Genomic DNA, 115343 nt, shown 5'->3' with positions numbered 1-115343 from the left:
GGCTTCTTATCTTTAAGCGCTTGCTTGATGTCTACATAAGCCTTAACGCTTGCTGCGATAGCAGGATCTTCGGTAATCTTAAACTTCGACTCTGCACCAACTGCTGATGCAAACATTACTAAAGACGATAATACCAATGAAGCACTTAATAATACGGATAAAAATTTACGCATTTCATAATCTCTCCCTATAGCTGATTTTTTTTAAAACCATTTCTTTTTCTTAGCAAACCATACAAAGCCGCCACCAATGATTATGACTCCACCAATTAAGAAAATTGTAACTGAAGAGTTGGTTTTGTCTGATTGTTCCATAGGTGCATGTGCTTCTTTAGTTGCATCCCCAATATCAGCATTATCTGGACTAGGAGCGATACTTTCTATTCCCGGTGTCTCAGCCGCCACTGTAGCTTCTGGCGTTGGTTCTGCTGATACCACAGGTGTCGGTGTTGCTGAAGCAACCGTATCGGATGCCACAGGTGTAGCTGTTGGAGTCGGAGTCGGACTTGCACTCACTTCTGATGTAGGAGCTATTGTTGGTGTAGCTGTTAGTACCGGAGTTGGCTTAACCGTTGGTTTTGCTGTTGGCTTTGCTGTTGCTACCGGCTTTATGTACGCCTTATAAACAAATAATGGCTTCGCAAAATTATAAATACTATCTACCTTTTGTGCGAACACTTCAGGCTCTACAGCTTTTTTTCCAACTCCGAACAACCCAGGGTTGCCTAATGAATCTAATGCATCTTCAAAAGCTTGGTTACTTGCACTTACATCAGCACTTATATAGGGCGCTAGTGTATCAAAAGTAGCCTTGGCTTTCGCTAACAGCACTTTAGCACTCGGGTAGTCCTTGATAACAACCTTTGCGTTCGAAAAGCGGCGTTCCAAGTTCATGACAAGAACAGCTTTGAAGTTCGAAATGGTCAATGGAGCATCCTTGATTTCAAAATCATGATCCAATGTAGCCGTAACCTTATCACCAAAATGTGAAGTTAATTCCGCTCTTCTCACCTTGTACGCTTCTTCTGCTGCCTTCCAATTAGGAGTCGGCTCGCTCAAGCTTGCATTCACTAGCTTAAAGGTCTCAGCAACATCTTCCTCATTCGCATCTCCGTAAGAGTAAGCGTTGATTTGAGCTGGTGCGATAAATAGAGCAATTAAACCAACAAGCAAACTCATCTGTAACCATCGTTTCATTGCAGCACCTCAAGCTTTTAATTTCCTTGCAGGGATAATGATAATCGTTCTCAGTTTAAGAGTCAATCACTAATTGAGAATAATAATCAGCCATTTGTGAACATTCTATGAATTTACAATCCATTCATAAAGATCAATATCATAATAAGCCGGTTCAAACATAGAATCCGAGCTAAAGCGTTCAAGCAGCTTAACATGAGCACGCAAAGATACCCCTGTTTGCAATTCAAAACCTTTCAGCACATGATCCGTTACAAGTACACGTCGATTGGTTTGAGCAGCCGCTTCTGCCTTGAAAAAACCATAAGTTAAAATTTGTTTATGCTCATACTTAGCTGTTAAATATTGCAGGACTCTAGTTTCTTCCCAAGTGTATAGAATGAATGGTTCCTTTTGTTCACTGAGATAATGATTAAGCTGATAGACCGCAGGCAGCTCCTCCGCTTGCCGCTGCAGCAGCTTGGTTCCATAAAAAAGCTGTGTGGTTATCAAACCAATTAAAATTAAATAAATAAATGCATGCAGCGTTTTTTTAATGTGATTATGCCGAAGCTGAGTATCTCTTATAATAGCAGCCATTCTAAAAGCTAATAGAAACATCAATAATAGTAGCGGACCTACAATGGGAGCAATGTGGCGAGGTTTTTCAATATTTTGTCCAAATAAGGCCCATCCTGTATAGAATCCTAGACAGATTATCAATCCGATAATAAATTGTCCGTTTGGTTTATGGATGGCCTCTACAATTAGTTGACTAAACTTAATTGGCTTAATCCCCCAAACTGCAATCCCAATCACAACAAGCCAAAGCAATAGGAAAAACCCTACCATAAAAGAATGGCCAAAAAGCGAGTTCCAGAAAAAATTATCCGCAAAAAAACGCACAATTCTGCTTCCAAGTGGTACTGAAGATGAAGTAACTCCACCGCCCCAATCTGTGAAATGGCCTTTTATGAAAGCCATGGATAGCTTAAAAAAACCTACTGGACCGCCTTCAGCAAAGGTAATTCCTGCTACCCAGATGAGCTGGAAGCCCCCCGCAATAATTAGCTGGCTTACTATGCAGCTCCATTTTGACAGTGTAGATTTCGTGCTTTGTTTATATTGTGCTACCCATAATAAGATAATTCCAAGACCAAAAGGAAAAAACGAGACGCGGATCCCCATTAGTAGACCAAATAGAAAAAGCGGCAACAACGCCCACGCCTTCGAAGATATATGTCCTAAAGCTTCGCGAATGCTCCAAAGGAACCACCAAACAATTGCAATCCCTGCTCCTTCTGACATCGGTTGTACAGAGATCAACCATAAGCTTGGGCTTGTCAAAAGAAGAGCTGCAAATAAGAGGCCCTTCCAAGAATCCGTATACCTCCGCACCAAAAGTAGGATTGGAATAATCGAGCTAATTGTCATCAACGTGTTAAAGAAGGCTAATGCTTTTATCGGATCTGTGACCCAAGAATGAACTAGCATACCGCCAAGAATGAAATAAGGATATCCCGGGAAATGCGGCTGCATCGCTAGCAAATCATATCGTTTTAATGCCAATGCAAAATCCACCTCATCCCACGAACGGGCAAATGGGCTTGCATAGGCAAATCTTATATAAATCGAGCTAATCAAGATAGCTAGAGCAAACAGCACCATCCCGATCTTCGCAGCTTTATATTGCATTTACTTTCCTCTTCTCAGAAAGGCTGGGGACAATCTCTTGGCTTTCCTGCGGACAGGTCGCCTCATTTCTTTGTAGATCGCCGGAAGAACCGAAGTCACATAGGCATGAAATTTGATAAAAGATTGGCCTTTGGTCCTCACCTGATAAGAAATGGCTACTTCTTGCAGCCTGAAGCCTTGTCTTACCAAATTCAACGTTAATACTTGTGCGTAATTATAATCATGATTAATCTCTGCGTGCTCCATAGCTTCTCTAGAGAAACCGCGCATCCCAGATTGACCATCATAAATCCAACGGCGAAGCAGCAGCATTTGCAATAGAGTAAAGCAATAATTGCCTAATCTGCGATGCAGCTTCATCCCTTGAATCTGACCTTTAAACCGTGAGCCAAAGGTGTAATCCGCTTGGTTCGCGATGATTGGTGCAATTACATCTGGAATTTGCTCAGGCGGATATTCATTGTCTGCATCAATCATCAAACCTATGTCTGCTCCCAGTCTGCAGCATGCAGCTAAACCTTCGCGAACTGCAGCGCCTAAACCACGATTCTCAGCAAAAGACACAATGTGATCAGCACCTGCTGCTCGGGCTACAGCTACCGTATTATCTGTCGATCCATCGTCAATAATGACAATCTCTACGGAATAATCCGGATGAAAATTACGCGGTACGCGGGCGATTACCTCAGCAATATTCTCAGCTTCATTATGTGCGGGCATAAAAACAATTAATTTTTGTTTATTCATGTGATTTCATTGCCTCAACGAGAACAGGTCCGCGACTATGGCTTGGATAAGGAGCACCCAATAAATAGGCTACAGTTGGGGCTACGGAGATAAGCGACTGCTTCTCATCGACACGAAGTCCCTGTTTAATCGTAGGTCCATGGAGGAAGAAAGGCACATAACGCTCCCCTTCGTCCAGATGTCCATGCCCGCCAATTCCATCCGCTTGCCCATGATCCGCACATATCATTAATGTTGTATTCTTCATCATGCCGCGAGCTTCAAGCCAGCCTACAAACTCCGCAATCAGCTTGTCAGCCTCTTCAATTTTCTCGCGATATTCACCATATAACGCTCCGCGACTGTGACCCGTCTGATCGGTAGCAATCAACTGAGCTACTAGGAAGTCTGGATTTTGTTCCTCCATTATCTTCTTCGCTCGCTCGATAATTTTTAAATCTGCCAAATCATTATGCATAACTGCCGTTATACTCTCGACATCATCACCCATTGCATCAATTAAATGTGCGATGGCTAACAGCCTGCCTTTTTTCCCAACCTTGCGCAGCGAGTCAAAAATACTCTCGACCTTGATTCCCAAGCTCCAAACCATATTCGAGCGAATCCCATGCTCACGCGGGTAAGTACCGGTAAACATCGAAGAGAAACAAACGACCGTTCTTGCCGGATATACCGTTTCCATTTGAGTATATTCCGTTCCATTGGCTCTAAGATTCTTCAAGAAAGGTGCGTCTGCCTCTTCAAAACGATCTTTACGCATCCCATCTATGACAATAACAATTACTTTCTCGTTAGCTGCCGTTTTTTGCATAGGAGCATTACTCGTAAAGCCTTCCGTTTCCGACGGCTTCCAATCAAACAAATTTTTATGCAGCACATAGCTGTATAACCATACACAGGCTGTAAAAATCACAAGCGGCCAAAGGATCTCTGAAGTGAAGCTATCTGAAATTCCCATAACCTGAAAATTCGTATAAAAGTGTTGCCAAATAAACAGCAATAATAGAAACTTCGGCATTTGTTCGGCAGCATTGCCACTAGTAGAATCACTATTCTTCAAAACTAGCTTCCAAAACCGCGTAAAATTCCACCAGCTTGTCCCAATCCGCAAATGATAATAAAATGTGCCCCAGAAATAGATCGTAAAGAAAAAAAACAAACCTAATGCCAGATAATACAATTTCAAATCAGCATAATCCCAAATTAACATCGCTGCTATTAAGGGCAACCAAAGATAGTTGCGCAGCATAAGCGGGAAGTCAAAGCAATAATAAATGGCTAGTAATGGCAGGATCATCAGCAGCCCCATCCCCGCTGAACTCCAAAAGCTGCCATCCGTCCATGCCTGTAAATGATAAAGCAGGAACACACCCAGCACAAAAATCGGGGTAAACGGCTTGCCTTCATTTAATAAATTCCAGCAACGCGCAGCAATAATCTCAAAAGTAGAAACCTGTTTCATAACTAAACTCCTTTTTTATGGGTAAACCATAGCTTAATTTCATTCCATTTAATCGGCATGCGAATGAAGCTATACAACCCCAAACTGTATGAGAATATAAATTTAAATCCATGCGAGAGAATAGCAGCAGCATAGGCATCTTTCCAGTCGATCCCCAGCACAACCAACGAGCCGCTCAATGTGCTCTCGTAAGTCCCAATTGCTCCAGGCGTAATGTGAAAAACCTGCCCAGCTATTGTGATGCTGTTCACCCAGATCATCGAGATGAATGGGAGATGCAGCTTAAGTATTTGAATAACCCCATATATCACACCTGCTTCACATATCCAGCTAACAGCAACTAAAGCAAGAATGCTTCGTCCTTTACTTGAGATCAACGTAGCATTTAAATAACTTAGATGCTTCTGTAGGAAGGGGAGTCGCTTGATGCCAATCATTTTATAACCAAACCCAGCTACAATTACACCAAATAACAGTAAGAAAATCCAGAGCCAAGATGCCTCAAGGCCAAACCATACTGTACCCACACCTGCAAATAACCCCAAGATGAATAAATCCAATAATCTCATTGCAGCAACCGAATGTAACGCATCGTCCCAGGTTTTACCCGTAGCTTTCATCAAAACACCTGTTCTGACCAAGTCTCCTACTTTAAGCGGAGATAAATGATTCACTAGCAAGCTATAAATTAGTCCATGAAAATATACCCGCAAAGGCTCGCGCGGCTCCACATATCTGCGCCATGCTTCAGCTTTTAGTATGAAAGAGGTTAAATACATGAAAAACATAAAAAGCAGCCAATACGGCTGCATTGCTAGCTTATGCCATAGCTGAGCTAGCTCTTGCTTATCAAACCACGCCCAAGTAATGGCGATAAAAATAACAAGCCATAGAAGAGCCAGTATACGAATGATAAATCGTGATTTTAGCTTCATGTTAGGATCGAACTCTTTTCCAACTGCATACATTATTTCTATTCCGTTGAGAATAATTCTCACTAAATGACGTCTATTAGTATATTCTGTTTAGCTCAATCCGTCAATAATCATTCCGCAATCCATTATTTTTTGCTAAAATGGTCTTCATTAAGTCGACATTTACGGCTTTTTTATCAGCTAAGGCAATTAATGCATTCACATCCTTGGGCAGGCATTTCCCACCGAATCCACGATCGTCTTCATATACAAAGGTGTGGCTATGCCCCATTCGCGGGTCGGCCAGCCATAGTTCACGGAGCTCATGGTACTGAATGCCATGGGCTTGAGCAATATCATAAAATTCATTGCAAAAAGTAACCTTTAAAGCTAAAAAACAATTTTCCATATATTTGGCAAGCTCTGCTGTTTTCGCATCGGAGGTCATTATTTTCAATTCTGCGTTATGTACTTTCTGATAAACACCAACTACTACAGCAATATCCTCCGGTGAACCACCAAGTGTAATCCACTTTCTACTACCTAAATCTGCAAAAGGGTGATCAACTGTTTCACCATAATATTCTGGCTGAAACACAATACGTTTGCCCGTTTTTTCCTGCAAATAAGTAGTAAAGCCTACAGGGACTGTTGATCGAAGTACGATTACTTCAGCATCAATCCACCCTACTACCTCTTCAACAATGGAGCTATCGCATTCACCGTTCGGCAGCATCGGAGTTGGCACACAAACAAATGCAATATGGGAATCAAGCAAATCAGCTTTATTTCCGATATTCAACCCTTCATCATATACAGCCGCACCAGGGAAAATTTGATGCATAGCTTTGCCTACATGACCATATCCAATAATAGCTATTTGCATGATTTATTCACTCCATATTTCTTGTTTAGTTTGAACTGATGATTGTCATAAATTATTATACTCCGTGCAAAGGCAAAGTAAAATAAAAACGAACACCGCTATTTAATGAATAACGTAACAAACCGCCCCCCTATCTTAAAAAGATGAGGGGCGGTTTGCCAAATGTCATATAAAGATTAATTAACCCGTCACACGCTACTTTAAGATGAAGCCACTTTTTCTACAGATCCGTTATTTCGGTAAGATTTGATCAATGCCTCCGCAACATATAGCGGATAGATTCCATCCTCCAACGTACAGACCGGTTCCGCATCGTTCTCCAGCAAGTCGGCAATATGTTTAACTGCATTCTGGATATTGCTGCTGTCTTTTAACAAATTTTCATCCTTGTGGCTCAAAAGCAAGCTTTGAAAGCCCATAAATAATGGATCAATCCCTGTCGAGTAATAACGAATTTCATCACCTGCACGCACAATCTCAATCTTGCCCTTATCAAAATACAAATCCAATTCAAAAAGAATATAATTGCGGTCATCAAAAGCTTCTGCAAAGCCAGTGATCTGGTCACCAACCGTAAACGTAAACGAATAGGATGGATCTGAATCCGGATTTATTGATGTGGAAACTTGCTCGATTACTCTTACATTATCAATATCTCCGGCAAAAAAACGGACGAGATCGAAGAGGTGTGACCCTGTATTATAAATTCCCCGCGTGTAGCGCAGGTGAATTTTTTCTAATTTTCCGAATTGTTGCTCTTTAATTGCTTGGCGGACCTTAGTTGTCCCTTTATTCCATCTTCTTGATAGATTGGGAATCAGCAGACAGTCATAGCTTTGCAGCAAAGTATGGAGTTCCTTGGCTTCCTCTATGCTGCTGGCCACAGGCTTTTCACAAAATATGACACGCGGCTTCGATATTTCCAGAATGCTCCGAATCAGCTCCAATCGTACTGTCGGAGGAGTACAAATGCTAATGATATCCGATTTATTGTTGGCCAGCATAGTAGCCATATCCAAATAAAACCTGACCTCCGGAGCAGCCTTCTGAAGATAGTCTCCTTGCTCTTGGCGAACTCCAACTGCGGCAACCAAATCAATTTCAGGTTCGAGACGGTAGGCAAAAATATGACTGGATGGTTTTTCCTGCTTCGAGTTTATATCAAACATCAGCCCAATTTTCCCTAATCCAATGACCGCTGCTTTAAGCACGTGAGACCCCCTTGTAGCTTAGTTTGTTACTTTGCCATATACCCGCCATCAACTGGAAGGATAACCCCGGTAACATAAAGAGATGCGTCCGAGGCAAGAAAGACAATGCTTCCCCCAATATCACTGCTGTCCGCCATTCTCCCAAGAAGCGTTCGATCGCTGTACCGTTTGACAAACTCAGCGGACACCTTTTCCGATATCATGCCTCCAGGACAAATGCAGTTGCAGCGAACGCCGCGGCGACCATAATAACTGGCTGCGAATCGGGTAAAACTGATCATTCCGCCTTTATGAAAGGAATAGTCAGGAATATAACCGTCCATATTCAACCCTTCGTACAGCGTTGCATCCGGGCTAATCATCCCTTGGATTGAACCAATATTGATTATGGAACCGGATCCTCTTTCACCCATCCAATCTCCGAAAACACGGGTGATTTCAAACAATCCCGTCGCATTGATATTCATGCTTGCAGCGAACACATCAAGTGGGTCGTCGTAGCTTTTCATCATTCGGGCAACCGCATTGTTCACCAATACATCGCAACGGCCTTCCCGTTCTGCAAGCGTTTCACGCAAAGCCCGAATTGATTCCGGCTTCTCCTGATCCATATAAAGCGCGCTAATGGCAAATCCCATCTCGGCATATTCATCCTCTAATTTCTTCAAACCATCCTTATTCCGTGTTGTGATATATGTGCGCGCCCCTGCTTCAACACAGGCTATAGTCATGCATTTGCCGTATAATCCTGAACCGCCAGTAATAACAACCACTTTGTCATTTAATGAAAATTGATCCCAAATTCCCATGTGGATTTAGCTCCTTTATTATAAGTTATTTTAAATTTACTCTGTAACAATTTCCTCGAGAAACACTTCACGTCCGCCTTCTTCTCTGCTGCGGATTCCTGCTATAACCAGCTTCATCAACTCCTGTGTTTCACTGAAAGGAAATGGCAGCTCACCGGAACGTACAAATTCTATAAAGGCAGCAAGCTGGCTTTTGAAAGCATAGAATGTATCTTTAATTATCGCAGTTGCCTGATCGGCTGTACCGCATAGCTGAAGTGTTCCAAATGCTCCATACATATCCGATATAGCAGCTATGATGACATCCGCCCCGCAACTATGCTTCAGATGGACAATATTGCGCTCGACCGTTCCCGTATTCCGTACGGATATAAACCCTGGACCCAAGATAGGATAGATGCTTTCCAAAGCATGGATGCCGTAGCGTTCCCAGCTCTTGGGGGTTGTCACAGTCGCAAAGCGGATCTCGCCTAAATTATGGGTTGATATATGGTATGGCATAAATTCCTTGCAATACCTCATGCTACTGGTTGACATAATACGTGCTCCGCTAGCTGCCCATCGGCTAAATTGCTGCAAGTCGGCTTGCGAATCAACTAGCGGCTTGTCTATAAATATCGGAATGCCAGCTTCGATAAATGGCCGGCACCGCTCCACATGCTCTGCACCAATGTCCGTCGGGATGATCACCGCGTCTACTTCACCGATTACATCTTCGGGACGGCTGACGATATTCGGGATTAAGGATGCTTTGGCCACATGCAAGGCATCCTCCGGTCGATCTGTCCAAATATGAGTAATGCGGGCGCCTGCAATTCCGAAGTTTTCAGCAGGCTGCCTCGCCAGATATTGCGGTATCACCGGGTAAGGGCAAGACTTCATTGCTTCAGTATCGAATCCGTTAAGTATCGCGCTCCATGAATATGGATGTCCGTTGCCTTCTACCATACCAAACACTGCTAATCGCAGCTCCCGATTGCTGTTAGCATTCCCTGTTGTTTTCCCGTTCAAGTGCAATCCCTCCAATTTGATTATCTCCGGTTCCAAAGAAGCGGGGTTATGATGTAATCAGGTACAGAGGCAAAAGTCTGCTTTAGCCCGCGAACCGTACTCTCACTCAGCTCATGGGTATCCAACAAGGCTACATTGTCTTTAACCTGCTCTGGTGTCTCTGCTCCGAATACGATACTGAAAATACCAGGCATATGGTGAATATACGAAAATGCCAATTGCGCGACCGACATGCTCTCCGACTCTGCAAAAGCGCGGAGCCGTTCTATCCAAGGCCCCGCCTCTTTCAGGGATTCAGGCAGGTCTGAAGGTGCCAGGAAAAACAAACCCTGCAGGAATATACTTCGGGCAAACAGCAGCTTTCCTGAATCCTTAAGCCTCTCATAGGCTCCGGATGCAAACATTCTCTGATCCATCACATTGACCGGAAGCTGAACGATTTCAAAACAATCTTTCTGAAGCTCCTTCCAAATCTCATTGAACCCCTTTACCTCAAAGTCCATTATCGAAACTCCGATTTTCCCTAGATTCCCCCGTTTCACTTGATTTAGCAGGAGCTCGGTGGCTTTTCCGCCAAACTTCTCCAAAATATCCGGTGAATGAAGCATCATTCCAGGTACGCGGTCGATCCGTAATTGCTCCTGTGAAGTATTCACGCCAGATTCAATTAATTCCTCGAGCTCAGATAATGTTGTGCAATTTTCTTTAGTTAGATAGAGCTTGGAAATGATCAGTGGCTTTTTTTTGTCATGAAAATAATCGCCTAATACCTTTTCAGCACTTCCATATTTATTTGCGGTGTCAAAGCTGGAAATACCACCCTTTACTGCAGCATCCAAGATACGGCTTGCATGCCCCTCATCAGGCTGTCCGGTCCGGTTGGCTATCCCATAAGGCATTCCAAGTTGAACTGTGCCCAGGGTCAACGGCAATTCAACCGACGCCCCGTTTTCGTCCCAAGTTGCTTTCACATTTACCATCCTTTAAACGTCTCATAATAAGAGACGTTATACCTTAATGTACTACACTGTTATTATAGCTTAAATTGTTTCCGGCGTAAATAAAAGAAAAAGAAACCATCACCGCACACAAATAGGCGGGATGGCTTCCATAATGCATCAGACTCTTATTGGTCAAAATTACCGTTTCTCCGCGACAGCTGAGCGGCTGAGCTTTTCACTATCATGCTTATTTCATTTAATTTGTCATCCGTTACTCCATATCCACTTATGCTGATAGCAGCTATGACATCCCCTTGCTTATTCCTTACCGGGGCCCCAACGCAATGGACTCCTAAAGCTCTTTCCTCTTTATCGGTAGCATAACCAACCTGCCGCACCTGCTTTAATTCTTCCAGAAACTGTTCAAGGGATCCAATCGTGTTCTCTGTGAATTTTTGGAAGGTGCATTTTTCCATAACCTTAATAACTTGTTCTTCAGGCAGCCACGCTGTCAGACATTTGCCGAGAGCGGAATGATAAACATCCCTTCGTTGTCCGACCGCCCCAAACAAATATTTAAGATGGTCCGGTTCGACATTCACTAGGTACAGGACGGAATCTTTCTCGAGAATCGCGAGATGTGCTGTGAACCCGGTTTTCTCAACCAATTCGACCAATATTTTTTTTCCTGAGTCTACCAAGTCGGTCGAATTCGTGAATACGGAACCGAGCTCGAAAGCTTTCGGGCCAACCATATACTTCTCCGTTTTCTTAACTTGTTCCAAATATCCATGAGTCTGTAGCGTCATTAGGAGACGGTGTACAACACTTTTATGCAGACTCATTTTGCGGGCAATTTCGCTTACACCCATTGGAGAACGTTCATCAATAAAGCATTGTAAAATATTCAACGTTTTATCCAGTGACTGGATGATAAAATAGGGAGTCTCTTTTGTTGCGTCTTGTTTATCTTCAGTCTTCATTAGTTTTCTCCTTTAACTTCAGTTTAACAGTAAAAATTCCATAGTTGTTAACGATTACATTTATTATACCATAATTATCACAAGGCAATAATACTGGATATCTCCCCGAAAACCTCATCGATTGCTTTATTGTACATTTCCGCAATCTCCTCTGTATGTGATAGTGATGGATAAATCCACATATCTGCCAGAAACCCTCTTTCCAGCATCATTTGCATATATAGTGTCCGCAGCTTATCCGCTTCGCCATGCTGAAAGCTGAAATGGGCCATAGATGGGTAGCCGCTGGTATTTATGGGCACCTTGTGTTTCTCCCCATTCCGACGCCAGCTTTCCATCACGCGGCCACCGATTCTAGCAGCATGTGCAGGAACATCGATTTTCCCCATTTTTTGCAATGCAGCAGCTGCCTCGGCAGAACAAATACTTTCAAAACGGCTGATAAACAAGCCATGCACACCCTCCATAGCCGCTTTCGTCCCGATTATCGCCCCAATAGGATGCCCGTTACCAAGCGTATTGCCAAAAATAGCCATATCTGGCCGCACGCTATGCTGTAGATGCGCACCGCCATAATTCAAGCGCCATCCCATTGAAGTCTCGTCGAAAATAAGCAGTGCACCGCACCGGCTTGTCGCCTCACGCACCTGTTTCAGAAAGTCAGTCTCCAAACCGCCGTTTTGGCATGGTTCCATAATCACGGCTGCCAGCTTCGGACCATATTGATCAATGATCGCCTGCAATCCCTGCAAATCATTATATTTAAAAGAACACTCTTCACTCAAGCCTTGATATTCACATCCTGCAATAACAGTATGGTTTGTTGTCGCACAGGCAATCCGTATGGAAGCTTCACGCGCCTCTTCCCCGCCACGCACGAATCGAACCTGCTCCGCCCAGGGATGGATATCACATAGAAGATCAGCCAGCTCCACTTCATCTGGAGGGTTAAATATACTGCCCATCTCCAATCTGCGGACTGCAGCCTTGGTGACATCGGCATCGCGGTATCCCAGCAAACAAGAACCAATACCGTTTGAAGATATATCATAATAATGCTTTCCATCCATATCCCAAATCTCACAGCCGCGGGCTTCACTGAAATAAATCGGCCATGGGCTGGATTCCATGTTTCCTGCCTTATTGCCCAGATGGGGCACACTGCCAGGTAAGCGGGATTTGCTATGCAAATGTAATTCCTTCAACAAGTTACCTGGCTGCTCCTTCAACGAAAGAAGCCTTACCGCGTTGGCATAGAAAATATCATTCCAGTCTCTGGCATTTAGTCCCAGATCATCTGCGGCGAGATGCAAAGCTCTGAGCGATTCAATCCCAACAAGGACTGGTTGGGCCGAACCCAATTTATCCATATCGCATAAATTCGAGTCTATCCAGAGAAAACCATCACCTATTGTAATGGATTTCCCCCTGATTTCTGAAATCGGGAAATCGCTCCCCCAAAGAAGCTTGCGAGGGCCAAATTGTCTCAGTACCGTTTTAATCGCTTCCGGCTCGCAAATTCCAGACATGTCAAACCAAACATTATCAAGACCTCTTAACGCTTCTATTCCTGCCTTAGCATGAGGCGCGTGAAAGCAACGGGCTGCATGGGCAAGAATAAGCTTTGCATGTGGATACCGCCTGCACATTTCTTTAATTTCAGCCTGATTTGCTGGATCTGCTATTGCCATATCTTTAACGAGATGAAGCATAATGATTCCGCTGCGTTCATTAGCTGCCTTCCACATCCATTCCGGGAAGAATCCGCGTATGGAAGATTGATTGGTAGGACGCTCGCTGCTATAAACGTGATAAGGCTTAAATCCGACAATCTGCCCGTGATCCAAATAAGCAGAAAGCTCCTCCTGTGAAAAATCGGGGGTAACAAGCACCAAGCCTCTGCTGTCCGGCTCTTGTTCCAGCTGTTCCAGCAGATATTCATTTTCTCCGCGTAGATCTGCCATTGGTGTGGGGGCTGGGAAGAAAAGGCCTCCGCTTACTTGTTTGCCTGGGAAAAATCGCGAAATGTGTTCCTTCCAGATGGGAATGGACACATCCGGCGGTCCGCTTGACCATAAATTTGGTTTCGACAGGTTCAAGTCTGAAACCCTGTAAATGTGGGCATGAATATCATATATTTTAGCAGGCAGAAACTTCTCTAATTGCTGCACTGCGCTTCTGTCCGTATTGTTGAACGACCAATTCGCTGTCATCTGAATAAGCCCCCGCTTTACATAATTCACAGATTCCGGTGTTGCCATACTTCGAATTAATAATTGCTTTTCATTAGCCTACCAAGCTGTCCAGCCACCGTCAACGATGATATTGGAACCTGTCATGAAGCTCGAGGCTTCTGATGCCAATAAAATTACGGCACCAACCAGCTCTTTCGGTTTACCTGTACGGCCAAGCATTGTTTTGCTGTTTAATTGCTCAAGGAAGTCGTCATTTTGCTGCACGTTTGGATTTGGAAATGGTCCAGGAGAAATACAATTCACCCTGATGTTTTTCCCGCTGAGATGGCTTGCGCAATACTTCGTCAGCTGGATAACAGCTGCTTTACCCGCACCATAATTAACAGGATTATTTGCCCCGCTGTCGCCATAGATACGCGAATCAGGAGAAACCATCCCATACATAGAAGCAATATTGATAATACTGCCGCCGCCGTTTTCTTCGAAGTAAGGGATAACCTCGCGGGTACAACGAAATACAGTTCCAGCTGCTCCGTCAAGCCCTTTGCTCCAGTCCTCATCCGACATACTCCCGATTGTACCAGCTGGACCATATCCCGCACCGTAGGTTGCGCCATTTAGCAATACATCGATTTTACCGAAGTTCATCTTAGTCCAATGAAGCATCTCGCGAATGGAGCCTGTGTCGGAAACATCGCAGGATACAAAAGAAAGACGATCGGGCACTTCAACGGTTCCTTGGAATGGTGTACGGTCGGCAACAACGACTGTCGCCCCGAAAGAAACCATAGCTTCTACAAGCGTAGTTCCCAGAAATCCACTGCCGCCAGTTATAACAATAACCTTGCCTGATAACGAAAAAATATGCTGCATCGAATAATCTCCTCCAGTTAATTTTGCTTTAATCCGTCAGTATTTTACCAGGAACGGAATTGAATTCTCCGCTTCCGGGAATAAAAGGATACTTCATCTTGACATTATCTGTTAGCACGATGCCTAGACCTGCTTGCTCAGGCGGCAGCACATCTCCGTTTTCCATGCGAAAGGAATCCCGGACAATGTCACTGTGCAAGCCCGCGTAATCCGGAGGGATTTCCACAATTAACGTATTCCCGCATGCAAATGCACAATGAATGTTCTGCATAAGACAGCCGCCTGCCCCCCATGCATGAGTAGCTATTTTCCGCCCCCGCGCTTCAAGCATTGCTGCGACCTTCATAAATTCACCGAGTCCTCCGGTAAAGGAAGCGTCCGGCTGCCCTATGTCAAAGCAGCTCAAATCGGTAAACATCTTCCATTCGGCGCTGCCCGTTAAACACTCTCCACCGGCAATCGGTATCGTTGTTCTGCGGCATAATTCGGCATACCCCGCAGCATCCGTATAATGAAGCGGCTCTTCAAAAAACAGCAGATCATAGGGCTCCAATGCCTGCAATACAGTAGTGGCTGTATCCAAATCCCATGTGTTGAACCAGCTGTTCCCCATATGTCCGTCAAGCATGATCTGAATGTCCTTCCCAATATGCGAACGAACGAATGCCAGCTTATCCGCCTCGAATTCAGCGATTTCCTGTTTCGCCCGCGGCATATGCCAACCTTTATTACTCAAGTCAAGACATCCCACGCCTAGCTTTACTCCCTTGAAGCCGAGTTTTAAATAATGGTCGAGCTTGGCTGCAAGCTTTTCCTTAGGATAATTGCTCGGACCTCCTGTCGCGTAACAAGGAAGCCGATCATGCTTCCTTCCACCCAGCAATTCGTAAACTGGAAGTCCGGTCATCTTACCTTTTAAATCCCAGAGGGCGGCTTCAATGCCGTTCAACACAGAAATACCCATGCCGGTCCTGCACCAGAAATTGCCGGCATGATACATCCGCCGCCATAGCTCAGCGATATTATCTACGGACTGGCCAATTAATATCGGCTTAAAGAAATCTACAATCCCCGGCACACTTTCCGGGAAAAAATAGCCAATATAGGTCTCACCTATGCCAACCAATTCCGTATCGGTAATAATTTCAATGAAAGCGGCACTACGCCGTTTGCGGGCCTCGCTCAAAAAGGGGTCATTCGTACATGGACCGGTCAACAGTACGGTTCGGACATCCGTAATTTTCATAGCTGCTCCTTCGTAACAATTATTCGCTTATTCCCCTTGTAATTGCCTAGATGACAGTTCATTCAGTAAAGGTTCGTTATTGGCGAGCCGCTTGACATTTTCGATAAATATGGACCAAATTCTCTCCAGAAAGTGCGTGCTTTGCGAGGAGCCTGATATATGCGGCGTCATAATAACATTCGGAAACTCCCACAATGGATGTTCAGGCGGCATTGGATAATAATAATGCGTATCTAAGGCAGCACCGGCAATCCATTGCTCACGCAGTGCGCGCAAGAGGGCGGCCTCCTGAATGATGGGTCCCCGTGATGGATTTAATATATAAGCGGTAGGAGGCAATGCGCGCAGCTGCCTCTCGCCAATCATGCCTTCCGTATGATTGGTCAACGGCACAGCCAGGATTAGAAAATCCAAATCCTGCAAAAACTCCGTTTCCTGATCCTCTGTGAAAACCAGGTCCGGCAATATCCCCTCGGGATCCCCAACGCCTGGGACACAGTAAATCTGCTCACGCGGCTTAATTGCGTCCCGGACAAGCACCTGAACGTGCATCCCCATTGCTTTAGCCAATCGGGTTGTCTCACGTCCGATACCGCCATAACCCCAAATACCTAACTTGGAGCCGCGAATTTCTGTTTGGAATAAAGCAGATCGATCCCAAACTTTTTGCTCCTGATTCCTGTACATTCCTCGCATATTACGGGCAAGCTGAAAAATCATACCCATATTCCATTCGGCAATGGGCACATCGAAAATCCCCTGCCCATTGCAAGCTTTCACACCTTGCTCCGCAAGGCCGATTTGGACAAGCTGATTGTAGCCAACAGAGCTGATCTGAATCAATCGGATTGATGGGCAATCATGCAGATTAATCGGCGGAAAAGTACAGAAGATAATATCAAAATTCTTTGAAGCTGTTGCCGGGAGCGGTTCGGATGTTTCACGGAATGGGATTATTTCCACATTTACGCCTGGAATATTATGCAGCTGCTCGAGTCGCTCCTCAACAATCGGCATGTCAATTAATATATTTAACATAGGATCGGCTGCCTCTCCTCTCTATTAATTGTTACTATAGATCCCATCAATTGTGGTCGTATGCTTTTTTTTAATATCATCTAGCAATTGTTTATAATAATTGCCCAAACCGACGACATCCGCACCAACACTAATAAAATTATAGCCAAGGGAAACCAATTCGTCCCAATTGCTTACACTTCCGACAGTACCGGCAAATTTTGCGTGTTTTTGGGCAAGCTTGGCGATCAACCTTCGAGTCTCGATTAACTTAGGGTGGTCCCATTGTCCGGGAAACCCGATCGCTTGCGTGAAATCACCAGGTCCGAAGAAAATCATATCAACCCCAGGCAGCTTAATAATTTCTTCCAGCTCATCAAGCGGTTCTGGGTCTTCAATCTGCAGAATATTGAAGCGCTGTTCGTTCGCCTGCTGCAAATAGTCAATAAATTCGATCTCGCAATAAGCACCGTCTGCATTACCGCCGTCGACCGGGCGCAGTCCGATCGGATGGAATTTTGTGCTGCGCACAATGCTTTTAGCCTCAGCGAGATTCATCACATGGGGAATCATTATTCCAGAAGCGTCCATCTCCAGCGGGCGAATAAAGTCGCTGTAGCTCCCTTTCGCCACCCTGACAACGGTATCTACATTATGCATTTTTGCCGCATTGATCTGGCTTTCGATCGCGGACCAATCATTGGGAACATGCTCCATATCCGTCCAAATACAATCAATACCGCTCAATGCAGCTATTTCAGCAACTCTAGCATTCCCTATATTTAACTTGGTGCAAACAGCGACTTCTCCGGCACGCATTTTTTGTAGAACCCGACTTGGACGCATTCGTTTTATTGTTTGTTCCATTTGATTGTTAACCTCCTATGATGTACGAATAAATGATTATGCTTAGCTAGCCCTTCAAAGCACCCAGTGTAATGCCTTTAGTAAAGTATTTTTGGAAATACAAGAAAATGGCAAGGATCGGAACAGTGGCAACCATGGCTCCCGCCAAAGCGATTCCGTAATCGATTCCAAACTCTGACACCTGGGAAGCAACCTTGACACCTAAGGGCAATGAATACACCGATTTTTTGCTCAGAATGATCAGCTGCCAGACATAGTCATTCCACGAATTTACGAATGTAAAGATAGCCAGAACGGCTAATCCTGGTTTTGCCAATGGAATAATAATACGGCTAAACAATTGCCATTCATTGCAACCGTCGATCTTTCCGGACTCGAGCAGCTCGTTAGGCAGCGTTTGGATAAATTGCTTCAATAGGAATACCCCAAATGGCCAACCGACCATCGGCAATAATGCCCCCCAAAGCGTATTAACCAAATGCAGCTGATTCATCAGCTTGAACAAAGGAATAAACAAAACCGTATGCGGAATCGTCATGGCCCCAACCATCATGGCGAAGATCAGCTTAGAGCCCGAAAAACGGATTTTTGCAATCGAATAGGCGGATAGTGAGCTCAATAATAGAACTAGTATTGTACAAACGCTAGAAATAAATATACTGTTAAACAGCCACTTAAGCGTAGGATAATCAACCATTAACGATGAGTAATTTCTAAAGGTAGGTTGAAGTGGAAACCATTCAGGCGGAATTTGCATGGCAACCTTCAATTTTTTAAACGAACCGCTAAGCATCCAGTAAAAAGGCCAAATAAAAAACAGTGTACATACTCCAAGAAATACATTCTTTACTGTATTCAGAGCCTGGTTCTCCTTCATATGTCGTCCCCCTCTGCATCAGTATTCTATATCGGATCTAAAAAGCTTGAATTGGATATACGCGATGCAGCAAATAATGATGCACAATATAACTCCCATGGCATTGGCAACACCAAAATTCATCGTAACGAAGGCTTGCTGATAGATGAGCACAAGAATCGTGGTCGTATGAAATGCTGGCCCGCCTGCTGTCATTAACAAAATAATTGAAAAGACCTGAAAGGAAGCAATGGTTGACGTAACAATGATATACAGCAAGCTTGGCTTGAGCAGCGGGAGCGTTATCTTAAAGAATAAAGTTGACCGCTTGGCTCCATCTAGGCTGGCAGATTCGTATAAATCCATTGGAATGCCGTTTAAAGCAGCTGTAAACACGATAATAGCGTTGCCGATCCCCAAGGTGAAAATAATCAAGGACAGCGTCGGGTAAGCCAAATGGATACCAAGCCAATTAGCTGGCTCTGCTCCCAACAGTTTCAACAGATAATTGCCTATACCGAATTGGTTGTTCAGAATATATCCCCAAACTAATGTGATACTGACAATTGAAGTAACAGAAGGAATAAAAAATACGGCTTTAAAGAAGGCTTGCATCTTTTTAGAATAAGTATTAATTAGCAATGAAAGCAGAAGAGAAAGCACTGTGATCGAAGGCACCAAATAAAAGACAAAGGCAAGTGTGTTTCTGATGGATTTCCAAAACAGCTCATCTTTAAATATCTGCTTATAATTATCAAATCCAGTCCAATAATACTTGGTAAAATCAAATCCCATGAAGCTCGTACGAACTGAATCAATAATGGGATAAACTACAAAAACAGCAAAAAAAACAAGCATTGGCATAACAAATAACCAGCCAATCAACTCTCTCCGTGCATGCGTTAATTTAGGAGTCTGCACCTTCATTCTATCCCTCCTTTTCAGCTTCTGCTATCTAGTAAAACAGGCGGGCTTTGAACAAGATAGCCCGCCATCGTGAAATTATTTATTGTATTTGGTTATCACTTCGTTAAACTTTTTGGAGATAGTATCAATGGTTTCTTTCGCTGTAGATTTGCCAATGAACATTTTCTGCATTTCCGGGAACATAGCCGCTCTCATCTCTGGATAACCTTTTACTCCCCAGCCTGGATCCATTACTTTCCAATCCTTTGCTTTGGTAACTAATTTTGCCAAGAACTGCATTTCTGGATCATCTTTTGCCCAAACCGGTACTGTGTCGCTGAATGGATTGAATATTTTCATTGCTGTCGAATAATTTACACTTTCTGTCTGAGCCCAGTATAGGAACTTTTTGGCCCATTCCTCTTTAACAGGACTAGTACCTTTAAATACTGCACCATTCCCGATGGATACGTTAAGTGTGGATTCACCTGTTTTAGGAGAAGGGAAATTTACGTACATATATTCATGCGGCCCGACTACTGTGCCGTCTTTTAAACCATTCTTGATTATGTCTGCATGTGCCGGCCCACCAAGTACCATACCCGTCTTCCGCTGTTTCCAATAGTCCAGCGTATTCGTCGCGGAAATGCTTTCCGGATGTGCGCTGACTAGACCTTCATCTACTAATGATTTGAATAATGCCAGTGCTTTCTCCGCTTCCGGATTTTCTGCAGCAATATATTTAGAATAATCATCATTGAACAGCTTGACACCGAAAGCACTCATTACACTGGTGTACAGCTGATCCCCTTGTTCATTAAGCGCATACAAAGTTGCGCCATATACGCCTTTATCCTTATCCGCAACCGCTTTGAGCGCTGCTTTATATTGCTCAGGCGTCCACGTTCTAAACTCATCCTGAGGAAGCAATTGCTCCGCTTTGGCATCAGCCCATAATGATTTGTCTACGATTAGAACTACAGGAGACGAGCTGTAAGGCATCGCTACAATCTTTCCGTTCACGGAAACCATCTTCATGACACCTGGGTTTTGATGGATTTTTTCCAAATCTGCTGGGGGTATGACATCGTCTAACTCTGACAATGCTCCCATTTGACCATATGCTAAAGTCCGTATCGGACCGTCGAATAGTATGTTCGGCGTTGTTTTCCCTGCGATTGCTGTTGTGATTCTCTCATTGATACCATCGAATGGAATGATTTCAACATTCACTGTGACATTCGGATGTAATTGGTTCCATTCTTTAACTAAATCCTGTTGAACCCATTCCCCAGGCTTTCCGCCATTGAGGACACCCGTTTGTGTGGTCCAAAGAGTAAGCTCCACCTTCGGATCTTCGCTTGGAGAGGATGAGCCGCTTGCATTAGTTGGTGCCGCTGACGACTCAGTTGCCGATTTGGAGCTGCATCCAATAAGGGAAATCATTAAAACTGCTGCAAGCATACTAGTAAGCATAAAACGCACCCGATGGTTATTTTTCCCAAAAATCAATTTCATACAACTTCCCCCTTGTCATATTCATAGTTTTGTCAAACCATTGCCAGCTTGCTACAAATCCAAAGTTCAAAATCAAAATTCCAAAACCGGCAGGAGATAAACCTCGCTTGCTTCATTACACAATTTCGCAAGATCAACAGGTGACCACTCTTATATTTGCTATCCCCTCCTGCATTTCTACGTCGTCTCTTATTGTGTTACGATGTACCTTTATCTGCCACGATGTTATTATATAATAGATTATGGGGACTGTAAATAAAAATAAATCTTTCTAATATAGTCATAAACCCTTAAGCAGTCTACTTTATTAATTTTCAATCGAAGTATTTACAAATGGGTCTGCTTCGTCTATCATTCGTTTTATAAAACATTAGTTTTAACAGGTAAAATAGAAATGACGAGGCTTTGTAACGATTATTCTATTAATAATCTTAGAAGGGAGAATTGAAATGAGTATAAATCATAATCAATGGAGTGCTATGGAAACACCTGCTATATTGATCGACCTTAATATCCTAGATAGTAATTTGCAGCATACCGCTGAGTTAGCCCGGAATGCAGGCGTGAAGCTGCGACCGCATTTCAAAACACATAAGAATGTTTGGATAGCTAAGGAACAGCTGCGACATGGCGCATGCGGGATAACTGTTGCCAAGCTAGGCGAAGCTGAGGTACTGGCGGAGGCAGGTATCGACGACTTACTCATAGCATTTCCAATTATAGGATCTGCTAAGCTGGCGCGATTGGCCAAACTCATGAAGCTTGCCAAAGTGATTGTCAGCATCGATAGCCTGCAAGCAGCCCAAGGGCTTTCCGAGCTTGGAAGCTCAAATGGCCAGAAAATTAAGCTGTATGTCGATGTCAACACAGGCTTAAATCGCTGTGGCAAAGAGCCAGGCGAAGAAACAGCAGCCCTTGTCAAAGAAATTGCCATGCTGAAGGGCGTGGAAGTTATCGGCCTCATGACACACGGCGGCTATGCGTATGGTAAAAAGACACAAGCCGAGCTGCTCTCTGCTGCCCAAACGGAAGCAGCTGGACTAGTCGAGACAAAGCTTCTGCTCGAGCAAGCTGGGATTCCGATCTCTGAAATCAGCGTTGGTTCGACTCCGACCTCCAAGTTTATCAGCCAAATAAAAGGTGTGACCGAAATTCGCCCAGGCGCTTATGTCTATGGCGATGGATCACAGCTTTCTATCGGTGCTATTGTCCCTGAGGAATGCGCCATGCACATCCTTGCCACTGTCGTCAGTGTGCCGCGAGCAGGAACTGCCATTATCGACGCCGGATCAAAAACTTTCAGCAGCGATAGTAATGCCCACCGAATCGGTTATGGAACGCTGCGCGGCCATCCTGAAGTTTATGTAGAACGTTTAAGTGAAGAGCATGGCATTCTCCATCTGCCCGAAGGCATTTCCTACGAAATAGGAGATACTTTGCTTTTTCTTCCTAACCATTGCTGTACGGTTTCCAATCTGCACAATGAGCTTCAAGGCATTCGCCAAGATAGGCTGGAACGCATATTAACTGTTGATGCCCGCGGAAAAATCCGTTAACCCTGATTTATATTAATTAAATACAGCTATTGAGAGGAGAACTTATCATGTCAAAAACCATTCATGTTGAAAATGCACCCCAATTCCCGCTTCCGTTCTCACACGCGATCCGTTCAGGAGATTTTGTCTATGTTTCCGGACAGGTGGGGGTTGATCCCGCTACTAATCTGGTAGTCGGAGATTCTATTGAAGCTCAAACCCGGCAATGTCTGCGCAATATTGAAATTATTCTTGAGAAAGCAGGTTTGACGCTTGATCATGTTATTAAAGCAAACGCTTTTGTAAGCCGCAGCTCAGATTTCCCAGGTTATAACAAAACCTATGCCGAAGTGTTCAGCTCCCCCTATCCAGCCAGAACAACTGCACCTGTTGATCTCGGTGCTTATTTGGTAGAAATAGATGTTATTGCCTATGCTCCTACCAAAAGAGGAGAAGCATAAACCATTAATAAAGGAGACTTGTGCGATGAAACATGAACAAATAACGCTTGCGATTAAACAATGGGTAGAAGACCATAGAACAGAAGCAGTCGAGCTTGCCCGCAGTCTTGTGCAAATCGAAAGCGTTAATCATCCTCCAACCGGCAACGAAGCGGAATATCAACGTTTTTTTGCTGATTGGATGATTTCAGAGGATGCTGAGGTGGATGTGTATGAGCTTTCAGAAGTTCAGGGATTGCGGGAGCATCCTGCTTATATGGACTCTCGGCAATATGTAAACAGGCCGAATGTTGTCGGGCGTTTCTTCGGCGGGCAAACTGGACGCTCCCTGCTATTCTCAGGTCATGCCGATACGGTCTATGAAGGCAAGGAGCCCTGGACATATCCGCCGTTTTCCGGAGAGGTTGCAGATGGCAAATTGTATGGACGCGGAGCTTACGATATGAAAGGCGGGATGGCTGCTGCTTTGATGGCTGTCAAATGCTTGAAGCAGCTAAATGTCCCGCTTGCCGGCAGCGTCTATATTGAAAGCGTAGTGGACGAGGAGCATGGTGGAGCAAATGGCACTCTGGCTGGCCGTTTACGTGGACCCCATACAGATATGGCGATTATTCCAGAGCCATCGAATTTGAAGCTCTACCCTGCTCATCTTGGGGGCGGGATTTGGAAAGCCACCTTTACAGGTAAAGGTGGAATCTCATTCGCAGGCGAAAAACTGGTAAGTGCGCTTGAAGCAACCGTCGAATTTGCCAATATGCTGAAAGCTTTCGATAGCTACCGCAAGGATTCTCTTGAGGTGCCTTCATGGTGGAAGCATGGCCGGAAAGCGGAGGTGGCGCTGCTAACTATTTTTTCTGGAGATATTAATCGCGAATTGCAGGAGAAATTGCCTGCGACTGGTGAATTGAATTTTTGGATCGAGGGCTACCCTGGAATGACAGGTGAAAGCATTATTAACGAGCTGTGGGATTTCTATCATGACAGATTGGCTGAATATCCCCTATTGAAAAGCTGCAAGCCAGTGATCCAGCCCTTAATCCGTTATTTATCTGCAAGTGAAATGAAGCTTGATGCAATGGGAACCGATTTTATAAGATCAGTTACTGAATCTGGCAGTAAGGTAGCAGGTTTAGTGCCAGAGCCTCCGGAAGGATCCCCTTTTGCATGCGATGGCTTTATGTTTAATTTATACAGCACTACGCCTGCTTTGATCCTGGGACCAAGCGGCGGTAACGCCCATTCCGCTGACGAATTTCTTAATTTAAGCTCTTATGAGCAGTTGATTCTATGGTATGCGCAGATCATTGTCGATTGGTGCGGTGTCCTCGGAATGGATGGGAACTAATATGAAACTGGCTATTGTGGGTATTTTTCATGAAACGAATACTTTTGCCCCAGGTATAACAGAAATGAATGATTTTGCCCGGGAATCGGTGCAAGGAAACGAGCTTTTTCATAAACGATATGAGAATACACGGACTTCAATGGGCGGCATTATTGAAGCTGCGCGTTTCGATCAGGTTGAATTGTCTTGCGGCATTTACACTGCAGCCACCCCAAGCGGGATGGTAAGCCGTGATGCCGCAGATGCTCTCTTCGCTTTATTGGACTCATCTATCGATACAACTGCTGACGGGGTCATAGCCATTCTTCATGGCGCCATGGTAGCTGAAGGTTTTCCAGATGTAGAGGGTGAAATTATTCGTCGTATTCGTGAGAAGATCGGTTATGTGAAGCCTGTTGCGATTACACTTGATCTGCATGCCAATATCAGCCGTCTGATGGTAGAAAACGTCGACATCCTTGTAGGCTATGACACTTACCCGCACGTTGATGCTTATGAACGAGGTATGGAAGCTGTCCACTTGCTTACGCGTACCCTACGTAAAGAAATTAAACCTGTCTGTTCACTCGCTCAGCCGCGGTTACTGATTGTACCGCAGGTGATGCTGACTGACGAGGCGGGTCCGATGCAGGAATTGATGGACCGTGCCTTCGCCATTGAACGTGATCCGCAGGTACTTAATGTAACTGTAGCCGGTGGCTTCCCTTATAGCGATGTGCCGGATGCAGGCGTTGCATTCGTTGTAACGACCGATAATAATCAACTCCTTGCCGAACAATATGCCGAAGAGCTGAGCCTTATGGCATGGGGACTTCGGGAGAGGCTGAAATGCCAAGGATATACGGCAGCTGAGGCTGTTTCAATGGCTTTTGCCGAACAGTATGGACCTGTCATTCTTGTCGAAGGCTCCGATAACGTAGGCGGCGGCTCTCCTGCAGATGCAACACACGTTTTGAAGCATCTGATCGGCATACCCAAAAAATGTCTCATCGTGATAAGAGATCCAGATGCTGCTTATCTTGCCCATCAGCTGGGTACAGGCGCTGAATTTCATGCAGAAATAGGCGGTAAAAGTGATAATTTGCATGGCGCGCCAGTTCCAATAGACGGCGTAATTCGCCTTTTATTCGACGGGAAATATACCCACATTGGATCTTATATGACTGGACAATTGGCAGATATGGGTAAGACCGCTGTCATCGAAGCAGGAAATCTGACTATTATTGTAACTGAGAAACGTACAGCACCTTGGGATCCAGGTCATGTAACCTTCGTCGGCTTGCGCGCAATCGACTTTCACGCCATCGTTGTCAAATCTGCTGTCGCCTGGAAAACAGCCTTTGGCGCAATCTGCACTAAGATTATCCCAGTGGATACGCCAGGCTGCTGTGGGGAGAACCTTCTCCATTTGGATTACAAGCTTTTAGCGCGTCCCATTTATCCGCTTGATTCCATTTCCAATAAGGAGGATTCACAGTGAACACCTATGAAATGTCTATATCCAGGCTGCAAGCAGCCAAAGAACATCTTGCAGGAGGCGTTGCCAGCTCCTTACGGGCATCAATGAAACCGACTCCCTTGTATGCAGAATCAGCAAAAGGAGCTCACATCCGAGATGTGGATGGAAATGAATACATTGATTATTTGCTTGCCTACGGTCCGTTGATCCTCGGACACGCGCATGACGGTCTTACCGAAAATGTGATTCAAGCCATGCGCAATGGATATACCTTCGGTCTGCAGCATGACGGCGAAATCAAGCTTGCAAATTTGCTGGCAGAGGTGCTGCCTTGTGCTGAGAAAGTAGCTTTGAGCGGCTCAGGAACAGAAGCCGTTATGCTGGCTCTGCGATTGTCCCGTGCTTTCACCGGTAAAACAAAAATTGTCCGCTTCCATGGCCATTATCATGGTTGGTCGGATTCGATATTCACCTCATTCCCCAGCTCGGACATGAGCCAAAAAGCTTCTACTGGCGAAGCTGCCAAGATTCCACCAGGCACTTTCGGACAAAGCGAAAACAGTCTGGAAGATATCATTATTTTGCCATGGAATGATCCGAAGGCATTGGAAGAAACGCTTCGCAAACACTGCCATGAAATCGCAGCTGTCATTACCGAACCCGTAATGTGCAATTCAGGCTGTATACAGCCGTTGCCAGGCTACCTTGAACAGATGCGTAAGCTGACTGAGGAGCTCCATATCGTGATGATAATGGATGAGGTAATTACCGGATTTCGACTTAGCTTGGGCGGCGCTCATGGAAGATTCGGCATCCTGCCGGACCTTGTGATTATCGGGAAAGCGATGGGCGGCGGAATCGCCATCAGCGCTGTGGCCGGGAAAGCTGAGATTATGAAGCTCGTGGATGATGGTAAAGTAAGCCATCTTGGCACATTGAACGGGAACTGCGTTTCCACTGCAGCGGCAATCGCAACTATTACTCAGCTCTCCGCAAACAACGGTGCCGTCTATAACCAGATGGAGGAGCTGTTTGTTGAACTGGCTGAAGGCATTCGTTTGCTGCTGGGCAAGCATCGCATACCCGGTATAGTCAATCAAATCGGCCCTGTGTTTCACATGATGTTTACTGATGCCTTGGAGGTTAATGATTTTGATACCTTCAATAAACGCGACTCTGCGAAATATACCCATTTTGCTGAATTAATGTTGGAAGAAGGCGTCTTGCTCCGTCCGAATGGGCTGTGGTATATATCCACCGCACATCAAAAATCCGATATTGAAGCAACCTTACATGCAATAGATCGTGCACTAATCCATTTATAATTCTTGGGGAAAGGTCAAGGTGATAAGCTGATGAGATTAAACAATAAAGTAGCGCTGATCACAGGAGGATCGCAAGGCATCGGCAGAGCAATTGCTGTCCGTTTTGCGTCCGAAGGCGCCATGGTTGCCATTTCCGGCCGAGGTATCGAGGCACTCAATGAAACAGCGGCTTTTATAACAGCGCAAGGTGGCCAGGTTCTAGTAATTGAAGGTGATGTCCAGTATAAAGAGCAAGTCGAACAAATGGTAGACCGTGTTATAAGTCAATGGGGACGGATCGATATCCTTGTCAATAATGCAGGTGTAAACCATCCAGCAGCCTTCCTTGAAATTACCGTGGAAGATTGGGATTGGCATATGAACATCAATCTAAAGGGAACCTTTCTCGTTTCCCAGCGGGTATCTCTGGAGATGGTGAAGCAGAAGCAAGGCGGGTCGATTATCCAAATGTCAAGCGTCAACGGTCTTGCAGCGGAAGCCGACCAAGCCCACTATAATGCAACAAAAGGCGGAATCAATCTTCTGGCTATGTCGATGGCATTAGAGCTGGCTCCATATGACATCCGTGTGAATGCGCTTTGCCCCGGATTTATCGAAACGCGCTTAACCAAGCCGCTAATTGATAATCCGCCAGCCATTGCAAACTACTTAAAAACAATTCCAATGAAGCGTGTTGGACAACCCGAGGATATCGCAGCAGCGGCATTGTTTATGGCAAGCGACGATTCCAGTTATATGACGGGACATTGTATGGTAGTTGACGGAGGTCAGCTCATTAAGCTAGCCTGATTGTTTTCCTCCGTCAATAAATTTACTTATGAGGTTTAATACCCTACTATTAATCCATACTGTAAAACTAGGAGAATGGCTAATGGAACTCGGCAAATCCGATCCAGAAACACAAATAAAGGAAAAGCAAGACCGCTACGCCATCCACTCAATCGAGAAAGCTCTAGATGTTATCGAGGTTTTATCGGCACGGGATTCCGTTAGCTTGATTGAATTGGCAGAGCTTGTCAACCAACCCAAATCTTCGTTATACCGCATTATATTGACGCTGGAAAAACGCGGGTTTATTAGCCGCAGCGATGAAGACGGCAAATATTGCCTGGGCTACAAGCAGCTGGTCATCACTAAAAACCTGTTGGAGCGCAGCTCTTTGCGCAATGCCGCCTTAACAGATATGACCAAGCTGGTCAGCAAATATGGGGATACGGTTAATCTCTGCGTATTGTTCGAGCAGGATATTCTTTACGTAGAAATCATTGAGGGAACCTATGCCCTCCGAATGTCAGATAAAGTGGGTTCCAAATCCCCTTTTCACGCTACGGCAACAGGTAAAACAATCTCTTCCTTCCTTCCAGAGGGAAAGGTGAAGGAAATGATCACGGCCAAAGGGCTTCCCCAACTGACGCCTAACACAATTATAGATGAGCATGCTTTATTCCTTGAGCTTAACCAGATTAAGGAACAGGGCTTTGCTCTGGATAATGAAGAAATTGTTCAGGGAGCCCGTTGTATTGCCGCTCCCATATTTGATATGTTCGGCCATATCCAAGGCGCTATTAGTTTATCTGGGGCTCTGCACCGACTTCCAAACGAGCATATACCTGCTATTGCTTCTGATCTGAAAGAAGCCGGGCTTAACATTTCACGAAAATTAGGCTATCTAAGTAAATGATGCTCAAATATCATAGAAACAACGGCAGCCATGGACGAGTAAATAATGTCCTAGACTGCCGTTTTTATTGAGCTTATGTTCTTGTTAAAACAAATCGCGATGAATTTTGATAACTAACTTTATTAGATCAGCGCTACCACCAGCTAGATGACAGTTGGGGCGGTGAACCTCACCCGGCCAATAAATACTAAAATCACCCGCTCGAAGCAAAATACGTCTTTCATTCTCCACATGTTCAAATAGTTTGTAGTCGCTCTCCTCTAGCTGATCCTCCACCGCACTGTTATTGACTGAGTCCATGGCGAAGCCCTGCCACTCCTCCCCTTCAACAACGAGGTGAATGTCGGCGTATAGAGCATGAATTTCGGCAAGCTTCTCCTCAAACGTCCCTGTAGTAGGAGACTGCTTCATTACGAACATCCGCTTTCCGTCAATCTCCAGCATGGACGGCATATCTACCGTATTCAATTTGGCGATGTATGCAAGCGCTTGACGCACAGCATCCCCATACTGCCCCTTTTTTGACTCCCATTGGCTTATTGTATCAAAAATCAAATTAATTCCTCCTTCAATATCAGCTCTACCTTTTTTAATCCTATAACCCTTCAATTTTGTACCTCATTGTGTTACGATATACCTTAATAAACTACAGTGTAATTATATAATACTTTTATTTGGATTGTAAATATATTAATATCTTTATGACTAAAAAGAATTGATTATACAAAGGGGCAAAATCATGACTATCCATTATGACGAAAACCACCAAATCTTTCATCTGCAAACCAATAAAACCAGTTACGCCTTTCAGATAACAAAGTGGGGTTATCTAGCCCATCTGTATTGGGGAAAATGTGTTCGTCCCACTGCATTACACCGCGTGCTGCAATTCCGCTCACGGAGCACCGTCTCGCCGAGACCAGATCCGAACGACAGCACATTCTCACCGGACACCCTTCCTCAGGAATATCCGGCCTTCGGAGCCGGAGACTTTCGCTCGCCTGCTTTTGAGGTCCAGCTTCCCAACGGCACTACAGTTACGGATCTGAGATATCACTCCCACCAAATTATACAAGGAAAGCCTTCGCTTGAAGGTCTGCCATCTACATACTCGGAAGCAAATGATGAAGCAATAACACTCGAAATTAAGCTTTTTGATTCATTGATCGGCCTGACAGTTCTACTTTCGTATACTGTACTCCCCCCATATAATGCAATCATGCGTTCAACCCGTTTCATTAATAAGGGGCAAGCTGCAATAAAGCTGCTGCGAGCGCTCAGCATGAGTGTCGATATGCCCCATTCAGACTTCCATCTACTACAATTGTCGGGGGCTCATTTACGTGAACGTTCGATTTTCAAACGACCTCTAACCCCCGGTGGACATACAGTGGAAAGCCGACGCGGAGTAAGTGGACACCAGCAAAATCCATTTATAGCCCTACTCTCGAAGGATGCAAACGAAGATAATGGCGAAGTTTACGGCTTTAGCCTTGTGTATAGCGGCAGCTTTCTCGCTCATGCAGAGGTGGACCAATATTTCACAACGCGGGTTTCCTTTGGTATAAACCCGTTTGATTTCAATTGGCTCCTTTTGCCGGAAGAAGCCTTTCAAACACCGGAAACCGTACTTGTTTTTTCGGATGAGGGGCTTGGCGGCATGTCGCGAATCTATCACAGCCTGTACCGGGACCGGTTATGCCGTGGTGCTTATCGCCATGCGGAAAGGCCTATTCTCATCAATAACTGGGAAGCGACCTACTTTCAATTTGATGCAGACAAACTCGAAAATATAGCCAAGGTTGGCTCTCAGCTGGGGATGGAGCTATTTGTTCTGGATGATGGTTGGTTTGGTAAACGTGATGATGATCATTCTTCTCTTGGGGATTGGGTTGTCGATACCAAAAAGCTGCCTAAAGGGCTTAATGATCTGGGAGAGCGTATCGGCAATCTGGGAATGAAGTTCGGGCTTTGGTTCGAACCGGAGATGGTATCTCCGGATAGCGATTTATATCGTTCTCATCCCGATTGGTGCTTGCATGTTCCAGAGAGGAATCGAACCCTTAGCCGCAGCCAGCTCGTTCTCGATTTATCACGTGAGGATGTCTGCGATTATATCGTAGATTCTGTTAGCAGGGTACTATTAAGTGCTCCTATCTCCTATGTTAAATGGGATTTGAACCGCAATATGAGTGAGATCGGCTCGGCACTGCTGCCACCAGAGCGGCAACGGGAAACGGCCCACCGTTATATGCTTGGCTTATATCAAGTACTGGAGAGGATAACTGCCAGTTTCCCACATATTCTGTTCGAAAGCTGCGCTGGTGGCGGTGGGCGCTTCGATCCGGGCATGCTGTTCTATATGCCCCAGACTTGGACAAGTGATAATTCCGATGCTGGAAGTCGGCTGTATATCCAATATGGAACCAGTCTCGTTTATCCGCCAGTTACGATGTGCGCTCACGTATCCACCGTTCCGAACCATCAAATTGGCCGTACAACCTCTTTACAAACGAGAGGGTATACAGCGATGTCTGGATCCTTTGGATATGAGCTCGATCTGACGAAGCTTTCTGAAGAGGAAAAAACACTCCTTCATAAGCAAATTGTTTTATACAAAGAAATCCGGCCTTTGGTGCAATTTGGCACTCATTATCGCTTACTTAACCCGTTCGAGGGCAGCGATGCCGCCTGGATGTTCGTTTCCAGCAATCTTAAGGAAGCTGTAGCTTTTTTCTTCCAGATCGAGGCGGATGTGCAGGGCCGATTGAAGAAATTACGTTTGAAGGGATTGGATTCCTCCGTAGATTATGTCATTGAAGGAGACGACGAAGTATATGGCGGAGATCATTTGATGGACATTGGCATTTCGGTGCCCGTATTAAAGGGTGATTTCCAAAGTGTAATGTTCCGTTTAAAACAGATCGAATAAATGTTATTATCACCTTAAATGATAGAAAAGGCAGAGCCATTGTGCCTATTGCATAAGAAATGCCCTCCAGAATTGGGGGGCATTAATTCTATGTTATCTTACACTTATTTACTCCCTTGAGCTTTTCTTATAAATGGCCATCAATCTTGCTGCTGTATGACTCCAACTAAATTGATTAACTGCCATCAATCTCCCTTGTTGTGCCATGTTATCTGCAAGTAATTTATTCTGCCCAATTTTGATAATATAGTGTGCGAAACTCTGAGGATTCTTATAATCTTTAACCAGATAGCCATTCTGCCCATGCTTAATTATTTCTTTAATTCCACCAATATCGGAGGCTACTACAGGAATCCCAGAAGCCATGGCTTCAATATTAACTAATCCAAAAGCTTCGTGTTTTTGGGAAGGACAAATAAAACAGTCAACTAAACGATAAATATTATGAATGCTTTTATGAGAGACTAGTCCTGTAAAATAAACGGGGATATTCCGTTTTTTTGCTATTGAATTTAGCTTCCTGATGTATGTGGTATTACCAGCTCCAACAATTATTAATTTAGTATCAGGAATTTGAGTTCGTACTAACCGTGTTGCTTCAATAAGCTCAGCAACTCCCTTTCGTGGTACTACTCTTCCTGAAAATAACAAAAGAAAGGAACTTCCGAGTTGCTGTTTGCTTCTATACGCATTTTTTTGAGTATTAGTTAAGGGCTTAAATCTGGATACATCCACACCCAGATGTACAATATGAATTTTGTGATTCTGATTAGGGAATATTCGAGCTAAATTATTTTTTAAGGAGCTGCTGTTTGCTATGATCAGATCAGCTTTATGGAGACAAGAGGCAATTTCAAGTGTGCGCGGAACAAATGTCATGGAATGGAGAAATAAAGCAACGGGGGTCTTAGGCTTCGCTTTTTTCACTTTAGCCATATAAATCGGGCGATTGTCTACTTGAATAAAATCATAATGTTTCCCCTTAATATAATGTAAAACAGCAGTGATATATTTATTTGAGCTAATAGCGGGTACGCGAATAATAGTTAGATTATCTAAACTAACGATATTCTTACAACCCTTATACTGCCTACTAATAATAGTCACTTTATGCTGTTTAACAAGCTCTTTAGCAATCGCTAACATACATATCTCAACAGAACCACTTCCTGGAATAGGAACTTGTTCAGGTGCTATCATAAGAATATGCATCTCCCATCTCCTTTCCATACCATATTAGAGTACGCTCCGTCCTATTTTCCGGATAAACCTACTCCATATAATATGCATTGGATTAGTCAGATGGACTCTAGATTACCTACCCGATCAGGTTCAATAAACCCATTTTCTGCATTGTCAATAAGTTCCCCTTAAAATACCATTAAATTTTTCTCATGGACTTCTCATAATCGCTATTTTGCTTGATCAAGACTGGGTTTCTAATCTACCTAGTAATTTATGGTTTTTTATTATGTGTTAAGGTATATACAGGTGATCACCTATCAAACAAATTTGAGGGAGGTTATCATGAAAAAAGCGCATATAATCCGGTTTGCTAAGTCATTAGCTGGTATATCCTTAAGTTTATCTTTATTATTTTCAGGCTGCCTATTTCTTACATCGAAGCCAGCGCATGCTTCATCCTTTTATTCTGTGTCGTCAAGTGCAGACAAAATTATTTCAACGGGCAAACAATTATTAGGTACTCCATATCTGTATGCTGCTCAAGCTGCGAAAACGAGTACATTTGATTGTTCCTCATTTACGCAATATGTTTTTAATCAAAACGGAATAATCCTACCACGATCATCTACTCAACAATCTCAAGTAGGAACTTATGTATCTCGCAATCAGCTCAAACCTGGTGATCTTATTTTCTTCTATGCCCCGATTCATCATGTTGCCATTTATATGGGTAATGGAAAAATTCTACATGCAACCAAAAGTGCGGGAGTAGCCATTAATGATCTAAATTCCGGCTATTGGAACTCTCATTACACTAAAGCCAGACGGGTACTTCATTAGATTTGTAAATTATTAATTAAAACGGCAGAGATGCCGTTTTTTTGTCGTCCAGCAAGGATAAACGGCTCCGCAACCTTCCTTTTTGTCGATTGCTGGTCGTCGCCCACCAATATTAAGGAAATCTTTAAGAAATCTTTATTGTTCTCTTATATTTACTCCCAGCTTCTTCTTTATACTAAATAATATAGACGGCGCTATGAAAGCGTCCATATAGAAAGAGAGGTAGATATTAGGATGACAACAACACCAGTTATTGATATTAAACAAATTTCTAAAATATATGGGGGCAAAAACGCGAATCAGGTGTATGCCTTGAATAACATCACGTTTACGATGCAAGAGGGAGAATTCATTGGCATCATGGGGGCCTCAGGCTCGGGCAAAACGACGCTGCTCAATGTAATCTCAACACTAGATAACCCAACGAATGGGACAATCTCAATCGCGGGAACTGATATTACGCGGATGAAATCACGCGAGCTGTCGGATTTCCGGGCACAGCGGCTGGGCTTTATTTTTCAAGACTTCAATCTGCTGGATAATTTAACGGTATATGAGAACATTGCTCTGCCCCTGTCTCTTCAAGACGTCCCTGCTGATTTTATCAGAAGCAAAGTCAGCCAAGTCATGGAGAAGCTTAATATAACCGTTATAGCGGAGCAATATCCATCGATGATCTCTGGTGGTCAACGCCAGCGAACAGCGGCGGCTCGAGCGATAGTTCACAAGCCAGCTTTACTGCTAGGAGACGAACCGACAGGCTCACTTGATTTGAAGAATGCGGTAAGTCTGCTTGAAATGATGAAGCGGTTGAATGAAGAAGACCGGATCTCTATTCTCATGGTGACCCATGACGCTTTCAGTGCCAGCTATTGCAAGCGAATCTTGTTTATACAGGATGGTCAGTTGGTGAAAGAGCTATATCGCTCTAGCAGTCGAGAGATTTTTTATAAGCAAATTTTAAATGTACTTGGCGATTACGGCTCGACAGCTGCAGAGGGTATTGCAATAGAAACAAATAATTCGTACGGTTCGGAAAGGTAAGAAGGTGAATACATGCTAATCAAACTAGCTTTAACAGGAATGAAAAGCAAGGCTAAGGATTATATCGTCCTCCTTGCTGGGCTCGTGATGTCGATTTCGATTTTTTATATGTTCCAAACGATGGCTTGGAACCGCAGCTTTACCGAGGCAAATGCCGTTATTAATTCCATGCAGCTAGTATATAACTTGGGCTCGGTGCTGCTGTCGATTATTACGTTATTCTATATCCTTTATGCAAACGGCTTTTTACTTTCATTGCGGCAGCGTGAGTTCGGGCTTTTCATGATGCTTGGCGCCAGAAAAAGTAAAATTCGTTCTCTGATGTTTATCGAGACAATTACTGTAGGCTTGATCTCGCTCGCTGCTGGACTTGCTCTTGGGTTTGGTTTATCTGCGTTGGTTGGGCATCTAATGGCGAAACAACTACAAATATCCTTGACAGGCTATCATGCCGTATTTGTGCCAGCTATTATCTTCACAGTTATATTTTTCGCCATTTTATTTGGAATATCTGCGATATGGAACCAGTTAAAGCTGGCTCGTCTGCAAATAATGCAGCTCTTGCATGGCAATGCTCAGGCAGACCGGCCATGGAAAAGCAATGTCTGGAAGCTGGCGCTTGCCATAATCGGGATAATTGCTTTGGGACTTGGCTATCTTTCTTTGACATTCATGGAGCAACTGCGGGAAATAGGCTTATTCACGGCGACGATTATGACACCGTTGGGCACTTATCTCTTATTTATGGTATTGCTCCCTCCCTTCATTGCAAGCATAAAAAAACGAAATAACATTCGCGGAATACGAGCTTTCACATATGGGCAGCTAAGCTTTCGCATCAACGGCTTAACTAAGCTGCTCGCGACAGTTGCGATGCTGATAGCACTTGGTGCAGGTGCGATAGCTGGAGGTATGGCTTTCGTCAATGATGCAAAGATTAAGGGGGAAAGCTTTAGCATCTATGACGCAATCGTGCATGATCCAACGCCAGAGGAATCGAAGCTGCTCGCTTCCATTCCGTTCACGGAAAGGCATGAATACCGGTTTAAGATAGTAAAAGATGTGCTTTACTACTCACGAGAAAATCTTGATAGTCAAAGACCGCTTATAGAATCGGTAAATGATCAAAAACAATTAAATCGGATCACAGAGTCGCTTCCGTCAGGAACAGAGTTAGTGGATACAGAACCACTTTTCGGTCCAGAATGGCAGACATTTCTTTGGACAATTACTCCAAATGAGCCATTTGAATCTGAAAAAATTGTCGATGAGCCTTCATTCTTAAAGCTTCCTGCGAAGGAGAGAATGATTGTGATCGGCAAGACGAGTGACTTCTTGGCTTACCATTCGTTTTGGCAAGCACTAGATAAGCTTAGTGCAGATAAATACAAAGATGGCTATGTGCCCTTGAGTAAGTATGAGAATTATCAGCACGTTCTTGGCACTGCCAGTGGAACCTACTTTATGGGTTTTTTCCTTGGAATAGCTTTTCTGGCAATGATGGCCAGCTGTCTAATGTTTAAAATTCTATCGGCTGCTGCCAAAGACGTTCAGCGTTACCAAATGCTGAACAAGCTGGGAGTCAGGCGTGAGAAGCTATCGCGCTCTATCTATCATGAGCTTAGCTTAGTCTTCTTATTCCCAGGTATTATCGGCCTCTTGCACGTAATAATTGGAATGAATCTGTTCTCTTTTATTTTAGATGAGCCGTATTATCATTTATGGATTCCAATCACTTTATTTGCAGCTATATATTTCATTTATTATATTTTAACAGTCAAGCTTTATCAGAACATTGTACTGTACCGATTATGATTTGCCACAAAAAACGCAGGCGCCATAACGTTTAACCTAAGCAAATGTAACCTGGAGGGTCCGTATGAATCCGATACAAATACTCATCGCTGATGATGACCAAGAAATCGCCAAGCTTATCAAAATTTATTTGAGCAACGAAGGCTATCATATATTAGAGGCTTACAATGGTCGAGATGCCCTGGAATTAATTAGAAAAGAATCGCTTCAACTGGTTATCCTAGATATTATGATGCCGGAGATGGATGGATTGGAGGTGTGTCGCGCGGTTCGGGCGGATTCTGTAATCCCGATCTTAATGTTGAGTGCGAAAGCCGAGGATATGGATAAAATTATGGGGTTAATGACAGGTGCAGATGATTATATGGTGAAGCCGTTTAACCCTCTTGAGCTATTGGCTAGAGTGAAGTCACTGCTGCGTAGAACCTCTTATATTAATAGCCAGCCCCAACAATCGGATGATCTAGACACTCTGCAAATTCAAACATTGAAAATCAATAAAACAACGCATACCGTAACCATAGAAGATAAGAGTGTTAATCTAACCTCGACGGAGTTTGATATTTTGTATTTGCTTTCCAGCAAGCCTGGACAGGTGTTTAGTGCAGAATCGATTTTCGAAAGGGTGTGGAAGGATAAATATCTAGAATCGAATAATACGGTGATGGTGCATATTAGCAAGCTGCGTGATAAATTGGAAAGTGAGCTGGGTGGCGTAAAGCTGATCCAAACCGTATGGGGAGTAGGTTATAAAATTGAGCCCTAATCATTTTTTGAGACTTCGTTACAAAGTGCTTTATTTGTTTGTGCTCTGCAGTGTATTCTCCATTGGAACAGTAGCAGTGTTATTTCTAGTGGCTGGAAGTACTTATCAGGGAAATATCCCGATAGTTAATTTGTTAATTCGTTGGCTCGGTAATACTATCGGGCTTCCTATAACACTTTCTATAACTGCGATTGTTTTGTTCGTCTTTTTCTTGTTTGTGCTCAGTCATTCCAGTATTCGCTACTTATTGCAAATAACTCGAGGGCTAGAGCAGATCGCCAGCGGAAATTTCGGATTTCGTATTCCCATTCAGTCTAGAGATGAGCTAGGTGCATTAGCAGATAATATTAATAAAATGACTATACAGCTCAAGCTGTCAATGGATGAGGAAAGGCGTGCTGAGCAGACAAAGACGGAGCTTATCACTAATGTTTCTCATGATTTACGTACACCTTTAACCTCCATTGTTGGCTATTTAGGCTTGATTGAACAGGACCGATATCGGGATGAGGTGGAGCTGAGACAATATGTCCAGATTGCTTATGAGAAATCCTTGCGGATGAAAAGTTTGATAAACGATTTATTCGAGTATACGCGCACGAGCGGTGGGATGCAGCTTAAGCTATCTCCATTAAATTTAGTAGAAATGCTAGGTCAATTAGCCGCACATTTTCGGTATCAATTGGAGCGGAGCTCGATGGAATGCTTCCTGGATTTCCCCGAAAAGCATTTAATTATTTCTGCAGATGGCGATAAGCTAGTCCGTGTATTTGAGAATTTAATCGTCAATGCTATCCAATATGGGCATAAAGGCAAACGGTTAGATATTATGGCGCGAAGCGATGGATCACAAGCTGTAGTTGAGATTGTGAACTATGGAGAGCCTTTACTGGCATCCAGCATTCCGTTCCTATTTGAACGCTTCTACCGAGAGGAGCATTCCCGTTCACAGAATACGGGTGGATCTGGACTAGGCCTTGCGATAGCCAAGAATATTGTTGAGCTGCACAATGGCATTATAACTGTATATAGTGATGAATCTAGAACCTCTTTTGAAATCCGGCTTCCAATCCGTAAATAAGTTTTTTAAATAAGTTACTAAATATATGTCCGACTTTATTCACTCCATGTTCTTGTTTAGTTTCAATCTTTTGCTGACACTCAGATGGATAAAGTAGCTTAATAGAACACCAACAAAAACACCAATTGCCAAATTGTTCGTCCAAATACTAGCTATGACGGTAGCAACCATAATCGTAGTATCTCTAACCGGCCTGCTCTGCACCTGGAGCAATGATTTCCAATCCATGATTTCATAACAGATCATTAGCATTACGCCTACTAAAGCTGCAACAGGAATTATATTAACTACTTGGCCAAATAAGAGAATAAGCGCGAGTAATGTTGCTCCTCCAACCAGTGTGGAGAGTCTGCCTCTGCCGCCTATTTTGACATTGATGATTGACTCTGCCACTAATGCACAGCCCGCCATACCACCAAAAAAACCTGTTATCGTATTAGCAAAGCCTAAGCCTTTTAATTCGCGATTTTTGTCCGTTTTAGTTGCTGTCATTTTATCAATGATATCTTGAGTAAGCAAAGACTCGGTATAACCTACAATAGCAAGCGATATGGCGAAAGGCGCAATTATCCATAAGGTTTCCCAAGTGAATGGAATATCCGGCAAGCCTGGTATGGGTAAGGTTGTTACAATATGGGCTTGATCCTTAATTTTGAGCAGCGGCAGATGAAAAATAGCTGTAATAACCGTCATGGCGGCGACTGCTATAAGTGGTGACGGGATAGCTTTGATGAGGAGCGGAAGTAGATACACGTTCAATAAGGTAACTATAACAATTACGTACATTAGTAACGTACCATGGATGAAAAGCTTTAGCTGATTCAGAAAAATTAGAATGGCCAAGGAATTAATAAAACCAGTCACCACGGCTGATGGCATAAACCTCATTAAGTTTCCCATTCTCAAAAATCCCATAAGCAGCATCAGAACACCCGTAAGTATCGTAGCAGCAAATAAATATTGCACACCATGCGCCAAAACCAAAGGAGTCATAAGAACAGCCATTGAACCCGCAGCAGCTGAAGCCATAGCTGGGCGAGCGCCGGTAAAAGATATAATCAGCATCAGAATAACTGTCGAGAATAAACCGATCATTGGATTAACTCCAGCAATGAAAGAAAACGCAATTGAATCGGGAATAAGCGCTAGAGTAATCGTGATTCCTGCAAGCACATCTCCGCGAATATTAAATAACCAAGTTGATCTAAGCTTATCCATTATGTAATTAACTCCTTATTTGCAGCTCTCCAACACTATCTATAATACTATAAATTAACGCAAAAAGAGAAGGTTTCCCTTCTCTATTCCAAAGCCATCCAGCTTATCTTCCAGATTCCTGCTTTATTGATAAACAAATGAAATATTTTTATTTGCTCAGCTTTATTCATCGGAATTATGAAAACCACAGCATGATTATCTTCCATATAATTTTCTTGAACAACAAATGAATTGTTTTGTTTCAGCTCTTTCCATAAGGCAATTGACTTCTCCGCACTCGTTGGGTCTGTCTTTAAGTCTTTTAAGAAGCTTTCATGTGTAGGCGTAATATAACCTTCACCCTTAATACGCAAACTAAAAAGCGTTTCCTGATCTTGTTTAAACGTTGCTGCCAAGTAGAATTTAAATATATCTGCAGCACTTAGGCCTTTTAAGCGAGTATCCGATCTGTTTAAGGCATAATTAGCATATGTTTTTTCTTGTTTGGCTGAGAGCTCCAAATTGTCGATTACCATTAATGATGAACTGGTTGATAGAGGGGTGTTTATAAATGGGTTCGGAATGAAATCCGCTTTATAGATCACTTCAGTAACCCCTCCAGCAGCATTAACTTCATAGGTGTCATCACTTTCATTATTAATTTGAATACGGTCATTCTCTTGCAAATCTGCATATTTCGTGCTTGCTCCTGTTTTGAGATTACCTTCCCTAGCCTTTTTCGGATCCCAAGGTATTAAATCCTTTTTCAACACCCAGAAGTCTCCATAATTCGGCTCTGCATAATTGATGAAATTTACACATACCCACTCTTCAAATTCCTTATAAACCTGCACCACTTTCCCTGCTCTAAACGCATTGCTGGCGAGAGCTCCAGGATATGTCCAAATGGTTGCATTCTCACCTACAATCCGTATATAAGGCTTAACCGTAATTACCTTCGGCTCGTCAAGATCTTTCTTTATATACCAGGCAGGAATCCAGCCTTTTAAGCCATTAAAATTAATGAGTGCTTGGTCATCCTTCGTTTCTAATACTTCGTAACTATGATCAGCTGTTGCCAGAAAATGATAGTAGGTTTCTGAGCCAATGGCATCTATATCACTCTTTAAATTGAAAAAACCTTCGCTTTTCTTAGGTTCAGCTGGGGAATTTGTAGGTATGGGAGTTGGTTCAAGCGATGGAGGTGGAGTTGTAGTTGTTGGCTGGGCGGTGGGGATAGGTGAAGCTGTAACAGCTGCACTTGGTAATGGAGTGACCTTGGCTAGCATACTTTCAACAACGACTACCCTATCGAAGTTTCTTCCTATAAAATAACCCAATATCCCAAAAAGCAAAATACCAATTGTACAAATGATAACTATCTTTTTATTCATCGCTTAACCACCTTTTTTGGAGCTGCCTTTCCCCATCATACAGCATTATATCCAAATTGTGGAGGTTACTTCTTATAATCATAGCTCAATGAATTGAGTGGCATGATCCGTCCATTGTTCCTTACGATGGCTAGCGACAAGAATAATCGAATGCTTGGCAGATTTATGTAGGATTCCTAGCAAATGACTCTGCTGCTCAATATCCAAAGCCTCTAACGTTTCGTCTAGTAGAAGAATATCTGGATCTGCAAGAATAGATTGAGCAAATAGCAGCATTCGCTTTTGGCCCATCGAGAGCTGCCCAATGTTGGATGAGCACCAAGTATTAATGTTAAGCTCCGTTATGACTTGTTCAATTCTCCCCTCCAGAAGATCCTCCGGAATTAATTTCATCCGTCCAACATAACGCAAATAATGGACAGCCCGCATCTCATCGTAAACGGCAATCTCTTGGGGAGCATAACCGATTCTAGATTTATAGCTTGGACTAATATACTCCACCCCATGTTTAACTAAAGAGATATTACCTGATGCTAAGGGAATGACGCCTGAAACTAGCTTTAATAGAGTCGATTTCCCGCTCCCGTTTTTACCTGACAGAATATGCAATCCTTGTGATAAAACGAGCGTGATCGGACTAAGATATTCAGCTTTGGCTGCTTGAACCTTTTGAATAAACAACTGCAATGAGTTTGCCCCCTTGATTACTTAATTAACATGGCACTTGAGCCTTTCATTTTACGCAAATAAACGATCACATCACTTGCAAAAAGAAGCGTAATAAGGAGACCAATCCATTTGCTTTCCTGCCATTGCCCATAGCTAGGATCACTCAAGAAATAAAAAGGTCCAAGCTTATTCATCATGAATAACTGTATAAACCAAGCTGCCGCCATTACTAAAGAGCCGATGAGCGTGCCGAAACGCAGCATGCAAGCTACGGAACCTACACAATAGAGACATAAAGGAACCAGCCAGCTAACAATAAAAGGCAATAAGGAAAAGGATGCTATGCCAGTTGTCGGAGTTAAGGAATAGATGATAAGGCTTGCTGCTGTCCCTAACATGATGTCATAGAGCACGATAATCGATAGTTTACTAAGCAGCCATTGTGCAGGTGTAATTGGAAAAGATAATTCAAGCTCATACATGGGAGTTCCATAAGAACGGAATGAATAGCTTAAGCTAAAACCCGTTAGCAAAGGGATCAGCAGAATTAAAGGATGAGTATGCCATTGATATGTGCTGAATACTTGAGCTAAGTCACCCCCGAAAAGGATATATAGAAAAGTGCCAAGCACGACCACTAAAGCAGATACCAACCAGAATGACCATGCTAGAAGTTGTGCTTGTGGTAACAGATATTGTTTAATTCTTGCCCATCCATTTAACCTACTTGCTTCACGTTGTTCCAATATTTCTGAAAACCGAATCATTGGTGGAGGTGAAATTAGGGTTGGCAGCTTAGAATCATGCTGCATATGGGGTCGCATTCGCTCAATTAACATCCTTGTCTGATGAACAGAAGGTTCAATAGCGGTATAACGAGGAAGCCTCTGAGCAAGCTGCTGCAATTCTTCATCTGAAAGCTGATCATCATTTAATTCTTGATTAATGGTATGAAGCTGCTCTTCCTCTTTAAAGTTTCTCCGGCTCATCCGTTATACCCTCCCTTCTTTTTCATTGAGATACTTGATTGTTCACTTGATTGTTTATTAGCTTGCAGCATCTGGGCTAACCGCTTTAATGATTTATACAGCCTTGATTTCACTGTATTCACTGGCATATCAACAATGGAGGCTATTTCCTCCAGCTTAAGATCTTCGTAGAAACGCAGCACGATAATCTCGCGATTTCCTTCCGATAAATCATCCAATGCCTGAATGACTTCTTCACGCTCCCACTGCTTTTCCATGATCGAGGAAACCGTCTCATCTCCAGGGTAAATATTTAATTTATCCTGCTCAGTTGATATCTCACTACGGTAGGAGCTCTTCCTCCATAAGTCCTTACAAAGGTTAGTGGCTATTCGATAGATCCAAGGTCGAAATTGCGTCGGCATACTGCCTGATTTTAGCGATATACAAACTTTAATAAAACATTCCTGTGCCAGCTCTTCGGCAGTCATTTGATTATTCAGCATTCGATAAATATAGCTTTGAATGGGAGCGTGATAGCGATAAATGATCGCCTCCATGGCCGCTTCATCCCCTTGCTGGTAAAGCTCAGCCAAGTCTTCGTCCTTCATCTCACACCTCCTAATCAACTAGACAAACCAAGCTCTTGCTTTATGAAATAAGAAGATTGCCGCTGTAAATAAAGCCAGTCCGAGTAAGAGTAAATAAAGCGAATTTTCGATTTGAGAGGTGGCTGCAGCCACAGGCCAAATGAATTGGAACAGAAATATTTTACCTGTCCATTGGCCTTGAGTTGTCATCTCTATGAACCAGTAGCCTATTCCAGCACCAAGACCCGCTAGCATATTTCTCCCAAGCAAGCTAACTAATAAGCTTAGAGCACCTAAAAAGAGCGAAGCCGGGAAAATTCTCCACGCAACATAATTAACATCTTGCCAAGACAAGGGGATACCCCCTAAATATCCGCCAATAATGCTTATTGTAAAGCTTATAAGCAGTAAAATAAGACAAAGCCCGATTCTCTCCAGTATGACATAGAGCATTTTAAATGGATACGCATAAAGCAAGCGCGGCAGTCTCTCCTCCAGCTCCTCAGCAAAGCTATTCGCAAAAATCACAATCGCGATAACTGGCATAACAAGGAGCATTAGGAAAGTTAATGTATGCAGGTCTCGCTGTTCGAGCCCAATCCATTTCGGATGGGAAATGCACATGGCCAATAAAATGGAGATGAGGAATGCCCCCCATAGACTACCTGACAGCATTATTCTTAGACTGTAGCTTATGCGTCTGTAAGTGGTACTCATAGTTGCCTATCCGCTCTACTTTTAATAAAAGTCAGAAGCCGTTGTCTTGTTTGCTCATAGGTCCCATCCGATTTAGTTAGCTCCGTATATAAATCTCGAATGAAAATTTGGAAATGCTCATCAGAAGATTTTAAATAAACATCATTAATAAGCGCATGGATCAGATTCGGATTTCCATTATCAAATTTTCTGGTTAATAGATCCTCTTTCTTGTCAGATGGTTTAACAGTCATATAAGCTGCTAAGAGATCATAGAAAACACCTTCCGTTGATATATTTAATCGTGTTTCACCCTCCATGTATTGGGGCAGCAGCCATTGAATGATTTGCGCTTTTTGCGGCAATAGCTCCCATGTGAATGTTGCAGGCAGCAGCTTAATCCCATTTATATTGTTAAAAGGTGATCGCCAAGCTTGCTTGCTTTCACTGTTGTATGTGCTATTAGGATTTTCTATGGCTCCGAAAGGATCATTATCTCCTAGTGTCATAAATGTTTCGTTAGCCCCAAGTGGATTTTTTACTTTTATCCCCATTGTAAGTTCAAGGATATCCTGCAGCTGCTGAGCAGTCTCAGCAAGAAACGAAAGCTTCATTTCTTGCTGCTTAGTATTCATTTGTTTACCGGCAATCAACCGCAATGTTTTATCACTCGCAGTATGCTCTACAATTTGTAATGCTCCACCAACTAACGAAAATCCACTTGCTTGTTTAGCAATAAAGTCAATATTCAGTTTATTCAAAGCTTGCTTTTCGGAGGTTACAATTCCATTTGAATAAAGCTTAAAGTTACTCGCTGTGTGAACAGCCACTTTAAAATCTGATAACGGTGCCTGGAATGTATGGTCCTTTAAATAATGTTTGGGTTCATAGTCCAAACCATATTCTGTGAGCAGATGAATCCCGCCAATTGGATACCAACCATAGCTGCCTAATAAATTGATCCGATCTGAATCGACGAATACCGATCGAATCAATAGATTCCCTTCATATTGCGGCATATTACGCCATTCATCTACAGGACCACTGTAAACCAATTTTACTTTTAGAGCTTCACCGACTTTTAGCGCTTGATTAGGAGTTATCCAAATAACATCCTCATTACCCGCTGAATCTGCGGCTGCTTTTTGATCATTGATAAGAACTTCCTGTACATGAAAGTTGTGGCGTAAAGTAAGCGGAAAGCGAGCCTGCTCGGCTCCTGTTAGATTGGTAATAATAAAATGAGCTGTAACCTCAAGTTTATGCCTATCATTGGTTGTCACATCAAGCTGGTAGTCACTAGCAATTATTTGCTCATACGAACTGCTATATATCTGTGGTTTAGCAGATTTATATAAGACAAGCTCGTGATGAAAGCCTTGGACCCTGCCTTGCCAAACGGAAATATAAGCAGCCAAACTCGACAATAGAATGATGGATATTAGAGAAATAGCTACATAATAGCGATTATGGTTGGCAAGCTCTTTCCTTTTCCAAGCTTTCCAGTAGATGTAACTCCATACAAGTCCGATGATCAAGCTTAAGTAAAATAGCCGATGAAGCCAATAATTACAGTCTAAAGTGAAACCCCAAATTTTCGAATAAACCTTAGTAGATTGCATAGGTGCAAAAAAATCAAGCTGTGTGAAATCCACAATATCCAAAAAAGGCGCAAGCTTGGTTAGAAATAAATTCACTCCATAGGTTAAGCTGATGAAAACAAATATACCTAAGAGATAGATAGTTCTCTTTTTCGACATAGAGCCAATTAAATAGCCAACCAAGAGTATAAACCAGCCCGGAATAACTGAGGCAAGCAGAATATAGAACCCTGATCTTAGCTCAGTAAATGAAAACCCGATTCGTGTTGCTAAAAACAGATATAATAAGGCTGGCATAAGCTGCAGTAAAGTAAAAGGGATTGCTAGAGCTAGCAGCTTTGAAGCAACGATTTCTCTTGTTTTATAAGGCAGGCTTGGCAGTAAAAATTGTGTTCGCGTCGTAGCCTCCCGCCTTGCAACATACATCGCTAGAAAGAAAATGGAGATAAATAGCGGCAGCAACATCATCAGAGTATGCATGGCTTTAAATCCTAGATTAGAGTTATAATAAGCTTCACTTGAGACTAGATAAAATATGCCCAGTAAACCACTTAAGATGATCCAAATACCATACCCACGGAACATCAACTTCCATTCTACACCTATATAATTCACTACATTACGCATGTATATCACCCGCTCTCTTTTTAAGATAAGCTAGTATTTCCTGCTGTGCTTGCTCATAAGTTAGCCTTTCTTTACTAGCCTCTGTATAAAATTCTCGGATAAAGCTGCGAAACTCCTCTTTAGAGGATGCTTTATAGATTTGATTGATATAAACATAAGTTTCATTGGGTTGACCTTTAAAACCATAGGCAAGAGGATCAATCAGATCCTCTTTCACACCTGTTGATTTATCAGCTATATAGGCAGAAAACAGGACAGAAAATTCTCCACTATAAGTTCCAGGCTGACCAGCAAAATAATGTTGAAAAAATAAATGGTTTAATTGATTTTGAGCATCTTGCAAATATTCTAGCGATATAAACGTATATGGGAACTTAATCCCATTAATATTGGCAAATATAGAGATAATCTTTTCCCCTCCCATAGCCGTACCTATGTTGATTGTATTCTTGAGAGGATCATTGGAATCTGCGAGCATAAAGACCTCATATAATTGGAATGGATCTTTTATTTCATTTCCCCAGATTGCTTTGACTTCATTTAAAAAACGCTCCAAGCTGTCTGCTATTTGCGTAATCGCTTTTTGCATTTGTTCATCCTTCATTTGATTTCCTGCGATTAAGCTGACTGTGTGCTGTCCACTTTTATGTGTTACTTGATCTAGAGCACCTCCAACAATCGAGAATCCATCTGCATTTTTAGCTTCAAATACAGTTTTGTTCATCTTTTGTTCCAATACTGAACCATTCGAGTAGAGAGCTATTGGATAACTAGTCGTTACAGTTACTTTAAAATTAGTTGGGGGGATCGTAAATGTATGATCCTGGAGCTTATCAACATCGTAACCGGAATATGCCATCAACGAAGTAAGCGGATGAATACCACCAATTGGATACCAGCCAAACATGCCTAACAAGTAGACACGCCCAGCATCAATACCATCATAATGAGCGAGTGTATGGCTACCGTTATTGGTTCGCCATTCATCCACTAAACCTTTATACACGATTTTAATGGTTATATTCTCCCCGTTCTCTAAAGCATTCATAGGAGTTATCCAGATCACATCTTTTTGATCACCAGAAGCTGCATTCATTTTTACGTCATTTATCCATGCGTTTTCTACCTTAAAGCTGTGACGCAGGGTAAGTGGGATACGCTCTAGCTTCTTACCTGTTGAGTTGGTGAGCTTAAATCGAGCTTCTACTTCCATTTGATGTTCTGGCGATATTTTCACATTTAATTCATAGTCACTAGCAGATAGTCCTTCAAATGTTGAAGTTAACTCATCCGTCTTCGCTCCCTTATAATAAGCGACTTCCGCTTTAAAGCTCTGTTCTCGTTCCTTCCAGATGGAGATATACGCCCATAAGCTTGATACTAATAACACTGAAATTACGGATAGACTTATATAGAACGACCGGCTGAATTGTATTTCTTGTCTTTTTCGAGCAATCTTCTGAATGAACAAATAAGATATCATAACTATAAAACCAACATAAAAGAGTCGATGGTACCAATACGTAACGTCACTCGTAAACCCCCAAACGCTTGAAAAAGCTACACTTGAATTAGCACTGGTATAGAAGTCGAGCTGTGTGAATTCGAGAATACCAAGATAAGGCGCATGCTTTGTTAAAAATATATCCACTCCATAAGTTAAGCCAATGAAGATAACAATACCCATCAGATAAACCCATCTTTTTTTGGACAATGAGCCGATTAAATAACCCAATACAATTACAAACCAGCCAGGTATAGCTCCGGAGATGAGCACAAGAATTCCATTTATAAGCTCCTTTGTTGAAAGGCCTTCGTTTATTGCCGTAACTGCATAGATTAAAGCAGGCATCAGCTCAATTAATGTAAAAGGGATGGCCAGCGCAAGCAATCTAGCAGCGGTAATTTGCCATGTACGAAAAGGTAGACTTGGGAATAATAAATGATTTTTTGAGGCTGCTTCTCGCCTAGCTGCATGCATGGCAAGAAAAAACACCGCAATAAAAAGTGGAAATAAGCACATCATCATCCGCATAACGCTTGCGCCAACATTAGAGGCATATACAGTATCAGTAGCTAAAAAATAGAATACAGCGCCGATTATAGCGGCAATCACCCAAATGCCAATACCACGGAACATGAGCTTCCATTCGACACCTATATAGCTTACTAGGTTACGCATGCTCCATGCCTCCAGTAAACAGCATATAACCGTCTTCAAGCGTTGCCTGATCTGAAACTGCAGTTGAAAAAGGTGCGGCTTCTGCAATAATTCGTAGTACTTGTCCACGCTCTAAATGCTTAGTAGATACAATATTATGGGAAGCTCGCAGTTGGCGTGCTTCATCCTCGGATACCGTTCCGGTCCATACTTTACCTTGAGTTTGAGCTATAAGCTCACTTCTTGTCCCTTGGAAAAGCATGCTGCCTCTTTTAATGATCGCTAGTTTCTCACAGGAATTTTCAATGTCACTGACGATATGGGTAGACAAAAGAATGATCCGATCCTTAGCCAATTGATCCAACACATTGCGAAAGCGAATACGCTCTTCCGGATCAAGTCCGGCCGTTGGTTCATCTACAACAATTAGCTTTAGATCGCCAAGCAGCGCTTGAGCTATTCCTATTCGTTGCTTCATTCCGCCTGAGGCTCTTATTGCTTGCGATCTGCTCCATGTTAAAATGTTCAACAAAACTATTATTTCCTAGCTGACCGGAACCGTTGTAACCCGTGCTCCACAATGTACCATCCGCTTTCAAGAGCAGCGTAGAGTAATATCCAGCTGCCACCATACTTGCGTCGTTTAAGCCGTCCACCTTTGCAGGAGCCCATCTGCCACTTCTGGTTCCATCGCCAAACTGACCCCAGCCATTATCGCCCCAAGCCCATACATTCCCGCCGTTTACTACCGCAACAACATAATTGTCTCCTGCAGATACAGTTTTTACATTGGCGATACCAATAGCTTGTACTGGTGTTAGCTTGTTTATATTCGTACTATCCCCTAGTTGACCGCTTCCGTTCTCGCCCCACGCCCATACAGTTCCATCCTTTTTAACAGCTGTTACGAAATTAGAACCTGCCGATATCGAAGCTACATTCGTTAACCCCAGTACTTGCATTGGCAAAGCTCGGCTTATCGTCGTTCCATCACCCAACTGCCCACTAGCGTTATTCCCCCATCCCCATACCGTTCCGTCTTCCTTAAGTGCAAGCGAGAAATTTCTATGCGAGGCCACGGCAATCACATTCGCCAAATCCCATACCTGCGAAGGTAATCTGCTGTCTGTATAAGTACCATTTCCTAGCTGTCCATTTTCGTTATTGCCCCACGCCCACACGGTTCCATCGGCTTTTAGTACCAACGTATGCTCATTGCCCGTCGCTGCTTGGGTAGCATTGGAAACCCCAGTCACAATTCTCGGTGTCTTCTGGTTTTCCGACGTCTCGTAGCCGAGCTGTCCTCGTCCGTTATTTCCCCAAGTCCATACGGTTCCGTCCGCTTTTACATTTATCGCATGCTGTGATTTACTGTTGATTGTTGCTATTGCAGTTCCAGTAGGTATATTATTCAGCATAATATCTTTAGATACCGTCTCATTTGCTGCTGCGCTCACCTTTAACACCGATACCGCTTTGTGATATTCTGATTGAATTGTCATATCATATATATCCGGCACCAAATCCGTGAACACGTAATAGCCAGAAGGGTCGGTGGTTGTTTCTTTTTTCCCGTCATTGGAATATAGGGTTATTGCTGCCAACGGAATCGGTCCATTGCTGTCTGTAACTATCCCTCTTAACGTGCTAGCTGCATACTTGACCTGCCCGGGAATCGTCCGATTAGCATTTGTCGTCGTTCCTCTTCCTAATTGACCTGAATTGTTATTGCCCCATGCCCAAGCTATACTGTCTGTCGAAATTGCTATAGCTATATCTTGGCCTACGGAAATGAAACTAAAGCTCTTATTGCTTGCGATCTGCTCCATGTTAAAATGTTCAACAAAACTATTATTTCCTAGCTGACCGGAACCGTTGTAACCCGTGCTCCACAATGTACCATCCGCTTTCAAGAGCAGCGTAGAGTAGTATCCAGCTGCCACCATACTTACGTCGTTCAAACCTACCACTTCAGCTGGAGCCCAACGACCACTTCTTGTTCCATCGCCAAACTGTCCCCAACCATTATCTCCCCACGCCCATACATTCCCGCCGTTTACTACCGCGACAACATAATTGTCTCCTGCAGATATTTGTTTTACATTTGAGATTCCAACAGCTTGTACCGGAGTTAGCCGGTTCTCATTCGTACTATCTCCCAGCTGGCCACTGCTATTGTAGCCCCACGCCCATACGGTTCCATCCGCTTTAACTGCAATTGCGTAATTGGCTCCAGCATCAATTGATTTAATCCCCGTTAATCCGCTCACTTGAACAGGAAAGTTTGTATTAGTGGTCGTTCCGTTGCCAAGCTGTCCGTTACCATTAAAGCCCCAAGACCAAACTGTTCCATCCGCTTTAAGCGCAATCGTGAAGTCTGAGCTTGCTGCAACAGAGATCATGTCTGTCAAACTTGACACCTGCACTGGTGAACTGCTATTTGTATTGCTGCCAACACCTAGCTGTCCATATTGGTTTTGGCCCCAGCTCCAAACTGTTCCATCCGACTTAACTGCAACACTATGCTGATTGCCAACCGCTGCTCCAATAGCATCAGTAAACCCAGTTACTGTGACTGGTGTTGTTCGAGTTATTAATGTTCCGTCACCTAATTGTCCGTTAGTGTTAACGCCCCAAGCGGCTAAGGTACCATTTGCTTTTAAATGAATCGAGTGCTGTCCCCCAGCATAAACAGCGGATGTAACCGATGCTGATGCTGAAACAGCATCGAATAAACAACCAATTAACAAAAGCTGAAAAAAAGCAAATACCATTATTTTCATATTCCAAGTACGAAAGATATTCATGTTCATGCGACATTCGCCTTTCCAAATTACCTAATTTACACTGGAATCCGAAATAAACGATCTCGTGACTGCAAGTTCCTATGTATGAGTCTATTATATAATTTCCAACAAGATTTGACATAATATTATTTTTATAAAGCTAGCAACAGAAAAAAGCAGCAAGCTCATAGACTTCGAACATGTCTAAAAACTGCTGCTTTTTAACTATGAATCCATACCTATGATTGCTATTAGGAGTTTTATTAGCTTTTCTGAATAATTCCCAATAAATTCTGCCATTCCTCTAAAGTGCTGTCTCTTGCAACAAGCCAAGCTTGACCATTTCCAGTTTCCTCAGTTAAATAGACAGGTTTACGTTCAAGTATAGAGTCTGTAACGAAATTATTCTTATGCCATTTAAATAACTCCTTGAATATCTTTGGAACAGCTGTTAAATAAACATTATCCTCGTTTTTACGGAATAAGTCCGTAGTAGCTACTAGCTTCCCGCCTGCCTTTACATATTCGATTAAACGATCCTCGAGCTCCTCATTATATAAAACTTGCAATGGAATAATTAAAAGATCATGCTCTTTAATTTGCTCAGGAGAATATATGATATCAATAGACTCTGCTGATGCATATAAGCTTTTATAAATAGTATGGACTAGATAATCTGGATAATGAAGACGATCCGAAACCGAGGTTTGATAAACCCATGAGCTATCAAAATGATAATACATCCCGATTCTCGCAGGTTTTACCTCGGTCAATTCAAGCTCATTTTCATATTTCTCAGCATATTCTTGAATGACACCATAATTAGGTGAAGGCTCCCCTGTAATGGATAGCAATTCCATGCCGCCTCTTGCTTGCTCCTGCCCCCATGGGAAGGGCTTTGTTTTGAATAGGAAGAATTGACTGCAGCCGCGATCACGAACAATTTGTAAATCCCTTTTCAGCTGTGAAGTCCCAGCTCCGTATTCCAGCATCCAAAAAGGTTTGTTTAGCAAGCTGCGGCAAGCATCACTATAAAAAGCAATTTCATGCGGCTTATCACTATAAATATCCATTCCCAATACATCCAGTCCTGCAAACATTTTCGTCCAATCAATATTATCGCCATAAGCGAACATAAAAGCATTGGTTGTAATCGGACGATCTCCGATATACTGTCGTAGAATCTCTGTTTGCTGTTGTGCAAATTTCACCAAGACATGAGACGAGAATCGGGCAAACTCTAGCTCTAGGCTAGGGTGATGCCACATCATTACATCTGCATTCAAAGGGGCAGGCAATGGAATTTGATTAAAACGTTGATATTGCTGTGACCAGAAAACCGTCCCCCAGCGTTGATTCAGTTGCTCAATTGTTCCATATTTCTCTGCTAGGAAAGTATGAAATGCTTGTTTGGAGCAATCCCCATAATCATATTTGGTTTCTCCGCCAAATTCATTATCTAACTGCCAGGCGACTACATTTGCATGTTCGCCATATCGCTCAGCAAGCTTAGTGACAATTTTCAGAGAATACTCCACATATTTAGGCGAGGAATAAGAACGGTGCTGCCTTGCGCCGAAACCAATGGTTTTCCCTAGCTTATTGACAGGTAGAACCTCTGGATATCGCTCAACCAACCAGATTGGCGGACAGGCTGTTGGGGTACACAATACAACCTCTAACCCAAATTCTGCCGCTAAAGAAATGGAATGGTCCAGCCAATCCCAATGATATTCCCCTTCATTCGGCTCCATTACTGCCCAAGCAAATTCAGCAATACGAATCCGTTTAATCCCTGCATCCCGCAGCTTTTTATAATCAATTGGCCATTGCGAGGCCGTTTCATGCTCTGGATAATAAGCAATGCCTAATTTCATTGGGATCTCTCCTTGTTTAAATTCTTGACGAAGTCCTTAACGGAACGTCAGTAGATTCTTTAGTGCTCCGAGCCCCTCTTATTTGTTAGTCGGCAGCCTAATTCCTTTGGGTTGTTATCCCTTTGCCTCAGAGGCAATTTTTGATAAAAAGGTTAAAAGTCGCTTAGAATTCCACACTGAGCTAAGGGGATACGACTCAAAAGGCAACCGCAGATCGCAGAGTTCATAATTTCAATCGTAATATTCTTAAACATTTCGTTGCATTAACTATCAATTCGTAATACTGCAAGAAAGCTCTATATATTCTCTATCCAAGAAAACATGCGACTCACCATTTGGCAGCAGCACTTTCACTGGTACTTTATTCGGTGCCTTAACTTTAATTACAAAGCGATTTGATTCAATACTCCAATCTACTTCAACTAAACCATACTGAGTTGCTACACTGCCTTTAGCCCATGTTAGTGCGCCCACAACAGGGGAAATCTCAATTTCTGAGAAGCCTGGATTAAAAGGCTTGACGCCTAGCACTTCATTAGGAAATTCGAATAAAGGAAGTGCGCCCCATGCATGGCAATCACTGCGTTCTGAAACGGGATCCTCGACCCAGCTCGTTAAATGCAGATCTAGCTGTTCACGCCATGGATCCCATAACTTATGTGTTTGATCGTATAGTCCAGTCATCTTCAAGGCGCGGAAGAAATAGTAGGTAAACGCAATTGATACTTTCGGCAGCTCATTGGATTCCAAGATTCGTTGCATCAACTGGCGAGCTTCCTCACCCGTTATAGTTTCTGTCAAAACAGCCCAAATTTGCGCATGAGGACTGTATAACTCAACCCCTGGACCATCCTGAAACAGCTGCCGATTATCTGACCAACAAAGCTCACGCAATGTTCTACGGACTTCATCCGCTTTAAGCAAATACTCTTTAGCCGTGTCTGATCTTCCAGTCTTTTCATTAAGCTCTGCTGCTTTGGTAAGCGAGTCGATATACATTAAATTATATACCGTTAAAGGTCCTAATTTCCCAGCAGGTGGCGCACCGGCAGTCTCCTTCCACTCCATAACCCAATCGACAAATGACCAATATGCCTCTGGCATCTTGCCAACTAAGCCCGTGTGATCACGCTTATTTTCAAACCAACCCAATACCGCATCCATCGAAGGGCGATATTTAACAACTAACGATGCATCTCCAAAAAAATGATAATGATCATGCACCATCATAATCCAGAACAAAGCAAATCCAGGAATTACTTGACGTAACCCGGAAGCCGCAGGATAACGGCTTTGCAGCATGCCAGTTGGCAGCAAGGAGCTGTGGAAATCAAATAGCGCTTTGCGGCCTAAGCGATCATCGGCACTAATATTATAGGTAAATAGCGCCTGCAGACGCGTATCCATTTCGTATTGCATCTGCTCATAGTAAGGCGTGTCCTCGTAGGTTTCATGCATACAGTTGCGAAGTGTGTTTATACTAACCTCCCAAAGCTGAGCAAATGAAGGATCCGAGCAGTCAAAATCAGCTGTAACCTGAAGCGGATATCCTGTATGGCGGAATGTAACATCCCCCAGTGTTAACGGCTCAGCACCTGCTTGGATGGAAAGTCGAATATAACGGAAAGCGCGGCGATGAAAGGGTTCATAAATTTCAGGCGACTGCAGAGCCTGGCTGCCATATCCAGCAGCAAGATAGTCATCATAAAATCCATATAAGGCTTTACCTTCATACTCATCGCGCACGCCTTTATTCCGTCTGCCATCAGGGCCAGACGGGTATTCATAGCACTCTGCATATAATAAGTTTATCGAGGCACCAGCCCCACCAAACCATTCGAGTCGAGGATATCCACTTGTAAATTTCCCAGCATCCAATTCAAGCCATAAGCTTTCTCCTGGTAATAGGGTTAACTCCTGCAAAGCTGAAATGTCCTTACCTTGCTCCCAGTTTTTATCTCCAATGGCTCCCCGAACAATTCCTGCAAATACCTGTTTAGACTCCCCCATTAACGGGATCGCCCGCGGCGTCAACAGCCACCGACTAAGCTGACCATACATGGAATCATAGGCATCCGCCACAACAACAGCTAAGCCCCACTCACCAGCATCATAATCAGCTTGCTCCCAGCCATGCGGCAGTTTACTTCCATCAACATTCTCCCCTCCACCAATAAATAAAGTGAAGGTTTCTTTGTGCAGCTTCATACCATCAGAGTCTAATCTCAGTACCTGCCAAGCTTCATTTGAATTTAACGCCTCCATAACATCACCCGCAGAATCCACCAAGCTGCCCTCTAGAAAAAACCCACCTTGATCAGAGCGTCTCACTGAGATCGGACCCGACTCTGCGCCACCCGTTAAATCAAAAGCGTAATGAATGACTTGAGCAGCAAGTACGTTCAAACCAGCCTGCAAATATTCCGTCACATCCACCGTTTCATAGTAGTGTGTATTCTCATCACCCTTGCAAGGTCCAGCAGATACAGCAATTCCGTTAATAAATAAGCGATAACGACTATCTGCAGAAATCCGAATCAACAACCGCGCTTGATTAATTTCCTCCAGCTCAAAACTCCGTCGAAAATAAACCATTTCTATCTTTTTCGCATAATCAGCTTTCTTATCGGGCGCTGCCCAAATCCATTTAGCTTTCCATGAATAATTTTCTTCCATTTAAACCTGCTCCTTTGCACCTGCTAGAATTAGAACGCCATTACCTTCAATTACCACTTCGCCTTGCAGCACACTTTCACCTAGTAGCTCTTCAAATGACCTATGCAGCTGGATTGTCTGAGAAAGCACCGTATGATTAATCACAAAAATATAGGCTTGACCTGCTTTATTCCTACTAACAAGCTCTATTCCTTTGGGTGCTGAAATCCCATGACTCGCCTCAGTCTCTGCAACCTTGCAAACCTCGTCTAACGTTAGCTCCATTAAAGCAGGCTCAAGATCAGATCCAATATAGAACGCATGTCCTTGACCATATCTATTCTTAGTAACAACCGGGCAGCCAGCAAAATAATCCTCATCAAAAGTTGCCAATACTTCAGCTTGTTCCGTCTTAATTACATCGAACCAAGTTTCAGCAGTGAAGCTGCCCTCTACTCCTCCAAAAGCTACTTTGCGTGACTCCCCTTTATTCAAAACACCATACTCTTCAACGGTAAGCCCCAACAGTTCAGCAAATTTCCCTGGCAGTGTGAGTGGTTCCATCCGATTGTTCCAGTCCTTGGCCCCTGCACGGAAATCGAAGATTACATTCCCACCCAAACGAACATAAGCATTAACCTTCTCTACAAGCTCATCCGTAGCCATAATATAATTAGGTAGAACCACAAGACTATACTCCGAGAAATTAAAATCAGGTGAAATAATGTCTACTTGGATATTTTTATCGTAAAAATATTGATAATATCTCGTAAAATGCTCCATATAGCTGTAATGCATGACATGCGGCTGGATTTCAAAGACCCATTCATTATCATAAGAGCGCACGATAGCGACTTTAGCTTTATTAACAGAGCCTTCTATAATCGCAGAAATTCGAGCAAGCTCATTGCCAACCTCCTGCACCTCACGATATTTACGCCCCGGCTTACCATCATGATTCAATATTCCATGCCAATATTGCTCCGCTCCGAACAAACAGCCTCGCCAGCGAAAATAGAGTATCCCATCGGCTCCATGTGCAATCGATTGATACGTCCAACGTCGAAGCTCCTGCGGCTTAGGGGTTGGAAACATTATATTGCCGCCAGGCTGTCCGCTTTGATGCTCCATCACCCAGAAATTATGCTGCTTTAATCCTCGTGTCATATCATGCTGCATAGCGGCAAGCGCCGGATTCACTTCTTTAGTAAACATCAGGTTAGGGTAATTATCCCAAGAAGCAATATCCAAATCAGCCGATAAGTCGTAGCAATCAATTTCATTAAACGCCCCCATCATGTTGTGGGTTATCGATTGGTGAGGAGCGAGCGCTCTAATTATATCAATCTGTTTTTTCTGAAAATCTATCACAGAATCTGAAGCAAAACGACGGTAATCCAATACCAAGCTTGGATTATGTAACGGAAATACGGTAAAGGCCGGTAAAACGACCTCTTCAAAGCTATTATAAATTTGGCTCCAGAACACAGTTCCATAGGTATCATTTAATGAATCTATCTCTGTATATTTCCGCTTCAACCACGCTTGAAATTTACTTAAACAATTATCACAATAACAGCGAGTCGTATCATTGCAACCAAATTCATTATCCGTTTGCCATGCGACTACATTAGGATTTCCTGCATAGTGGCGCGCCATTTTATCCACGATGATATCCACATAGGTTTGATAGATATCACTGCTATAACAATAATGCCGGCGATTGCCAAATCCACGAACATGTCCGTACATGTCGCGCATATAGATTTCATTGTGCTGATCCATCAACCATTTGGGAGGTGTTGCAGACGGTGTACCTAGAATTACTTTAATACCTTGATTACCCAACAAGCTTATAATCCGGTCCAACCAAGAGAAATCGAAGGTTCCTTCGTATCGCTCTATTTTTGACCAAGCAAATTCAGCAAGTCTAACGATATTAAAGCCTGCGGCTTTCATCATTTCTGCATCTGTTTCCCATCGCTCTTCAGGCCAATGCTCTGGATAGTAACAAGCTCCAAAATACATATTTTTAAATTCTCCTTATCCGTTTATAGTTTTTTACGTAGAAGCTCTATACTCGCTAGCACTAAAGCCTGTATATAGCTTGAAGCGTTTATAGAACCAATCGAGCTCGCCAAAGCCGACCTCTTGGGCAATTTCATAAACTTTTTTATCGGAATGAGTTAGCAAATGCTTGGCTTTATCCATCCGTACCTGCAATAAATAATCATTGAAAGAACAATCAACATTTGCTTTAAACAACTGGCCAAGATAAACCGGATTCATAAAAACCTGCTGAGCCACTACACGTAAGCTTAAATTCGTCGGGTATTGCTCCTGCACAATTTTTTTCATAGTTTCAATAATTTTATTCGGTTGAAAGTCCTTTGTTTTATGCAATAAATCAAGGACAGCAAAGCATTTCCGTTCGATAAATTGAAACAGCTCTTCCAGCGTTTTTATTTTCATCACACGCTCATAATCACCTAATTCATGATCGAATAATTCCGCATGATTAGCTCCCGTATTCTTCACCAAATGCATCAGTTGGACAAGAATCTCCAAGACGGTAGTTTTCACTTTATTCGCTGGCGCTTGTTTTGTTTTAAACCCATCCCATAGCTGTAAAAGCGCTTTCGAGACATGTTCGCGATGATAGCTTTTAATTGCAGCTAGCACTTCTTCCTCCAGATTAAGCAGCTGCTTCTGCTCAATATTATTCATTATAGGTGTTATACTTTTCAGAACGGCGTTGTTACCCATGAGGAACTTCCCATCCAAAGCAGCTTCAGCGGAATGAAAGGACTGATGAGCATCCTGAATTTGTGAAACAGTCTGACCCAATCCAATACTGACCGTTTCCTTCGCATACAATCGAACAGCCTCTGCTAATTCCCCTGCCCATTCCATCATAAACTCGTCGTCTAATTCATCATCCGTTCCTATATATACGATGCCATATCTCTCTTCAGATACTTCAAAAACATATCCAGATCGGCCACAAATTTCCTCTATAATATTGCGAATAGCAAAACGCTTTAGCTCAATTTCTTGTCCCGTCCAATTGGCATCTAACGGATGAAAGAAGTCCATCTCCACCAGCAAACAGCAAATACTTTCAAAAGACGTGTGCATTTCCAACAGCTTTAGCTGATCTGAATATTCGTTCTTTTTAATCTGATTATGAGCCAGCTTCTTAAGAAATTGATCTCGTAAAGCGGTAAGCCCAAGATGAAGCTGTCTGTGCTTTCGATGCTTTTGTGCGATTTCCTGCTGTAATCTCTGCAATATATTAATAAGATCCTCTTCATCTAAAGGCTTTAATAAATAATCCTGAACACCCATTTTCATCCCTTGTCTGGCATATTCAAAATCATCATACCCGCTTAAAATAATGACAGCAGCGTCTGAGAATAAACGCAGCTCCTTAATAAATTCCAAACCATTCATCGTTGGCATCCGAATATCGGTTACAACTAAAGCGTAATAATGCGATTTCATCATTTCCAATGCTTGCTGACCGTCTTCGGCCTCAGCCTTAATCGCAAAACCATATTCTTGCCAATCAATCAGATACTTGAGTGATTCTCTTGCAATGGGTTCGTCTTCTACAATTAAAACATCATACAAGGTCATCACCTCCTGTTATAGATGGATCTGGAATAATCATCGTTATCTTGGTGCCTTGACCTAGTACACTTTCGACTACCAAACCAAAAGCATCACCGAACAAATATTTCAAGCGATGATGCACATTCTTCAAGCCGATATGTGTATCCTTGGTAATAGCTCCTTCTTCCTGCAACCAGCCTTGAATTTCAACAAAACGCTCTGTGGAAATCCCTAAACCGTCATCTTCTACGATAATATGAATCTCTTTTCCAACCCTTGCGCCACGAATAAAAATTTGCGATTTTGTTTTCTTTAACTCTATTCCGTGAGTTATAGCATTCTCCACTAGTGGCTGAAGGCAAAGCTTAGGAATTTTGATATCTTGAAGCTCATCCGGAATTTCAATTAAGTACTGAAATTTATCAACATACCGATAGGTTTGCAGCCGCAGGTAAATATCGACAAACTCAATCTCTTCCGCTAATTGGATGGATTGTCCGCCTGTTTTCAGCATCATCCTAAACGATTTCGCAAGCAATCCAACAATATTAGCGTTTTCGCGATCACCTGCAATCAGCAGCTTACCGCGGATCATATTCAGAATATTAAATAAAAAATGAGGATTAATCTGTGTTTGCAAAGCGTATAACTCCACTTCTTTCGTCCGTAAAGCTTGTTCCTTCTGATCAATCTCTGAGCGGTAAACATCATTGACCAATTGGCCTAGACGCTGAACCATTACATTAAAGATTTGTCCAAGCTGCGCGACCTCATCCTTGCCTTTCACCTCAATAAAGCTCTGGAAATTATCCTTATGCACCCGCTTCATCTTCGAGCTGAGTTCTGTAAACCTACTGGTCAAACCGATTGAAAAAGTGAATATAAGTGCACCTGAAATCAAACAAGCAATAACAAATAATAGAATGGCCAAGGATTGCAATTGCTCGACTTTTGGCATTAAATCATTTAGAGGCATGAAGGTAATGACCTTCATCCCTTTACAGCATTTCGTGAACTTAGGGTCTGGAATAGGATTCTGTACGATTGCTTGCCTTCTTTATAAGCAATATTCCCCGTTGCTGAGGCTTGCAGTTCATCATAAAAGGGCAGCTCAACAATATTAGCTATCTTTTGATTCTTAGAGCTGTCTATGAAAACCGCTCCATCGGCATGGGCAAAAATAATTCTTTTACGTTTGCTTTCTTCCGTAACCAGGCTATCCAATACACTGATATCTATTTCTAATGAGACTACTAGGGGAGAATTAACATTGAAATTGTTTAATCTCTGACGAAAGCTAAAAAGTCGCTCTGTGGGAAATGTACTATCATAGGAAGCCGTCCAATAATTGCCGAATTGGCTTTCCATTGCCTTTTTATACCAATTACTATTCAGAATATCATTATCGATTAAACTAAAGTTTGCAAAAACAAAAGAGGGATTGTCCGTATATATTTTCATATGGGCTATATTCTGTGTTGTTCGCATCGCTAAATCATAAGGCTGGAAGCTAGCAAAATAATCCACATAAGCTGCTTCCATATCCTTATATTGAGTTTGCAGCATAATTTGCAAAGAGGTGTTTAAGTACATGGTGTTCGCGATGTTTTCATAGGAATGTAATTTGTTGTCTAAATTTGCACTAACCTGAGATAAAGACAATTGAGCATTTTCCATCACATTATCTAAAACAATATCACTGCTTTTTTTAATCAAGACATAAGTAAGCGAGCCGAGTAAAAATAGAACAATTAGTAGATTAGCTAGAATAAGTTTTGTTCTAATTTTCATCCCGTACATCCCTCATATCCTCAAAACTATTGATCTCTTTTCATATTCGCCAAAATAGCACAATTACCTGTTAAATGGAATGAAACTCCTTACCCTCAAGAGCTGAGGATAAGGAGTATTCGATTCATATAAATTTCACTACTAAATTATTGGCCGAGTGATTTTGTAAAATTAGCATTAAAGTCAGCCCAAAGCTTAGTCATATCTGCTTCATATTGAGTCAATCCTTGTTTGCCCATGGCTTCAACCATTGAATTCCAATTCTTATCGAAATCAGCTTGGGTTTTCGCCATTATTATTTTCGGAAGATCCTTGAACCACTGGGCCTCAATTTTCTGATTAGGAACCTTGGTCGAATCTGGCGGAGTTAACTGCCACAGATATCCGGGCACTACTTCAACCGGAGGCAGGAATTCGGCCCAAACCTTTTTTCCATATTTAGCTAAAATGTCCTTTGTTGCTTGGTCATAGTTAGCAAGTACGGATTCATTGGTAACAGGAGTAGCGTAATCACCATCTGCTAGCTTCGCACCATTTCCAATGGAGAACCAGCCTGAACTTGTACCGCTAGCCTCACTTTTCAAGCCTTCTTTATACCAATAATCCGGATCAGTCATCACTTTGGCGATTTTTTCAGGTGTTTCTGTACGTTTCCCATCAACTATTTTGTAATCTACGCCTTCGATACCCCAATGCGTCAATATTTGAGCTTCATCAGAGAAGAGGTAATCAATAAACTGAATGATCCGCTCAGGATTCTTGGCATTTTTAGTAATCGCCCAATGACCTGTACCTGCACCTGTTGGTACAATCGTATTGTTATGATCCACAATCGTTTCCGAAGAATAGATCGGCAGCTTAGCGTATTGGCGTTCTGGTTTGCCTGCTGCTCTTAAAGACTTCTCTGTATCTCCCAACAACCAATTTGGTGCAAATGCAGCAAGTACACGGCCTTGTGCCATTTTGGCTTTCATATTATCCCCATCGAGCGAGAAAGCTTCTTTATCATACAATCCATTTGTGTATAATTTATTCAAAAAGCCATAATAATTTTTCGCATCGGCGGAAACTGGATTGAAGGTTACTTTTCCGTCATTGATTTGGAAATTTCCTTCGTCTGGACGACCTGCTGAGAAAGTAATCGGATTATTAAATTGGATTTTATTTACCCATCCATTCATTGCTCCCGTAAACCCAATGGTGTCTTTCCCATCAATTTTAGGATGTTTCTTTACATAATCGCTAATAATTGTATAAAGCTGATCGAAGGTTTTGATAACCGGATAACCGGCTTCTTTCAACACATCATATTGCACAATAAAATTAGCTGTCGAATCGGCAGAAGCTTCTTTGTTCAGATTCACGTTGTAAATCGAATCAATTATGCCATCTGGACCTTTGAGTAGATTGAAATACTCGCCGAATTTAGCTTTGATGTTAGGTCCATATTGTTCGATTAATTCATTAAGCGGGATAATGGCACCTGCATCTTTATATTTTTTGATATGCTCTGGATCTAAAGACACAATATCGGGATAATCGCCTGCGGCTAGCCAGATATCCCATCTTGGTTTTTCGTCGCCTGCTGTTAAATCATACTTAAGAGTAATCCCTGTTTTCTCTGTTAATATTTTGCTGATCGGGTTATCCCAGGTTAATTTGTTATCCCCAGTGTTAATTGAATAAGTCATCGGTGTAAGCTCAGGAGCTTTACTTACTTCTGGAGCTGCACTGGCTGCAGTTGTTGCTGCAGTTGTTGCTTCTGTTGTTGCTGCCACGGTCGCCCCTGGTGCTGCACTAGTTTCTACATCTGTACTTTTGGAGCAGCCTACGAATGCAATTGATGCTAATGAAATGCTTAATACTAACCCTAACCATTTACCCTTTTTTGTGGTTTGCATGTGACACCCTCTCATAATAAAAGTATATTTATATCAACGAAGCTTGAGCTCCGCTCGATATTCTAGAAGCTTTATTCTTTAACTGCAGCAAGTGTTATCCCTTTTACAAAATATTTTTGGAGAAAAGGATAAATCAGAAGGATTGGAAACGTCACAATAATGGTTAATGCTGCACGGATCGACTGTGGACTTAAGCGAGCAACATTGTTATTATTAAGTGCTTCAGCTGAGCTTGCTGCTGATGTAACAGACTGCATCAGGATTTTACTTAGTTCATATTGCAGCAGGTTTAAGTGTGGACTTCTGCTATTATATAACGAATTATCAAACCAAGAATTCCAATGAAACACTCCGATAAATAAAGTAATAGTTGCTACAACCGGCATACTAATAGGAAGAATAATCCGAAACAAGGTTTGGAACTCGTTGGCTCCATCCATTTTAGCAGATTCTACAATCGCTTCAGGCAGCTGTTCAAAGTAACTCCGCATGATAATTACGTTATAAGCACTGATCAATACGGGGAGGATATACACCCAGAAGCTATTCATCAGCCCGAGATTCTTTATTAAAAGATAGGTTGGAATTAACCCGCCATTAACATACAGCGTCATTACGAAAATAAAATTGAACGATTTACGGAACATAAATTCTCTTCGACTTAAAGCATAAGCAATCATGGCTGTAAATAAAACGCCTAATCCTGTCCCAACTAAGGTTCTCAGAATGGAAATAACCGTTGCTAAGTACAAAGCCTTATTACTAAAAATATAATGATAATTGAAGAGTGAAAACTTTCTCGGAAAAAAGGTTATGCCCCCTGCAATCATATCAAGTGGATCATTGAAAGAAACAGCAAGTAGATGAATAAACGGGAAGAATGTCATAAAACCAAGTATTGTTAAAATCATGTAATTTGAACTTGAGAAGATAACATCACCAAATGTACGATGTCGCAGTATGAGCAGCTCCTTTCCCTTGTAATTCAGTGTTTAGCCGTCTGCTAGAATAGCCGACCTTGTCCTGCTTTTTTGGCAATTAAATTTACTGAAAGGACTAACAGAATAGCAACTACAGATTTAAACATGCTAACGGTTACTCCATAAGAGAAATCACCGATTTCCGTCGAATAACGCAATGCATATAAATCCAATACCTCAGAACGGCCAATGACCATTGAGTTGCCTAACAATAACTGGGCTTCAAAGCCTGATTGAATAATCCAGCCTAGGGAGAGGATAAGCAGCAAGATTGCGGTTGGCATAATGCCCGGTATCGAGATATACCACATTTTCTGATATCGACTCGCTCCATCTACATCAGCGGCTTCGTAATGCTCCGGATTCAAGCTGGCTAGAACGGCTAGATATATAATCGTACTCCAGCCCAGCTCTTTCCAAAGGCTTGCAGCGGTTTGAATATACCAGAAGATTTTCTCATTTGCCATAAAATAAATCGGTTCATGTATGATTCCCAGCTTCATCAAGAATTTATTGACCAAGCCGCTATCTGGAGATAAGAAAGTGATAATAATATTGGCGACTACTACCCAGGATACAAAATGCGGAACATAGGTAATCGTCTGGATTGTTTTTTTGAAAAGCTTTCCGCTGACTTCATTCAAAAGTAAGGCAAGAACAATGGCGCCTATGAACCCTGCAAATAAATTCATTACAGACATGGCCAAGGTATTGCGAAGCACATGATAGAAATCTGTATCTTGGAATAATGTTTTGAAGTTTTCCAAACCGACCCAAGGACTTTTCCATATCCCGAATCCCAGTCTATATTTCTGGAAGGCCATAATCCAACCCCACAGAGGACCGTAAGCAAAAATGAAAACCCAGATAATAAATGGAACGGTCATGATCAGCAAATTTCTTTGAGTCCAAAGTTTTTTTGCAAAAGTTGGCTTGCTGGCTAATCGTTGTATCGGTGGTTCAAAGCTGCCAATTACTTTATCCATAAGGTCTCCCTTCTGCTATATTTCTCATGCTGTCGCTCTTGCATAACCTTATTATGAAGGCTAGGCGAATGATCAACAACATGACAAACTTAAGCTTAATACCTTAGAAAGTAGACTATTTTTATTTACTTAAATATACTTTGACCGCTATGTCTCTTTTAAACGAAGGGATGTTTTTTAATGTTAGTATTCCATTTTTTGTGCTTGCATGAGTAGTTTTGAGCTTTGCTCCTGTCAATGTGTCGTAATATTCGATGTTATAGGCTGCAGTTGATAGATTGGGAATAGCGATTGTTAAATTGCTTACTGATCTTGGATCCGTTTCTTTAAAAGGGGCAAGGGTATCGTTAAGCCAAAGCAGTACGCGATCTTTGCTTTGGTAAGCGCCCGCTTTAATACTCTGCTCCTGCATACCATAGTCAATGAAAGGCATATCAATTAATAGCTTTTCCTCAGGCTGAATAAAATTGGCTAACGTTGTGTAAAAGGCTTTAATTTCTACCGGCACGTTAAATCCGCTTTGACCTTCATAGCCTTCATCCATGATCCATGGAAGATTTGCCCCTGCTGCGCCAGCTCGGAATAAAGGAACCCAAAGGCTGTCGTGATAGTAATTAATCGTCATGGGATCTGATGAATTATCAGATGGCGTGCGACCGGATTCGCCAATAAATGCGGGACGATTCCCATAAGCTTGGAGCATACGTTTTAATTCAGCTTCCCAAGTATCTGCAGCATTATCTTCATTTAAATAATAATGAATATTGACCGCATCAAGAGTAGTCAGCTTTTCCCACGTAACTTTGTTAAATTCTATGTGGTCACGCCAAGCGAAGCTCGTTGTGGTTGGCCTATGATAGAAATCTAAGCTTTTCCAATAAGTATCCAGCGTTTCATGCCAAGCTGTTCTAACAGCTGGATCTTCGCCTACATCAACTCGATTATCCGATTCATTCCAATACTCCAGAATACCTAAGCTCCTGCTATATCCCCAACGCGCAAAAACATAACGCAAAAGCTTTTTCTGATAGGCGATAGCTGTAGGATCTGTCCAGAAGTCGGTGTTATTCTCAATCCAGCTAGCAGGACCCCCATTAGCTTTGTTATAGGCATTTTGCGGCCAGTCGTAGTAGAAATCACCAAAGCTGTTCATTGTCAGCATGATATAAACGTCATTGGCTTCAGCCGTCTCCATCAGCTTATCAAAACGTTCCATATTGTCCTGCTGGTATTTGCCGACACCCTCATAAACCATCTCGATATCATTCTGCTTAGTTGTAATCGGTCCCCACTCAGGCGCATAATTTCCCCACCAAACATTGAACCAAACTCGCATGATGTTCATCTTGGCGGCTTTGTATTCAGGCATCGATTTAAGAATTTCCTCCGGCTTACTCCATGCATAATTACTGCCAAGCAAGGTTAATTGCGCTCCGTAGCTGTCAGAAAACCTGTTGCCTTTGGTTGTCATGAAACCGCGGTTTAAAGGATCTGTTGGTGGTTCAACTGTGAATGATTGGCTTGTAGATTGGATAGTTCCACCGTTATCTGTAACTTTTAAAATTACGCTATACTTGCCGAGTTCCATAGGAGAATAACGAACCGCCCATTTCGCTGTAGCTTTCGAATTGAAAAACCCTGGCATTATCTCTGTTTGCCCCGATGGTGTTGTAATTGCAGCCTCCACATTTACCTCTTCCGGATCAAAAGGATTCGTATAGGTGGTGCTTAAATCAAACCCCAGCTCATATTTTCCATACTGCTGAGTTTTTGATGTTTTTACTGAAATATTGGAGATTGTGGTTGGTAAAGGTGTCGGAGTTGCTGGAGTTGGAGATAGGGTAGGAGTGGCTGAAATCATAGTTGGAGCTGGAGTGGCTGCTTCGGTTTCAATGGGAGCATTAGTTGCTGTACTGGAATTATCGATTAAAAAGTAACCTAACCCGCCTAACAGAATGCATAAACCTACTATAAAATATAGTCCTTTGAGCTTCATTTTTTTTGACATACAAGCTCCCCTCATCTTTCATTGCAGCTTTTAACTACCATTTTCCTTGGTTGAACACGGAATAACAACACGGCAAACTTAAGGGCTTTACCTTAGATTCCACTCATTTGAGCTTTATCCCTTTGGCTCAGACGAGAATCGAAACCAGCTGCTTCTAAAGCGCTGTTGGCGCTGTTGTATCCGCAGCTGCATTCGTCGTAACGCTCAAAGCGCTGTTTGCGGCAGAGATATTGCAAGCTGCATCCTTCGCTTTAACCGTAAAGCTGTATGCTGTGCTAGCAGTTAAACCAGTAGCTGTGTAAGTTGTCGCTCCCGTCGTTGAGCCTGCCAACGTCGCTCTGCGATACACATCATATTTCAGCGTAAAAGAAACCCGTCTAGAACTATATTTTAGTAGCATAAACTATGGGAGACTAAAATTTCAGCGTAAAAAAACAGCCCATAACAGCTAGATAGCTAAATGAAAGGCAACCTAAATCGTCGATTGCGCTGCCAAACGCACAAAAAGCTGCCCTCATCTGAATTTCTTCAGAAGGGGCAGCCATTTTAAAAGCAAACTAATTCGAAGTCAGCGACATGTCGTCGAAGTACATAACCGCTCTCATGTTTGTGAAATTAATAAATACACGAACAGTTGCTGTATTGGCTGGTGCTGTATAAGCCCCATGCAAATTAACAAATCCGCTTGTTGTGGTGCCGTCAAAGGAAGTAACCAGATTATCACCAATGACTGAACCTGCACTGTTCAAAAATTGCACCTTGATATCAATTTTCGAGCCGTTATTGCTGACAATATTCAGATAGCCGTCAAACGTATATATTTTTGCCGGAGTTCCGGAGACTGCTTGATAAACAGCGAACCATGGGCCTGAGTTGCCATCAATGCGCAAGGATCTTGTTCCTGATCTTTTAATAGCCGTGTCTGTATAGCAATAATAAGTTTGCTCGCATATCCACGTATCCGGTTTCCCATCGGCAGCGAGTGTTTCAAAACCTGGATTGATTAGTAAATTTGCTACACTTGCCGCATTCGTCGTCACGCTTAACGCACTGCTTGCTGCTGATATATTGTTGGCTGCATCCTTAGCTTTAACTGTAAAGCTATAAGCGGTACTCGGCGTTAAACCAGAAGCTGTAAAGGTAGTAGCCGCTCCTACTGTTGACCCGGCAAGTGTAGCTCCTCTGTACACATCATAGCCCGTAACCGAAACATTATCTGTTGAAGCTGTCCATGACAGAGTTACCATCGTAGATGTTTTTGAAGGCGAGTTTAGTGCAGTTGGTGCAGATGGTGCTGTAGTATCGGCCACTGCATTCGTTGTAATGCTTAATGCACTACTCGCTACAGAGATATTACCTGCTGCATCTTTGGCTTTAACTGTAAAGCTATAAGCCGTATTAGCCGTCAATCCTGTAACGGTATAAGTAGTAGCTCCCGTAGTAGATCCCGCAAGAGTGGCCCCTCGGTAAATATCATAACCAGTCACAGCTACATTGTCTGTTGACGCTGTCCATGAAAGACTTACACTTGTTGTAGTCTTTGCAGGCGAGGTTAGACCTGCTGGAGCACTAGGTGCAGTAGTGTCGGCTGAAGCATTGGTTGTTACGCTCAATGCATTGCTCGCTACAGAAGTATTGCTTGCTGCATCCCTTGCTTTTACCGTAAAGCTGTAAGCTGTGCTTGCTGTCAACCCGGAAATTGTAATTGTAGTTGCTCCTGTAGTTGTTCCGGCAAGAGAGACTCCATTATAAATATCATAACCAACGACACCAACGTTATCCGTTGAAGCTGTCCATGACAGATTAACACTTGTTGCCGTTTTTGAAGGTGAGGTTAACCCAGTCGGAGCTGTTGGTGCAGTAGTGTCTCCGCCTCCGCTGCCACCTGTTACTGAGAAATCATCAAAATACATGGTTCCATTCAAACCGCGGATATAAGGATATACGCGAACCTTGGCCGTACCCGCAGGGGCAACATAAGCACCGTGCACATTTACCCAACCAGCAGTAACAGCTGTGAAAATAGCTGAATTATTATCGGCTATTATAGTTCCTGCACTATTAAGGAATTGAAGCTTAACATTTAGCTCACCTGTAGTCGCCGTGATATTAACATATCCGTCGAACGTATAGGTAGTTCCTGCCGTCGCAGCCACATCCTGAAGTGTCCCAAACCATGCACCTGAGGAACCTGACCATCTCAGTGAAGAATTCCCGGTACGTTTAATAGACGTATCTCTGCTGCAATAAAAAGTCTGCTCACAGGTCCACTGATTCACGCTGCCATACCCGTCATCCGTTTCAAATCCTGGATTCTGCAGCATATTCTGTGCAATCGGAGCCATCGTAGTTACACTTAACGAATTACTGGCTGCAGACACATTTGATGCTGCATCTCTAGCCTTAACAGTGAAAGTGTACGCAGTTGATGCCGTCAGACCGGTAGCTGTAAACACAGTCACCGTCCCGCTTGATGACCCTACTAGTGATCCATTTCGATAAACATCATAAGCCGTAACTCCGACGTTATCTGTTGAAGCTGTCCATGACAAATTGACGGACACATCCAATTTGGATGGTGAGGTTAAACCGCTTGGAGCTGTTGGTGCAGTTGTATCTGGTGGATTCGTTGTCACACTTAATGCAGTGCTTGCTGCTGAGATATTGCCTGCTGAATCCTTCGCTTTAACCGTAAAGGAATAGGCTGTATTCGCAGTTAATCCGGTAGCGACAAATGTAGTCCCACCCGCAGTAGAACCTGCTAAAGTCGCTCCACGATAGATATCGTAGCCTGTAACGCCTACATTATCTGTGGAACCGCTCCACGACAGATTTACCGATAAGTCTGTTTTGGAAGGTGAAGTTAAATTAGTCGGAACAGTAGGTACTTGTGTATCGACAACACCACTGCCTTGACGAACCACTTTAATGGCAATATCCCTTGTAAACGAAGGAATACTGCTTATTACCAAGCTTCCTGTACTAACCGTTGCAGTTGTAGTAGAAATATTCGTACCTGTTACAGTATTGAAGTAGGTGATGTCATACGTTCCGTTATTCATTCCCGGGAGCGTAAACGACATACCGCTAATCGTGCTTGGATTGGTAACATTATAAGTTGCCGTGGTATTGTTGATCCAAAGCAGCCCTCTATCGCCATTCTTAAAAGCACCTACCTTGGTTGAGTTTGCCTGAGCACCATAATCTACAAATGGCTCAGAAGGCAGATATTGCTCTTCCGGCTGTATGAAGTTGGCAAACGCTGTATAAATGGCTTTATAATTTGCTGGGACATTAAAGCCAGTTTCAAAAATCCACCACAAGCTGGTACCCGCTGCTCCTGCGCGGAACACAGGTCCCCAAACACTGTCATGGACAAAGTTAGGCATTTGCGGATCCGATGTTTGATCACCGCCTGTCTTCCCTACTTCACCAATAAAAGCTGGACGATTGCCAAAGGTGCTCAGCATATTTTTAATATTTAATTCCCAATTATCCATGGCATTGGCGGATGTATTATAATCATGAAGATTCACTGTATCCATCGTTGGCAACGTAGACCATGTCGTTTGTCCAAATCCTACATGATCCTTCCAAGCAAAGCTGGTTGTTGTTGGGCGATCATAGAAATCCCAGCTCTTCCAATAGTTATCTACAGTCGTATGCCAATTTCCTCGAGTAGTAGCGTCTGTATCTACACGATTATCCGATTCATTCCAATATTCCAGCATTCCTAAGCCTCTGCTGTAACCCCATCGGGCAAAAGTATATCGTAATAATTTCTTTTGATAATCAATTGCTGTGGCATTGGTCCAGAAGTTAGTATTGTTCTCTGACCAGCTTGCCGGCCCGCCATTTGCCGTATTATAAGCATTTTGCGGCCAATCGTAATAGAAATCACCAAAGCTGTTGACAGTTAGCATGACATAAATGTTATTAGCAGCAGCGGTTTCAATTAAAGTATCCGTACGTGCTAAATTATCATTTTGATATTTACCGATACCTTCATAATTCATTGTAATCCCGTTCTGTGTGGTGACGGTTGGTCCCCATTCTAAGGCATAATTCCCCCACCAAACACTTTGCCATACGCGCATAATATTCATTTTCGCAGCTTTATATTGTGGCATTGCTGTTAGAATTTCACTTGGTGTGCCCCAAGCATAGTTAGTGCCAATCAAGGTTAATTGTTTGCCAAAGCTATCGACAAAGCGATTGCCGCTTACTCCCATAAAACCACGGTTGGTGCCAGGCCCTCCAGATGTAAAGGTATAGGTTGCCGACTGACCGACACCACTGCCATCTGTAACCTTAATATAGACACTGTAATTCCCAATTAATCTAGGCGCATATCTCACTGCCCACTTGGGTGAAGAGCTTTTATTATAGAATCCAGGTACGACTTCAGTCTGGCCGGAAGGCGTTAAAAAATAAGCCCGAATATCCACCTCATCTGGGTTATACGGATTTGCATAGGTGGAGCTTAAATCAAAATCCAACTCATACTTGTCATATTGCGCCGGTGTCGTTGTATTAGCAGAGACATTGGAGAATACCGTTGCTGCAGACGCCTTAGGAGCACCTAAAGACAAGCCTCCCACTAGCAGTGCGAAACTCATACACCATACAAACATAATTTTCGTAAACCTTTTGGACATTATTAATTCCTCCTTCTTAAATTTGTGTTCATTGAACAATGATAATTGCACAATCCTTCTTACTACCGCTATTCAAAAACGCCTCCTTTCTTAGGCAACCCATCTCTGATATTTCCTGAGTCGCAGCTTTATTCTCCGATAATTTCAGTGTAAAAGAAACCCGTCTAGAACCATATTTTAGTAGCATAAACTATGGAAGACTACAATTTCAGCATAAAAAATAGCCCCCTATCAGCTAAATAGCTAATTGAAGGGCTTTATAAATCAAAACATATTTAGCTGCCATTTTTCAGAGAGCCTTTGCAGCAGATGCACCCCTGCCACGCTATTCCCTTTATTGCTTAGCGCAGGACCGATTACGCTGATACCCATCTTCCCTGGAACTATAGCCATGATTCCACCGGATACACCACTTTTTGCTGGAATGCCGACTTGAATCGCGAACTCACCAGAAGCATTGTACATCCCGCAAGATATCATAAAGACCTTGGCAATTTGCACATACCTCTTTGGAATAATTTCTTTCCCATTGTCGGGGTCTAAACCATTATTAGCCATAATCATCGCCATGCGGGCTAAATGCCTGCAAGTTACAGAAATCGAGCAATGCTTGAAATAAACCTGCAAATGCGCTTCCACATTACCTTCTAGAAAATGATTATGCTTTAAAAAATAACCTAAGGAACGATTACGATCTGCTGTAGCAACCTCGGATTCGAATATCTCGCGATCGTAATCCAGCTTCTCGTCTCCAGCAACTGTGCGAATAAAGCCTAAAATTCGTTTAAATTTAGTCTGGGGTGATGCTCCCTTAATTAAGGAGGTAATCGCAATAGCCCCCGCATTAATCATTGGATTAAAAGGTCGGCCAGGCTCAACTAGCTCTAGCTTAACCATGGAGTTAAAGTTGTCGCCTGTTGGCTCCATCCCAACCTTCTCAAAAATAACCTCTTCCCCCCAGTCCATCAGAGCAAGGATTAAAGTAAATACCTTGGAAATGCTTTGCATCGTAAAAACCGTGGTACTATCTCCAGCTTCAAGCGGATTCTTCTCACCAATTTTGTGGAGGTCTATGCCAAGTGTTTCAGCAGACGCCTTTGCAAGCATGGGGATATAATCGGCCACCTTTCCCTTATGGCACTGACTGCGGCTTCCGGCAACTAATTCCATTAATGCTTGTCCATCCTGCTGCCCCATAACTCACCTCTATGCTAGTTTTAGCTCAATTATAGCATAGAGAGGAGGAGATTATGACCGTTGAATTTCGTTTAAACAATTGTTGTTGAACGTTACTAAAATGGGTTGTTCTCTGTCTTTTATCCAAGTGCTCCAATAGTACTTTCCACCATAATTCAACAAATCATCATCTGGTCCTAAATCATATAATTCAAGTATAAATTCTTAAATTTACAATGATATATTCAAAAAAAAACGGAGTTATGCGTTAAGCATCTCCGTTTTTCTTCATTATTTCCTGATCAAATTAATCAGAATCTGTGAAAAATTTAAAGCTTCTGTCTGCCAAAAGTTGGCTATGATCTTGAAATTTATCATAGATTCTAAGTGTGTAGTTGTTAAAGGTGGTTATTTTAGTAAATAAATCCGGATCGGTTATATTGATTTGGTAAGTGTTAGAGCTTCCAAGCTGCAGTACTTTACTGCCTGCTCCTGATTCGAGCTCAAGCTCTTCCGTATATTTCTCATTCTCCGCTTCAAATTCAATCACCAATTTATGCCCTTCAGGAACGGCTTCATAAGGAATATCATTTTTGGTTAAGGCATAATTAAATGAAAGTCCGACTGAATTGGGTATTAAACCGATTGTAGTTTTAATTTTACTTATGAAAGCGTGATATTGTGATATTTCGAGATTTGTAAAGCTGATCTTGGCAGGATTGTTGCCCGCAGTTAGCTGAAATGCGACAGGATTAATGTATCCATTTGGCACCTCTCCATCACTTGAAGTTTTATTGCCTGTAGTCGCTTCGCCGATGACCAGCTGCAAGTCCTCCTGCTTAAGTCCCTTGGGAACCTTGCTCCAAAAAGAGATGAGATCACTTCCATCTGGACTTACACTTTGTTCAACATTCGAAATAGCAGCTGGGTAATAACGATCATCCGCCGTTTTATAATAACCGTTTAAGCGTGCTAAATGCGAAAAGCGTTTTTCTGTATTCTGCATTTGAAGCTCTGCATAAACTAAGTCTGAGCTCGCATTTGTATAAGTACTTACTTTATGCAGATTAAGCTTGGCTTTTCGCCCTGAATCCGTAATTTCATAGGCTTCCTCAGCTTCCACTACATTAAGCTTCATGTATTCAGAGGTACCACTGAACTCAGCTATAGTGATTTTACTATGATCGACTCCAGCAACTTGCAAAATTAGCTGTAAAGACTCAAATTGCTGCGAATAAGGAAGATTTCCTAGCACAATTAAGCTCTTGGCTGAATTTCCGCTAATTGCAATACCTTGCTCTGGTTGAACGATTCTAGCCTCTACCTTCACAAGGTCATCCAGCAGATAATATCCAGTGATTTCGGGGATAGGTAACGATGAGCTTGAACTATTTTGCAGCGATATTTCCGCCATCATTTGATCTTGATCCTGCCAAGGCAGTCTTTGTAAGGAATTAAGGCTAAGCGCATAAACTCCGGAGTCATTAGTATAAGAAACAGGTTGACCCATATTAGCGGTTATGTTTATGCTTGCTGTATTTTGCGGCAATGAATAAGTGCCGATTCGTTTGTTCTTAGCAGCTTCTGCTCCTGAAACAAGCGGCTCGTAAATTTCGAGCTTCATCTGACCCATGTTAACATCAAGGGGGATGGTCACAGAAAGCTTAATTTGTTTTTTCTGCTTGGGATTAATCACTAGATTCGTTAAATCAGATGTACTCAGCGGATAGGATAGCCCGTCCTCTGTACGGAGCAAGAACTGATAATTGGGTATTGTCACCTTTTTGCTGCCCGTATTCTCAAAATTAAAAAGCAGTTCTGTCAGATAGCCTTCTTCAATCAGAGGCTGTGTTGCCTCATCATTCAGAGTTTGTGTTACCTCATATACCGAAGCGGTTACCGTTTGTTTATCAATGAGAATTGTCCCTTTATCAACGACAACTAAAGTGGGATCTTCAGAATTGGTTGCAGCCAGCTCAAAAAGGGCAATCGGTAAAATCAGCTTACTAGCTGTTTCGGTTGTTTTAATTAGCAGCTTGGACTGGCTAAGCTTCACCTTAGCTGGCAGGATACCCGATAATTCAAGCTCCTTAACGATTTTAGGCAAAAGCTGTTCACCAGGGCTTAAACCACTAACTTCCAATGAATACTCTATGCCATCGGCTGTAAGAATGGAGTATTCGTAATTCGGTAATGCGGCACTTTTCAAACCGATATTTTCTATGGAATATAGCAAAGTCGCAAGTAACGTATCTTCTTTCTTTTGCTGGCTGGTTTTAATCATTTTGGCTGAGAATACGGTGTCATTACCCTCTAGCTTCTGTTGTGCATTCCACTTAACTGCCAATGTATAGTTAGCTGGCAATGAGATTTCGCCTACTATTTTCGTAAAGCTAGGTTCCTTAAAATCCCATTTGAGTGCTTTAAAAATCAAATCCTGCAGTTTAACTTTGGCTCCTACTGATACATAGAAAGTGAAGTCTTCGTCAGTACCTGCAACGATCCGCTTTTTATTGAGCTGCTCGGTGACGAGCTGAGGATAGTAAATGGCCCCAGCTTTAGTGAATAATCTCACCCAATAATCAAGGAACTGGATATCCTTTGTATCACCATTATGAATGGTGAGTGTAAAGCTAACCGTGTTAGAATGCTCAGCAGAAAGGATAAATGCCTGCTTTAACTTAATATAGCTTTTGGCAGAGAGAGGTATCGTTTTTAATGGAACCACCGTTTCAATAGCAGCGGCATTGGCGATCTTCAAGGCGCTAAACGGTGTTAAAGCTAAACTTGCTACCAGAATAGCTATCAAACTAATAATAGAAACACGTTGCATTCTTTCACTAATTCTCAGTCGCATACTTGTGTAACCTCCTTTATTGTTGCCATTTACTTAGGCGCTCGAATCATAATGGTTTCACCATCAAATTCCATAGATGCCTTGCCGCTTATTTGCAAAGCTTCTAGATAAGCCTTAGGCACCTGAAGGCGTCCAGCCCGATCTAATACGACATACTCCTCATGTGATGCCTGTGGAACATCGTTTTCTTCTGGTGATAGCTGCAATTCTTCTTTGCGGCGGATCAGCTCTGAGCTCGTTTGGCCATCACGTATCGCAACAACTCGATTCACCTTATGCGCCAGAGTAAGATCATGAGTCACAATCACAATCGTCACACCCAGCTCCTTGTTCATTGTTCTAAAGATATCCATTATCCGGTCTGCCGTCTCCGAATCAACAGAGCCTGTTGGCTCATCAGCTAGCAGTAAAGCGGGACGATTGGCCAATGAAATCGCAATGGCTACTCGCTGTTGCTCACCACCAGACAGCTGCTGCAGCTTACTGTGCATCCGATGTGCTAAGCCAACTCGTTCCAATAAATCCTTAGCATATATGCGATCTACCTTGCCATTAAGCATCATCGCCGTCTCGACATTTTCCAAAGCAGTTAGGTATGGCAGCAGATTTCGTGAATTATTTTGCCAGATGAACCCTACGGTTTGCCGTTTATATTGTACAAGCTGTGCCTCCGTTATCTTCAACAAATCCCATGGACCTACCCCAACGACGCCTGCCGATGGGCGATCGAGCCCACCAAGAATATTCAGTAAAGTGGATTTCCCACTGCCGCTATTGCCGATAATCGCCATCATTTCTCCCGCTTCAATCGTTAAATTCAAGCCTTGGAGCGCAACAACCTCAATCTCTGCCGTTTTATAAATTTTAACAAGTCCTTCGCAGTGAATCATCCTGTATTATCGCTCCTCTCCCAATTTAATTGCTTGATGTACGCGGAGCTTGCGGATATGATTCAACAGCAGTACGGCTCCAGTAAGCATCATTACAGCGACCACAGCATAAAGCTGATTGGTATCTTTGGCTGCGAAGACGATTCTGAATGGTGGAACCTGCTTGCCTGATCCGTCTGCAGATTGCAGGAATGGCAGAAATAAACGGCCTATTAGCTTCCCGATTCCGATACCTAAGGCGATAGAAAGCCCTGCCGTAAAAATTTGTTCAAGCAGCAGCATTCCCGTCATCTGTCTGCGTGATAGTCCGGTTGCTCGCAGGATTCCGAACTGCACCACCCGACGCGATAGATTAAAATACCAATAAAGGACATAGCCGATCAATGAAATCAATACAGAAACGAGAAATCCGAGGCTCAGAATCCCATACACCCCACCTTTTGAAGGATGCTGCTTTTCCGTTATCAACTCATTTCGCACATCGCGGACGGAGGATAATTGAATTTGTTTGGCGCTGAGCGCTTCAACAAGTGGAGTAACCTTGGCGTCCGGCTTCATTTTCAACCATACATCATAAGGAATTAACGGCATCTGATCGTAAAGGTAACTCAAGTTAGTTATAAAGAAAGGCATTTTATCCGGATACTCGCTTGGCCAGTAGGGTATAATGCCGACAACTACCAGCTCCACGTTTTTCTGCTGCATGGAAACGGTGATCAGATCACCTTCCTTTAATTGATGCGCTTCGGCAAAGGCAGTCGAAACCAACGCAGCCTGCTCATAAGCACCAAGCAATTTCAAGTAGGCGAATGGATGTGCAGGAGTTAAATCGCGACGGAACCACGCTACCTTGGAGAAATCAAGATTATCGATGCCCATAACGCTTCCTCTGCCCACCGATTTGCCGGAAACGTAGACCTCCGCCGTAGTTTGCAGGACACGCGCTGCCGCTTCAACCCCTGGCAAATTACGAAAGGTTTCAAAGGAAGGCTCGGTATAAATAATCGGATTCTCCGACTCAGAGCCTGCTCCGCTAGTCGATCCGTCTTCCTCAGAGTAGCCGTCCCAAACCGCTTGCGCGATAACATCTGTCCCATATTGATAGTGCAGTTTATCTACAGCATTCAAATCTATCGTTCGCGCTGCCGCCGAATGGTAGACCCCCATACCTAAAGTAAGAATCAATAGAAGCATGATCGGGAAATAAGCTGTAGCGGAACGCGATAACTGAAGCAATGTCAAATGCAGCGACAATGGCATGATTTTACTTCCAAGCCGCTGAATTAGGTAAAGCACCCACGGAAACATTCTTAAACAGATGAGGCCGAGTGCAAAAACCGCAAGCGCCGGGATAAAGAACAGCAGTGTTTGGATTTGCAATTGGTCTGTTGTTAATCCAGTACGGAAGGACATCAGCTGCTTCTGGTTGAATGCATACCAGCCATAGCTAACCGCCAGCAGCAAAAACACATCAAGAAACCAGCGCTGCCAGAACGGCTTTTGGTCTGCTCGTGCAAGCTTTTGCTTAAAACCGACGATTGAAGCGCCTGCAAAAATCACTGCTGGGATAACGCTAGAAATTATAGCAATTATGACGGCTGCACCTCCGTAAGCCAAGGCATCGAGTGACACATCAACTGGAATTGATTCACGTCCGACGAAAGAAAGAAAACCGTTCGATGCCCCAATACACTTGGCCATAAAATAACCGATGGGCAATCCCAATGCAAGGGATATCCCCCCTAGCCATAAGCTTTCCAATAGAAAAATCCAAATGATTTGTTTGGTGCTCCCACCGCGACTGCGCAAAACAGCAATATCATTTCTTTGCCGCTCTAGGGACTGCTTGGCACTCATTACTATAAAGTAAAATACCATCGCCAGCATTGGAGCTGCCAGAGTAAATAATAAGGCTTGCAGCTGAGTGTTTTGCCGGCTGAATTCGTTTAATAGCTGGGCAAAGGAGATATCCACCTTAGTGTTCTTCAGCTTTTGGAACAATTGGATATCCAGGCGGTTCAATGCGTTTTTAAGCGGTGAAAGGTTACTAGCTTGCAGTTCTCGCAAGTCAAAAGCGTAATACCAGTTGGATATGCTTAACAATATCTTCTCTGCCTGCAGCCGGTTGGAGAACGCTGTTTCACTGACTATTAACGAATTGGCTAAGCTATCTGTTCCCTGAGACCAATAGGAAGATGCTGCTTGTTTAGGCTTGAAGGCACCGACAATTTTGACTTTCCAGATCTTGTTGCCATTTACAGACGCGGCCGAATAGCTGTAAATATCACCAATCCGCAGCTCGTTTCGCGCCAATGCATCTTCTGAGACTACAGCTTCAAGAATATCCGAGCTATTGGTCTCAGTAAACATTCTCCCTTGCGTCATTTCCACTTGCTCTTTCAACCCACTCTGCGTACCAACGGACATCTGGCGCCGCTTGCTAGAAGGATTGTTGTTTGATTTTTCAGAAATAAGCTGGGAATTGCGCAATGACATCGCATGCACATAGGTGAGATATGGAAAATCGATTTGGCTTGGGACCGTTTGTGAAATATAGGTATCCACTGCCGTTAATTCTTTCGGATCTGTGATCTCGCCGCTTGCTGCCTGATAGCGGATCTGCAAGGATCCTGCCGGATAGCCATCGCTCTTTTCCTCTAGCGTTTTGGCGATGACCCGCTTTAATGAACCGTCAGCATACATAGGTATGCTCGTTGTAAAAGCAACAGCAACGAGCAAACCAATGAATGAGCTGAAGGTCAGCCAGCGATTATTCCACATTTTACGGTAAAGAAACCGCAGCATCTGCATTATTTGCCAACCACCTTTTGGCCCGAGGTCAACCCGCGGATGACTTCTACCACTGTAGCCGTTGTTAATCCGACTTCAACATCAACCTCACGCTTATTCCCATCTCCATCCACAACAAGCACGTAATTACGCGCGCCTTGTGTGCGCAGTGCCGCTACAGGAATTTGCACCGCTTTTGCTTTGCTTTCTGTGATGATCGAGGCGCTAAGCGGTGTATCCTCAACAAGCCCTTTCGGCATTTCATTCAACTGAACCACCACATAATCATCGATGGTCTGATCCTCATCCGAATCATTTTTTTTCACAACGGGGAGCTTGACCACTTTCCCTTTAAATTGACCCACCGTATTAATATCCACAACCGCTTCCATGCCGGTAACGACCGCTTTCAAATCTGCCGTGCTGAACCTGGCAACTACGGTCAGCTTCGCTGGATTAGAGAGAATGGCTACCGTTTCATAGGCGCTTTCCATATCGCCTTCCTGCTTGGCGATGTAAGTGATTTTTCCGGAGAAAGGCGCGACGATTCGGGCTTTATCCAACGATTTTTTCAGCTTGCTGAACTCCTCCTGCTGCAGCTGCAGATCCAACTGATCCAGCTTCACTGAGGTTTCGTTCTGCTCCGTCATATTGCGAAGCTTTTCTTTCATCGATAGCTCAGCCTTCTGCAGCTGAATGTCCTTTTGCTTGATCTGACTTCTCAAATCATCCGTTTCCAGCTCAGCAATAACCTCGCCCTTCTTTACTTCATCACCGACCTTAAAATGGATCGCTGCAATCCGGTAATTTTCACTGCGAAAATACAATTCTGCTTCCTCGAGCGACATCAGCTTGCCCGATGCACGAACCTTCTGTTCTATTGTGGCTTCTATAACTTTATATTCCGGCTTCTTGGAAAGCTTGGGTGGATCGATTATTGGAATAACCTCCACTGTTGATTCCTTGGGTAGCAGTGTGCAGCCTGAAGCCGTGCCACAAACCGCTGCAATGACCAGAATCAAACTCACTCTACCCATTAACCGTTTAAAGCTCAGCTTTTTGGCCGCTGCTGCCGTTAAATTGTCCATCTGCCATCTCATATACATGATCAGCAACCTCCATCATTGTAGGATCATGCGTTGTCATACAAAGCGTAACATTTTCCTCAGCTATAATTTCACGAAAAACCCTCATAATCTGCGCTCCCATCTGCGAATCCAGCTCTGCCGTCGGCTCATCTGCCAGCAACAGCTGCGGTTTATGGGCAATCGCTTTGGCGATAGCTACACGCTGCTGCTCCCCTCCTGATAATTCGTAGGGACGATGATGCATCCGTTTGCTGAGGCCAACCAATTCGAGACAATGCTGTACTCGCTGCTTCCAGTCAGTACGCGGAATCCCTGCCATGCGCAAGCTCAGCTCAACATTTTCCCAGGCTGAGAGCAGCGGCATTAAAGCATAAGCCTGGAAGATGAAGCCCATCTTCTGCTTACGCAGCCTAGTTCGCTGCAGATCATTCCACGCCGAAATCAATTCCCCTTGAAAATAAACCTCTCCCTTAGTCGGGACATCCAAACCCCCGACTAAATTGAGCAAGGTTGTCTTGCCTGAGCCTGATCTGCCGCGGATAATAATCCATTCGCTGGGATAAAGCTCCAAATGAATCCCCTTCAGCACTTGAATTTGCCGAGAGCCAGCTTCGAAGCTTTTTTCAACCTGAGTTACTTTAATCATGGGCTCCATTTTATTGGTACCCCCGATCAATTTCTGAAAACTTGCATGCTGCCAATCATCATGTTGCCTTCCTCTTGCTCTGTTTCCATTTCACCGCTGATATTGGCTTCAGTTAAAACTTTCTGGCCCTTTTCTATTATGGCTGCGAATGCTTCATCGATGGATTTGCTCTTGGAGATCGCCGCTTTGGTTTCTGCAGAGGCAACCTCGCTGAAGGCTTCTCTGAAGCCTTTGGGAAACAGCTGCAACCCGGTATCGCTGTTTGGCTTCAGCTTATAGAATGCCTCTAAGCTATTGCCTTGCTTATCCTTCGCATAAGCACTGCGAGAAATTAGCTCAGGAGAAGATTTGGAGCGGATTTTGGCTAAATCGTCACTATGCACATATTTAATGAATTCCCATGCAGCGCCAACATGAGCAGACTGGGCATCAACCCCGAATATTTGCGAAACGCTGAATGAATCGCTCATATCTGGATTCGCTGGATCCACAGGCTCAGTAACCATACCCATGTTGATTGGCTTAGCATCCTTGTCCATATTTTTCATCATGTCCATCTGATTCAGCATGAAGGAGGAGTCAATCATCATCGCTGCTCTGCCGGATAAGAAAAGGTTGCTGTTCTCGCCAATTGATATCCTCTTAGGTCCATCATCTCCCTTTGAGGATGAAACACTACTACTTTTAGCTGGTGCCGCACTAAATGCACTATCTCCTGAAAGTGAAACAGAATTACTTTGATAAGCAGTAACTACCTCTTCGAAAATGCTCTTCCATTCCGGGGTATCCATTGTTAAATTCTTACCTTCTGCATCCAGGATAGATAGCTTCTTTGAATCGGCAATCGTTTTTACTAGTTCAGTCGGATCTTGGGTAAACATCGATTGAGCTAAACCATAAATCCGTGTATCATCGGTTCCTGTCGTTGGGAACTGCTGCGCCAGCTTCAGCACATCCTCCCAGCTCATTTTATCTGTTGGATAGGGAAGTCCCTGCGCATCGAATAAATCCTTATTGTAGAATAAAGCTTTCGCTGAGAATGTTGGGGAGAGCCCGTACAGCTTACCGCCGCCTTTATTCTTCAAAAATTCAATGACCGCTGGCACCATATTCTCGATATCAAATTTATCCTGCTGAATGACCGAATCCAACGCATACAGCTTGCTGGCTGCCGAGAGCTTCTCATACTGACTGGCATTCATCATAATTAGATCCGGTTTGTTCTCTTCAATCAACTTCTCGAATTCTGCGGCCGGATCCTTGTCGTCACCCATATTGCCCATAGTCGGTATCACTTCAAACTCAATATTGGGATACTTGGCTTGAAAAACACTTCCGTACTGTGAATAAAAAGCTTGTTCATTAAAATACAATACTTTCAAAGTGACCTTCTCGTCCTGATCGAATGCGGCTCCCGCAGTTTTGTTGTCTCCCTTGCTGCTGCACGCAGATAAGACAATAACCATAACCAATACCAAGCTCAACCAATTCAAACTTTTCATGATACATCCTCCAATAATTTAATTTACTTTGCTCAGTATGCAATTCAATTCTTTGAATTTGATTTGAAAACAAAAGAGCAATCTCACACGCTGATGATCCGATTGTTCAAGAATTTTATATTAGTGTCGATTTTCGATACTACAGAGTGAAATCCAGTTAGTTTGACTGACTTAGTGTCGATTTTCGATACTACAGAGTGAAATCCAGTTTGTTTGGCTGATTTAGTGTCGATTTTCGATACTACAGAGTGAAATCCAGTTTGTTTGGCTGATTTAGTGTCGATTTTCGATACTACAAAGTGAAATCCAGTTTGTTTGGCTGATTTAGTGTCGATTTTCGATACTACAAAGTGAAATCCAGTTAGTTTGACTGACTTAGTGTCTAATGTTATTTACTCAAAGTCTATTAATTTCCGATACTACAAAAAAAAGCCAAGAGAATCCTCCTGGCTTTTTCTACTCTTATTTTTACCTGCGCAGCGGAAAATGGATTAACATGCGCGTACCTTTGCCCAGCTTGCTCTCTGCGCGGATTTTACCGCCGTGTCGGTCGACAATCCAGTGGGCAATCGATAAGCCTAAACCCATACTGCCGTCTGAACGAGAACGAACTTTATCACCGCGGAAAAAGCGTTCAAAAATAAATGGCAAATCGGATTCAGGTATACCAACACCGGTATCCTCGATACTTAAATTTACAGAATGCGCAGTCTTATTGGCGGAGATCGAAATCACTCCATTTTCTGGTGTATATTTGAGCGCATTGTCCATTAGAATGACTAAAAGCTGATGAATTCTCTCCTCATCTGCGTGCATTATCATCTCTTCTTCCAAAATCAGCTTTATATCGATTTGCTTAATATTCATCAATGGCGCGAACTGCTGCACACATTCATTAATTAACAGGTCGATAGAGATTGGCTTAGCTTGAATTTCCATTTGATTCGAATCCGATCGGGCAAAGGTTAGTAAGCTTGTGATCAGCTTATTAATCCGTTTCGATTCTTTGAGAATGGTCGAGATATAGCCGCTCTCCTGTTCAATCGAGTGATCGGGATGCCGCAGCAGCAGCTCCGTGTTGGCTTGAATGACAGCCAATGGAGTACGCAGCTCGTGCGAGGCATCTGCCACGAATTGCTGCTGCTTCTCCCATGAATCGCGAATAGGGACTAAAGCTCGTTGTGCCAGATAGAATCCAGCAAGCAAGGTTAGTAAGCCGCCAACGGCTACTCCAGCAATGATAATGATAAATAAGCTGTGAAGCATCTCAATCTCAGGATCCATATTGCTGATAAACTGCATCGTTGCAATTGGTGAAGCTACTGTCATTGAAATCGAGCTTGCATTAGTGACTAACGGCATTACCGTACCCGTTGCGGTAATTGCTAAAGGTCCGGATAAAGCGCCTGCTGAGGTTCCCATTATAGTAAAGTTATTTTGAATCATGTTAAATGGCATCATCGGTCTACTAAATAAAGCCATGCTGCCGCCTTCTATTACTGGTCTGGCAATAGCATCATCCATAAAGTCAAATCTGGAGACTTCTTCAGGAATCCGAGAACCAGGAAAATCAACTCTTGAAGCTGACATAGTGGATCTTCCTATCCCTGGTGCATTCACCTTCACTTTCATTCCGAATCCGAAAGCAGACCGAGAGGTGAAGGTTGATTCTGTACTAAACGATTTGATAAATAGAGGCTCGGCCAAGCCTCCCATATTAATTTTATTAGATACAGCAAGCATACGGTAATGATGTCCGCCAAGAAGCATCGTTGTAGGTGGCCTACCCACTTTTTGAGGTAAAGTAGCAACCATCGCAGGACTTGCAAATTGGCTTATCGATATTTTTTTATCGAGGGATTGAGAGGTTATTGAGCCCTGTGTATCTCGCGTAATAAAGAATACCCGAGGATCACTTGCTTCCGGTGCTTGGTAATAAAGCTTGTCGCCCGGACCATTTTGTGTCAGCAATACGTTACTTGCTTCTTCAAGCAAGGAAGCATCTATTTTGTTATAGAGCTGTATTTTCACATAAAAATAAAGCGCAGCACCAAACATGCTGAGAATCAGAAAAAAGATCATCGTATTTAAGAGAGTCAACCGCATTCGAGTTCGATGAAACATGATTTATTTCTCCTTTAAGCGATATCCAACTCCACGAACGGTATGTAACAAATGCTCACAATTATGTAAACTCATCTTTTTTCGTAAATAATGAATATATAGATCTACAATCCCATTGGCTGTGTCCGAATCAAAGCCCCAAATGCGGTCGAAAATCTGTTCCCTGGTGAGGATTTGCTGATTATTAAGTACAAGGTATTCCATTAATTCGTATTCCTTAATAGTTAATTGCATCGGCATTCCCGCGACAAAAGCGTCGTGCAGTTTAGGTTTGATACTGATTCCACAGTAAGAAATTTCACCTTCTGCACCTATAGCTCCTTGACGCCGCAATAGCGCACGTACTCTAGCTAAAAGCTCACTGACTGCAAATGGCTTTACTAAATAATCATCTGCCCCTACATCCAGCCCTTGCACGCGATCCTCTACACTATCTTTTGCCGTCAAGAATAAAATCGGTGTTGCCATAGCTTGCAAACGCAGCTTTCTGACGATCGCTAAACCGCTCATACCAGGGAGCATTATATCAAATACCAATAAATCATAAATGCCTTGCTCCGCTAAGAATAAGCCATCATCCCCTGAATCTGTTCCATCTACTTGATAGGATTCCTCTTCAAAAAGCTCCGTAATTACTTTTCGTAAAGGAAGATCATCCTCAACCACTAAAATTCGCATAGCTATTCCCCCTGCTTCATCCATCCTAAATGGGTAAGCTTAAATTAGGCTGAATCCTAACTTAAGCTTCCATAAATTCGGTGCAGATTAAGATTAACCTTTTTTTCTTAGAATTACATTTGAAAATTCTATCCAGTAATTTTAAATTTAGCTAATGTTTCATGAAGCTCTTGTGCCATTTTACTTAAAGCTTCAGAGGCAGATGAAATCTCACCCATAGAAGCTAATTGTTGTTGTGCTCCGCCAGCAATACCTTGTGAATGAGCAAAGGCTGCTTTTGTGACATGTACCATTTCACCCATGGAAGCTGTCACTTCCTCTGTTCCCGCTGACATCTGTTCTGACGCAGCAGACACCTCTTGAATTTGATCCGAAATGGATTTAAAAGAAAGTGAAATTCTTTGAAAAGCATTTCCCGCTGTATCCATAACTATGGCACCCTTCTCTACATCCAGCATGCCTCTGTTCATCATGGACACGGCCTTTAACGTTGTAGCTTGTACACTTCTGATCAAACCGGTAATTAAGGAGACCGAGCTATTCGTTTGCTCTGCAAGCTTCTTAACTTCATTGCCAACAACAGCAAAGCCGCGGCCATGCTCGCCTGCTCTTGCCGCTTCTATAGAAGCATTTAAAGATAGCAGCTGAGTTTGATTGGATATATCCGTAATTACACCGATGATTTCACCAATTTTTTGAGAATAAGATTCAAGCTGTTGGATATCTAATGCGGTTTCGCCAACTGTTTTACGGATTTGAGCCATCTGAAGGACAGCCTCTTGAATCGCTTCATTTCCTAGCCCCGCCTCTTGCACCGAGATTATGGATACTTCGGATACTTCCGAAGAGAATTCAGTAATTCTTTGAACCACGATGGACATTTCCTCCATTGCTTTGGTAGATTGCTCAGTTCCTTGCAATTGTGCCTCAACACCCTGAACGATTTGATTAATCGAATCCACAATATGATGAGAGGTTTGTACGGACTCATTTGAGGCTGCTGCTAGCTTAAGTGAATATGTCGTAACCTGTTCAGCTGCTTGATCGACTTGAGCAATAATCCCTGAAAGGGAATCCAGCATAATATTCATATTCATAGCCAGCTGGCCTAATTCATCCTTTCTGTTTAACTTCAAACGTGGAGTCAGATCACCTGTAGCGAGCTTCTTGACTATTTCAGTTAAATAAATCATTGGACGGGTTGTTCTAGATGATATAATAATGGCCAATACAGCAACAATAAACGCAGTGACCGCGACAAAGCCAATCGCCACTTGATTGGATTTACTTACAATCTCATATGCTTCTGATTTGGAAACTATGATTACAAGCTTCCAACCAACAGATGGCGCTGTTTGAAAGGAAGCCATTTTAGCAGAATTATTTAAGCTGAACTCAAAGTGGCCTTGCTTATTGCCCAGCACATTAGTTCGGAATAAATCAGCTAATTTGGGATTAAAGGCTTGGTCTAAGCTTTGTCCGATACGGTCTGTTAAAATCATTCCTTGAGCTGAAATTAGCATTCCATATCCGGTTTCCCCCAATTTTATGCCTTTTACCAGCTTGCTTAAGCTTGCCGTGTCTATAAAGCTGTTTAAGGCGCCGATATATCTGCCTTCTTTATCCAGAATAGGAACTGCCACAATCATATCGTTCCTGCCGCTTTGTTTATTAAGTGCAGCTGTAGTAAATGGACTCTTGCTGTCCCTCGTTTGAAGATAATAGTCTAAGCTTTTGATATCCGTAATTTCACCAATATTCATACTTGACCCATTCTTATCCACAAAAGCGTAATCTACGACTTCATGATCAATATCAGCAAAGCTCTTAAGTGTTTTTTGAATCTCCACTTTATTACCTGATTTAAACTCGCCATGCTGATCTATCATTTGCCCAGCATAATCAATACGTCGAGCTACAAAAGATTCAATCGCAGCAATATTCGCTTCCGCCAAATTTAATTCTTGGGTATGAATCTCATCTCTCATGACCTGTTTATAATAGATAGAAAAAAATAACGTGCTAATAAATAACGGAATTAAGGTAAAAAGCAGAAACATTGCTGTCATTTTCATACGCAAGGATGGAGCTCCTAATGTAATCTTACTTTTATTGCTTACTTGTTTAATTTTCAATTAGCTCAACCCCTGTCTCGTATTTAACGACTTCCATCACTTACGAAAAAGAAAAAGCCCAGGATTGATATCATAAAGATATCCTCCCGGGCTTTTATCCCTCCGTGTCCACAGCTGATGCTGTGTATTACCTCTTGGACCAGCCAGCCTAAATGAATAGCTGCGGAACCCTAGGTAAAAATATAAGTGTTATATTATTTCACATCGTTCTCGTTATTATAGAGTATCCATAAATTACATGTCAAGTTACATTACATTAAATGATCTTGCATAAAACGCAAGCCTTCGCGATTATTAGCTCTACTTACCTCATGTCCTGCAAACGGATCAATCAAAATCGACTTATGCTCCGGTGCAATCCGATTATAGACAGCAAAAATGGTTTCTGGTAAACAAACCGTATCCTTCAATCCAACTGATACAAGCAGCGGTGTTCTAATTAGATGAGCTAGATTCAGCATATCAAAATAACTTAATGTATCGAAAACCTGCTCCGTATAAGCAGGGTATTGCAATAATAATGGGCCAATCTCCGTTAATGAGCTTGTAGAATTGATCACACCAAAATCCATATGACACATATTGGGAATATGCGCTATTGTAGCAGCTACCTTATCGCTAAGTGCTGTGCAGATCAAAGCCAACCCACCACCCTGACTGCCTCCAACAATTCCAATTCGCTCCGCATCAATCTCCGGCTGCTCCACAAGCCAATCTAAAGCACGCAAACAATCTACAGTTATGGCTTTATAATAGCAGGTGTCTTTGTCGAGTATGCCTTGTGTAATCCAGCCTTTTGTTGTGCCAAAGGTTTGTTTAAGATGGTTTCCCGTTTCCCCGCCTTGACCACGAATATCAATCGCAAAAACAGCCACACCCATTAAAAGCCACTGTGCATATTCCTCAGGCAAGCCTTTTTGTCCGGTATAACCATGAAAAGATAACACACAAGGGTATTGCTTTTGTACAGGGTAAACTGGAATTAAAAACCAGCCCTGAATCGGGGTATCGTCAAAGCCGCAATACGTTACTTTATAGGTTATGGCATGTAATAGAGAATCTTCGACAAGTGTCTTAGAGGCAGATAAAGGATTGAGCTTAGCTTCCTGCTTCGTTTGCTCCCAAAAAGTGAATAAATCATCTGCTGCTGTAAGTGGCGCTGAATATTGATGTAAACCTTGAAATTTCGCTTGAAGAGCATTCATTTGAGCTAATTCCTCCTTATTTTCACAAAAAAATAAACCCGTAGCTCACAGCTGTGAGCTTGCGGGAATTAAATCTATAGCTTGCGTTTTCTCGAGCGATAAAGCTTTGCCTTTGCGGATTAAAAAATAATTATAAATGATGTAATAAGTAAGAATCACGCAGAAAATGCCCACCGTGTAAGGATCTCTAGTATATTGCGCCATTTGATTATCACCCTGTACGACCACTAAATTCTTGGAAATCATAAATACAGCTAGAACACGATAAAGCACTCGCCCTAGAAATAAGATAAGTACCGTAGATTCAATATAGATATGTGTCCGAGTATACAATAACTCATCGCGCCACTCATAAATGAAATGTCTAATTGCATAATAACTAAGAACGGCTCCAGCTGTTATTCCTACAACGTCAGCAAGAATTAGAATCGGATGAATAATACTTACAGCCAATAAAATCACACCTATTATGGAAAAAATCACAATCCGAAATTTTAATCGCTTGGATGAAAATCTTTGGAAACCAATGGATCTTTTTACACGTCTGTACAATACAAAAGCAATAATAACAAAAGGAAATGCCATTTGCATTATGGAATTCATACTTAGCCTCCGTTTTTATTTCTAGTATACTTTATTCCGGAGGCAACAAGGTAATCTTTCCATCCTCGAGCATAACTCGCACTTTATTCTTCTGTTTTAACCCTATGGAATCCAGATAAGACGCTGGTATTTGCAATCTCCCTGCCTTATCTATGACCACATATTCGACATGTGATTCCTCTTCTAGCTGTGAAAGTCCCTGCTCTATTTCCAGCATCTCTTCGGAATAAGATTTGCGACGCAGGATCTCGGAGGAGGTTTTGCCATCTCGAATCGCCACTACGCGATCTACCTTCTTAGCCAGTAAAGGATCATGAGTAACGATAACGATCGTCAGCCCATAATTGCGGTTTAAATCACGAAACAAATCGAGAATTTGATTACCCATTTTGGTATCCAATGAGCCCGTGGGCTCATCGGCAAGCAGCATCTTCGGGTGATTGGCTAATGCTATTGCGATTGCAACGCGCTGCTGTTCCCCCCCGGATAACTGGGTCAAACGGTTGTTCATTCGATGCTCGAGCCCTACTGATTCTAGAAGCTGCTTGGCACGTTCTTTCTTCCGTCTGCCATTAAGCAAGATAGGCAGCTCGACATTCTCTAATGCGGTTAGATAAGGAATTAAATTACGCGCTTGATTCTGCCAAACGAACCCGACGGTTTCACGCTTATAATGCATCAAATCACGTTCTGAAAACTTTAGCAAATCTTTGCCATCTATTAATAAATTACCGGCAGAAGGACGATCCAAACCTCCAAGCATATTCAACAAAGTCGATTTCCCGCTTCCACTGTTGCCAATGATAGCCATAAGCTCGCCTTTCTCTACTTGCAAATCAAGACCCTGCAAAGCGACGACTTCCAGCTCGGACGATTTATAAATTTTTACAAGATTATCGCATTGAATCATGGTTGTCACCTCCTAAGAGCTTGCCTCGGCAAGCTTTCTACGTAAGCATACGCTGTTAATTAATAATAACCTTCTGTCCTTCAGTTAAGCCTTTAATTATTTCGATCTCATTATTTGCTTTAATACCGCTTTCTACATCAATCTCCTTGCGGATTTCCCCATCAAGAATATGCACATAATTACGTCCAAGATAAGTGGACAAGGCATCCTCTGGAATTATTAAAGTATTCGACTTTTTTTGCAAAGTAATGACTATATCTGCTGAAGTACCTAGATATTCCCCTTCAGGCAAATCAATAATATCAATAATCAGATTGGCTATATTATCCTCTCGTTTATTGGGATCTGCCGTTTTCGGTACAGATGAAGGAGCCTGCCGAACGTGTCCTTGGTATTGAGCAGAATCTATTGTTATCTCTACGTTCATTCCAACGTTTACTTCAAAAATATCATTGGGATTGGCGAACTGGCTTAATAGCAGAACTTGACTCGGATCCGAGATGCTAACAACGGTATTATACGCCGTCATATAGTCACCTTCCTCTAAGTCAGAAACATAAGTAACCACACCATCAATGGTTGCAACCAATTTGGTTTTGATCAATAGATCATTTAACCGATTTAGTTCATTGCGCGATAGCTCAATATCAATTTGCTGTAAATGAATGCTAATCGCATCATCTGGATGCAGCAATTGCGTTTGTTGATAAGCGATCGTTGATTTCTCCAGCATCCGTTTTTGCACAAAAACCTGGCTTTCAAAATCTTCCGCTTCCAGCTGCGCCAGAACATCGCCTTTTTTCACCGAAACTCCTGATTTTACATTTATGCTTTGCAGACGTCCGCCCGAGCTTTTGAAATATAAATCCTGTTTTTTGCTTGAGATGAAGTTTGCACTATTCTTAATTTCCCTTGCCATATCCCCTCGCTTGACCTCAGCTATATCGAACTTTTGACTGACAGGCTTAACCAATGGGGGCTTTAAAGTACTCTTCTCTTTGGTCAATAAGCTACAGCCAGATAACCCTACCACTAAAATGATAATCAATAAGAATCGAATAATTTTCATTTAGTCCTCCCCTAGCTTCACAGCTTGATGGATTTTGATCTTGGATAACATCCAGCCTAAGATAACTAGTCCCAAAACCAGCATAAAACCAAGTATGACATACAACCGCACATAGTCACTAGCATCAAAGACCACGTGGAACGGCGGAACTTGGGTTACGGTGTTGAAGGATAGCTGGAATAAGGGAACAAATAAGCGATTGGCCAGATTTCCGATCAGAACACCCATTAAAACTGCCGCTCCAGATGTTAGTAATTGTTCAAGCAGCAAGAGGCCAATCAATTGCCTGAACGATATACCCATTGCTCGTAGGATCCCGAATTGCAAGGTTCTGCCTGACAGCGATAGGACCCAATACAATAAGAATCCAAAAAAACTAATGAAAATCGAAATAATAAAGCCTAATGTCATAACCCCATTGATCGCTAACTCAAATGGCTCATTCTTCGCTTTAATAATTGCTTGCCTTGTGTCGTTCAAGCCGGTAACAGGCCAGTTCTTCTCCGTAAGTGTCTTATAAAAGGCATTAAGCGATGCATCCGGCTTCAATTTCAACCAAATATCATATGGCAATTGCGAGATATTATCTTGAATGAAGGATAGATGCCCAACTATAATATGAGGCTTATCCGTAACAACCTCACTATCCTTGGCAACCTGCGCGGGAAGTGGATTCCAGCCTGGCCAGTAGTCAATAATCCCATATACATTCACTTGTGCGACGCTTGAGTCCGTCCAAGATACATTAATATGATCGCCGACCTTCACCTCTAATTCATCAGCAACAGATCTTGAAATCAACACAGCAGAAGGGTCACTAGCTATTAAATTTAAATAATCATAGAAATGATGATCCATTAAACCATCACGCATCCAGGCTACTTGCCCAAATTCATTCGTATCAATTCCCATCAGCCGCGTAGTTACTGACTTTGAGTTGATTTCTACAAAAGCATCATCTTTAGTGAATACTTTTGCCGCTGCTTCAACCCCTGGTAAGTGGGAATAAGGTTGAAATGGCGGTTCAATATAATGAAAAACCTTAGGAACAGGAGCTGCAGGAGCTGCGGGAGCCCCAGGTGGACCCGAAGAGGCCGGAGGCGGTTCATCTGAATCCCACTTGACCTTCATGGTAATATCCGCACCATTGCTATAACGAATTTTATCCTCGTTATTCTTATTAATTGTCCTAGCGGCACTTGCGCTGAACAACCCTGTTGCTAGTGTCAACGAAAGAAATACCATAATAAACTGATATTTAATAGTCGATCGGCCTACCTGAAGCAGGATCATATATAATGTGGACGACCACCATTTTCTACCTACCCAGAATATTAAGCGAATGATCCAAGGATACAATCGCAAAGCAAGCAAGGCTGACCCAAGCAAGAACAAAGAAGGAATTACGAATAGCAAGGGATCAATCTTAAAGCTTCCCGAGTTTAATCCGAGTGCCATCATGTCATGCATTCTGCGCTTGAAGCTTTGTAAACCATAAATAGATACACCCAATACAAGAACATCCAAATAGTACTTATGCCAAAAGGATAACGCAATTTCTCTTGCAGATTGACGTTTCTGATCAACAATAGTTGCTCTAGTAGCCAAGAATGCAGGGAAAATAGTCATGACAATTGACCCTACTACGGCAATAAGTGCATATTGATAGGCGTCACGGCTTAGATTAGCATCTAGAGTGGCACGTTGGACGAATTCAAGAAATCCATTAGATGCCCCTAGTAATTTTGTGAAAAATAACCCCACTGCAGGACCTATTATAAAAGCCAAACCACCTAATAATATACCTTCGGTGAGGTAACCCAATAATATCTGTAGTCGACTTGCCCCTCTGCTCCGTAAAACCGCTATCTCTGTCTTCTGGCGATCTGTAATTAAGTTAGCTACCATGTATAAATAAAAAGCCAATAAAATGATAACCGGAACGTTTATCGAGAATAACATCATCTTTAACTGCTTTTCTTTTTCATAATACGTATGAATGATATCTACTGCTGGAGCACTTTTCGAATAAATGGAGAAGTACTTACTGAAGTATTTATTGGTATCATCGTAGGTATTAATAAACGAACTCACTTGATTCAACTTTAAAGTATTGTAATCCAAAGCATAAAACCAACGTTGAAAAAACAAGGGGAATTTATTATTGGTTACAAAATTATCTTCAAACAATTGATCATTAATAAAGAATGAGCTAGAATACCCATCTAATTTATGATTCCAATATAAATCTTGAGGATCCTTCTGCGCTACAACACCAACTAGCTTTACACGTACGCTTACGACTTCTTTTCCAAGCGCTTTACTAGTTGTAGCCGTAAATTCATTGCCCAGCACCATTTTGGTTTTATTCAAAAAGTTATCCGTTACAGCGACTTCATAGGCTCCATCTACTAGCTTGTTGACTGGAAAATGTCCATCTACAAGCCGGACGTGATCCGCCATATGGGTCAATGCCGTTAAATCGACGCTAGTCACCTTATCACTCATCGGTTGTTTAGGATCTACAGGCTTTAAATTTAAATGGCTTGTGCTGCGTTCAATACTATAGATTTGAACGTCCATCCCAAAATTATTTTTCTGCTCCGCCATAAAGCTATCGACCGTTTTAAAAACAGCTCTTTTTTGATCTGTAGTCAAATTATCGCCAATAGACGCACTATATTCATAAACTCCAGGGTACAAACCTTTATCTATCTGCAAGTTTTGCAAGTCTTTAGTAAGTGTTCTTTGCAGAATAGCTTGTGTATAGATGGGCATAGAACTGACAAGTGCGACTGTGAAAATCAACCCGAATAGCAAGCTCAGCTCCAACCACTTATTTTTGATCATTTTGCGTAAAATCATAATTAATAAGGCCAATGGATTCCCCTCCAGTCATGCTATGTTATTTAATGATGACCTTCTGGCCTTCCTTCAAGCCTTTGGTTATTTCGACTTCAGTTGAGGATGTGATTCCTTTTTCAACATCTATTTCCTTGCGGCTTTCCCCTTCGAGTACATGGACAAAATCACGTCCAAGGAAAGTGGATAATGCCGATCTTGGGATAATTAATGCATTTTTCTTCTGTTCCAAAGTAAGCACAATATCTGCTGAAACCCCTAAAGTAATATTTTCAGGTAAGCCAGCTACGCCTACAATTAATATTTTTGAGTTTTTATCCTGTTGATCCTTATCTTCTGTATAGGGAGCGCTTGAAGGGATTTGCAAAACCTTGCCTTGGTATTTCTTCTCAGCAATGATTACTTCTGTCTTCATGCCAACCGTTACACTGCTTAAATCTCCCGCACTAGAAAATTGACTCTGAAGCTGGATATGCTTAGGGTCTGAAATACTGATAATGGTTACGTAAGCACCCATATAATCACCTTCTTTGGCATCTGAAACATAGGTAACAATCCCATCAATGGTTGAAATCAGCTTCGTTTTCTCCAGCTGTTCATTTAGCTGCGTTAACTCATTTTGTACAACTTCAATATCAATTTTCTTCAATCGAAGCGAAACGGCATCATTGGGATTCTGTTGCTCCGCTTGTTTATAGAAAATTGTTACTCTTTCTAGCATAAGCTCCTGTTGAGTGATCCGATTCTCTAAATCCTCCGGATCCAGACGAGCAATGACTTCACCTTGTTTAACTAAATCGCCTGACTTGACAATGATACTCTGCAGTCGACCTCCTGAATGTTTAAAGAATAAATCCTGTGTTTTACTTGATACAAACGAGGCTCCATTTTTTAATTGCTTTGCAATGGATCCAACCTTTACATCCACAACCTCGAAGCTTTGCTTAGCCGGCTTAACGAGTGGTGGTTTAAGTGCTTCTTCCTCTACGGGCAATAACGCACAGCCTGACAGCGTGAATACCAGTCCTGCAATAAATATGTATTGAAACGTTCTCATTTTAGCCTTCATCCACAATTTGTCCATCCTCCAATGCATATACATGATCAACTATTTCCATAATGGCAGGATCATGAGTTGTTATCACAATCGTCATATGCTCTTTTTGTACTAAATCCTTAAAGACCTTCATTACTTGCAGTCCCATCTTGCTATCTAAATTAGCCGTCGGTTCATCAGCCAGCAGCAAAGTAGGTCTATGCGCAATCGCTCTTGCAATGGCAACCCGCTGCTGTTCCCCACCTGACATTTCATGCGGGCGATGCTGCATACGTTTTACAAGTCCAACAAATTCCAGCGCTTCCTCTGCAAAGCTTTTATAATGTCGAGAGCTAATCCCGGCAATACGTAAACCAAACTCCACGTTCTCATAGGCCGACATAAACGGCAATAATGCATAAGATTGAAAAATAAGCCCCATACTGCGTTTTCTTAGCTCATTTCGTTTCTTATCCCCCAATTGAGAGATTTCTTTTCCTTGAAAATAAATCGATCCATCCGTAGGCGAATCCAAAGCTGCCAATAAATTCAATAACGTGGTTTTACCTGAGCCGGAACGTCCTCTTAAAGCAATAAGCCGAGCTGGAGGTATGGATAGATTCACTCCTGCTAGCGCTTTCACAGCACCCCCGCCACTACCAAAAGTTCGGGTAACCCCTATGGCTTGCAATATGGGACCTGCATTCTCTAACACCTTCGAATTACTCGTCGTTTCTTCCATAATGTCTTCCATAACCTGTTCACCACCTTAATATACTCTACCTCTCTAATTTACCGCTTTTTAGCAATAAAAAATAGACACCTTTTGTTAGAAAAAGTGTTCATTTGTTCGATTATTTGTATTTACACCTTTTGTGTTCTTTCATTAGCGTTAAATTTTCACCTAAGTTAGATCATCGACATCCTTCAAGCGAGTCAGCTCCAGATCTAGCTTCAACGCAAGTTCGTGTAATCTAAGTTGGATTTGACTATCATCCGTTGTAAGCAGCTCCGCAAACTCTGCATTTAATGCTTTATTCCATGCTTTGCCAAAGTATGGGTTTATATTAACCCAGGATTTAGTCGCATAATTCATTTCGTCTACAAGAATACTTTTGATTGGATCTGAGCTTTGACCTGATGCATCTGCAATTGATTTACTGGTTGTGAGAAAACCTTCGGCAAATTTGATAGAATCTACATTCTTGACTAAAGTCAGATACTCGATAAATTTCCAAGCTGCCTCAGGGTGCTTGCTTTTCTGAGAAATGCCAAACCCAGAAAGCCCAATCTGATTAGCTCGATTGCTTCCTTCGAAATGAGGTAACGGGGCAATTCCCATCGTATCTTTATTAGCCGAATTAGATAATACATCGCCAGCTTTTATAACCATCCCAGCCGTTTTGTTACGATCAAATTGTTCAAAAGCATCGATATAAGTCATTGGGGCTTTTTTCTGATCATCATCACGATAGTAGGCATTTAACCATTGAATGGTTTGAACTACCTCAGGGCTATCCAGATATCCAACCGTTGTTTTCCCATCAGACGATATTACGCCTTTTCCCATACTTCCCATAAGTATATCCAAAGTATCGCTATCGTAAGAAAGTATCGAACCATACGTCGTTTTTAACTTCTTGGAAATTTCTCTGAATTGCTCCCAGGTCCAATCGCCTTGAGGATATGAGATTTTCGCTTGGTCAAATATTTCTTTATTATAATAAACTACATTTGGGTAGACGGCGTAAGGAATCTGCAGCAATTTACCATTTATCACAGCAGTATCTAAAATTTGTTGGGGTATACTTATTCCCTTAGAACCATTTGCTTGCATCAAAGGCAATAAATCGATTAATAAACCCTTCTTATCAGCCAAGATAGGCTGGCTCGCAGATAGCTGTACGATGTCAGGCGGCTCTGAGCTTTCAAGAAGCTTAATTGGATCTAGGCTATAAGACTCCTCATTGGGCTGTGGGGTCGCATAATCAAGCTTCACTTTTATGAGAGGATTTAATTTTTCGAAATTCACAACCGCATCCTGATAGACCTTGCTATTGATTTGATCTTCGATTACAAAAGGAACCATAATATGAATCTCGGCAGGCTCTGTCTCTATCTTGGATTTATTACATGCAGATATAGTTAAAACAATCAATAGAATCAATGTTGTTAGAATTGCTTTTCTAATTTTCATTTTTTTCACCCTTTGCTACGTTTAGGAAAATCATAGTATAAAAGTGAATTGGAATATAGATACATTTTGTTAGATTAGGTGTCAATTTGTTAGATCAATTTATTAAACTAGTAAAGCGAAAATTCGAAATAACCAGTTCATGACCATGTTCAATAAAATCTTTAATAAAAGTAATGAAAAATATACCCTGGATGATGCAAGCCATAATTGACAATTTTACATTATTATACTATAAAAAAGGGACTTTGAAATACCACATCAATCCGACAATAATTATTATTGAGAGAAAGTAAGCACGAAGAGGCTTTACATAATGCAATCTTAGCATTGGAAACATCATGACATCGAACAATACCGAATACCAGTAAGTCCAGTTATTCTCATAGGTAATTTTACCGAGGATCTGCAAAGCTAACTCAGCAATGGAGTATATAAATATCCACTTAAGCAAGTACTTGAGCTGCTTTAGTTTATTTGTTGGCGGATAATTGGAAAGAAACAGAAGAACGGATAGGGGCATGGTGAAAATGGCATATATAATAATGGTAATTCGCTGATTATAAAGAAAGTCAGGATGGAAAACCCATAGGACAAAGCCCTTAGTTAGATATTCATACAAAAGTCCACCAACCACAATATAGAGCATGGTCGTATGGTACTTTTGCCAATTCTTCCAGTCAGCCCATCGCCAAACCGCAAAAACAGTGCATAGGGTAATCAAAAGATGCATGGAATTGAACTCCTTCAAATTCACTCAAAGATAGGCGGCTGCACTGCTCTTCTGTAAGAAAGCGGATCAGCCTATAACCCTATTCTACCCAGAGTGGATTTGAAGTAACCAAATAGTGGCGATTAAAACTCAAAAATATGTCTATTATTGTTTATAATTTATTGTCATGTCCATAATAAATAATTATTTAGCAGATTTTTATTTATGAAGAGAGGATGATAACTTTTGCTATTTATGATAGTCGCAACAATCGCAGCCAATCTCATTCTTTGGTTTATGCCTAAACATCTGACTCGCCAAGAAATGTATTGTACATGGTTGGTAATGGTGTTCATTACTCGCGAGGCAGATCAGTTTCTAGATCTGGTTTTCCATCTTTATGATCAGCTTGGCCCTGGTGTTCAATGGCAAGTCATTGTGCTTCAAACCTTGTTTCCAGGGGCTATTGGAACCATATTCCTCAACTTTATGCCACAGAATAGATTGAAATTTATTGCTTATCTGATAGCTTGTATGTGCTTTTCCGTTATATTTGAGTGGATAACCATTCTCACGGATTACTTGACCTATCGCCAATGGACGTTGTGGTACTCGGCTGGAGTGTATATAATTGGAATCATTCTGTTACGCTATCACCTGGCATTTCTAAGAACAAACAGAAAAACTTAAATCTCCACTTGTTAGACTGATAGCTAATAATATTCCATAAATTGAAATAACAAGTAGGTTTTAAAGGGAATTATTCCCTTCTATTACAGCAATTAATGATACTTTAAAAAAAACTGTAACCTTGTCCATTTACCTGCTGTCCTACCTAATACCAACCCACGAGGAGTGATTATATGGTACATGGACAGCTTTTAAAAACAGAGGTGGACTTCCATAATGCAATTTTATTTGGAATAGCGGTTTCTTTGACTCGAGATGGTCAGCATCTTGGAAGTGGTCATATTATTTCTCAAAGCAAATACGTGGTGAAAATGATAGATGGTATCTATTTCAAAGATACTTGTGATTTTACAGTATGCTCCGCAGTTATTAGAAATCGAAATACATAGGATCCTTATTAACATAAAAAATTAAATATAAACTGGGCGTCTAACTAAGTTAGACGTCTCTTTTAGTTGTATGGTTAGCCAATCCAACAATACTGCCATACTGTTGTCAGGGTAGTTGCCTTATAATGAAATTATTAATAATCTTAAAGCTATTATTTAAAAAGTATTATTTCAGGAGGGTATCCAGTATGATCTCACTTAGTACTCGTCAGTTAAACCGAGCACTCTTAGCTAGGCAATTCCTCATACAACGAACTCAATTACCTGAGCTTGATGTACTTGAGCATCTTATTGGTTTGCAGTCACAAGCACCTAACCCTGCTTATATCAGCTTGTGGACAAGGATAGAAGGTTTTGCTCATGAATCCTTGTCGACATTATTAATAAATCGCAGTGCTGTACGTATTGCGCTTATGCGTTCAACTATTTTCCTCGTAACCAGTCGTGATTGTTTAACACTTCGTCCACTCTTGCAATCCGTTTTGAATAATGGGTTAAAAGGTGCATACGGGCGAAGTTTAACAGATGTAGATCTCACTACACTTGCGGCTATCAGCAGAAGTCTAGTCGAAGAACGCCCACGGACCTTCAATGAACTTGGCATAATACTCCAAGAGAGTTGGCCAGAAACCGATCAACATGCGCTTTCTGTTGCAGCACGAACCTTGGTGCCTCTCGTTCAGATTCCTCCTCGAGGAATTTGGGGCAGCAGTGGCCAAGCCATTCATACATCAGCAGAACATTGGCTTAATAGGCCATTGAATACGAATTTTAAGCTTGATGATTTGATCCTTCGCTATCTTAAAGCAGTTGGTCCAGCCACTATTTCAGATATGCAAGCTTGGTCTGGACTAACACGGATTCGTGAAGTTACCGAGCGACTTCGGCATCGTCTCATTATTTTTTTGAATGCTGCTGGCAAAGAATTATTCGATATTCCCGATGCTGAGATACCTGAAGCCGATACTTCTGTACCCGTTCGTTACCTAGGCGAATTCGATATTGTCTTGCTATCTCATAAGGATCGAACTCGCATTATGGCGGATGAGTATCGCAATCGTGTTTTCACAGTAAATGGAATTATTAAAGCGACCATTCTCATTGACGGCTTTGTTCAGGGACTTTGGAGGATAGAGAAGAACAAAGGTACCGCTACTCTCGTCGTGGAACCTTTTATCCCTCTTTCTCATCTGGATAAGGAATCACTGACAACTGAGGGTATTAAACTGCTCGCGTTCGTTGCGCCTGAATTTACGGTCCAAGAGATCCAATTTATTAATCCGGCTTAGCATCTTCGTCTCCATATTCTCTTGGTGTACAGCCTTCTAAGCGCTTGAAAGCTTTAGCAAAAACCTTAGCGTCTAGAAAACCAACAGCATCCGCAATTTCATAGATTTTCAGATCGCCTTTACGCAGCATCGCTTTGGCTTTACTAATCCTAATTCGCGTAAGAGCCTCACTTAAAGACTCATCTGTTTCCTTGCCATAGAGATCACTGATGTAGCTGCGACTTAAACGTACATGCTCTGCAATATCTATCGTACTTATATTGCTTGCATAATTTTCATCCATATAACGAAAGGCTCTGATTACAAATGGGTTGCGTGATAACGGTTCTAATACTCGCAGCTCATCCATGGAATTATTCACAATAATCTGTTTATCCTGACCCTGCTGAAAGCTCGTTAGCTGTCTTCTCATTTCACGTGCTCGCAACAAATCTTCACGCACTGTCAAGAGGATAGCCATTAGTTGATCTGGCTCCATCGTTGGCTTAAGAATATAATCCTTCGCCCCATGCTTCATCGCTTCTTTGACATATGCGAAATCATCCATGCAGCTGAGCACAACTACAGCGATAGATCGTGAATGATTCTGGATCAAACGGATTAGTTCTAATCCATCCATTCGCGGCATCAGTAGATCTGTGATTACAATATCAACCTGAAGCGAATCTATTTGCTCCCAAGCATCAATGCCATCTTCAGCTTCTCCCACATGCTGAAATCCGAATTTTTCCCATTCCACCAATGTTTTTAAACCTATTCGAATAATCGGTTCATCATCAACAATCAATACGTTCAATTAAGCTTCACCGCATTTCTTGGATACTATAGTCTTCGTTTCGATGAATTGGTAACGTAATTCGTACCGTTGTACCTTCTTTTTCTTTGCTAAATATATGCATTTTATAATCGTTGCCATAATAAAGCCTGATTTTCTCGCGAATATGCCGCAAGCCGATTCCACTCATTCGTTCCTTCATAACGTTTGGCTGTGCTGGGAAAACACGAGCAGCTTTTTTCTCGAATCCTGCTTCCCCATCTCTATTTATCATGTATGCAGGCATGCCGACTCCGTTATCCGTTACCTCGCAGAAGAGTAAATCACGATCCATCCAAGCTTTAATCGTAATGATTCCTTTGCCTTTTAGTGGCTTGATTCCATGGAGTATGGCATTTTCAACCAATGGCTGTAGAATCATTCTCGGAACCAAACATGTTTTGGAGAAATCGTCCATATCGAACAACACTTGAATATCGTCTCCATATCGAAAGATTTGGATCGCCATATAAGCTTCAACTAGTAAAACTTCCTCCTGCAAACTGATAAAATCGCCTCTTTTACCTAAGCTAGATTGAAGCAAAAGCACTAAAGCCGTTACTACCTCTGAAATCTGCGGTGTTTTATGTATTTTGGCTACCCACTTAATCGTATTCAATGTGTTATACAAAAAATGAGGGTTAAGCTGATATTGCAGTGCTTCGATTTCAGCATCCTTTTTTAAAGCTTCTTCTTGTTTAACCTGCTTGATTAAATCCTCGATTCGATTCAGCATTTGATTGTAGCTATTACCCAGTTCATTCATTTCCTGCTTGCTTTCCCATACCCAATAGGCTTTCAAATCCCCAAGCTCCGCACGTTTCATCAGTCCTCGCAAATGCAGCAAGGGCTTCATTAAATAACGAGAAAATAGTAGAGAGCTTAGCAAAGAAATCACCAAGATAAACAGCAAGATAAATATCAGCACATTTCGAAAAAGTAATAAGGACCCCGCCGTAAAAGCTTGATTATTAGTCATGTGTGAAGTCCAAACTAAATTACCATAAGAAATCATCTTATCCGAAATCAAAATCCCGGAGCCTTCGCTGTTCTCTAAAGCTTCTTTGTTATACACCGTTTTCCCAGATGACTCCTGAAACTCTATATGTATTTCTGTTTTGTTTATATTCGAATGGGCCATGAATGTCGATAAATTAAGGATTACGATAATCCGACCACGATGTGTCCCAGTTGTCGTTTCTAAGAGCATATCTTCATATCTAACTCCATATGCTTCGGGTCCTGAACTACTCAAACCTACGGACGAGAATAGCGGATTAAAGCTTTTAAAGAGTGATTCATCTATCGTCCGATCCGAGTCCATCGTTTGATCTGGGCCTGTTTGTGAGCATATCGTGCTGCCTTGATAATCAAAAGCTATACAAATCGCATACATATCCCGACTTTGCTGTACCTGTCTCACTAGCAGATCATTAATATAGATCTGCAGTTCATTGAGCTTATCCGTCTGATCTTCTTTGACTCCCAGAATCTGTTGGACAGCAAAATCCAGATTAATATTCTTTGTCATAAGCTCCATCTCTCGAAGCTTCTGCTGAAGCAGTAATATCGTTTGCTCATGTGTTTGTTCAAGCGCTACCTTATGCTCTTGCTCGATAAAAGAAGATGACTGCTGATAAAAAATTAATGCAGCAATTAACAATGGAATAGAACCAATCACTAACAAATACATCAGCAATGAAAATCGAAAGCTACGAATAGAAAGTGGGAATAAGGTTTTCACGAATGTGGATTCACCGCCGGCATAATATAATCAGTAAAAACCTTTATCGGATCTGGATAATTCCCCGTTGGGAGCTCTGCTGTCATCACAACTACCATCTGTTGCTTCGGCATTACGAATATATATTGGCCACCATAACCAGCCGCATAATAAATCGATTGATCCGTGTAGCGCGGATCATTATCGAGCATCCACCAGCCATATCCATAGCTGCCATAGCCAAAAAATTGGCCAGCAGATTGCTTTTGTGTAGATAGCTTTATCCAATTCTCAGGTATGATTTGTTGACCTTTCCATTGCCCATTATGTAGATACATTAATCCGAAATTGACCATTTCCCGGGGAGTTAAGTGCAGCTCAATCCCGCCGATATTATTACCTTGTGGGTCCATGCCCCATTGCTTATCCGAATCCATACCAAGCGGCTGGAAAATCTTCAAATTAGCATAATTTAGCGCTTTCATACCTGTTGTTTTGGTAATAACACCAGACAGCAGATGTGTGGTTTGGTTACTATAATAAAACTCCGTTCCTGGTTTTGCGTAAAGCGGCAGCTCGAGATGGGCTTTAATCCAATTCTCGCTGCTTACCACATCATAAGCGTTCTGGGGATTATTAATTGCAAATCCATCCGTCATCGATATGACATGCTTAAGCTCAATTGTATCAGCTAGGGGCTGTAAACCTGAAGCATAATACTCAGGGAAAATCTCGACAAGCTTCTCGTCGATACCACGAATTTTACCTTCTTCTATCACAATACCAATCAACGCTGAAATCACACTTTTTGTTACAGACATGACATTATTGGAAACAGCCTTGTCCATCCCATGATAATAGTTTTCATAAACTAGCTTATCATCTTTAGCTGCTAACAAGCTATAGACGTTTGGATAAGCTGCTTTAATTTCTTGATCCGCTTTCAGAAAGACTTTTGTAAAATCTGCTTGTGGTGCATTTTTTTGAACCTTCAGCATCATAATCACCACTATCACTAAAAGGAACAAACCAACCATCAGAAAGCTCATTATCGGTTTTTTCATAACTTAATCACTCCTTCATCTATTATACGATCTTTAGATGAAGATGGATTGGTATAATTGTATATTTTATCCTAAAAAATGAGCTTGGTCTATATTATGTACGGAATCCCTCTCTACCAGGTTAGGGCTTATGCGCTCTCTTTTACTACTGCCTTGATGCAAGATTTCCAATAAAAGCTCAGCAGCACGAATACCAATTCGTTGAGCTGAATGGCAAACTGTAGTAAGCGGCGGATTCGAATAGCCTGTAAACGCTGCACCATCATAACCCACTATGGAGACTTGTTCTGGAATTCGAATCCCTAATTGAGTAAGTGCCATAATGGCTCCCATCGCCATTAGGTCATTTGCACAAAAGATAGCTGTCACTTTTGGGTTCTGCATCCACAATTCTCTCACAGCATTCGCACCGCTTGCACCGCTAAAATTCCCAATTGCTATTGATTTAGCCTCCATGGTAATCCCAGCTTTAAATAGCTCTTCACAAAAACCTGCATAACGATCCTTGCAAATCTGCAAGCTTGTAGGTCCATTAATGTAGGCGATTTGACGATGCCCCTTCTCAGCAAGGTACCTGCCTGCCATGCGCCCCCCTTCATAATCATCCGATTGGATCAAAGAGCATTGAGTACCAAAGGCACCTCCGAAATTCACACTTGGAACATTTAAGCGCAGTGCTTCTTTAATGATCGGGTGTGTCTTAGAAAAAGCAGGCAAGAATATACAACCTTCAAGGTTGCGTTTTCCTACCATCTGAGTTAAATCATTATTCTGATACGCTCCAAAAGGTATTGAAAAAATAATCACATCTTTGCCAAACGTACGAAGCGCTTTATGCATGGGTGAAAAAAAGTCATGAAAATCAGGTGTTGCTTCGTAATCAAATTCAGGCATGAATACACCAATAAGATTACTTCGTTTCCCTACTAGCTGCTGAGCTCCAAGATTTGGGACATACCCTAAGCTCCTTGCCATTTCTTCAACCCGTGAAATAGTGCGGCGATGGACGCCATAACTGCCATTTAAAGCACGAGAAACCGTGCTGGCCGATAAATTTAATGCTTTGGCAATATCTTTAATAGAAATGTTCAACGTTTTACAACCTCCTAGACTCCCACAAGAATCTTACCCGCCTCAAACTTTGTTAAAGCCTTTAAATCATATGTTTGACCATTTTTCTTAGACAGCTTTTGAATGGCATCAAGCTGAGTTTTTGTTGCAGGCGCTTTTTGGATAATAGCATCAAGGTTATCATACGCTATTTTTTGAGCAAGGTCTTGGTCTCCCAACAGATCAATTAAACGATACATCCCTTCAATGGCTGTTTCTTCGCTTTGCAGTCCAAAACCAGAGTCTGTGCTCAGCATAAAGTGATTAGGAAATTGCTTCATAACTGGAATAAAATCCTCCAGCTTATTCGAGCTCGCAGAGTTTGAGTCTGTAAAACCTGCAAAGAAATCAGCATATAGATTGGAGTGCTTTTCGAGTAAATTTTGGATATTTTCAGGTGAGTTAAAAGCATTAGCATGCGCAAAAATAAAAATCGTATCAGGATGCGCAATTAATGCTTCCTCCAATTTATCGATTACAATCCCATTTGGTGGATCAATATGAAGCAGGATGGGTGCTTTATATTCTGCACATATATCGTAAATCTGTGGCAGGAAGCCATCCATGGGATCTTCCGCTTTCCACTCAACCATAGATAAGACCGGGGAGTTGGTTGAAGCTGCCGCGATCTCCCCCAATCCAAAGTATCCTTGCTCCAGATTATCTCGGACTACTTGCAGGCTTGATTTATCGTGTAAATCAAAACCGGAGAAATACGGAATGTAGAAGTCCGGGTTTCCCTGATATGCCTCCCACGCCATTCTGTCTGTTGTCATTGCGCTTGATTCGGAAACGTCACCGAAAATAATAACTCGATCAACACTATCCTGCTTCCATGTCTCCACCATGTTTAAATAACCCGAATCACTTGCATCATGATTATGTGCATCCGATAAGTTCAGCTTTCCATATTGCTCTACTAACTCAGTTAATGTCTTTTCCACAGCTATTACAGGAGTTGGATCAGCTGTTTCTTGGATCGTATCTGTTGCCGCAATAGTTGCAGTAATGCTTGGTGATACCTCAGTTAATACAACTATGGGGGCTGTAGCTCTTTTGCTGTTATTGTCCTGTGAAGTCATTATAATTAGACCAACAATACCTATAAGCAATAATCCCGTAATAAGAATAAGCTTTTTGTTAGACATGCTTTTTTTCACAATATCGTCTCCTTCCGTAATATAGCTTGATTGTTAATTATATTAGAATAAATCAGATATGTATATCATTTTAGGGAACGTTTGCAATAATAGATATTTATAAAGCCGACCATTCCCATGTCGGCTTTCATATTAATAGGGAAGCTACTGCGTAAGCCACTTAGCACTATTTTGAATTATTCTACGATAAATGGGATTCTGGAAAGCAGCTACTGTATGTCCTGGCATTAAATAGACGATCCGCCCTAATCCATATTCATGCACCCATGCTGCAGGCCAACGCTGATTCTCATAGGTATATTCGAATAGAACCATTTTCTCGGTGAACGGATCAAACTCGAATTGATACGGCTCGTCTTTAACGGTGAAAGGCTCAAAGCCATCTAGAATTTCATGTTCTGCTGCTGGAGCAATTTCGAAATTCAGCTCCTGAAAAGGAGGGTGCCCTATGAATTTAGCCCCCATCATCTGTAAGAGCTCATACTTATTTTGAAGCGAAATACCTGTATGCAGCACTAACAAACCCCCTCCACCACTTACATATGAAAGCAAGCCAGCGGCTTGTCCCGAGGTCACCTGTTTATTCCAGCAGTCTGTATAAGAGATGCACAAATTTATTTTATTCAAATTATCTGCCTGCAGAATATCATAATCCTCTGTTGCTACTACCTTTATTTGATCCTTAAGAATTTCAACTAACTCATGCTCGATAGCATCTAATGGATGATAAGGGGGATTCGTATAATCTCCAAGTAAAATAGCCTTTTTTTGATTCATATCCACAGGTAATCATTTCCTTCCTGATTCCGTATATTCCTCATATGTATCCCAGAACAGCCGCTCTACTTCGGACTTCTTCCGTTCTGGCAAGGGCAATAGCTTGCCGCTAACCTTCATTTTCTTCATGCATTTGCGACATACTGGAAAGTACGCGACTTCATTCTCCTGTTTATCCGCATTATTGCCAATAACCACCTGCTCTCCCTGAAAAGTAGGCACATTATTCTGAACCCGCAGATTGCGTGTTGCTTTATGGTAACAGAACCAGCAGATAGTTTTAAGCTCCTCGACCTTATCCGCTTCGCTGAATAAAGCATTGCTACCTTCAAAAAGCTCTCCACGAAAATCCGTCCTCAAGCCATAAGCAATAACAGGTATATTCAAATCATCGACAATTTCGGCTAACTGCAGCACCTGATTTCTTCTCAGAAAGTGACTTTCATCAACCAGAATACAATCCACCTGAATTTCACGCTGCACAAAAAATTGCACAATCTCAAAAATATTAGTTTCATCATCAAACATGATCGCTTTTTCCTTCATTCCAATGCGTGAAGCCACAAAGCCAACTCCATAACGATCATCTTTATCTGATGAGAATAACAAGGCCAATTTTCCTTGTTCTTTATAATTATGGTAAGTCTTCAATACGTCTATCGATTTGCCAGCATTCATAGTCGAATACCGATAATAAAATTGTGCCACTTGCTTCGCCTCCAGTAAATAAATTATAAACTATTTCATTAACATTTGACATAATAGCTAAATAGCGATATATTTATTTTACAAAATTTAATTGTGCACAATCTATATTTATAAGGAGGCAAATTAGATGAATGTTTATGAATTTTCAGCCGAAACCACATCTGGAGCTGTGAAGTCCTTGGCCGATTATAAAGGTAAAGTACTCGTAATCGTCAACACAGCAAGCAAATGCGGCTTAACCCCACAATACGAAGGCTTGCAGAAATTGCGCGATAAATATCAGCAGCAGAATTTTGAAGTGCTTGGTTTCCCCAGCAATCAATTTATGAATCAAGAGCCGGGATCGGATGCCGAAATTCAAGAATTCTGCCAGATTAATTATGGAGTTACCTTTCCCGTTTTCCGCAAAATAAACGTCAATGGCTCGAATGCTCATCCTTTATTTAAATACTTGCGTAAAAAAGCACCTGGGTTTCTTACAAATCGGATCAAATGGAATTTTACCAAATTCTTAATCAACAGTCAGGGTGAGGTTGTTAAACGCTATAAACCAACGGCTAAACCTGAAGAGATGGAAAATGATATTAGAAAACTTCTAAAGGCTGAGGTGAAATAAATTGAACGCTAAAGAAGCACTGCGCTTGGATAATCAGCTTTGCTTCACGGTTTATGCCTGTTCACGGGCGATGACCCAGCTCTATCGGCCTTGGTTTGAGGAAATTGGCATTACATATCCACAGTATCTAGTGTTGTTGGTTTTATGGGAGCAGGACGGCGTAACTGTTAAAGACTTAGGTGAACGCTTGTTCCTTGATTCGGGTACTCTAACACCTCTCTTGAAACGTATGGAAACAGCCAAGCTTGTCACACGCAAGCGTTCAACGGATGACGAACGGAAAGTTTTCATCCATTTAGCAGAAGCAGGCAAGCAATTGGAAGCCCAGGCTTGTATCATTCCAGGCGAAATGATGAGTCAACGCGGCTTAAATGCCGAGGAATTCACTACCTTGCTTGCAGACTTCAAGGGTTTATTGGCTAAGCTGCATCAATCATTGGATCAGAAAAATTAAGTTGTTTATAGGAAGGAGCTTTCATATGTATAAAACTATTATTATCGGAACAGGCCCAGCAGGTTTAACAGCTGCCATTTATCTCGCACGCGCTAATTTAAATCCCTTGGTAATCGAAGGCAACCAACCCGGGGGACAGCTTACTACTACAACAGAAGTCGAGAATTTCCCTGGCTTTCCGGATGGCGTTCTTGGCTCGGAGCTAATGTATAATATGCGGATGCAAGCACAACGATTTGGTGCTGAGTTCAAAACGGGCTGGGTAAATAATGTTGATTTCTCCAAGCGCCCATTCAAAGTCAGCGTTGAAGGCTTTGGCATAATCGAAGCTGAATCCATTATTGTATCCACTGGCGCTTCGGCTAAATTATTAGGTATTCCCGGAGAAAAAGATAATATAGGCAGAGGAGTTAGCACTTGTGCTACCTGTGATGGCTTTTTCTTCCGTGGCAAGAAGATTATTGTAGTTGGCGGCGGCGACTCGGCGATGGAGGAAGCTAATTTCTTAACGCGATTTGCCACTGAGGTTCGTGTCGTGCATCGGCGCAGCGATCTTCGAGCATCGCAAATTATGCAGGATCGAGCCAGACAGAATCCAAAAATTGTTTGGAGCTTGAATGAAGCTCCAACAGAGGTTATTGCTACTGAAAAAGGCGTTACGGGATTAAAAGTCCGCAATCAAACTACAGGTATCGAAGAAATTTATGAAACAGATGGGATTTTTGTTGCTGTAGGCCATACTCCCAATACTGGCTTCCTAGATGGGCAGCTTCAAACGGATGATCAAGGTTACTTAATTGTGAATCCAGGTACTACAGATACGAATATTCCCGGCATCTTCGCTTGCGGTGATGTTCAGGATCACAAATATCGACAAGCGATTACTTCTGCTGGCAGTGGATGTATGGCCGCATTGGATTGCGAGCGTTTTGTCGAAGAGCATTCCCTCGTTTACGCCTAATTTTAATAGGTTAAGCTTATATTTATGCAGTTATATTATTCTATTTATAAAGGAGATTGAATCGATGAGTCATTTGACCACGAACCAAGGTGTACCCATTGGGGATAATCAGAATTCTCGAACAGCCGGCAAGCAAGGCCCTACTCTATTAGAGGATTATCAGCTGTTGGAAAAGCTTGCTCATTTTGATCGGGAGCGCGTTCCAGAAAGAGTTGTGCATGCTCGCGGAGCAGGTGCTCATGGTGTCTTTAGAGTAACCCATCCTATGAAGCGTTATACAAAGGCAGCTTTTCTCCAAGAAGAAGGTTTAGAGACACCTGTGTTTGTGCGTTTTTCAACCGTTATTCATGGTCAGCATTCACCAGAGACCTTGCGTGATCCACGTGGATTCTCCGTGAAATTCTATACAACAGAGGGCAATTATGATCTTGTTGGCAACAACCTGCCCGTTTTCTTCATTCGAGATGCGATGAAATTCCCAGACATGGTGCATTCCTTAAAGCCCGATCCGCGGACGAATATTCAAGATGCTGATCGTTACTGGGACTTCATGTCACTTACACCTGAATCAACTAATATGCTGGTCCATCTGTTTAGCGATGAAGGCATACCGGCTAATTACCGCCAGATGCGCGGTTCTAGTGTTCATGCGTTTAAGTGGCTTAATGCTTATGGCAATACGATTTATGTTAAATATCGCTGGGTGCCTAAGCAAGGCGTTCATCATTTATCTGCTGAGCAAGCATCCGAAATTCAAGGAAAAGACTTTAACCATGCTAGTAGGGACCTTTATGATTCCATCGAGCAGGGCGATTACCCTGAATGGGAATTATTCGTACAGCTATTAGATCCCGCCGATTTAGATAATTTCGATTTTGATCCGCTTGATCCAACCAAGGATTGGTTTGAAGACGTAATTCCATTCCAAAAGGTCGGTTCGATGATTCTTAATCGCAACCCAGCTAACGTATTTGCTGAAACTGAGCAGGTTGGCTTTAACCCTGGTGTGCTCGTACCTGGCATCGAAGCATCCGAAGACAAGCTGCTGCAAGGGCGCTTGTTCTCTTATTCAGATACTCAACGTTATCGGATTGGCACCAACTACTTACAATTGCCGATTAATTGCCCCTATGCACAGGTTGAGAATAATCAGCGTGATGGAGCTATGCAAACTAAACCACAGAACCAACACATTAATTACGAGCCTAATCGTCATGAAGGTACACCTAAGGAAAATCCCAGCATAACTGAGACTATATCTCCATTGAATGGCTCTGCAGGTCGCCAAAAAATCGAGAAAACGAATAACTTTGGGCAAGCTGGTCAGGTCTGGCAGCGTTATTCGGCAGAGCAGCAGGCTCAAGTCATTAAGAATATGACAGCCGATCTCTCCAATGTCGATTCCAAAACTGTACTACGTGCCATCTGCAACTTTTATATTGCCGATGCTGATCTTGGCAATCGACTTGCAGCAAGCTTAGGTATCGATATCACTCCGTATCTGAAGCATATGGGTCCTCAGCAATAATTAGAAAATCGCAAATGTATTGATAGTTAAATCTTAGACAAAAAAATAGCCTGAACTCCGACAAGGGGCGCAGGCTATTTCTTTATAATGTTTTCTGCATACGCACGTGCATAATTCCAGCTTCTTCGAATGGCTCATCTGAGATAATAACATACCCTAACTTAAGATAAAATGCTTCCGCATGACATTGCCCATCCAATAAAGTGTATTGAAATCCAGCTTCACGTGCTTGCTGTTCAAGTGCTAGAATTAACTTCTTTCCTATCCCTAAACCTCGAAATGGCTTCAAAACAGCTAACCGTTGCAACTTAGCCGTATCCACTTTATAAGCTTGCCAACGGCCTGTCGCAACAGGTTCATTATTATATAACAATAAAGAATGGCGGCACGCTTCAGGAGAAGCATCAAATTCATCGATTTCGATGTCAGCTGGAACTCCCTGCTCTTCTACAAATACGATCTTCCGGATGGTAAAGCATTGGTTTAACTCTTCCATAGTTTGAACTCTAACAATTTCCATGCCTACACTTCTTCCTATATAAGATGAATACAATCATACAATAATCCAAAATACTTTACAAAATAAACACTTCCGTATATGCATTTTGTAAGCGCAATCCATTGACGTTAAGCTCGAATTTCTGTATGATTTAACTACAGATAAGCACAAAATTTACCACCTAATAAGCTTGATCGACTTGATGATTCTACACAAAAGTTGATGATGCTTATTTTTTGTCTCCCTGCTTAATCTGAACCATATCTTTTTTCCAATAAAAAAGTGAAGGGGTTGAATCGAATAAAAATGATTCCTGTTACATCCAACAAAATCGTCGCAATTGGTTACAATAATGAAGAGCAAGCGATTTATGTGACCGATAAGCTGCATCAAACCCATGTATTTCCTAATCGTACTCAAGAGGACTTTTACCAATTTAGGAATTCTAAGCAGCAAGACTACTTCTTCCTCCACATCCTCCAAAAGCTCCCTACCCTAGAAAAGTCCCTTATCAAGTAGTTATATAATGTTATGTGGGCGTGAATGCGGATCCTGCCACTTGGCGGGTCTTCATTCACGCCTATTTCTCTACCTTAATCCTATAGAAAGCGATTGTATTCTGTCTAATAATTTCTCCAGCCTCTTCAGGATCTAACTCCTTAATTTCCGCTAGCTTGTGAATATTCTCAGCTAGCATACGCGGATGAGTCGTTTGTCCGGAGAATGGTCCTTCGAATGGCCACGGCCCATCTGTTTCCACCATCATTTGGGTGATGGGATAAATGGCTGCCAGCTGTTGAATCTCCTGCTCATAGAGAATATCAGGCGTGAATGAAATGAAATATCCCTTGTCGATCATTCGCTCAACCGTTTCACGGCTGCCTTTAAACCAATGAAAATGGGCTTGTGAAACTTTATATTTCTCCAGTAAATCACAGACTAGATCAGCATCTTCATAAACGGCATGCAGGATAATTGGCTTTCCTAGATCAGCAGCTAACGCAATAAACCGTTCCAGTAATGCGAGGTAAGGCTTCAGATCAAAAACCAAGCCCTGCTCCTCTGCTTCAAGACGATTATAATAAGGCAAGCCAACCTCACCAACTGCCACCATCTTAGCTTGATGCAGAATTATCCAAGCAAAAAGCTGCTCAAGCTGCTCATCTGCTGGCAAATCTTGCTCAGGGTGAAAGCCAAATGCTGCAAGCACCTGCTCTGGATGCAGCCGCTGAAGCTCCAAATTAGCCATGCATGAGTTTAAATTCATCGAGACAGCAATTACAGACTGAACAGCAAAAAACGTCAGCTCATCTAAGATAAGCTGACGCTCTGCCACAGGATAGAGGTCCAAATGGATATGGGCATCAATTGTTTTCATACATGCACTCTTTTCATTGTGGCATAGATTTTCTGCTTCAAGGTTTGAAACATCGGTTCACTTAATACTTCTTCCCGGCGAGGGCGTGGAAATGGCACTTCTATTTCTTGAATGATCGTAGTGGGCTTATCCGATAGCAGATAAATCCGATCCGATAAGAACAGCGCTTCTTCGATACTATGCGTAACGAATAAAACCGAGCGTTTATTCTGCTCCCAAATCGAGAGTAACCAACGCTGCATATCCATGCGAGTTAAGGCATCCAAAGCGGCAAATGGTTCATCCAAGCACATGAATTCCTGCGGACTTAGTAAGGCGCGGAGAAATGCAGCCCTTTGCTGCATTCCGCCTGATAGAACATGCGGATATGCTTTTTCATAGCCAGCTAAACCTACCTTAGCTAACCACTCTCTTGCTTGAGCGATAGATTGCTTGGCGGGAATTCCAGCGACCTCCTGAGCGAGAATAACATTTTCTTCAATGGTCCGCCAAGGAAACAAGGCATGTGTTTGCGGCATATAGCTAATAAGACCCTTTTGTCCGGTCACTTCTTTGCCATCTATCCATACTTCACCGTGTGAAGGGGCTACTAATCCACCTATGATATGAAATAGTGTGCTTTTCCCACATCCAGACGGTCCAATGATCGAGACAAACTCGCCTTTCTCGACATGTAAAGAGATATCCTTAAGAACCGTATCGATTTTGCCATTTTCCATGAAGGTTTGTGAAATTTGCTTCAGTTCCATTTATGCGACCTCGATTTCCAACGAATCACGATGCTTTCTAATATAACGATGGAATAGAATAAAATTATACTCAGCAGCACTATAATAAAAATCGAATCAAATACCCGATCCGTCTTAAAACCTGCTTTTTGCTGCTTCATATAATAACCAATCCCTTTATCCGAGCTAAGCCACTCTGAAATCATTGCACCTGAGACTGCATAAGTAGCCGAAATTTTTAAGCCTGAGAAAAAGCTCGGCAAAGCATGGGGCAATTCAAGTTTACGGAAAATTTGCAGCCGAGTTGCACCAATCATTTTCATATAATTTAACATGACTTGATCTGTTTGTAGAAATCCATCCATCAACGCAACTGCAATTGGAAAAAATACTACAATTGATATAACGATAATTTTAGGCAGAACCCCAAAGCCAAACCAGATCATCAGCAGAGGAGCAAGGGCAATCATCGGGATATTCTGTGTAAGCACTAGAATAGGATAAAATCCCTTCTTGAACCCCGGTATTAAATGCAGCAGCCATGCGACACCAACTCCAATAACAATTCCGATTGCAAAACCAATTAAAGTCAGCTTAATAGTAGCAACCGTATGCATCCATAGACTTCTAAAATTGTGTATACCTTCTTGTATAATCGAAATCGGATCAGGTAAGATCCATAACTCAATATTAAAAATAACAACTGCCAGCTGCCAGACTACAAGCAGCAGAAAAACCACCATTATTGGTGGCCAAGCTGCTTTAAACCATTTGGAGCTGATCATGAGCGATATTTCTCCGTCAGCTTATCCATCGATGCACCTTCGGGTTTGAATAAAAGCTTGATTTGAGAAAGCACACTAGGACTGCCAAACTCGATCATGGCATCATTCATCTTTTTCACAATCTCCAGCAGCTGTTCAATGTCACCCTCCATAGTGGTTTCCATCGCGCTCACCTGATATTTAACACCTGACTCTTGAATAACTTGAATGGCGCGATCCACATAAGGGATAACCTCTTCGTTGTTTTTAGTT

At 42.3% G+C, this 115343-nt stretch carries 95 protein-coding genes, 1 pseudogene and 1 riboswitch (2 of these 97 running past the window's edge); of the genes and pseudogenes, 21 read left to right on the top strand and 75 right to left on the bottom strand.

Annotation, left to right across the window (positions count from 1 at the left end; all coding sequences use genetic code 11):
* The 20 genes from EHS13_RS12265 to EHS13_RS12170 all read right to left on the bottom strand — a co-directional run.
* Window positions 1-173, bottom strand: the start of a protein-coding gene (locus tag EHS13_RS12265; RefSeq protein WP_155700626.1) for a stalk domain-containing protein. 1309 nt of this gene lie to the left of the window's left edge; the window shows 173 of its 1482 coding nt (coding positions 1-173); its start codon is at window positions 171-173; its stop codon lies off the left edge, out of view.
* A 30-nt stretch (window positions 174-203) separates the two neighbouring features.
* The gene (locus EHS13_RS12260; protein ID WP_155700625.1) at window positions 204-1196 is read right to left on the bottom strand and encodes an LPXTG cell wall anchor domain-containing protein; all 993 of its coding nucleotides are present in this window, start codon (window positions 1194-1196) and stop codon (window positions 204-206) included.
* 105 nt (window positions 1197-1301) lie between these two features.
* A complete protein-coding gene (locus EHS13_RS12255; RefSeq protein ID WP_155700624.1) occupies window positions 1302-2870 on the bottom strand; it encodes a nucleoporin-interacting protein in 1569 nt (522 codons plus the stop codon).
* On the bottom strand, window positions 2871-3617 hold the full coding sequence (locus EHS13_RS12250) for a glycosyltransferase family 2 protein (protein ID WP_155700623.1): 747 nt from the start codon (window positions 3615-3617) through the stop codon (window positions 2871-2873).
* Window positions 3610-5079, bottom strand: a complete 1470-nt coding sequence (locus tag EHS13_RS12245) for an alkaline phosphatase family protein (protein WP_155700622.1) — start codon at window positions 5077-5079, stop codon at window positions 3610-3612. Before EHS13_RS12245 ends, EHS13_RS12250 begins: the two co-directional genes overlap by 8 nt.
* A gap of 2 nt (window positions 5080-5081) precedes the next feature.
* On the bottom strand, window positions 5082-6014 hold the full coding sequence (locus tag EHS13_RS12240) for a lysylphosphatidylglycerol synthase transmembrane domain-containing protein (RefSeq protein WP_162463084.1): 933 nt from the start codon (window positions 6012-6014) through the stop codon (window positions 5082-5084).
* A 103-nt stretch (window positions 6015-6117) separates the two neighbouring features.
* A complete protein-coding gene (locus EHS13_RS12235; protein ID WP_155700620.1) occupies window positions 6118-6879 on the bottom strand; it encodes a Rossmann-fold NAD(P)-binding domain-containing protein in 762 nt (253 codons plus the stop codon).
* 200 nt (window positions 6880-7079) lie between these two features.
* Complete coding sequence (locus EHS13_RS12230) at window positions 7080-8090, bottom strand: Gfo/Idh/MocA family protein (RefSeq protein ID WP_155700619.1); 1011 nt, start codon at window positions 8088-8090, stop codon at window positions 7080-7082.
* A gap of 26 nt (window positions 8091-8116) precedes the next feature.
* Window positions 8117-8899: an SDR family NAD(P)-dependent oxidoreductase gene (locus EHS13_RS12225; RefSeq protein WP_155700618.1), complete on the bottom strand. Its 783-nt coding sequence runs from the start codon at window positions 8897-8899 to the stop codon at window positions 8117-8119.
* A 36-nt stretch (window positions 8900-8935) separates the two neighbouring features.
* Entirely contained in the window at window positions 8936-9910 is a 975-nt protein-coding gene (locus EHS13_RS12220) for a Gfo/Idh/MocA family oxidoreductase (RefSeq protein ID WP_227013909.1), read from the bottom strand.
* Between the two features lie 20 nt (window positions 9911-9930).
* Window positions 9931-10881 (bottom strand): aldo/keto reductase, encoded by a 951-nt coding sequence (locus EHS13_RS12215; protein ID WP_162463083.1) that lies wholly within the window; start codon window positions 10879-10881, stop codon window positions 9931-9933.
* 155 nt (window positions 10882-11036) lie between these two features.
* Window positions 11037-11834, bottom strand: coding sequence for an IclR family transcriptional regulator (locus tag EHS13_RS12210; RefSeq protein ID WP_155700616.1), 798 nt, complete (start codon window positions 11832-11834; stop codon window positions 11037-11039).
* 77 nt (window positions 11835-11911) lie between these two features.
* Window positions 11912-14047, bottom strand: a complete 2136-nt coding sequence (locus EHS13_RS12205) for an aminotransferase class III-fold pyridoxal phosphate-dependent enzyme (RefSeq protein ID WP_162463082.1) — start codon at window positions 14045-14047, stop codon at window positions 11912-11914.
* Window positions 14048-14125: 78 nt separating this feature from the next.
* On the bottom strand, window positions 14126-14902 hold the full coding sequence (locus EHS13_RS12200; RefSeq protein WP_155700614.1) for an SDR family oxidoreductase: 777 nt from the start codon (window positions 14900-14902) through the stop codon (window positions 14126-14128).
* 28 nt (window positions 14903-14930) lie between these two features.
* Entirely contained in the window at window positions 14931-16148 is a 1218-nt protein-coding gene (locus tag EHS13_RS12195) for a mandelate racemase/muconate lactonizing enzyme family protein (protein WP_155700613.1), read from the bottom strand.
* 27 nt (window positions 16149-16175) lie between these two features.
* Window positions 16176-17186, bottom strand: coding sequence for a D-2-hydroxyacid dehydrogenase (locus tag EHS13_RS12190; protein WP_155700612.1), 1011 nt, complete (start codon window positions 17184-17186; stop codon window positions 16176-16178).
* Between the two features lie 24 nt (window positions 17187-17210).
* The gene (locus EHS13_RS12185) at window positions 17211-18032 is read right to left on the bottom strand and encodes an HpcH/HpaI aldolase family protein (RefSeq protein ID WP_155700611.1); all 822 of its coding nucleotides are present in this window, start codon (window positions 18030-18032) and stop codon (window positions 17211-17213) included.
* 46 nt (window positions 18033-18078) lie between these two features.
* Window positions 18079-18909 (bottom strand): carbohydrate ABC transporter permease, encoded by an 831-nt coding sequence (locus EHS13_RS12180; RefSeq protein WP_155700610.1) that lies wholly within the window; start codon window positions 18907-18909, stop codon window positions 18079-18081.
* Between the two features lie 18 nt (window positions 18910-18927).
* On the bottom strand, window positions 18928-19815 hold the full coding sequence (locus EHS13_RS12175; protein ID WP_155700609.1) for a carbohydrate ABC transporter permease: 888 nt from the start codon (window positions 19813-19815) through the stop codon (window positions 18928-18930).
* Window positions 19816-19890: 75 nt separating this feature from the next.
* Complete coding sequence (locus EHS13_RS12170; RefSeq protein ID WP_155700608.1) at window positions 19891-21312, bottom strand: ABC transporter substrate-binding protein; 1422 nt, start codon at window positions 21310-21312, stop codon at window positions 19891-19893.
* A 449-nt stretch (window positions 21313-21761) separates the two neighbouring features.
* On the opposite strand from EHS13_RS12170, the gene EHS13_RS12165 reads away from it, so the two are divergent.
* From EHS13_RS12165 to EHS13_RS12135, 7 genes are all read left to right on the top strand, one after another.
* On the top strand, window positions 21762-22868 hold the full coding sequence (locus EHS13_RS12165) for an alanine racemase (protein WP_155700607.1): 1107 nt from the start codon (window positions 21762-21764) through the stop codon (window positions 22866-22868).
* A 47-nt stretch (window positions 22869-22915) separates the two neighbouring features.
* Window positions 22916-23308, top strand: coding sequence for a RidA family protein (locus tag EHS13_RS12160; RefSeq protein ID WP_155700606.1), 393 nt, complete (start codon window positions 22916-22918; stop codon window positions 23306-23308).
* Between the two features lie 25 nt (window positions 23309-23333).
* A complete protein-coding gene (locus tag EHS13_RS12155; protein WP_162463081.1) occupies window positions 23334-24653 on the top strand; it encodes a M20 family metallopeptidase in 1320 nt (439 codons plus the stop codon).
* 1 nt (window position 24654) lies between these two features.
* Window positions 24655-26133 carry a M81 family metallopeptidase gene (locus tag EHS13_RS12150; protein ID WP_155705321.1) on the top strand — a complete coding sequence of 493 codons (1479 nt, stop codon included), beginning with the start codon at window positions 24655-24657 and terminating at the stop codon, window positions 26131-26133.
* Window positions 26130-27437, top strand: coding sequence for an aspartate aminotransferase family protein (locus tag EHS13_RS12145; protein WP_155700604.1), 1308 nt, complete (start codon window positions 26130-26132; stop codon window positions 27435-27437). Before EHS13_RS12150 ends, EHS13_RS12145 begins: the two co-directional genes overlap by 4 nt.
* A 3-nt stretch (window positions 27438-27440) precedes the next feature.
* A complete protein-coding gene (locus EHS13_RS12140) occupies window positions 27441-28226 on the top strand; it encodes an SDR family NAD(P)-dependent oxidoreductase (RefSeq protein ID WP_227013908.1) in 786 nt (261 codons plus the stop codon).
* 82 nt (window positions 28227-28308) lie between these two features.
* Complete coding sequence (locus EHS13_RS12135; protein WP_162463080.1) at window positions 28309-29118, top strand: IclR family transcriptional regulator; 810 nt, start codon at window positions 28309-28311, stop codon at window positions 29116-29118.
* Between the two features lie 84 nt (window positions 29119-29202).
* Here the strand turns inward: EHS13_RS12135 and EHS13_RS12130 are convergent, their stop codons facing one another.
* Complete coding sequence (locus EHS13_RS12130; RefSeq protein ID WP_155700601.1) at window positions 29203-29727, bottom strand: NanQ anomerase/TabA/YiaL family protein; 525 nt, start codon at window positions 29725-29727, stop codon at window positions 29203-29205.
* 130 nt (window positions 29728-29857) lie between these two features.
* Here EHS13_RS12130 and EHS13_RS12125 point away from each other — a divergent pair, with 130 nt between their 5' ends.
* Window positions 29858-32050, top strand: coding sequence for an alpha-galactosidase (locus EHS13_RS12125; RefSeq protein WP_155700600.1), 2193 nt, complete (start codon window positions 29858-29860; stop codon window positions 32048-32050).
* Window positions 32051-32158: 108 nt separating this feature from the next.
* Here EHS13_RS12125 and EHS13_RS12120 read toward each other — a convergent pair whose 3' ends face one another.
* Window positions 32159-33262: a glycosyltransferase family 4 protein gene (locus tag EHS13_RS12120; protein WP_155700599.1), complete on the bottom strand. Its 1104-nt coding sequence runs from the start codon at window positions 33260-33262 to the stop codon at window positions 32159-32161.
* 315 nt (window positions 33263-33577) lie between these two features.
* Between EHS13_RS12120 and EHS13_RS12115 the strand changes: the two genes are divergently transcribed.
* The 5 genes from EHS13_RS12115 to EHS13_RS12095 all read left to right on the top strand — a co-directional run bounded on the left by EHS13_RS12115 (window position 33578) and on the right by EHS13_RS12095 (window position 38781).
* Window positions 33578-34075, top strand: a complete 498-nt coding sequence (locus EHS13_RS12115; RefSeq protein WP_405083559.1) for a C40 family peptidase — start codon at window positions 33578-33580, stop codon at window positions 34073-34075.
* Between the two features lie 234 nt (window positions 34076-34309).
* Window positions 34310-35119, top strand: a complete 810-nt coding sequence (locus EHS13_RS12110) for an ABC transporter ATP-binding protein (RefSeq protein WP_155700598.1) — start codon at window positions 34310-34312, stop codon at window positions 35117-35119.
* Window positions 35120-35131: 12 nt separating this feature from the next.
* A complete protein-coding gene (locus EHS13_RS12105) occupies window positions 35132-36934 on the top strand; it encodes an ABC transporter permease (protein WP_155700597.1) in 1803 nt (600 codons plus the stop codon).
* Window positions 36935-36998: 64 nt separating this feature from the next.
* On the top strand, window positions 36999-37700 hold the full coding sequence (locus EHS13_RS12100; RefSeq protein ID WP_155700596.1) for a response regulator transcription factor: 702 nt from the start codon (window positions 36999-37001) through the stop codon (window positions 37698-37700).
* A gap of 7 nt (window positions 37701-37707) precedes the next feature.
* Complete coding sequence (locus tag EHS13_RS12095; protein ID WP_227013907.1) at window positions 37708-38781, top strand: sensor histidine kinase; 1074 nt, start codon at window positions 37708-37710, stop codon at window positions 38779-38781.
* Between the two features lie 39 nt (window positions 38782-38820).
* Here EHS13_RS12095 and EHS13_RS12090 read toward each other — a convergent pair whose 3' ends face one another.
* The 41 genes and pseudogenes from EHS13_RS12090 to EHS13_RS11890 all read right to left on the bottom strand — a co-directional run bounded on the left by EHS13_RS12090 (window position 38821) and on the right by EHS13_RS11890 (window position 98439).
* Complete coding sequence (locus EHS13_RS12090) at window positions 38821-39999, bottom strand: SulP family inorganic anion transporter (protein WP_155700594.1); 1179 nt, start codon at window positions 39997-39999, stop codon at window positions 38821-38823.
* Between the two features lie 83 nt (window positions 40000-40082).
* Entirely contained in the window at window positions 40083-41372 is a 1290-nt protein-coding gene (locus EHS13_RS12085) for a hypothetical protein (protein WP_155700593.1), read from the bottom strand.
* Window positions 41373-41450: 78 nt separating this feature from the next.
* Window positions 41451-42059 (bottom strand): ATP-binding cassette domain-containing protein, encoded by a 609-nt coding sequence (locus EHS13_RS12080; RefSeq protein ID WP_162463079.1) that lies wholly within the window; start codon window positions 42057-42059, stop codon window positions 41451-41453.
* Window positions 42060-42076: 17 nt separating this feature from the next.
* Window positions 42077-43030 carry a hypothetical protein gene (locus EHS13_RS12075; RefSeq protein ID WP_155700591.1) on the bottom strand — a complete coding sequence of 318 codons (954 nt, stop codon included), beginning with the start codon at window positions 43028-43030 and terminating at the stop codon, window positions 42077-42079.
* Window positions 43027-43620, bottom strand: coding sequence for an RNA polymerase sigma factor (locus EHS13_RS12070; protein ID WP_155700590.1), 594 nt, complete (start codon window positions 43618-43620; stop codon window positions 43027-43029). Before EHS13_RS12070 ends, EHS13_RS12075 begins: the two co-directional genes overlap by 4 nt.
* Window positions 43621-43638: 18 nt before the next feature.
* Window positions 43639-44223: a hypothetical protein gene (locus EHS13_RS12065; protein WP_227013906.1), complete on the bottom strand. Its 585-nt coding sequence runs from the start codon at window positions 44221-44223 to the stop codon at window positions 43639-43641.
* 89 nt (window positions 44224-44312) lie between these two features.
* The gene (locus EHS13_RS12060; protein WP_155700588.1) at window positions 44313-46523 is read right to left on the bottom strand and encodes a hypothetical protein; all 2211 of its coding nucleotides are present in this window, start codon (window positions 46521-46523) and stop codon (window positions 44313-44315) included.
* Window positions 46516-48705 carry an ABC transporter permease/M1 family aminopeptidase gene (locus tag EHS13_RS12055; RefSeq protein WP_155700587.1) on the bottom strand — a complete coding sequence of 730 codons (2190 nt, stop codon included), beginning with the start codon at window positions 48703-48705 and terminating at the stop codon, window positions 46516-46518. Before EHS13_RS12055 ends, EHS13_RS12060 begins: the two co-directional genes overlap by 8 nt.
* Complete coding sequence (locus EHS13_RS12050; protein WP_155700586.1) at window positions 48698-49162, bottom strand: P-loop NTPase family protein; 465 nt, start codon at window positions 49160-49162, stop codon at window positions 48698-48700. The genes EHS13_RS12055 and EHS13_RS12050 overlap by 8 nt, the downstream gene beginning before the upstream one ends.
* On the bottom strand, window positions 49098-51497 hold the full coding sequence (locus EHS13_RS12045; protein ID WP_155700585.1) for an RCC1 domain-containing protein: 2400 nt from the start codon (window positions 51495-51497) through the stop codon (window positions 49098-49100). The genes EHS13_RS12050 and EHS13_RS12045 overlap by 65 nt, the downstream gene beginning before the upstream one ends.
* 236 nt (window positions 51498-51733) lie before the next feature.
* On the bottom strand, window positions 51734-53347 hold the full coding sequence (locus EHS13_RS12040) for a beta-galactosidase (protein ID WP_155700584.1): 1614 nt from the start codon (window positions 53345-53347) through the stop codon (window positions 51734-51736).
* 270 nt (window positions 53348-53617) lie between these two features.
* Complete coding sequence (locus EHS13_RS12035; protein ID WP_155700583.1) at window positions 53618-56023, bottom strand: alpha-L-rhamnosidase-related protein; 2406 nt, start codon at window positions 56021-56023, stop codon at window positions 53618-53620.
* The gene (locus EHS13_RS12030) at window positions 56024-58030 is read right to left on the bottom strand and encodes a beta-galactosidase (protein ID WP_155700582.1); all 2007 of its coding nucleotides are present in this window, start codon (window positions 58028-58030) and stop codon (window positions 56024-56026) included.
* A 33-nt stretch (window positions 58031-58063) separates the two neighbouring features.
* A complete protein-coding gene (locus EHS13_RS12025) occupies window positions 58064-59635 on the bottom strand; it encodes a response regulator (RefSeq protein WP_162463078.1) in 1572 nt (523 codons plus the stop codon).
* Complete coding sequence (locus tag EHS13_RS12020) at window positions 59628-60611, bottom strand: sensor histidine kinase (protein WP_155700580.1); 984 nt, start codon at window positions 60609-60611, stop codon at window positions 59628-59630. Before EHS13_RS12020 ends, EHS13_RS12025 begins: the two co-directional genes overlap by 8 nt.
* On the bottom strand, window positions 60608-61408 hold the full coding sequence (locus EHS13_RS12015; RefSeq protein ID WP_155700579.1) for a cache domain-containing protein: 801 nt from the start codon (window positions 61406-61408) through the stop codon (window positions 60608-60610). The genes EHS13_RS12020 and EHS13_RS12015 overlap by 4 nt, the downstream gene beginning before the upstream one ends.
* Window positions 61409-61554: 146 nt before the next feature.
* Complete coding sequence (locus tag EHS13_RS12010) at window positions 61555-63309, bottom strand: extracellular solute-binding protein (protein ID WP_162463076.1); 1755 nt, start codon at window positions 63307-63309, stop codon at window positions 61555-61557.
* 71 nt (window positions 63310-63380) lie between these two features.
* Complete coding sequence (locus tag EHS13_RS12005) at window positions 63381-64220, bottom strand: carbohydrate ABC transporter permease (RefSeq protein ID WP_155700577.1); 840 nt, start codon at window positions 64218-64220, stop codon at window positions 63381-63383.
* Between the two features lie 92 nt (window positions 64221-64312).
* The gene (locus tag EHS13_RS12000) at window positions 64313-65275 is read right to left on the bottom strand and encodes an ABC transporter permease (protein WP_155700576.1); all 963 of its coding nucleotides are present in this window, start codon (window positions 65273-65275) and stop codon (window positions 64313-64315) included.
* Between the two features lie 121 nt (window positions 65276-65396).
* Window positions 65397-67283, bottom strand: a complete 1887-nt coding sequence (locus EHS13_RS11995) for a DUF5060 domain-containing protein (protein WP_155700575.1) — start codon at window positions 67281-67283, stop codon at window positions 65397-65399.
* Window positions 67284-67452: 169 nt separating this feature from the next.
* Window positions 67453-67638, bottom strand: a pseudogene (locus EHS13_RS36235) (carbohydrate-binding protein); the annotation flags it as partial.
* A gap of 202 nt (window positions 67639-67840) precedes the next feature.
* Window positions 67841-71941: a fibronectin type III domain-containing protein gene (locus EHS13_RS11985; protein WP_155700573.1), complete on the bottom strand. Its 4101-nt coding sequence runs from the start codon at window positions 71939-71941 to the stop codon at window positions 67841-67843.
* Between the two features lie 264 nt (window positions 71942-72205).
* Window positions 72206-73138, bottom strand: coding sequence for a glutaminase A (gene glsA, locus EHS13_RS11980; RefSeq protein ID WP_155700572.1), 933 nt, complete (start codon window positions 73136-73138; stop codon window positions 72206-72208).
* A 286-nt stretch (window positions 73139-73424) separates the two neighbouring features.
* On the bottom strand, window positions 73425-75974 hold the full coding sequence (locus tag EHS13_RS11975) for a hypothetical protein (protein ID WP_155700571.1): 2550 nt from the start codon (window positions 75972-75974) through the stop codon (window positions 73425-73427).
* 29 nt (window positions 75975-76003) lie between these two features.
* Entirely contained in the window at window positions 76004-76864 is an 861-nt protein-coding gene (locus tag EHS13_RS11970; RefSeq protein WP_155700570.1) for an ABC transporter ATP-binding protein, read from the bottom strand.
* A 6-nt stretch (window positions 76865-76870) separates the two neighbouring features.
* On the bottom strand, window positions 76871-79675 hold the full coding sequence (locus tag EHS13_RS11965) for an ABC transporter permease (protein ID WP_155700569.1): 2805 nt from the start codon (window positions 79673-79675) through the stop codon (window positions 76871-76873).
* Entirely contained in the window at window positions 79675-80760 is a 1086-nt protein-coding gene (locus EHS13_RS11960; RefSeq protein WP_227013905.1) for an efflux RND transporter periplasmic adaptor subunit, read from the bottom strand. The genes EHS13_RS11965 and EHS13_RS11960 overlap by 1 nt, the downstream gene beginning before the upstream one ends.
* Window positions 80699-81397, bottom strand: a complete 699-nt coding sequence (locus tag EHS13_RS11955) for an ABC transporter ATP-binding protein (RefSeq protein ID WP_155700568.1) — start codon at window positions 81395-81397, stop codon at window positions 80699-80701. Before EHS13_RS11955 ends, EHS13_RS11960 begins: the two co-directional genes overlap by 62 nt.
* A gap of 17 nt (window positions 81398-81414) precedes the next feature.
* Window positions 81415-82890, bottom strand: coding sequence for an ABC transporter substrate-binding protein (locus tag EHS13_RS11950; protein WP_155700567.1), 1476 nt, complete (start codon window positions 82888-82890; stop codon window positions 81415-81417).
* Window positions 82891-83358: 468 nt separating this feature from the next.
* Complete coding sequence (locus tag EHS13_RS11945) at window positions 83359-85014, bottom strand: sensor histidine kinase (RefSeq protein ID WP_155700566.1); 1656 nt, start codon at window positions 85012-85014, stop codon at window positions 83359-83361.
* Between the two features lie 3 nt (window positions 85015-85017).
* On the bottom strand, window positions 85018-85692 hold the full coding sequence (locus EHS13_RS11940) for a response regulator transcription factor (protein ID WP_155700565.1): 675 nt from the start codon (window positions 85690-85692) through the stop codon (window positions 85018-85020).
* Between the two features lie 128 nt (window positions 85693-85820).
* Window positions 85821-87827 (bottom strand): methyl-accepting chemotaxis protein, encoded by a 2007-nt coding sequence (locus tag EHS13_RS11935; protein ID WP_155700564.1) that lies wholly within the window; start codon window positions 87825-87827, stop codon window positions 85821-85823.
* A gap of 81 nt (window positions 87828-87908) precedes the next feature.
* Window positions 87909-88012, bottom strand: a riboswitch (guanidine-I (ykkC/yxkD leader).
* Window positions 88013-88078: 66 nt separating this feature from the next.
* Entirely contained in the window at window positions 88079-89032 is a 954-nt protein-coding gene (locus tag EHS13_RS11930) for an acetylxylan esterase (RefSeq protein ID WP_155700563.1), read from the bottom strand.
* Between the two features lie 45 nt (window positions 89033-89077).
* Entirely contained in the window at window positions 89078-89635 is a 558-nt protein-coding gene (locus EHS13_RS11925) for a CcdC protein domain-containing protein (protein ID WP_155700562.1), read from the bottom strand.
* 31 nt (window positions 89636-89666) lie between these two features.
* Window positions 89667-90545: an ABC transporter ATP-binding protein gene (locus tag EHS13_RS11920; RefSeq protein ID WP_155700561.1), complete on the bottom strand. Its 879-nt coding sequence runs from the start codon at window positions 90543-90545 to the stop codon at window positions 89667-89669.
* A gap of 55 nt (window positions 90546-90600) precedes the next feature.
* Window positions 90601-91614 carry an efflux RND transporter periplasmic adaptor subunit gene (locus tag EHS13_RS11915; RefSeq protein WP_155700560.1) on the bottom strand — a complete coding sequence of 338 codons (1014 nt, stop codon included), beginning with the start codon at window positions 91612-91614 and terminating at the stop codon, window positions 90601-90603.
* Window positions 91615-94494 (bottom strand): ABC transporter permease, encoded by a 2880-nt coding sequence (locus EHS13_RS11910; protein WP_155700559.1) that lies wholly within the window; start codon window positions 94492-94494, stop codon window positions 91615-91617.
* A gap of 25 nt (window positions 94495-94519) precedes the next feature.
* Window positions 94520-95545, bottom strand: coding sequence for an efflux RND transporter periplasmic adaptor subunit (locus tag EHS13_RS11905; protein WP_227013904.1), 1026 nt, complete (start codon window positions 95543-95545; stop codon window positions 94520-94522).
* Window positions 95535-96266, bottom strand: coding sequence for an ABC transporter ATP-binding protein (locus EHS13_RS11900; protein WP_227013903.1), 732 nt, complete (start codon window positions 96264-96266; stop codon window positions 95535-95537). The genes EHS13_RS11905 and EHS13_RS11900 overlap by 11 nt, the downstream gene beginning before the upstream one ends.
* 150 nt (window positions 96267-96416) lie before the next feature.
* Complete coding sequence (locus EHS13_RS11895) at window positions 96417-97709, bottom strand: ABC transporter substrate-binding protein (RefSeq protein WP_155700557.1); 1293 nt, start codon at window positions 97707-97709, stop codon at window positions 96417-96419.
* 229 nt (window positions 97710-97938) lie between these two features.
* On the bottom strand, window positions 97939-98439 hold the full coding sequence (locus tag EHS13_RS11890; RefSeq protein ID WP_155700556.1) for a CBO0543 family protein: 501 nt from the start codon (window positions 98437-98439) through the stop codon (window positions 97939-97941).
* 234 nt (window positions 98440-98673) lie between these two features.
* Here EHS13_RS11890 and EHS13_RS11885 point away from each other — a divergent pair, with 234 nt between their 5' ends.
* The 3 genes from EHS13_RS11885 to EHS13_RS11875 all read left to right on the top strand — a co-directional run bounded on the left by EHS13_RS11885 (window position 98674) and on the right by EHS13_RS11875 (window position 100786).
* Window positions 98674-99108 (top strand): hypothetical protein, encoded by a 435-nt coding sequence (locus EHS13_RS11885; RefSeq protein WP_155700555.1) that lies wholly within the window; start codon window positions 98674-98676, stop codon window positions 99106-99108.
* A 173-nt stretch (window positions 99109-99281) separates the two neighbouring features.
* Window positions 99282-99497, top strand: coding sequence for a hypothetical protein (locus EHS13_RS11880; protein ID WP_155700554.1), 216 nt, complete (start codon window positions 99282-99284; stop codon window positions 99495-99497).
* A 188-nt stretch (window positions 99498-99685) separates the two neighbouring features.
* Window positions 99686-100786, top strand: coding sequence for a winged helix DNA-binding domain-containing protein (locus EHS13_RS11875; RefSeq protein WP_155700553.1), 1101 nt, complete (start codon window positions 99686-99688; stop codon window positions 100784-100786).
* On the opposite strand, the gene EHS13_RS11870 is transcribed toward EHS13_RS11875, so the two are convergent.
* The 7 genes from EHS13_RS11870 to EHS13_RS11840 all read right to left on the bottom strand — a co-directional run bounded on the left by EHS13_RS11870 (window position 100773) and on the right by EHS13_RS11840 (window position 108142).
* Window positions 100773-101582, bottom strand: a complete 810-nt coding sequence (locus tag EHS13_RS11870) for a response regulator transcription factor (protein WP_155700552.1) — start codon at window positions 101580-101582, stop codon at window positions 100773-100775. The genes EHS13_RS11875 and EHS13_RS11870 overlap by 14 nt on opposite strands.
* A 7-nt stretch (window positions 101583-101589) precedes the next feature.
* Complete coding sequence (locus tag EHS13_RS11865; RefSeq protein WP_155700551.1) at window positions 101590-103344, bottom strand: sensor histidine kinase; 1755 nt, start codon at window positions 103342-103344, stop codon at window positions 101590-101592.
* Window positions 103341-104387, bottom strand: coding sequence for a serine hydrolase domain-containing protein (locus tag EHS13_RS11860; RefSeq protein WP_155700550.1), 1047 nt, complete (start codon window positions 104385-104387; stop codon window positions 103341-103343). Before EHS13_RS11860 ends, EHS13_RS11865 begins: the two co-directional genes overlap by 4 nt.
* A gap of 66 nt (window positions 104388-104453) precedes the next feature.
* Window positions 104454-105479 carry a LacI family DNA-binding transcriptional regulator gene (locus tag EHS13_RS11855; RefSeq protein WP_155700549.1) on the bottom strand — a complete coding sequence of 342 codons (1026 nt, stop codon included), beginning with the start codon at window positions 105477-105479 and terminating at the stop codon, window positions 104454-104456.
* 14 nt (window positions 105480-105493) lie between these two features.
* Window positions 105494-106657, bottom strand: a complete 1164-nt coding sequence (locus EHS13_RS11850; protein ID WP_227013902.1) for an amidohydrolase family protein — start codon at window positions 106655-106657, stop codon at window positions 105494-105496.
* 144 nt (window positions 106658-106801) lie between these two features.
* The gene (locus tag EHS13_RS11845) at window positions 106802-107434 is read right to left on the bottom strand and encodes a ThuA domain-containing protein (protein WP_155700548.1); all 633 of its coding nucleotides are present in this window, start codon (window positions 107432-107434) and stop codon (window positions 106802-106804) included.
* Between the two features lie 12 nt (window positions 107435-107446).
* The gene (locus EHS13_RS11840; protein WP_155700547.1) at window positions 107447-108142 is read right to left on the bottom strand and encodes a thymidine kinase; all 696 of its coding nucleotides are present in this window, start codon (window positions 108140-108142) and stop codon (window positions 107447-107449) included.
* A gap of 127 nt (window positions 108143-108269) precedes the next feature.
* Between EHS13_RS11840 and EHS13_RS11835 the strand changes: the two genes are divergently transcribed.
* From EHS13_RS11835 to EHS13_RS11820, 4 genes are all read left to right on the top strand, one after another.
* Complete coding sequence (locus tag EHS13_RS11835; protein WP_155700546.1) at window positions 108270-108758, top strand: glutathione peroxidase; 489 nt, start codon at window positions 108270-108272, stop codon at window positions 108756-108758.
* A gap of 1 nt (window position 108759) precedes the next feature.
* On the top strand, window positions 108760-109212 hold the full coding sequence (locus EHS13_RS11830; protein WP_227013901.1) for a MarR family winged helix-turn-helix transcriptional regulator: 453 nt from the start codon (window positions 108760-108762) through the stop codon (window positions 109210-109212).
* 25 nt (window positions 109213-109237) lie between these two features.
* Window positions 109238-110173: a thioredoxin-disulfide reductase gene (trxB, locus tag EHS13_RS11825; protein WP_155700545.1), complete on the top strand. Its 936-nt coding sequence runs from the start codon at window positions 109238-109240 to the stop codon at window positions 110171-110173.
* Between the two features lie 64 nt (window positions 110174-110237).
* Complete coding sequence (locus tag EHS13_RS11820) at window positions 110238-111701, top strand: catalase (protein ID WP_155700544.1); 1464 nt, start codon at window positions 110238-110240, stop codon at window positions 111699-111701.
* An 82-nt stretch (window positions 111702-111783) separates the two neighbouring features.
* On the opposite strand, the gene EHS13_RS11815 is transcribed toward EHS13_RS11820, so the two are convergent.
* Window positions 111784-112221 (bottom strand): GNAT family N-acetyltransferase, encoded by a 438-nt coding sequence (locus EHS13_RS11815; RefSeq protein WP_155700543.1) that lies wholly within the window; start codon window positions 112219-112221, stop codon window positions 111784-111786.
* Between the two features lie 261 nt (window positions 112222-112482).
* Here EHS13_RS11815 and EHS13_RS11810 point away from each other — a divergent pair, with 261 nt between their 5' ends.
* Window positions 112483-112719, top strand: coding sequence for a hypothetical protein (locus EHS13_RS11810; RefSeq protein WP_227013900.1), 237 nt, complete (start codon window positions 112483-112485; stop codon window positions 112717-112719).
* A 61-nt stretch (window positions 112720-112780) separates the two neighbouring features.
* Here EHS13_RS11810 and EHS13_RS11805 read toward each other — a convergent pair whose 3' ends face one another.
* The 4 genes in view from EHS13_RS11805 to EHS13_RS11790 are tightly spaced (each overlapping or abutting the next) and all read right to left on the bottom strand, a layout consistent with a single transcriptional unit that may run on beyond the window.
* Complete coding sequence (locus tag EHS13_RS11805) at window positions 112781-113578, bottom strand: TatD family hydrolase (protein ID WP_155700541.1); 798 nt, start codon at window positions 113576-113578, stop codon at window positions 112781-112783.
* Complete coding sequence (locus tag EHS13_RS11800; RefSeq protein ID WP_155700540.1) at window positions 113575-114327, bottom strand: ABC transporter ATP-binding protein; 753 nt, start codon at window positions 114325-114327, stop codon at window positions 113575-113577. The genes EHS13_RS11805 and EHS13_RS11800 overlap by 4 nt, the downstream gene beginning before the upstream one ends.
* A complete protein-coding gene (locus EHS13_RS11795) occupies window positions 114318-115091 on the bottom strand; it encodes an ABC transporter permease (protein WP_155700539.1) in 774 nt (257 codons plus the stop codon). Before EHS13_RS11795 ends, EHS13_RS11800 begins: the two co-directional genes overlap by 10 nt.
* Window positions 115088-115343, bottom strand: the 3' portion of a protein-coding gene (locus EHS13_RS11790) for a thiamine-binding protein (protein WP_155700538.1). Its footprint extends 38 nt past the window's final position; only the last 256 of its 294 coding nucleotides appear in the window; its start codon lies beyond the right edge, outside the window — the gene reads right to left on this strand; it ends in the stop codon at window positions 115088-115090. The genes EHS13_RS11795 and EHS13_RS11790 overlap by 4 nt, the downstream gene beginning before the upstream one ends.

Source organism: Paenibacillus psychroresistens (genome assembly GCF_009728935.1).
Lineage (GTDB): Bacteria > Bacillota > Bacilli > Paenibacillales > NBRC-103111 > Paenibacillus_AC > Paenibacillus_AC psychroresistens.
The sequence above is the reverse complement of the archived record's forward strand: the minus strand, read 5'-3'. Positions and strand labels throughout refer to the sequence as shown.

What these genes read in the sequence shown, in the direction of transcription:
- EHS13_RS11955 (WP_155700568.1), bottom strand. Translation starts at nt 81,397, where the DNA reads ATGGAGCCCATGATTAAAGTAACTCAGGTTGAAAAAAGCTTCGAAGCT.
- EHS13_RS12225 (WP_155700618.1), bottom strand. Translation starts at nt 8,899, where the DNA reads ATGGGAATTTGGGATCAATTTTCATTAAATGACAAAGTGGTTGTTATT.
- EHS13_RS12180 (WP_155700610.1), bottom strand. Translation starts at nt 18,909, where the DNA reads ATGAAGGAGAACCAGGCTCTGAATACAGTAAAGAATGTATTTCTTGGA.
- EHS13_RS11995 (WP_155700575.1), bottom strand. Translation starts at nt 67,283, where the DNA reads ATGTCAAAAAAAATGAAGCTCAAAGGACTATATTTTATAGTAGGTTTA.
- EHS13_RS12120 (WP_155700599.1), bottom strand. Translation starts at nt 33,262, where the DNA reads ATGCATATTCTTATGATAGCACCTGAACAAGTTCCTATTCCAGGAAGT.
- EHS13_RS12020 (WP_155700580.1), bottom strand. Translation starts at nt 60,611, where the DNA reads ATGAAGGTCATTACCTTCATGCCTCTAAATGATTTAATGCCAAAAGTC.
- EHS13_RS11820 (WP_155700544.1), top strand. Translation starts at nt 110,238, where the DNA reads ATGAGTCATTTGACCACGAACCAAGGTGTACCCATTGGGGATAATCAG.
- EHS13_RS11885 (WP_155700555.1), top strand. Translation starts at nt 98,674, where the DNA reads ATGATAGTCGCAACAATCGCAGCCAATCTCATTCTTTGGTTTATGCCT.
- EHS13_RS12190 (WP_155700612.1), bottom strand. Translation starts at nt 17,186, where the DNA reads ATGTTAAATATATTAATTGACATGCCGATTGTTGAGGAGCGACTCGAG.
- EHS13_RS11915 (WP_155700560.1), bottom strand. Translation starts at nt 91,614, where the DNA reads ATGAAAATTATTCGATTCTTATTGATTATCATTTTAGTGGTAGGGTTA.
- EHS13_RS11880 (WP_155700554.1), top strand. Translation starts at nt 99,282, where the DNA reads ATGGTACATGGACAGCTTTTAAAAACAGAGGTGGACTTCCATAATGCA.
- EHS13_RS12065 (WP_227013906.1), bottom strand. Translation starts at nt 44,223, where the DNA reads ATGTGCATTTCCCATCCGAAATGGATTGGGCTCGAACAGCGAGACCTG.
- EHS13_RS12175 (WP_155700609.1), bottom strand. Translation starts at nt 19,815, where the DNA reads ATGAAGGTGCAGACTCCTAAATTAACGCATGCACGGAGAGAGTTGATT.
- EHS13_RS12250 (WP_155700623.1), bottom strand. Translation starts at nt 3,617, where the DNA reads ATGAATAAACAAAAATTAATTGTTTTTATGCCCGCACATAATGAAGCT.
- EHS13_RS11835 (WP_155700546.1), top strand. Translation starts at nt 108,270, where the DNA reads ATGAATGTTTATGAATTTTCAGCCGAAACCACATCTGGAGCTGTGAAG.
- EHS13_RS11970 (WP_155700570.1), bottom strand. Translation starts at nt 76,864, where the DNA reads ATGATTCACTGCGAAGGACTTGTTAAAATTTATAAAACGGCAGAGATT.
- EHS13_RS11860 (WP_155700550.1), bottom strand. Translation starts at nt 104,387, where the DNA reads ATGAAAAAACCGATAATGAGCTTTCTGATGGTTGGTTTGTTCCTTTTA.
- trxB (WP_155700545.1), top strand. Translation starts at nt 109,238, where the DNA reads ATGTATAAAACTATTATTATCGGAACAGGCCCAGCAGGTTTAACAGCT.
- EHS13_RS12240 (WP_162463084.1), bottom strand. Translation starts at nt 6,014, where the DNA reads ATGAAGCTAAAATCACGATTTATCATTCGTATACTGGCTCTTCTATGG.
- EHS13_RS12170 (WP_155700608.1), bottom strand. Translation starts at nt 21,312, where the DNA reads ATGAAATTGATTTTTGGGAAAAATAACCATCGGGTGCGTTTTATGCTT.
- EHS13_RS12085 (WP_155700593.1), bottom strand. Translation starts at nt 41,372, where the DNA reads ATGAATAAAAAGATAGTTATCATTTGTACAATTGGTATTTTGCTTTTT.
- EHS13_RS12060 (WP_155700588.1), bottom strand. Translation starts at nt 46,523, where the DNA reads ATGCGTAATGTAGTGAATTATATAGGTGTAGAATGGAAGTTGATGTTC.
- EHS13_RS12185 (WP_155700611.1), bottom strand. Translation starts at nt 18,032, where the DNA reads ATGGAACAAACAATAAAACGAATGCGTCCAAGTCGGGTTCTACAAAAA.
- EHS13_RS12150 (WP_155705321.1), top strand. Translation starts at nt 24,655, where the DNA reads ATGAAACTGGCTATTGTGGGTATTTTTCATGAAACGAATACTTTTGCC.
- EHS13_RS11805 (WP_155700541.1), bottom strand. Translation starts at nt 113,578, where the DNA reads ATGAAAACAATTGATGCCCATATCCATTTGGACCTCTATCCTGTGGCA.
- EHS13_RS11920 (WP_155700561.1), bottom strand. Translation starts at nt 90,545, where the DNA reads ATGATTCAATGCGATAATCTTGTAAAAATTTATAAATCGTCCGAGCTG.
- EHS13_RS11985 (WP_155700573.1), bottom strand. Translation starts at nt 71,941, where the DNA reads ATGTCCAAAAGGTTTACGAAAATTATGTTTGTATGGTGTATGAGTTTC.
- EHS13_RS11965 (WP_155700569.1), bottom strand. Translation starts at nt 79,675, where the DNA reads ATGCAGATGCTGCGGTTTCTTTACCGTAAAATGTGGAATAATCGCTGG.
- EHS13_RS12010 (WP_162463076.1), bottom strand. Translation starts at nt 63,309, where the DNA reads ATGCAAACCACAAAAAAGGGTAAATGGTTAGGGTTAGTATTAAGCATT.
- EHS13_RS12050 (WP_155700586.1), bottom strand. Translation starts at nt 49,162, where the DNA reads ATGAAGCAACGAATAGGAATAGCTCAAGCGCTGCTTGGCGATCTAAAG.
- EHS13_RS12090 (WP_155700594.1), bottom strand. Translation starts at nt 39,999, where the DNA reads ATGGATAAGCTTAGATCAACTTGGTTATTTAATATTCGCGGAGATGTG.
- EHS13_RS12260 (WP_155700625.1), bottom strand. Translation starts at nt 1,196, where the DNA reads ATGAAACGATGGTTACAGATGAGTTTGCTTGTTGGTTTAATTGCTCTA.
- EHS13_RS11960 (WP_227013905.1), bottom strand. Translation starts at nt 80,760, where the DNA reads ATGTATATGAGATGGCAGATGGACAATTTAACGGCAGCAGCGGCCAAA.
- EHS13_RS12155 (WP_162463081.1), top strand. Translation starts at nt 23,334, where the DNA reads ATGAAACATGAACAAATAACGCTTGCGATTAAACAATGGGTAGAAGAC.
- EHS13_RS12035 (WP_155700583.1), bottom strand. Translation starts at nt 56,023, where the DNA reads ATGGAAGAAAATTATTCATGGAAAGCTAAATGGATTTGGGCAGCGCCC.
- EHS13_RS11845 (WP_155700548.1), bottom strand. Translation starts at nt 107,434, where the DNA reads ATGAATCAAAAAAAGGCTATTTTACTTGGAGATTATACGAATCCCCCT.
- EHS13_RS12235 (WP_155700620.1), bottom strand. Translation starts at nt 6,879, where the DNA reads ATGCAAATAGCTATTATTGGATATGGTCATGTAGGCAAAGCTATGCAT.
- EHS13_RS12015 (WP_155700579.1), bottom strand. Translation starts at nt 61,408, where the DNA reads ATGAAAATTAGAACAAAACTTATTCTAGCTAATCTACTAATTGTTCTA.
- EHS13_RS12160 (WP_155700606.1), top strand. Translation starts at nt 22,916, where the DNA reads ATGTCAAAAACCATTCATGTTGAAAATGCACCCCAATTCCCGCTTCCG.
- EHS13_RS11950 (WP_155700567.1), bottom strand. Translation starts at nt 82,890, where the DNA reads ATGAAAAGTTTGAATTGGTTGAGCTTGGTATTGGTTATGGTTATTGTC.
- EHS13_RS12100 (WP_155700596.1), top strand. Translation starts at nt 36,999, where the DNA reads ATGAATCCGATACAAATACTCATCGCTGATGATGACCAAGAAATCGCC.
- glsA (WP_155700572.1), bottom strand. Translation starts at nt 73,138, where the DNA reads ATGGGGCAGCAGGATGGACAAGCATTAATGGAATTAGTTGCCGGAAGC.
- EHS13_RS11900 (WP_227013903.1), bottom strand. Translation starts at nt 96,266, where the DNA reads ATGGAAGACATTATGGAAGAAACGACGAGTAATTCGAAGGTGTTAGAG.
- EHS13_RS11815 (WP_155700543.1), bottom strand. Translation starts at nt 112,221, where the DNA reads ATGGAAATTGTTAGAGTTCAAACTATGGAAGAGTTAAACCAATGCTTT.
- EHS13_RS12115 (WP_405083559.1), top strand. Translation starts at nt 33,578, where the DNA reads ATGAAAAAAGCGCATATAATCCGGTTTGCTAAGTCATTAGCTGGTATA.
- EHS13_RS11890 (WP_155700556.1), bottom strand. Translation starts at nt 98,439, where the DNA reads ATGCATCTTTTGATTACCCTATGCACTGTTTTTGCGGTTTGGCGATGG.
- EHS13_RS12110 (WP_155700598.1), top strand. Translation starts at nt 34,310, where the DNA reads ATGACAACAACACCAGTTATTGATATTAAACAAATTTCTAAAATATAT.
- EHS13_RS12210 (WP_155700616.1), bottom strand. Translation starts at nt 11,834, where the DNA reads ATGAAGACTGAAGATAAACAAGACGCAACAAAAGAGACTCCCTATTTT.
- EHS13_RS11905 (WP_227013904.1), bottom strand. Translation starts at nt 95,545, where the DNA reads ATGAAGGCTAAAATGAGAACGTTTCAATACATATTTATTGCAGGACTG.
- EHS13_RS12005 (WP_155700577.1), bottom strand. Translation starts at nt 64,220, where the DNA reads ATGATTTTAACAATACTTGGTTTTATGACATTCTTCCCGTTTATTCAT.
- EHS13_RS12165 (WP_155700607.1), top strand. Translation starts at nt 21,762, where the DNA reads ATGAGTATAAATCATAATCAATGGAGTGCTATGGAAACACCTGCTATA.
- EHS13_RS12070 (WP_155700590.1), bottom strand. Translation starts at nt 43,620, where the DNA reads ATGAAGGACGAAGACTTGGCTGAGCTTTACCAGCAAGGGGATGAAGCG.
- EHS13_RS12255 (WP_155700624.1), bottom strand. Translation starts at nt 2,870, where the DNA reads ATGCAATATAAAGCTGCGAAGATCGGGATGGTGCTGTTTGCTCTAGCT.
- EHS13_RS11800 (WP_155700540.1), bottom strand. Translation starts at nt 114,327, where the DNA reads ATGGAACTGAAGCAAATTTCACAAACCTTCATGGAAAATGGCAAAATC.
- EHS13_RS12205 (WP_162463082.1), bottom strand. Translation starts at nt 14,047, where the DNA reads ATGACAGCGAATTGGTCGTTCAACAATACGGACAGAAGCGCAGTGCAG.
- EHS13_RS12000 (WP_155700576.1), bottom strand. Translation starts at nt 65,275, where the DNA reads ATGGATAAAGTAATTGGCAGCTTTGAACCACCGATACAACGATTAGCC.
- EHS13_RS12125 (WP_155700600.1), top strand. Translation starts at nt 29,858, where the DNA reads ATGACTATCCATTATGACGAAAACCACCAAATCTTTCATCTGCAAACC.
- EHS13_RS12105 (WP_155700597.1), top strand. Translation starts at nt 35,132, where the DNA reads ATGCTAATCAAACTAGCTTTAACAGGAATGAAAAGCAAGGCTAAGGAT.
- EHS13_RS11875 (WP_155700553.1), top strand. Translation starts at nt 99,686, where the DNA reads ATGATCTCACTTAGTACTCGTCAGTTAAACCGAGCACTCTTAGCTAGG.
- EHS13_RS11940 (WP_155700565.1), bottom strand. Translation starts at nt 85,692, where the DNA reads ATGCGAATTTTAGTGGTTGAGGATGATCTTCCTTTACGAAAAGTAATT.
- EHS13_RS12045 (WP_155700585.1), bottom strand. Translation starts at nt 51,497, where the DNA reads ATGAACATGAATATCTTTCGTACTTGGAATATGAAAATAATGGTATTT.
- EHS13_RS12040 (WP_155700584.1), bottom strand. Translation starts at nt 53,347, where the DNA reads ATGAAATTAGGCATTGCTTATTATCCAGAGCATGAAACGGCCTCGCAA.
- EHS13_RS12030 (WP_155700582.1), bottom strand. Translation starts at nt 58,030, where the DNA reads ATGTATTTTGGAGCTTGTTACTATCCAGAGCATTGGCCTGAAGAGCGA.
- EHS13_RS12200 (WP_155700614.1), bottom strand. Translation starts at nt 14,902, where the DNA reads ATGCAGCATATTTTTTCGTTATCAGGCAAGGTTATTGTTATAACTGGC.
- EHS13_RS11895 (WP_155700557.1), bottom strand. Translation starts at nt 97,709, where the DNA reads ATGAAAATTAGAAAAGCAATTCTAACAACATTGATTCTATTGATTGTT.
- EHS13_RS11925 (WP_155700562.1), bottom strand. Translation starts at nt 89,635, where the DNA reads ATGAATTCCATAATGCAAATGGCATTTCCTTTTGTTATTATTGCTTTT.
- EHS13_RS11975 (WP_155700571.1), bottom strand. Translation starts at nt 75,974, where the DNA reads ATGCGACTGAGAATTAGTGAAAGAATGCAACGTGTTTCTATTATTAGT.
- EHS13_RS11945 (WP_155700566.1), bottom strand. Translation starts at nt 85,014, where the DNA reads ATGTTTCATCGAACTCGAATGCGGTTGACTCTCTTAAATACGATGATC.
- EHS13_RS11795 (WP_155700539.1), bottom strand. Translation starts at nt 115,091, where the DNA reads ATGATCAGCTCCAAATGGTTTAAAGCAGCTTGGCCACCAATAATGGTG.
- EHS13_RS12135 (WP_162463080.1), top strand. Translation starts at nt 28,309, where the DNA reads ATGGAACTCGGCAAATCCGATCCAGAAACACAAATAAAGGAAAAGCAA.
- EHS13_RS12075 (WP_155700591.1), bottom strand. Translation starts at nt 43,030, where the DNA reads ATGAGCCGGAGAAACTTTAAAGAGGAAGAGCAGCTTCATACCATTAAT.
- EHS13_RS12055 (WP_155700587.1), bottom strand. Translation starts at nt 48,705, where the DNA reads ATGCGTAACCTAGTAAGCTATATAGGTGTCGAATGGAAGCTCATGTTC.
- EHS13_RS11930 (WP_155700563.1), bottom strand. Translation starts at nt 89,032, where the DNA reads ATGAATGCTCTTCAAGCGAAATTTCAAGGTTTACATCAATATTCAGCG.
- EHS13_RS12195 (WP_155700613.1), bottom strand. Translation starts at nt 16,148, where the DNA reads ATGAAAATTACGGATGTCCGAACCGTACTGTTGACCGGTCCATGTACG.
- EHS13_RS12245 (WP_155700622.1), bottom strand. Translation starts at nt 5,079, where the DNA reads ATGAAACAGGTTTCTACTTTTGAGATTATTGCTGCGCGTTGCTGGAAT.